The organism is Rhodococcus cercidiphylli (genome assembly GCF_033042225.1).
Classification (GTDB): Bacteria; Actinomycetota; Actinomycetes; order Mycobacteriales; family Mycobacteriaceae; genus Rhodococcoides.
Genome location: NZ_JAWLKE010000003.1, coordinates 250,907 through 366,249 on the forward strand (window position 1 = coordinate 250,907; position 115,343 = coordinate 366,249).

Here is a 115,343-nt window from a genome sequence, read left to right on the forward strand (position 1 = left end):
GCCCCCGTGGCAAGCGTCTCCGTTACCGCAGCCAATGCCTCGCTGCGGCTGGCGGAACTGCGGAGAACATTACGTGGTGAGACAAAGGACTTGGGCGAAGACCCAACTCCGATGACCGACGGCTCTTCGTCTCCGAACGTTTCTATCAGGATCCAGCTACTCGACATAAATGACCGACCCCCGCAGGTCTGGTGAGTGGATTGGCTATTGCTGACGGTTGATCAGAGCCGCCGTAGTGCTTGGAGTGCAGGCAGCAGCTGTTGGTAATGAGGGCCGAGCACGCGCGCGGCCACGTCGATGAGACGGGCGTCATTGCCCACTTTCACCTGCGATTTTCCCTTCCATGCACCCGCGATAATCGCTTGGGCGGCCTCTGCAGGGGTGGTTCGGGCTATGCGGCTATCGAATAGTTCGGCAGTTCGTTCCTGGTCAACACCGGGTGCCGCCCGTGCTGTTCGAGCGATCGACGTTTTGATTCCACCAGCAATCACGCATGTCGCACGTGCGGTTCGGGACGCCAGCCGAAGTTCTTGGTTGAGGGCTTCAGTGAAGCCGCGCACTGCGAATTTGGACGAGTTATACGCGGAGTAGCCGGGTGCGGACATGACCCCAAATGCAGAAGACACGTTGACGATCCGACCGCGACGTGACTTCAAGATGTCCGGCAAAAAGGCGCGAGAGCTGTTCACGACGCTCTCGAAGTTGGTTGCCATCACGAGATCGAAGTCAGCCGGGGGAGTGTCGATTACGTCGCCGCTGTACAGGATACCTGCGACGTTGAAGACAGCGTCGACACCGCCCAGAGCAGACCGAGAAGACGCGGCCCACGACTCGATTTGGGTTCGGTCGGCGACGTCCAAATGCGTGGCGTGTGCAGCGTTGGTGCTGACGGCACATTGCGACTGTGTGTCGAGGAGCCTGTCGTAGTTATTGTCCGCAAGTGAGAGTATCCAGTTCTGACGAGCTAGCTGTAACGCGACTTCGCGACCGACGCCCGAGCCTGCCCCGGTGACCGCGGCTCTCCATTCCCCCGGCATTTGCTTTGCGCCTCCCACGTATCGGTACCATCGGTAACTAGGCACCGTAACGATTTCTTGTTCGTTGCGCTAGCAACCAGCTGGTCTGTATTGAAGTCTGTGTAGAGGGCTCGATTGGAGTGGCAAGTTTGCTTGTGAGTCTGTCGGACGCAGCGAGTTGTTGTCGTCGGCTTGGTGGGCGACAGCCCAGGCAGATCGGGTGCGCTTTCAGTTGACCGCGCAGACTTGGGTCTGACCCAACCCGCGTGCGCGTAGAGATGTTGCTGGGAGCTCAGTTAGCTGATCGCATCCACCGTGGTGTCATTGAGTCCGTCCCTCGACACGAGGGTCAGCGCGGCTTTCTCGGGGCGTGCACGCGCCCCTGTACGCTTACGGTCTCGCCGCCTAGCTTTCGGTAGTGGGCGCTTATCTGCAGTACTGCAAGCATGCAGAACCGCAACTTCGATTCCTGCCGTTGATGCTCGGGCACCGTTCATCTGTACGACCATCTGAGGCGCGTGCGCTCGCTCGGCGATAGTCCGCCCCAAACTCCATGTGGTTCGCGGGTGCGCACAGCATGTTCTCGACAGGCGGAGATCACCGGGCACGACGAGCAAATCTTCTTCGCTGCAACCTCATGCTCACCCGTAGGTGATTCATCCTCGCCGAAGAACGTGTCGCTCGGCCGTCCGCGACATGAGGCGCGGAGTTGCCATTCCCAGAATTCGCTGCGCGGTCGTGGTAGTGCGGTGGCCACAGTTGTGGCAATGCCGAGGTTTCGGGGCATGGTAGGAGCCTGTTCGTTCTGAACGATTGATAGTGCGGCAATTGTCCGGATGTGGCCCTGATTCGGCCGAATTTTACGTCTTCTCAGGGCTGCTCACGCAATTGGATCGCGCAAATCCGGCTCCAACAGTAAACCTTACCGAATGCTTAGGTATGCTTGCCGAACTGACTGTGGGAGATATCGAAGGGGAGGACACGTAATGCCGAAGCAGGCAACATCGGAGAAGGTTGGTCGACAACGTCGCGAGCGTGGGTCGATCAGCGCCGAGGAGATCATCAACGGTGCGTTCGAGGTGGCTCGTCGTGACACGTTGGACAAGCTGTCCATGCCAGAGCTGGCCAAGCATCTCGACGTGGGTGTCACCAGCATCTACTGGTACTTCCGCAAGAAGGACGACCTCCTCAACGCGATGACGGACGAGGCTATCCGCATCGTGTTCGAGCAGTTGCTCCCCGTCGAGAAATCTGACTGGAAGTCCTATCTGCGTGAGCATTTCGCGCTGACCCGCACGATCTACAGTGCAGATCACACGCTGTGCGATCTGGCCCTGGTCCGGTTCGGCACGTACAGCAAAGAAGCTGTGCATCAGGTCTTCGTGGTCATGGAAGAGATTCTGGAAATGTTGATCGAGGCGGGTTTCGAGCCGCAGTCCGCTCTCGAGGTCTACGAGTCGATGTCCGTGTATACCCGCGGGTCCATACTGCTCGAACGCATTCAACTCTCCGCCAAGTCGCCGACCATCGACGATCGGCGTCAGGCCCGGTTGATCGATCCCGTGGACATGCCGAGGTTGGCCGAACTGATCAAGACGCGCTCGCTCAGCATGGTGGCTGATGACGACTACGACGCCGGAATCGGACATCTGATGACTGGATTCGAGGCAGTACTTCGAGCCGACAAGCGAGCTCGCAAAGCTGCCGACGCCTGATCCGATCACGCCGACAACGCGGTTGGTCGAGACTCGGCGCGCCCGCTGAGTGCATCGAACGCCAACAGTACGACCAATCCCAACAGGGCTGCCCCGGCACATGCCCCGAAGGCGACTCGATATCCGGCGGCGGTGGCCACGACGCCGATCAGTACCGCGCCCAGCCCCGACGCCACGTCGAAGAACATCGTGAACGTCGATATCGCGGTCGAGCGGCACTCCGCGGGCGCGCGGGCGATGACGAGTGCGAGCAGGCCCGGGTATTGCAGCGCGATGCCGATTCCGAACGGGACGAGCGCGAGGTAAACGATCGACACACTGGGTGCGAGCGCGATCGCTGCGAGGCCGGCGCTGATCAGTAGCGTCGATACTGCGCCGGTCGTCATGGGTCCTAGTCGATCCGGAATTCGACCGCCCAGGATTCGCGCTGCCAGGATCACTGCGGAGTAGCCGAGAAATATCCACTGGGGACTGTTGGAACCGAGTTCGCCGATGTAGAGCGGCATGAAGGTGCTCAGTGCCACCGGTCCGAGGATGCCGAGCATCAGGACCAGACCGGGCACGACGGCGGGCAGATAGATCTCCGGCTTGCTGCGTGGCGCGCCGAGGTCTCGTTCGTGACGACGGGCGGCGCTGGGCGCGATTGCCGCGGCGGCGATCAGCGAGACGACACCTGCGGCAGCGAATGCCCATGCGGCACCGTAGTTCTGCAGTATCGGTTGACTGACGACCGGGCCGAGTCCGATCCCGGTGTACGGGGCGACCGAGAGATAGCTGATGACCTGGCCCTGCTGGGCGTCGGACACCGACGAGCTGACGATGATCAGTGCCGCGACCATGATCACTGCCTGCGCGACGCCGGCGAGCAGGCGCAGGCCGGACAGCCCGGCCGTGGTGCCGATCAGTCCCGAGAAGACGAACGAGATGCCGCCGAGTATGCCGCACCCGGCGATCAATCGTGCTGCACCCCAACGCTGTACGCCCGCCGGGATCCAGGGGCGGATCGCGATGGCGGAGACGGCCGTGATCCCGACGACGGTTCCCACGGCGAGATCGGATCCCCCGAGGGTGTCGGTGATGTAGATCGGCAGTACGGGCAGGACCATCCCGAACGCGAAGAAGAAGAAGAACACGGCCGTCGCCGGTGCCAGAAAGGCGCCGTCGACGATGCGTGTCGCGGAAGTGCGAGGCATCGAATCGGTCACATCCCCCGAAAATTCGGTGCGCGCTTGCCCGCGTAGGCGGAGAAGGCCTCTGCGCTCTCGCCACCGCTGCCGAGACCGAGCAACGTGACCTCCATCTTCCAGGCCTGCTCGAAGGTGGCCTCGTAGGCATCGTTGATCTGGCCCTTGATGTGTCCGATGCCGATGCTGGGGCCGTCGGCGAAGCGGGCAGCCACGTCGCCTGCCACGGACAGTAGATCGGCGGCGGGCACGCATCGGTTCGCCAGCCCCCATCGTTCGGCTTCGGCACCGCTGACGGCCTCGCCGAGCAGTCCCATGGCCTTGGCCCTGGCGGGTGGCAGGGCGCGGGTGAGGAGGTAGGCCCCGAGTGCCTCGAGCGGGAGTCCTCGCGTGACGAAGACCTCGCAGAACCGCGCATCCTCGGCGGCGACGATGTAGTCGCAGGCCAGTGCGAAGTTGCAGCCGAAACCGTATGCGGGCCCGTTGACCGCTGCCACGAACGGCTTCTCGTTCTCCCAGACGGCCTTGATGACGCGCCACCAGCCGAACTTCCTGCCGTCCTCGCGCGCCATGGTGGAACCGTCACCGCGGCGAGACTCGGGGGCCACCTGGAAATGGTCGTCCTGACTCAGGTCCGCCCCCGAGCAGAATGCCCGACCGGCTCCGGTGACGACGGCGACGCGGATGGCGGGATCGGTGCGGATCTCCTCGATGGCGGCGAGCAGGTCGTCGCGCATGTCGTGGTCGATGGCGTTGAGGCGTTCGGGTCGGTTCATGGTCAACCAGGCGATTCCCTGGTCGACGCGGAGCTCGATCGCGGAACCGGTCTGCACTGCGGACATCGACGTCACCATTCTCGTATTTTGCATCGTAACCTTTCTAGTGTTGTATACCGTAAGCCTAACTAGGCGCGCAGCGATACGGACTGTGCCCATCGCACTTCTCGAGAAATGAGTGGCCCATGACTACGGACGCACCGGCAGTGAACGATCAGGCGGGCATCGACGACGCAGAGGTGTTGGTCAGTCGCCGAGGAAACGTGATGCTGATCGTGATGAACAGGCCGAAGGCTCGCAACGCCGTCAACGAGGCGCTGTGCCTGGCGGTCGGCGATGCGCTGGAGGAGGCGGACAACGATCCGAATGTGCGTGTGGTCGTTCTGACCGGTGCTGGTGACAAGGCCTTCTGTGCCGGTGCCGATCTCAAGGCCATCGCCCGCGGCGAGGGAATCATCCCGCCCGGACGCGAGGCCTGGGGTCTGGCGGGATGGGTGGGCCATGCCATCAGCAAGCCGACGATCGCCGCGGTGAACGGGCCTGCCCTCGGCGGCGGTACCGAGATCGTGCTGGCTGCAGATCTGGTCGTGGCGGCGGATACGGCCACCTTTGGCCTGCCCGAGGCCAAGCGTGGTCTGGTGGCCGGAGCGGGTGGCGCATTTCGACTGGCCGCGAAGATTCCGCCCGTCGTCGCGATGGAGATGTTGTTGACCGGTGAGCCGATCGACGCACGGCGCGCCTTGGAACTCAACCTGGTGAACAGGGTCGTTCCGTACGATCGACTTCTCGACACCGCACTGGAACTGGCCGAGCAGATTGCGGCCAATGCGCCGCTGTCGGTGCAGGCGCACAAGCGGATTGCGCTCGGTCAGCATCCCGACGGTAGCCGTCCGAGTGAAGAAGCAGGCTGGGCGATCACCTCGACGGAATCGCAGGCCACCTCCGCATCGGCCGACGCCAAAGAGGGTCCGGCAGCGTTCGCCGAGAAGCGCGCACCGGTCTGGACCGGCCGCTGATTCTGCGCACACCACAGCACCACAGCACCAGGGCACTGGCGCACCCCGGGCCGCACAGGCGTCGGCGGTCGGTAGGCTCCCTGCGAGTCCGGTGACGTTCCGGCATGACGCTGGGAGTTTCGAGGATATGGCTACGGACACTGACATCGCGTACGAGACCAAGACGGTCCGTGCGGTCCGCGGCATGGTGTCGCGGACCATCGAGAAGTGGGAGGGCGAAGGCTGGGAGGTCGTTTCCCAGTCACCCGGGAAGATCAAGACGGAGATCGCGTTCCGACGGCCCGCGCCCAGGTCTCATCGGCTCCTCTGGATCGTCGGTGGCGGCGCGTTGACGCTTGTCCTCGCGACCGTCATCGCCATCGGCGCGATCGGTGAAAACAGCACTGCGCCAGTAGAGTCCGCGAGTCCTGCGTCGAGTAAGGCAGCCGCACCGAGCGAGCAACCGTCCCCTGACGCGGTAGGCACGGGACCGGCATCATCGCCGGAGCCCGAGGGCGCCGTCCTCACATCCGAGAACAGTGCGGAGCTCGCGGCCGTGCTCGCACTGATCGACACCTGCTCACCTGATATCGCAGCGTTCGCGTCGGCTCATCGAGGTCGGACGGTGTCGTTCCCGGGCAGCATCGGTGCGATGGCACCCTACGAGGACGCAAGCACCAGATACCTCATCCTCATCGGCGCGGGCGACTTCAGCGAAACGTCCGCTCCCGGGCCGGCTTTCCAGTTACGCGATGTCAATCTCACCGCCGATCTTCACTGGTCCGGCTCGGTACCGGAGACGATCGGCGTGGGGACGAACCTGAGTGTGACGGCGAAGATCGACCGCTACGAAGACACGACGTGCCTGTTCCTGCTCGATCCGGTGGCCACTGCCGTCCGCTAGCTCCGGCGATCGATTGTGAAAACGCCCCTGATCGGCCAATAGTGTTGCCAATTGGCGGAATCCCGCCGATCGAGTCGAATGTCGGCCACGCAGGTGCGCCGGAGCCTACCGCCGACCAGTGACACCGATGCTGGTCACCGCACTGCGCGGTGACCAGCATCGGTGGTCAGGTGAAGGCCGGGTCGATCAGATGTTGAATCGTTGTGCTCCGTCGATTCGGATGACCTCACCGTTGAGGTAGTCGTTCTCGGCAATGTGCAGTGCCAATCGGGCGTATTCGTCGGCGTGTCCCATACGCTTGGGGTTCGGCACTCCCGGGCCCCATTTAGCCTGTGCCTCGGCTTCTTCCATTCCGTAGGCGGGGGTGAAGAAGGTGCCGGGGGCGATGCACATGGTGCGCACGCCGATGGGGGCGAGGTCGCGGGCGGCGACGAGGTTGAGGCCGATGACTCCGCCCTTGGCTGCGGAGTAGTCGGACTGGCCGACCTGGCCCTCGTAGCCGGCGATGGAGGCCGTGGTGATGATGACGCCGCGCTGGCCCGAGTCGAGTGGCTCGTTGGACGACATCGCGGCGGCGGCCTGGCTCAGCACGTTGAACGTACCGGTGAGAAAGATGTCGACGGTGCGCTTGAAGGTGGCCAGGGGGTAGGCCTTGCCCTCCCTGTTCACGATGCGCTTTCCTGCGGCCGGGCCGCCATGCACGATCACCGCGGTGCGCAGCGGACCCAACTCGACTGCGGCGGCGATGGCGGCGGCAACGGAATCCTCGTCGGTGACATCGGTCTTGACGTAGCGGACGCTATCGCCCAGGGCCTCGGCGAGAGCGTTGCCCTTCTCGTCGGACAGTTCGGCGATGACGACCTTGGCTCCGGCGTCGACCAGACGTCGGACCGTGGCTTCACCGAATCCGCCTGCGCCACCTGTGACGAGTGCTGAGCTTCCTGCCAGTTCCATGGATTCTCCTGATGTCGTGCCGCTCGGCGAGCGGTGTGGTGTGAAAGGCGTCGGGCAGTGTTTTCGAGAGCGTGGATCTGCTGGTCGAAATCGGTTCCCCGACCCTGTTGATTACTATACTGTTGGCATTACGGTAGCTAGTACCGAATTACAAAATCAGGGCGTTTTCCGTCTTCTGTTCCGGATGTGGACACGCCCCCTGCAGATAGTGAGGAACTCTCATGTCGGACGCCGTCATAGTCAGCGCCGCGCGCACCGCGATCGGAACTGCGTACAAGGGATCTCTGAGGAATACGTCGGCAGAGGACCTGGCCACTACCGTGCTCGAGGAGACGGTACGCCGGTCCGGTCTCGAACCTGCACGATTCGATGACGTCATCTTCGCCGAATCGGGTTACGGCGGCGGCGATCTCGCCCGCTATGCGGCGGTCAAGGCCGGCCTCACCACCGTGTCCGGTCAGGCCGTCAACAGGCACTGCGCCGGAAGCCTGACGGCAGTGGGCAACGCGGCCGCGAACATCATGTCCGGCATGGAACGGGCGATCGTGGCCGGCGGCGTCATGTCCGCGTCCACCGGACCGAAGTTGTCCCAGCGTGTCCTCGGAACCGTCGACGAGTACAACGACGGGTGGATGCCACCGACCCACCCCGATCGCGACGATGCGCCCAACCGGGACATGTCCATCACCGTCGGCTGGAACACCGCGCAGTCCCTCGGGCTGACCCGAGAAGAGCTCGACGCGTGGGCTTTCCGGTCGCATCAGCGCGCCATCGCGGCCATCGATGCGGGCAAGTTCGTCGACGAGATCGTGCCGATCAAGGTGGAGGGTCCGGACGGGGCCATCGTCGAATTCGCCGTCGACGAGCATCCCCGACGTGGATCGACGCTCGAGAAGCTGGCGTCGTTGCGCGTGCTGCATCCCGAGATCGAGGGCTTCAACATCACCGCGGGTAACTCGAGCGGCATCAACGACGCTGCGGCCGCACTCGCGTTGACCAGCGCAGACCTCGCCGCATCCGAGGGTTTGACCACCATGGCCACCGTGCGGGCGTGGGCGGCGCTCGGAATCGACCCCAAGGACACCGGCCTCGGCGCAATCCGAGTGATTCCGAAGGTGCTCTCACGCGCAGGGATCGACGTCGCCGACGTCGCACTGTGGGAGATCAACGAGGCGTTCGCCTCGGTACCGGTCGGTGCGTGCAAGGAACTCGGAATCGACGAGGAGCTGGTGAACTTCAGCGGCAGCGGTTGTTCTCTGGGGCACCCCGTTGCTGCCTCGGGCGCTCGCATGCTCACCACGCTGATCTACGAACTGCAGCGTCGCGGCGGCGGAATCGGTGTTGCGGCGATGTGCGCCGGTGGTGGCCAGGCAGGCGCGGCGATCATCGAAGTTCGCTGATGACGATCGAATCCGGTCCGCGACCGGCGGTACATCCACGGGGTGTCGACGTCCTGACGGGCCCGGCGGCTTCTCGTTTCGCCGAACACACCCCCCAGACCCTCTTCGCCATCGACCGGCGTGAGGACTGGGGGGTGACGGGCCTGGGCATGCACACGGGTCCGTGGATGACCGACGCCGAGGGCGTGCACTATCCGAGTTCGGTGGCGATCATGATGGACAGTGTCCTGTGTGGGCCACTGTTCGTGCGGCGTCCCGGCCCGACGATGGGCATGGCCACCTCGGAACTGTCCCTCGATTTCGTTCCCGCTGCCACCTGGCAGGGACCCGAACTCAGTGCGGCGAGCGAACTGATGCAGATCGATGCCTCGGGCGGTCTGACCCGGGGAGACGTACGGGATTCGTCCGGAAACATCTGCGCCACCGGAACACTGTGGGGCCGGTTCTTCCCCATCGCCAGCGGAGACAGTCCCTCCGAGCCGATGGACATCCCCGGTCCTGATCCGACCGCGACGTTGACGGACATGTTCTGCGGAGTGCCGCAGCGTACCCATTCCGGTAGCGAACTCCAGATCGCCGCCGCACCGTGGCTCAACAATCCACGCCAGGTCATGCACGGCGGTGTGCTGGCGACGCTCTCGGATTACGTCGCGGTGGCAGCACTCGATGGTGGCGCTGCGCGGTGGTCCCCACTGTCGTTGCGTACGAATTACTTTCGGCCTGCGGTGGAGGGTGACAAGGTCACCGTCGTCGCCGAGGCGGTGCAACGTGGTCGATCGCTTGCGGTCATGCGCGTGCGGACGATGGGCGCATCGGGTAAGCCGTTCACGCACTCGATGGTCTCGTACGCAGTCAAACCGTAGGACCTTGGAACTGATGGGCGAGCCGGCCGCGGGACACCTCACCGCGGCCGGCTCGAGTTCTTCGGTGCGGCTGCGCTCAGCCGACGCCGGGGAGCGGGATCTGGGCTCCGGAGATGGCCTCGGAGTCCGGCCCGACCAGAAAAGCGATGACCTGTGCAATGCGCTCGGGTGCAACCCAATTGCTGCGATCGGCGTCGGGTTGCCCGGCCCGGTTACCCGGGGTGTCGATCACCGTCGGCATCAGGACGTTCGCGCGGATGCGGTCCTTCTTGTACTCCACCGCCAGCGCCGCGACGAGCGAGAGCACGCCGGCCTTGGCGGTGACGTAACCCGAGGCCCCGGCGAACGGTGCCGATGCGGCCTTGGTGGACATCGCGACGATGGAACCTCCACCGGAGGTGATGAGGTGGGGGATCGCCGCGGCGGACATCGCGTAGGTGGGTCGAAGATTGAGATTCAACTGGTGCTCGAAGTCACCGATCGGACTCTCGTGCACGCGCGGTCCCATCGCGAACCCGCCGACGAGGTTGACCAGTGCGGTCAACGGTGCGGTGGGGTCGGCAGCTCCGAGGGCCGCGACGGCCTCGGTGCTCTCGGTGTCGAACAGATCTGCCTGGGTGAGCACAAGATTCGGGTTCGAGGAGTGCTCGGCCAGGCGTTCGACCTCGGCTTCGGCGATCCAGGGGACGACGACGCGCCAGCCCTTGTCGAGCAGCAGTGCCGTCACCGCGGTACCGAGACCGCCGGTGCCGCCGGTCACGATCACCGATTGTTGTTGCGTCATCTTGTGTTCCTCGCCTTCGTGTGCAGTGCTCACAGGCTCATGCCCACGAGCTTGACGTCGAGATATTCGTCGAGCGCCTGGGCGCCGCCTTCGCGTCCGAGTCCACTGTCCTTGACTCCGCCGAACGGTGCAGCGGCCGCGGTGGGGTTGATGTCGTTGACGCCGACGATTCCGAAGCGGAGTTTCTCGGTGACGCGGACGGCCCGACGCAGATCGTCGGTGTAGACGTAGGAGGCGAGTCCGTAGTCGGTGTCGTTGGCCCGGCGCACGGCCTCGGCCTCGTCGTCGAAACGGATGATCGCCGCGATGGGGCCGAACGTCTCCTCACGATAGATGTCCATGTCCTCGGTGACGTCGACGAGGACCGTCGGTGCGTAGAAGTTCTTTCCCGGGGAGCCGTCGACGTCCACTCGGTGTCCGCCGGCGAGAACACTGGCACCCTTGGCCACCGCGTCGTCGACCTGACGCGCCATCTTCTCCATGGCGTCGGTGTCGATCAGCGGGCCGATCGCGACTCCGGCACCGGCACCGCTGCCGACCTTCATTGCGTTCACCCGGGAGGTGAAGACCTCGACGAAACGGTCGTAGGCACCGGATTGAACGAAGATGCGGTTGGGGCAGATGCAGGCCTGTCCGGTGTTGAGGAACTTCACCAGTGCCGCACCCTTGGCGGCGTGCTCGATATCGGCGTCGTCGAACACGAGAAACGGTGCGTGCCCGCCGAGTTCCATCGACACCCGCTTCATCGTCGCCGCCGCGCGTGCGCCGAGTGCTCGCCCGACGGACGTCGATCCGGTGAAAGTGAGTTTGCGGACGTCCCGGGAATCGAGCAACACGTCACCGACTTCCTCGGGACGATTCGACGTCACGAGATTGACCACCCCGGCCGGTATTCCGGCCTCCTCGAAGATCTCGAACATCGCCACCGCACACAGTGGCGTCTGCTCGGCCGGTTTGAGTACGACGGTACAGCCGGCTGCGACGGCGGGAGCGACCTTTCGGGTGATCATCGAGATGGGGTAGTTCCACGGCGTGATCGCGGCGACGACTCCGACGGGTTGCCGGAGCACCGAGAGGCGGTGGTCGGCGCGCGGGGACGGAATGCTGCTGCCGTACACCCGCTTTGCCTCCTCGGCGAACCAGATCAGGAAGTCGCTGCCGTAGTTCACCTCGTTGCGGGCGGCCCGCAACGGCTTGCCCTGCTCGCGCGTCATCAGGGCCGCCAACTCGTCGGCTCGCTCGGTCATCAACCGGTGGGCACGCAGCAGCGCTGCCGAACGGACGTACGCGGTCTCGCCGGCCCACGTGTCGAATGCCTGTGTGGCAGCGGTGACCGCAGCACTCGCGTCGGCGCGACCACCGTCGGCGGCGACGGCGAATGCGGCGTCGGTGGCCGGATCGAGAACGTCGAATGTTCGGCCGTCTGCAGCGTGTTGCCAGTGGCCGTCGACGAAGAGTGTGGCGGCGGGATCGCGAGTCATCGGGCGTGCCTTCCGTAGCTGTCGAGCGTGTGTGTCGAGAGGGGGACGCCGGATCGAATCAATTCTTCGGTTCGAGGTCAGGTCCCGCGAAGCTCTGTTATCGTCCTGGTTACCGTAACACTTACCGGTAGGTCCTAAGGAGTGCTTTCGTGAGGAGAGTGTCAGTGGAAATCACACGGGTTGCAGTGGTCGGCTGCGGAACCATGGGGGGCGGAATCGTGCAGACCGCTGCGCGATTCGGCTTCGCCACCGTCGGGATCGAGACCTCGACGGCCGCGGCGACGGCCGCCCAGGAGCGAATCGAGGCAGGTCTGCGCGCAACCGCCGATCGCGGGAAGATCACGCAGGACGAATTGGCGCAGGCATTGGCGCGCATCACCATCACCACGGACTTCGCCGCGGTAGCGGATGCGGACCTGGTGATCGAGGCGGTCTTCGAGGATGTCGACCTCAAGAAGAAGGTGCTCGCCGACATCGATGCGCTCGTGGCGCCCGGTGCGTACATCGCATCGAACACCTCCACCATCCCCCTGGTGATCCTGGCTGCGGCCACCAAGCGTCCCGAATCGGTCGTCGGGTTCCACTTCTTCAACCCGGTGCCGTCGATGAAACTTGTCGAGGTCATCAAGACACCGGTCACCGAAGCGGCCAACGTGGACGTGCTCGTCGAGTTCGCGAAGGCGCTGGGTAAGAGCCCCGTCGTGGTCAACGACGTGCCGGGGTTCATCGGAAACCTGCTCATCGTGCCGTACCTGGTGGACGCGATCCGAGCCTTCGAGCGCGGTGTTGCGGACATGGAGTCCATCGACGATGTCATCAAGCTCGGGTTCAACCACCCGATGGGACCGTTCGCGCTGAGCGACCTGATCGGACTCGACATCGTCCACGACATGGCCGCATCGATGTACGAGGAATACAAGGATCCTCGCTACCAACCGCCGACTCTGCTCAAGCAGTACGTACGACTCGGCTGGCTCGGTCGCAAGACCGGCCGCGGCTTCTACACGTACTCGAGCTGAATCCGCTGTGACAGCCTCGGTGATCGGCACCCCGGACGGAGTGGACGAGACGGCGACGCACTTCGCGGACGAGTGGGATCTGGACCTGGTCTCCACCGACCCGCTCGGCTTCGCCGGGTACACCCCGCCTGCGATCGAGTCGGTGCGCAGCGGAACGGTGCGCGCACCCGACGGCACCGGAGAGCACGTCTTCATCGACTGCGACTTCGCTCGACACGGCGGCACGATGGGTGCCGTTGCGGGCGAGCGCATCGTCCGTGCCGTCCGCCGCGCCACCGATCGCGCTCTACCGGTGGCGTTCCGAGTCAGCAGCGGCGGTGCTCGACTGCAGGAGGGGATGTTCGCTCTCGTTCAGATGGCGAGGGTCACCAGCGCGCTCGTCGAACACCGTCGTGCCGGTCTGATGACGGCGGCGGCCCTGCGTCACCCGACCACCGGTGGGGTGTACGCCTCGTGGGCGTCCGGTGCCGACGTACGCATCGCCGCTCCTGGGGCCGTCATCGGTTTCGGCGGCCCGCGAGTGGTCGAGCAGGTGACCGGGGTGCGTCCACCGGCGAGCTCGCACACGGCCGAATCCGCATACGCGAACGGTCTTCTCGACGCGCTGGTCCCCGAGCCGGAGCAACCCGCCCGCCTTCGCGCGGTGCTCGGTCTGGCGGCCGCAGACCCACTGACTCTCCCTGCAGGGCGAGGTGGACCTCGAACCGCCGCGGCGTCGCCGGTCTCGTCGGACGCCTGGGACGTGGCAGGGTTCGCGCGATCTCCCCGGCGCGCCTCGGGGCTGGAATGGGCTGCCTGGCTTACTGATTCGTGGATCGAGCTGCACGGTACCGATCCCGCGATACGGGCGGGTATCGCCACCGTCGACGGAGTTCGTGTGGTGCTGATCGCGATGGATCGGGTGCCGGGCGCCGGGCTGGGTCTGCCGGGCCCGGCCGCGTTCCGGCTTGCGCAGCGGGCCATTTCCCTGGCCGACCGCTTACATCTGCCGGTGGTCACCTTGGTCGACACCCCCGGTGCCGACCCCTCGCCCGACGCGGAGGCCGACGGTATCGCGCACGAGATCTCGGCCACCATGGCCGCGATGGCTGCGCTGTCCAGCGTCAGTGTCTCGATCGTGGTCGGCGAAGGTGGCAGCGGCGGCGCGATGGCCCTCGCGCACGCCGATCACGTTGCAATGCTCCGGCATTCGGTTTTCTGGGTGATCGGACCGGAGGCGGGGTCGGCCGTACTCTATCGCGATCCGAGCCGGGCAGCCGGCCTCGCCCGCGCATTCGCACCCACCGCCGCCGAACTCGTGGGTTCGGGATTCGCCGAACGCGCCCTGCCGGAGTCGATCACGGGCGTCCGCCGGTACATCCTCGACAGCATCGCCCGCAACGACGCGGGTCATCGCACCAGCCGCTGGAATGCGATGACCGAACGTGCCTACCGCGGAGCCGGACCGAACAGCTAATTCCAACGAAGAGAACAGGACTCACCATGGCGAAATCGATACTGCTGGCCTCCAGCAGTCCGGTGACCGCGGCCGACGACGAGGAATTCGGCCGATGGTACGACGGGGTGCACATCCCCGATGTTCGGGCGGCGATACCGGCCATCACCACCGTCGGCCGCTACAAGGTACTCACCGCTGACGCCGACGCGCTGCCCCGCTACGTCGCGATCTACGAGATCGACGACGCCGACGCGGCCGGAGCTGCTGCTGCGCTGCAGGGCGCCGTGGGAGAAGGACGGGTGACGATGACCGAGACGATGAACGTCACCGACCATCCGCCGGTGGTCGAATTCCTCACCAGCATCTGATTTTTCATCCAGAAGACACGATCACAGGAGAAGTGACATGGAGAAGACAGTTCAGAAGACAGGCGATCACGGAATCGGCCTGATGATCCACATGGTGCACATGACCGACGACGTTCCGTCGCTCAACAAGTTCTACGAGGACGTGTTCGGTGGGTTGATGTTCATGGGCGTCGACGAGCCGCAGTGGCTCGAGGTCGAGGACCGCTGGGCCGGCCTGATCCAGGTCTCGGACTTCTGTGTCGAGACCATGGCTCCCAATCTGCCTGCGGATCCGACCAAGCCGGTGGGAAAGTTCTTCACCAAGTACGGAAAGCATCTGCATTCGGTCGGATACAAGGTCGACGATCTCGAGGCCATCGGTAACCGATTGATCGAACGCGGCGTCTACATCGGCAAGCCCGGTGGCGGCAAGATCGAGGAGATGGACCCGGAGACGGTCTACTTCTACCCGAGCCCGCGTGACACGGCAGGGCTGATGGTGGAACTGTGCCGCACCGATATGCCCGACGACCCGCGCCAGCTCGGCACCTGGTCCTCACAGGTCAAGATCTGGCGTAGCCATCCGCTGACGATCGAGCGGGCCAACTACGTGACGCTGGGCGTCAAGGACCTCGATGCGGCAGTGCACACGTATGTCGATGTGATCCAGGCTGTTCCGGTGCATTCCGGGATCGACGACGAGCTGCAGACCAAGTTCCAGATCGTCCAGCTCGGCGACTGCCTGCTGCAGCTCGCACAGCCGCTCAGTGCAGAATCCGAACTGGGCCGCCACGTGGCGCAGTGGGGAAACATGATCTACGGTGTGACGTTCCGCGTCTCCGATATCGATTCGGCCGAGAGGTGGCTCAACCTCAAGGGCGTCCGGACCACCCGGATCCGGCCGACGTTGCTCGCCGCCAATCCCGACGACACCCACAATGCGCCGTACTTCTTCAGCACCGAGACGATCCCGAACGATCCCTTCGAGGTCTGACCCTCTCACCACGTGATTCGGGGTGTGTCGCGATTGTGCGACACACCCCGAACTACGTTCGAAGTCGCTCTAGCGCAGAAGAACTCGCGCGGCACCCGGTGCCATCTTGTCGCCGACGGCATCCTCGGTCCACAGTTCGAGGCCCACTTCGGTTCCCTCCTCGGTCGAGTCGACCGAGGTGACGCGTCCGTGCGCGGTGACCGTGCCCTTGGTGTTGGGCTTGCGGAACTGGCAGCTCATCGACAGGATCACCGCGTTGTCCCCGGCCCACTGCCGCACCAGATTGTGCAGGTAGGACCACTGCAGGTTGCCCATGCCGAATGCACCACTCTGACCGGCGATTCGGCCCGCCTCGTCGTCCATGTGGATAGGTACGAATTCGTCGTTGACCGCGGCGTATCGGTTCCAGTTGGCGAAACCGGTGTCGCGAGTGAACGGAGTGAGTTCCTCGCCCACCGTGGGTACGGCGACGGTCTGTGTGTTCGTCATGAAGTGTGTCGCTTTCGTGTCAGTGAATGGATCAGTGCCGGATCAGGGTCATCAGGGTGCGCTTGACCACCGCGCCGTTCTGGTTGGTCCACAGATCCTCGATGGTGGTGAACAGCATCGAGCCGAGTTTGCCGTCGCGCTCGCGGTACTCGTGCAGGCTCTCGGTTCCGGTGATGACGTCCCCCGGCCGCATCCGTTCGCCGTATTCGGCGACGAGTCCGCCGTTGAGCTGGAACTTCAGACCGGGACCGGCGATGCCGAGCGCCTTCTCCAACCGGTCCGGATCGTTCGCATCGATGTCGGCTGCCTCGTCGGCCTGTGGGGTCGAACCGGCTACGGACCACGCGAAGGGATTGAACTCCTCCGGTGCGACGATCGAGGACCACACCGTGCCCGCCGCGTAGTCACTGTCGAGATACAGACGCGGCGGCTCGGCCGGCCAGTACACCGCGAGAGCCCATTTGCGAATATCGGACTCGGAGATGGGGTGGGACGAACGTTGCGTCACGGTGCGTCCGACCGCGCCGCGCATGGCCTCGGAAACGAGTGTCATGGATATACCTCTCTGTAAAGTAAGTCAGCCCAGTGATTCGGGCGAAGTCAGCCAGTGATTCGGGCGAACTCAGGCCAGTGATTCGACGAAGTCGACGAGTTGTCGGATGTTTCGGCACTCGTGAACCCCGTCGCAGTGCTTGGAGTACTCCGCGATCACGGAGTCCCCGCTGTTCCACAGCACCTGCTTCTCCGGGTTCAGCCAGTACAGGTGCGCGGCCCGCGACCGCACTGCATCGAGCAGATCGGCGCGGGGGTTGTGGTAGTTGTTGCGCGCATCGCCGAGCACCAGGACGGTGCTGCGGCTGTCCAGATCGCGCAGGCATTCCGCGGCGAACGATTCGAGAGCATGACCGTAATCGGATCGCCCGTCGAGCCAGACGCCGAGCTTCTCGTCGTTGATTCTCTTCGAGGCGTCGACGATGGTGTCCGCCTCGGCGAAGATGTGCGTCACCTCGTCGACTCCGTCGATGAACACGAACGATCGCAGTGACGCGAACTCCATCCGCAGTGCCGACATCAGGCGCAGCGTGAACTCTGCGAAGGTGGCGACCGATCCCGAGATATCGGCGAGGACAACCAGTTTAGGCTTGCTCGGACGTGGATCGGCCATTGCCAGGTGCAGTGGTATTCCACCGGTCGACATCGATCCGCGAATGGTCCTTCGCAGGTCGACGACCTGTCGGCCGGAGCGTTTTCGCTTACCGGTCAGCGCGGCAGCGAGTTTGCGGCCCAGGGGATCCATGGCGGTCCGCATGGCCGCGATCTGCTCCGAGGACGCGGTGAGGAAATCGGCATCCTCCGGCAGTGGCGCACGGAGGGTGGCTGCCACCGCGTCGGCTCCGCGGTCCGCGACGAGGGCCAGCCGAATCCGGCCCTCGACGAGTTGGCGGAACCGCTCCACGCGGCGTTCGGCGTGTTCACGCGCCATACGTTGGCGCAGTCCCGGCATCGGACCATCCGATGTGGAACGTGAAACGATGTCTGCCACCAGGGAATCCGAGCCCATTGCGCGCATGGCGCGGTAGATGTAGAACGTGCCCGCCACCGCTCGGCCCGGTTGAATGCCTGCATGCCGATCGACGACCACGTTCGCGATCTCGCGCAGCAGGGTGTCGCCGTCGGTTGCGGCAGCGTCGAGAAGGATGTCGCGCAACGCGGCGTCGCTCAACGATGCGAGAGGTTCGGCTCCAGCGTCGGTCGACGGCTGTGCTGCTTCGGTCGAATCGGGCACCGGGGCAGCGAAGTACAGATCGAACACGGTGTCGTAGGCATGTCGGTGATCGTTCGATTTGACCAGACACGCGCCGATCGCCGACTTCAGATCTGCGCGGTCGGAGATGTCGGTGACGGTGACGGCGCGCAGGGCGTCGAGCACCTCGCTCGTGGAAATCGGTACCTGCATGCGGCGCAGTTCGCTGACGACACCCTCGATCGCGGTCAGCACCGTAATTCCCCGGACGATCGAATCGTGCTGTAGCCCAACGGAAGAACGGCTACAGTGCGAGCATGACATCTTCCAAAATTCTGTTCGTGCACGGACTCGCGTCCAGTTACGCCAACAACTGGGAACGTAACGGGTGGCCGGACGTCATCGGTGAGCTCGGCTACGAGGCAGTGGGGTTCTCGCTGCCCGGACACATCGGGGCGATCGTGGACGCCGGCGACGACGATGCCGCCCTCGACGCGCTCCTCGAGGTGGCGGCGGACAACGACATCGATACCGCGGTGGGATTCTCGGCGGGCTCGCTGATGTTGTTGCGCAGTGCAGCTCGTAATCCCACCCGATTCGCGCGGCTCGCGCTGCTCGGCGTCGGCGACGGAATGTGGAACGACGGTGCAGGTCTTCGGGCCATCGCCGACGCGTTCGAGCAACCCGGCACCATCGCCGATCCCGGTCTGGCCTTCATGGCCAAGACCGCCGTAGCGGCGGGTAACGACCCGGGTTCGATCGCCCGCTTCGTGCGAGCGGTGCCCCGCCAACCCGATGCGCAGGCGCTGGCGTCCATCGCCGCGCAGGTACTGGTGATTCTCGGTGACAGGGACGATGTCGGGCCCGCGGACACCCTCGTGAGCTCGTTGCGCCGTGCCGAATTGGTGACGCTCGCCGGTACCGATCACTTTGCGACGAGCGCGGACTATCGGGCGCTCGCTGCCGTCGCGGACTTCCTGCGGGCACCGGTGTCGGTGTGAGCCGAGCACCGGATCACGCATGAGTCGATTGGAGTTCCGCGGTGGCGGACTCGATGTCGGACTGGTACTTGAGCAGGACGTGCAGATGCGAAACGACGGTCTGCACGTCCACGTCGTCGGTGCCCAGTAGTACGAGTGTGCGCGCCCAGTCCAGGGTTTCGGAGATCGACGGCTTCTTCTTGAGGTTCATCGAACGCAACGATTCGACGACCGCGGTGACCTGTCCCGCGAGCTGTTCGGTGATGCCGGGCACCTTGCTCAACACGATGTCGCGCTCACGCGCCGCGTCGGGGTATCCCACGTGTAGGTAGAGGCATCGCCGTTTGAGTGCCTCGGACAGGTCGCGAGTGTTGTTCGAGGTCAGAAAGACCAGTGGCCGCTGGGTGGCGACGACGGTTCCCAGTTCCGGGATCGAGACCTGGAAGTCCGAGAGGATTTCCAGCAGCAGTGCTTCGGTCTCGATGTCGAGGCGATCCACCTCGTCGACCAGCAGCACCACGCGATCCTCGGCTCGAATGGCCTCGAGCAGCGGCCGGGTGAGCAGGAACTTCTCGTCGAACACGCCGGCGTCGGTGCCGCTGCCCTTGTTGTCGCTGCCCTCGTCGCCGCGGGCGGCCTGGATGGCCAGCAATTGCTTGCGGTAGTCCCACTCGTACAGCGCCCGTGACTCGTCCAGACCCTCGTAGCACTGGAGCCGGATGAGCCGGGCATCGGTGATGGCCGCAACGGATTTGGCGAGTTCGGTCTTGCCGGTTCCGGCGGGGCCCTCCACCAGAATCGGTTTGCCGAGTGCGGCGGCGAGGTGCACGGTGCCCGCGATGTGATCGTCGGGGAGGTAGCCGTGTGCGGACAACCGTTTGCGAACGTCGCCTGCCGAGCCAAGATCGACTGTGTCCATGATGCCTTCTCTCTGCTGAACGTCGCTACAGAATACTATTCCGTTGGTCTTACCGTAAGGCATTTGACAACTCGCATTTCGCGGCGCATTCTGCTGGTGGCGACAACTATCGGTCGTTGCCACCGGTCGAGCAGACCGATTCGATGCCGTCGAAACGCGGTTCCTCCCCTCAGTTACGAGCCGTACGTCGGCGACACGACTGGGCGGCGACGGAACAGAAGGGTCAACCAAGATGACAGTGGACACATCGTCGGAACAGAAGCTGTTCCGAGCAACGACCAAGTCTTTCCTCGCCAAGGAGGCACCGATCAGTCGTGTGCGTGTCCTGGCCGAGCAGGACACCTCGTTCGAGCGCTCGTGGTGGCGCAGGGGAGCCGAACTGGGCTGGACCGCGCTGCAGGTTCCGGAGGAACTCGGCGGCGGCAGCGTCACCGGCAAAGGCATCCTCGATCTGGTGGCGGTGGCCGAGGAACTGGGCCGCGGCGTCGCACCCGGTCCGCTGCACCCGGTGAACGTGGTCCTGGCCGCACTGGTGGATGCCAGGACCGGACCGGATCACGGTAAGGCCATCGAGGAACTGGTCTCGGGCGAGAAGGTGGCTACCTGGGCGGTGTACGAGCCCGGAAATGCCTGGGCCCCACATACTCCGGCAGTGACTGCCACGCAGACGGCGCAGGGCTACACCCTGTCCGGAACGAAGGACCGTATCGAGGCCGGCCCACAGGCGGACGCCTTTCTGGTGACCGCGCTGACCGAGAACGGACCACTGCAGTTCCTGGTCGACTCGGATGCTCCCGGTGTCACCGTGGTGCGCTCGCGCTCCATCGACATGGTCAAGCAGTACGCGTCCGTCGAGTTCGACGGCGTCGAGGTCGGCAGCGAGACCGTCGTCGGCGATATCGACACGACGGCGGCGCTGATCGACCGGCAGATCCAGGTGGCCAACCTGCTCCAGGTCGCCGAGACTGTCGGGCTACTCGACACCGTCTTCGACTTCACCGTGCAGTGGGCATTCGATCGCTACTCCTTCGGTCGCCCGTTGGCCTCGTACCAGGCACTCAAGCACCGGTTCGCCGACATGAAGATGTGGCTCGAGGCCTGCCATGCGACCGTCGACGGTGCCGCAGAGGCAGTGCAGGACCGAGCCGAGAACTCGGCGTATCTCGTCAGCGTCGCCAAGTCGTACGTCGGGTGGCGGTCGGCACAGATCATTCAGGACTGCGTGCAGATGCACGGCGGAATCGGCATCACCTGGGAACACGATCTGCACCTGTTCCTGCGCCGCGCACTGCTCAATCGTGAACTGCTGGGCACGCCGGAGGATCACCGGCGCTCCATCGCCGACCACCTCGAACTCTAGAAGGGACAACACACGATCATGACTGTGACGACAGAGAGCGTCGAGGACTTCCGGCTGCGCGCACGGGGTTGGCTCGCCGACAACATGCCCCGCTTCGATCCGGATGCCCCCGCCGCGCCCGAGGGTGACGACGACGCGATGTGGGCCCGCACCCGCGAGCTCCAGAAGATGCTCTACGCAGGTGGATTCGCCGGAATCTGCTACCCCGTCGAGTACGGCGGTCTCGGCCTGACCTCGGCTCACCAGGATGCCTTCACCGAAGAGGCGATGGGCTACGAGTTACCGCTGCTGCTCAACGTCCCCACGTTCACCATCTGCGCGCCCACCATCCTCGACATGGGCAACGAACAGCAGAAGCGGGACCGGATCAGTGCCGCCATCCGCGGCGACGAGATCCTCGTCCAGTTCCTGTCCGAGCCCAGTGGCGGATCGGATCTGGCAGGGCTGATCACCAGGGCCGAGCGGGACGGTGACGAGTGGATCCTCAACGGTGCCAAGACGTGGAGCACCAGCGCCTACGCGGCGGACTGGGCACTGTGCCTGGCCCGCACCGATTGGGATGCGCCCAAGCACCGCGGCCTGACAATGTTCCTGCTCAAGGTGGACTCACCCGGCGTCACCATCCGCCGAATCAAGCAGGTCAACGGCTCCACCGAATTCTGCGAGGAATTCTTCGACAACGTCGTCATTCCGGCGGATTGTGTTGTGGGAGAGGTCAACGACGGGTGGTCGGTCGCCTCTCGTCAGCTCTTCCACGAGCGCACGGCCGTGGGCGGTGGATCGCAGTACTCGAGCGGAGTCGGCGTGCTCGACACCCGCAACGCGTCGCTGGACTTCGTCGAGCTGGCACAGAAGACCGGGCAGAATCACGACGTCCGGGTGCGCGAGCGCGTCGGCGAGGCCTATGCCCACCGCACCGTGCAGGACCAGTTGATCAAGCGCATCGCCGGTGCCGTCGAATCCGGTGAGCTACCGGGGCCGGCCATGTCGCTCATCCGGCTCTTCCATGCCGAAACCGACTGGCTCAACAGCGATATCGCTCTCGAGCTGGCCGGTAGCGAATCGGTCGTCGGCCCGCTCGGTGAGCGCGGTGCTGCGGACATGGGTCAGCACTACCTGTCCCGCCAGGGCGCGAGCCTCGGCGGCGGCAGCAGTGAGATGTCGCGCAACATCATCAGCGAAAGACTGTTGCAGATGCCCCGTGAATACGCGGCCGACCGCGACGTTCCGTTCAAGGAAGTCAAGCGCGGACGCTGATCCCGCAGGAACAAAGAACCGGTATCGCCGCAGTTCATCGCGGCGGTGCCGGTTTTTTTCATGTCCCTGGCTCGCCGAACCGCTGACACACCGATGCCCCGTCCGAATCGGACGGGGCACCGGTGTCTGATGGGTGTACGGAGACTAGGCAGGTACATCCGAACGTACCGAGGCAACGAGGTTGCGTCGCAGAATCTTTCCCGTCGGAGTGGTCGGTAGTTCGTCCAGGAAGATCACGTCGTCGGGAGTCTTGGAGCTGCGCAGCTGCGCACGTACCCAGGCGCGCAGAGCGTCGGCGTCGGCGGTGTGGCCGTCGGCTGTGACGACGAATGCCGCGATGCGATGACCCCACTCCGCGTCGGGGATTCCGGCGACGGCGCAGTCGGCCACCGATTCGTGTTCGGAGAGTACGGCTTCGATCTCCGCGGGCGCGATGTTCTCGCCGCCGCGGATGATGGTGTCGTCTGCTCGGCCCTGCACGAACAGGAAGCCGTCGGCGTCGAGGTAGCCGAGGTCGCGGGTGGGGAACCAACCGTCGGCGTCGACGAGTGAGCCCGCTTCGAGGTACTCGCCGGCAACTTGCGGACCGCGGACGACGATGTCGCCGACAACGCCGGGCGCACAGGGGGAGCCGTCGAAGTCGTGCACCTCGATCTCCACGCTGGGCAGTGCTCGACCGACCGATGCCAGGTGGGCGCGGACACCGGGGTCGTCGCTGGCCAATGCGTCGCGGTGGTCGTCGGGGCCGAGGACGGCGATGGACGACGCCGTTTCGGTCAGACCGTACGCGTTGACGAATCCGGTGTGCGGGAACAGCTCCAGTGCGTGTGCCAGTGCGGGCGCAGAGATCTTGGCTCCGCCGTAGGACAGCCCCTTCAGGGTCGGCGGACCCGTCTCGCCCGCGGCGACGAGTTCGCGGACGATGCGCACGAGCATCGTCGGCACCACCATCGCGTTGGTGATCTTCTCCCCACGCACGGTGTCGAGCCACTGCCGGGGAGTGAACTGATCGAGATACACGATGCGGCGGCCGGCGAACAGATTCGAGAGCAGATTGGCCACTGCGGCAATGTGATACGGCGGAACGCTGACGATGGTGGCGTCGGTTGCCTCGGCGGATGCGAACTCCACCGAACCGAGTACGTACGACGTCAGGTGCCGGTGCCGCAGTACCGCACTCTTGGGTGCGGCGGTGGTTCCACTGGTCATCAGCAGGACGGCGATGTCCTCGACGTCGGGATCGGCCGGATCCGCCAATGGCGGTGCGGCGCTTGTGCGCGCCAGGAAATCCGCGGTGGTGATCGCGTTGGGGGCACCGGCGCGCTCGGGGTCGTCGGTGACGATCAGCGGGTGCGCGGACCGCGAGATGATCTCGTCGATCTGATCACCACTGAGGCGAAAGTTGATGGGCAGGAACGGTACACCGGCGTAGGCCGATGCGAACAGTGCCACCGGGAAGGCCGGTCCGTTGCCGCCGAGGAAGATGACGGTGTCTGCGCCGGACTCACGAACGATGCCCCCACCGGCCAGCGAGCGCTGTTGGAGCTGCGCGCCGGTCAGGCCGTCGTCGAGGGTGCCGAGCAAGGTGATGTCGCCATTGCCGCCCGCGACCATGTCGAGCAATGTCAGGAGGTTCATGATCTGTTCTCGACCCTTCTCAGTCGGACGCCGGCAGAGCTTTTGCCGACTTCAAGCTCAGTTCGCGATCCGCGAAGGTCAGCGATCCGGTGCCGGGCTTGACGATGAGAAGCTCGATCCCGGAATCGGCGTCGGTGTACCGCTTGCCCACGGCGAGCGCGGGACCCTCGGGACCGGACTGACCGGCTACCGCGTCGACGCTCATGGGAGCGCCGGCCAGGAGCACCGTGCCCTGTGCCTCGGTGCCGCGCACGACCACGACCTCGCAGCTCGACGATGGTGCGCGAAGGTGACTTCCAACTTTGAGTGCCACGAGAGATCTCTCCTCATATAGATGACTGCATATAGATGACTGCGTTGTAGACGGCCGGACCTCGAAAATGCCTTGCCACGGTGCTCGCACATTTTGTTCGCCAGAGTGATCCGGACTGACGGACTACGGTGGTAAGTTCCATACCGTAAGGCATATGGTACACACCTTGCCGCTGGCCAAGGCACTTTTTTGAAACCTTTCGATGTGACCCGTTCATCGGGGCCGCTCGAGACTCCAATGAACACCAAGCAAGTCAAACACCGAGAAGGAGTACGCACATGAGTTTGGCGATCACCGAGGAACACCAACAGCTCACGGACATAGCCAAGGACTTCCTGGCCGGTGTGAAGGCGACCGCCAGTTCGAGAGAGCTGACCAACGGTGTATCCGCCGATACCTCGACCCTCTGGTCCGGCATGACCACGCAGGGATGGCAGGGGTTGCATCTGCCCGAGTCGGTCGGTGGACAGGGTTACACACTGGCCGAGACCGCTCTGGTGGTCGAACAACTCGGCTACGCACTGGCGCCGGGCGCGTTCACCGCATCATCGGTCGTGTCCGTTGCCCTCGACGAACTGGGGACGCAGGAGCAGCGATCGGCCCTGCTCCCCACGCTCGCCGACGGTAGCGCGATCGGATCGCTCGCCCTCGCCGCCGACATCACCGTCGGTGACGCGGTGTCGGGCACCAGCGGACCCATCATCGGCGGCGCATTCGCCACGCTGGTGCTCCTGGTCAGTGGCGACGACGCCGTCGTGGTCCCACTCGATGCCGCGGGCGTCACCACTGCGACGGTGGACGCACTCGATCCGACCCTGGGAATTCGGTCCGCCACTCTCGACGGTGTCGCCGTCGCCGACTGCACCGTCGTCGCAGGCGCAGCAGCAGCGGTCCGACGCATCGCGCGGGTGCTGTTCTCGGCCGAGGCGTCGGGTTCGGCGCGGGCCACCCTGGACATGGCGGTCGAGTACGCCAAGGTACGCAGTCAGTTCGGTCGAACGATCGGGTCGTTCCAGGCGGTCAAGCACCACTGCGCCAACATGCTCGTGCAGTCGGAGCTGGCGACGGCAGCGGTGTGGGACGCCGCGCGAACACCGGTATCCGATGCGCAGGCCGCGATCGTCTCCGACGTTGCCGCTGCCACGGCGTTCTCCGCAGCAATCCACAACGCGCAGCTCAACATTCAGTTGCACGGCGGCATCGGCTTCACGTGGGAACACGACGCGCACCTCTACCTTCGTCGCAGCCGCGCACTCGCGGCACTGATCGCGCCGGCCGATGTGGTGCTCGACGACCTGATCGAGCGCTCGTACGCGGGTGAGCGCCGGAGCTACTCCCTCGACCTGCCGGCCGAGGCCGAGCAGTACCGCTCCGCGGTGCGCGAGTTCGTCGCGAGTTACCAGGGCACCCCCGAGGCGGATCGTCGTCGCGTGCTGGCCGAGTCGGGTTACCTGGTTCCGCACTGGCGGACTCCGTTCGGACGGGCCGCAGGTGCCATCGAACAGCTCGTCATCGAAGACGAGATGGCAGAGGTGGACCAGCCCAATCTCGGTATCGGCGGGTGGGTCCTGCTGACCCTGACGCAGCAGGCGGACGAGGATCAGATCGCCCGGTGGGTGATGCCGAGCCTGCTCGGTGAATTCCAGTGGTGCCAGCTCTTCAGCGAGCCGGGTGCCGGATCCGATGCGGCGGCGGTGTCCACCAGGGGCGTCAAGGTCGACGGAGGATGGCGGGTGACCGGCCAGAAAGTGTGGACCTCGGGCGCACAGGACTGCAACCGTGGTCTGGCGACCATCCGCACCAATCGTGACGCCCCCAAACACAAGGGCATCACCGCCATGGTCATGGACATGCACGCGCCGGGTGTGACGGTGCGGCCGCTGCGCGAGATCACCGGAGAGTCTCTCTTCAACGAGGTCTTCTTCGACGACGTCTTCGTGCCGGACTCCGACGTGGTCGGCGCGGTGGACAACGGGTGGAAGGTAGCGCGGGCAACGCTCGGCAACGAGCGCGTGACGATCGGAGCGGGCAGCCGTGAAGGACTGTCCGCGTTCGATCTTCTCGACGTCGCGGCCGCGGAGAAGCCCGGCGACGTCGAGGTGAGCCGCGCGATCGCACGGTTGGTCGTGGAGGAGCAGAACATGCGACTGCTCGATCTGCGCCGAGTGGTGCGGGCCGTCGTCGATGCGGGCCCGGGCCCGGAGGGCAACGTCACCAAACTGCTCTCCGCCGAGCACGCCCAGCGGGTGACCGAACTGGGGATGCAGATCGCGGGCGCATCGGCCGTCACCGGTGCCTACGGCGAGATCTCGTTCGAATATCTCTTCGACCGCTGCCTGTCCATCGCAGGCGGCACCTCCGAGATCACTCGCAACGTCATCGCGGAACGGTTGCTGGGGCTTCCGCGCGATCCGCTCAACGTATAGATCGGTACGCGCCCAGGGCAGGGCAGGGCAGGGCAGGGCAGGGCAGGTACGGACGAGAACATCGTCGGTACCTGCCCTGGTTCGTATCCCTGTCCGGTGCGAGAGAAGACGAATGTGGCCGGCACCTTTCGGTGCCGGCCACATTCGTCTGCGTGTGAGTGTGTCGCGAGTAGCTACAGAACCGAGCCGCTGTCCTTCGCCTCGGCGATGTCGCCCCAGCTCAGGCCTAGTTCGAGCAGGATCTCCTCGGTGTGCTGGCCGTGTTCGGGAGCGCGTGAGGGTTCGGGCGTGACGTTGCCGTACTGCACCGGCGGAGCGACGACGCGGTAGTCGACGCCGTTGTCGTCCTTGTTCTCGATGAGGTAGCCGTTCGAGGAGGCCTGCGGATCGACGAGGACCTCCTGGGGAGAGGCCAGCGCGGACCAGACCCCGGGTTCGTCGGCGAGCACCTTGGTCCAGTGTTCGAGGTCCCGCGTCAGGAAGTGATCGCGCAGGAGCGCGGCCGCCTCGTTCGTGTTGGCGATCAGGTTGGCCGAGGGCACGAACCGGGGGTCCTCGGCGAGCTCGGAGAGGCCGACGCGGTGGCAGAAGTTGGCCCAGAACTTGTCGGGCTGCAAGAAGACCAGCTGGATCCAGCGGTCGTCGAGCGTGCGGTACTTGTGGGTCACCGGGTTGACGGAGCTACCGACCGGCGGAACCGGAATGCGATCGACTCCGAAGAAGTCCGACGCCAGGATGTCCGGGGCCATGGTCCACATGGCCTGGGCCAGCAATGAGACGTCGACTGTTGTTGCCTCGCCGGTCTTTTCGCGGTGGTACAGGGCGCCGATGACGCCTCCGGCCAGTGTCATCCCGCTCGGCAGGTCGCCGAACGCGGGGCCCTGGCCCAGTGGGTATTCGGCATCGTCGGGCGAGAGTGCGTAGGCGACGCCGCCGCGGGCCATGAAGCTGGCCGAGTCGAATCCGCCGCGGTTGCGGTCGGGGCCGCGTGAGCCCTGGCCCGATCCGCGAGCGACGATGATGTTCGGGTTGATGGCCTTGACCTGCTCGAACGTCAGGTTCGCGCGTTCGAGGGGGGCGGGCAGCCAGTTGGTCAGGAACACGTCGGCGTCGGCGAGGAGCTTGGCCAGGTACTCGTGACCCTTCTCGGATTTGAGGTCGAGGCCGATGCTGCGCTTGCCGCGGTTACCGATCTCGAGCATGAAGTCTGCGTCCGCGCGGGCCTTGTCGCGTCGAAGCCCGCCGACGACGAGTGCTCGGCCGGGATCGCCCGCCTTGGTGTCCTCGACCTTGATCACGTCGGCACCCCAGTCCGCCAATACCGCACCGGCCGCTGGGACGAATGTCCACGAAGCCAGTTCGACGACCTTGATGCCATCCAGAATGCCCGTCATCAGTGACCTCTCATCTCGACTGTGCCCGGTCGTTCGGGGCTCGCGGACTCTCGGCGCGAGCGGTGATTGCCTTTACCGTAAACCTATCTATTGCAAATGTGACGGGTTTGCCGGAACTGATCGGAAATGGTTCCGATGCGCGTGGAGTCCTGCGTTTTCCGAACTTCCAGAAAGGCTTACCGTATGGTAAGCCAGTGGTGAGGGTCGGGCGGACATCGATGCCGCGCGACCACCGGTCACAGAGAGGTGCCGATGGACAAGCCAGAACCTGTACCCGACGCGGTCAGCGCGTTCTACTGGGAGCATGCAGCCCGGGGAGAACTCGCGATCCAGGGTTTCGAGGACAGCGATTTCGTACAGTTCCCACCGAACTCGGTCGCCGAACGCATCGACGTGTCGGGATCGGCTCGCGCGGTGGTGGTCAGTGGCCGAGGAACGTTGTACGCCTACACGATTCTGCATCAGGCGTTCCATCCCGCCTTCGGCGATTCCGTTCCGCTCGCGATCGGTCTCACCGAGCTCGACGACCATCCGGGCATCCGGATTCTGAGCAACATCGTCGATGCGGAGCCCGGTGAACTTCGGTCCGGACTGCCGGTAGAGGTGACCTTCGAGAAACGGGGCTCGCAGTCCCTTCCCCAGTTCCGGCCAGTGCGATCAGGAGACTCGGCATGACATTCGGACGCAAGACAGCCATCGTCGGAGTCGGCTATTCCGCCATCCATCGCGATCGCGGCGTCGACAGCCGTCCGCTCGCGACGACGGCAGCGAAGAATGCCATCGCCGACGCCGGCCTCGAATTCTCCGATATCGACGGCATCTTCGAGTACCCGGCCTCGGACGAGATCGCGATCGACATGCAGCGCATGTTGGGAATCAAGAATCTGCGGTGCTTCGGCGACCATGCCGGTTCCGGACCCTCGGGAATGGCGGCGGCGATCGCTGCGGAGGCGGCGGTGGCCAGCGGGCAGTGCGACGTCGCGCTCGTCTTCCGCTCGATCACCCGCGAATGGGGTCAGCAGAGCGGGCAGGTGGTGTTTCCGCCCGCGAGTGGACCTCTGCAGTTCCAGATGCCCTACGGCGTCGCAGGCGCGATCATTCCGGTGATGGGCATGAAGAAGCAGCGCAGGTTCGCCGAGTTCGGCGGGCGCGAGGAGGATTACGGGTCCATCGCGGTCAATGCCCGCAAGTGGTCCGCCCTCAACGAGCGTGCGGTACTGCGGGATCCGGTCACCATGGACGATTACCTGGCCTCCCGGTTCGTCTCCGAACCGCTCCGTCTCCTCGACTGCGACTACCCGATCACCGGTGCGTGTGCCGTCATCATCACCACCGCCGAGCGAGCTGCCGACCTGGCGCAGAAGCCGGTGCTGATCGATGCGAGCGCGCTGGGCACCGGTGGGCGGCCGGATTGGACATTCACCGACGACTTCGTCTTCGGCGGCACCAGGCCGTGCTCGGACACTCTGTGGGAACGCTCGTCGGTCACGGCCGCCGATGTCGACGTCGCGGAGCTCTACGACGGTTTCACCCACATCACGATCTCGTGGGTGGAAGCACTGGGGCTCTGCGGAATCGGAGAGTTCGGTGACTGGGTCGACGGCGGTGCGACGATCGGGCCCGGTGGCTCGCTGCCGATGAACACCAACGGTGGCCAGCTCGCCGAGGGTCGTATGCACGGGCTGAGCTTCCTCGCCGAAGCGACGCTGCAGCTGCGCGGTCAGTGCGATGTCCGTCAGGTCGACGGGGCCAGGGTTGCCGTGGTTGCCAACGCCGCCGGTCCACAATGTGGAGCTATGGTTCTCACGTCCTGACCGGGGGCGATGTCGACTTTTCGTCGATAGTGCATCGGTGACTCCCGGGAGTAGGTACGGTACGGCTTGCGGTATCAACTACTGCTCGTCTCCGGCCGAGAGAATCGGCCTCCTCTCTCCAGGGAGTCATCGATGACCACTATCGAACAATCCACCTCGGCAGGTCGCACAAGCGCCGACGTCAACAGCGAAGCGGGCCGTAATGCGGAGCAGCGCTTGATGATCGACGGAGTACTGCGTGCGTCGCGCTCCGGCGACACCTTCGACAACATCAGTCCGGCGACCGGTGCGGTGATCGGCGTTGCTGCCGCCGCGGGGCGAGAGGACATGGACGAGGCGATCGGTGCCGCGCGTCGGGCATTCGACGAAACCGAATGGTCCACCGATAGGGCCCTGCGGCGTCGGGTGCTGCTGCAGCTGCACGAGGCACTGGTCTCGGAGCAGGAGCAACTGCGGACCGAGATCATCGCCGAAGCCGGATCGCCTTTGTCGGCAACCTATCTGGCGCAACTGGACTGGCCGCTGGCCGACGGCCTCACCTACCCGGCAGAATTGATCGACACGTACGAGTGGGAACGCGATCTGGGACCTCTGTCCTTCGGCCCGGCCGACAACAAGAGGCGCGTCTACAAGGAACCGATCGGTGTGGTCGGTGCCATCGCGCCGTGGAATTTTCCGTTCGAGATCATCGTCAACAAGATCGGGCAGGCACTGGCCACCGGGAACACGATGATCCTCAAGCCGGACCCCAACACCCCGTGGACCTCGACCCGGATCGGCCGCTTGATGGCCGAGCACACCGACATACCGGCGGGCGTCTTCAACGTCGTGCCGACGCCGAACAACAGCATCGCCGAGATGCTCGTGTCCGATCCGCGGGTGGACATGATCTCGTTCACCGGATCCACCGGAGTCGGCAAGATGTTGCAGCAGAAAGCATCTGCGTCGCTCAAGAGAGTATTTCTCGAACTTGGCGGTAAGTCCGCGATGATCGCACTCGAGGATGCCGACCTGGCCCAGGTGATTCCGTCGGCCGCGCAGGCCTGCCTGCACGCCGGGCAGGGATGTGCACTCACGACGCGGTTGCTGGTCCCGAACTCGCGGTACGACGAGGTCGTGGAGATGGTCACCGACATGTACGGGCAGCTTCCGGTGGGCGACCCGGCCGATCTCCAGACGTTCGTCGGACCGGTCATCAACGTCAAGCAGAAGGCGCGCATTCTCGGGATGCTGCAGGGTGCCGCGGCCGAGGGTGGCCGAATCACCGTCGGCGGCGGTGCGGCGAAGAACCTACCCGAGCATCTCGCAGGCGGCTTCTACATCGAGCCAACCGTGATCGCCGGAACCACCAACGACGCGACCATCGCCCAGCAGGAAGTGTTCGGACCGGTACTGACGGTACTGGGATACGACACCGAGGACCAGGCGGTCCGCATCGCAAACGACAGCATGTATGGACTCTCCGGTGCGATCTTCTCGGCATCCACCGAGCACGGACTCGCCGTCGCCAAGCGCATCAGGACCGGTTCGATGTCGGTCAACGGCGGCGTCTTCTACGGTGCCGACTCGCCGTACGGCGGATACAAGGTCAGCGGCCAGGGACGACAGAACGGGCTGGAGGGTTTCGAGCAGCACCTCGAGACCAAGGCCATCGGTTTCATCTGATCCGCGCGCGAAATCTCTCGATACGAGAACACCGACTACACGAGCTAGGACGAAACAATGGGAAAACTGGACGGCAAGGTAGCGTTCGTGACCGGCGCTGCCCGTGGTCAGGGGCGTAGTCACGCGCTCGAGTTGGCCAGGGAGGGTGCCGACATCATCGCTGTCGACATCTGCGAGGACATCGCCACCAACGGATATCCACTGGCGAGTTCGGCCGACCTGGCCGAGACCGCGCGCCTGATCGAGGAGCTGGACCGACGGGTGGTGGCGTCGAAGGCAGACGTGCGCGAGCCGAGCGAACTACGTCGCGCCGTGGACGAGGGCGTGGCTGCGCTGGGTCGTCTCGACATCGTCGTCGCGAACGCCGGAATCTGCCCACTGGGCGGGGAGGTGCCGCCGCAGGCGTTCATCGATGCCGTCGACGTCGATCTCGTCGGTGTCATCAACACGGTCTCGGCCACATACCGACACCTGAGCGCAGGCGCATCGATCGTGGCGACGGGTTCGGTGGCCGGCCTGATCTCCGGTGGCACCGACAATCCCGCGAACGGCCCGGGTGGCTCGGGGTACTCGCACGCCAAGCGCGGGGTCTCGCGGTACGTGCACGATCTCGCGCTCGCGCTCGCACCGTCGTCGATCCGTGTCAATGCCGTGCACCCCACCAACGTGAACACCGACATGTTGCAGAGCGATCCGATGTACCGGGTGTTCCGACCCGACCTCGAATCACCGACGCGTGAGGATGCCGAAATCGCTTTTCCAGCAATGCAGCCGATGCCGATCGGATACGTCGAACCGATCGACATCAGCAAGGCGGTGTTGTTCCTCGCCTCGGACGACGCGCGCTACGTCACCGGCCTGCAGTTGAAGGTGGATGCCGGGGCGACGCTGGCAGTGACGTCCTCGGGAGCTCCGGGCTGAATCCCGCCACCAGAATTTTGTGACGGCACTCACAAGAATGATGTATCGTAAGTCTTACTGGAGCGGGGTCCGTAGCACCGCCGACTCGGGTATTCCCCCACGCTCGATTCCCTGAGGAGGGACTATGCTTGCCGACGATGTACAGATCATTTCGGTCGACGACCACGTCATCGAACACCCACGGGTGTGGACCGACCGTGTGGCCGCGAAGTTCAAAGATGACGCCCCGCGCATCGAACGCGCCGAGGACGGAAACGACTGGTGGATCTACGAGGGCCAGAAGGCAGGCAACTTCGCCCTCAACGCCGTAGCCGGAAAGCCCCCGGAGGATTTCGGGATGGATCCGCGATCCTACGACGACATGCTGCCCGGATGCTACGACATCTCGGACCGCATCAAGGACATGAACACCGAGGGTGTGCACGCGCAGCTGTGCTTCCCCAACTTCGGCGGATTCGCCGGCTCCACGTTCCAGAAGTCGAAGGACTTCGCATTGGCGAACGAATGCACAAGGGCCTACAACGATTTCATCCTCGACGAGTGGTGCGCCTACGACCCCGGCCGGCAGATTCCGCTCGCCGGTCTGCCGTACTGGGACGTCGACGAGACCGTCAAGGAGATGAAGCGGACCGCGGACAAGGGCGTCAAGTCCTGGACGTTCCCCGAACTCCCGGACCGCATCGGCTTGCCGTCCTGGCATACCGATCATTGGAACCCGGTGTTCGAGTTCGCCCAGGAAGCCAACATCCCGCTCTCGCTGCACTTCGGCTCCGGCGGTGCTCCCCAGGTCTCGCCCGAGGGTGCCAGCACCAACTTCACCGTTGCCATCACCCTGTTCGCTCTGAACTCGGCTAGTGCGATGACCGAGCTGCTGCTCTCACCGGTGTTCCACAACTACCCCACACTGCGAATGGCACTGTCGGAGGGTGGAATCGGCTGGATGCCGTACGTGCTCGAGCGCTCGGACTACGTGTGGGAACGTCACCGCTTCTACAACGACGTGCACCAGAGCGTTCGCCCCTCGGAGCTCTTCGCCCGCGGCCACATCGGCGGGTGCTTCATCTCCGACGAGGCCGGCCTCGAGATGCGCCACCGCATCGGCGTCGACCACATCATGTTCGAGTCGGATTACCCGCACTCGGATTCGCAGTGGCCGCACACCCGCAAGGTGCTCACCGAGTCGATGGTGAACATCCCCGACGCCGAGGCTCGCAAGATGTGCGAGGACAACGCACGGATCTTCTACGACTTCCCGCGTAACTGATCTTCTCGCACCCCAGCTCGACGAAAGAGCACCGCTACCGGATCTCGACCGGAGCGGTGCTCTTCTCGTTGTCCCCTTCGTCTGCCACCGGGGCGGATTCGTGGGAGGTCTTCGATGTCGTGGGAATGAAGAATGCGACGACCACGGCTGCCACGGCGGCGAGGCCGGCGATGGCGAAGGCGAGGCGGAACCCGGATGCAGTGGTCAACGGCACCGATCCCACCTCGATCACGTTCTGCGCGAGCACCATTGCAGTGATGGCGCTGGCGGTGGAGGTGCCGATCGAGCGCATCAGGGTGTTGAGTCCGTTGGCCGCTGCTGTTTCGCTGTCGGGGACGGCCCGCATGATGAGGGTCGGTAGAGCGGCGTAGGCGAAGCCGATGCCGACTCCGATGAAGCAGCCGACGAGCACCGTGTGCCACACCTGCGTCATCAGTGCCATCGCGAGGCCGTAGCCAAGGGCGATCGTGACGCCGCCGATGATCAAACTGGTTCTCGGACCGTGGCGTTCGGAGATGCGCGCAGCGATCGGCGAGGTCGCCATCATGATCAGGCCGGTGGGCACCATGCACAGACTCGCCACCATGATGGACTGGCCGAGACCGACTCCGGACGTGGACGGCATCTCGATCAGCTTCGGCAGCACCACGGTCGAGGCGAAGAGCCCGAATCCGACTGCGATCGAGGCGATGTTGGTCAGCAGCACCGGCCGTCGGGCACTGACCCGAAGGTCCACCAGCGGACTGCGCGCGTTCCACTGATAGACGCCCCAGGCCAGCAGTACCGCAACGCCGACGCCCGCGCTGGTGAGGGTGGCCGGGCGGAGCCAACCCCAGTCCGCTCCCTTGCTCACTGCCAGCAGTACTCCACTGAGTCCGACCGCGAGACCGATGGCACCGATGTAGTCGAAGGATGCGTGGCGATGAGCCGGGCCGCCGGGCACACACACGGCGATGAGAACGACGCCGACGGTACTGAGCACGGCGGCGAGCCAGAACAGGACGTGCCAGTCGGCGCGTTGGGATACGAATGCCGACAACGGCATTCCGATGGCGCCGCCCACTCCGAGGGTGGAGCTCATCAGCGCGACGGACCGGCCGAGTCGATCGGTCGGGATGGTGTCGCGAAGCATGCTGATCCCGAGGGGAATGATGCCGAGTCCGGCTCCCTGCAATGCACGCCCTGCCACGAGTGGCCACAGTCCGGTGGATGCGGCCGCGAGTATCGAGCCTCCCGTGAGGACGGTGAGCAGAATCAGGGCAATTTTCTTCTTACCGAACATATCTCCGAGTCGCCCGGCTATGGGCGTGCAGATGGCGCCGGCCAGCAGGGTGACGGTGATGACCCACGAGGCGTTGGCGGGGCTCGTGTCCAGAAGGCGCGGGAGATCCGGCACGAGTGGGGTGAGCAGGGTCTGCATGAACGAGACGATCAAGCCGGTAGATGCCAGTACGGCAGTGATGACCGTGGGGTTCGTGCTTCCGGCACCGGTGAAGGGTTTCTTCATTTTTGTATCTTCAACTGGGTCAATTCGGATGCCCTCATCGTGTAAGTTCCTTACCGTAAGTCTTGCGGTTAATCGAACTATAGGTTCTGGCGTAGGCATTTTCGGCACAATCGCTTCCGTCTCTCCTGCGAGGTTCGAAGTCCCAATTCTCGAAGTCCGGCTGTCGAAGTCTCATTCGCGCGTACGTCGGTACGCGTTTTACGAAAATCAGGAGAACAAAGTATGTCGATTCTCGAGTCGATTCGAGCCGCCAGGCGGTCCACGATCCGAGTCGGTGCCCTCGCTGCCGTGACCGTGACAGCGGTGTCCGGCCTCGTCGGTTGCGCCGGCAGCGCGTCGCAGGACGGAGCGGCCGGGGGGTGCAACTCACCTGGGGTGACCGCGGATTCGATCACGGTCGCGTCGGTCTCCCCGCTGTCGGGTCCCTCGGCCTCGACGTTCGCCGGTTTCGTCGAGGGCGCGCGGGCTCGGTTCGAGGTGGAGAACGCCGCAGGTGGGGTCAACGGCCGCAAGATCGAACTGACAACCAACGACGACCTCGGCGACGGAGCCGCTCAGGTCACGGCTGCGCGTAACGCGGTGCAGTCGCAGAAGGCGTTCGGAATCCTGCACGCCTCTCGTGTCGACACCATGTTCGATTACCTTGCCTCACAGAATGTCCCGGTCACCGGTTTCCCCGGTCAGATCGCCTACCAGACGATGGACAACGCGTTCGGTTTCGCCGGTACCGCGAGCATCGGTTATCCGTCTACTGCTCAGTCGCAGTTCTTCGTCGACCGGGGTGTTCAACGTCTGGGTGTGCTCGCCAACAACTCCACCGGCTCGAAGGGTGCAGCCGAGGGATTGATCTCGGTAGCCCCGACTGTCGGCCTCAACGTCGAGGAGTCCTCATTGGACATCCCCGTCGGTGCCTTCGACGCGACTTCGATTGCGCTGCAAATGAAGAACGCCGGTGTAGACGGTCTGTTCATGCCCCTGGTCACCGACTCGTCGGTGTCGATCCTCAAGGCGATCAAAGCGCAGGGCGTCGAACTGAAAGCGGCGTACATGCAGGGTCTCTACGATCCGAAGATCACCGATCAGGTGGGCGATCTGCTCGACGGCGTGTCGTCACCGCCCGTCGGAACCGTCCCGGTCGAGGTCGACGACGAGGCGACGAAGCGCTTGGTTTCCGCGATGACCGAGTACGGCGACGGTGTGGATCCGCGCACCGGCTTCACCACTCCCGGGTACGTCTCGGCCGACCTGTTCATCGAGGGTCTGAAGAAGGCCGGTGAGTGCCCCACCCGTGAGGGATTCGTGACTGCGTTGCGTGCGGTGACCGACTACGCCGGCGACGGTCTGCTGGTCGAGCCGGCGAACTTCGCTGAAGGTCCTGTCAAGGGTGGATTCCCGTACGGCCGGTGTGCCTGGTTCGTGACCTACGCCGGTGGTGCCTTCGTGCCCGATCCGGCAGCGACATGCGGTGAGATCCAGGGTCTCTGAGTGCCGTATCAGGTTTGCAGCACGTTGTAAAAGTTTTGTTGACATGATCTGTGTCATAGGAATAGTGTTACTTACCGCAAGGCTTTCGGTTACTCGTTCACGCCACCTTCAGGGATCGGCACAGTTCTTTCTCTCACTTCTTCTTCCCCTGTACAGCAACATAATTCGAGGAGTTGTTCTGATGTCGATATCCGAGACGGTGTGGTCCGGTTCGTCTGGTATCCGCCGCGCGCTGACACTGGGTGCCGTCGGCCTTACTGCCCTGGCGAGTGTGACCGCATGTGCCGGGAGCGCCGCTAATTCAGCGGATGGTGCAGGCGGCGCATGCAACTCGCCCGGCGTGACCGCCGATTCGATCACCGTCGCATCGGTATCCCCGCTGTCGGGGCCGTCGGCATCCACCTTTGCGGGCTTCGTCGAAGGTGCCAAGGCGCGGTTCGCCCTGGAGAACGCCAACGGCGGAGTGAACGGACGCACCATCGATCTCGTCACCAACGACGACCTCGGCGACGGAGCCGCACAGGTAACCGCAGCGCGCAACGCCGTGCAGTCGCAGCAGGCGTTCGGCATCGTGCACGCCTCGCGCGTGGACACGATGTTCGATTACCTCTCCGCTCAGAACATTCCGGTCACCGGCTACCCGGGACAGCCGGCCTACCAGCAGAAGCTCAACGCGTTCGGCTACGCCGGTGCCGCGTTGATCGGCTTCTACTCGACGTCGATGGCACAGTTCATGCAGGACAAGGGCGTCACCAAGCTCGGAGTCCTCGCCAACAACTCCACCGGTTCCAAGGGCGGAGCCGACGGGCTGGTCAAAACCGCGGGAGAGATCGGTCTCGATGTCGCGGCCACCTCGTTCGACATCCCGCTGGGCGCATTCGATGCCACATCGGTTGCCATTCAGATGAAGAACGCCGGAGTTGACGGCCTGTACATGCCGCTCGTCACCGACTCCTCCATCTCGGTCCTCAAGGCGATGGCGGCACAGGGCGTCGAGCTCAAGGCCACCGAGATGCAGGGACTGTACGACCCCAAGATCACGGCACAGGTCGGGGACCTGCTGCAGGGAGTGTCCGGCGCAGGCGTCGGCATCGTCCCCATCGAACTCGAGACCGACGGCACCAAGGCCTTCGTCGATGCGATGTCCGAGTACGGCGACGGCGTGGATCCGCGTACCGGTTTCACCGGACCGGGATACGTCTCGGCCGACCTCTTCATCGAAGGGTTGAAGAAGGCGGGAGACTGCCCCACCCGTGAAGCCTTCATCTCCGAACTGCGCAAGGTATCGGACTACGAGGGGGGCGGCCTGCTGATCGAGCCGGCCAACTTCGCCTCAGGGCCGGTCCCCGCCGGTACCCCCTACGGCCGATGCAACTGGTTGGTGACGTACGAGGGCAACGCCTTCGTGCCCGAGCCGGAAGCCACCTGCGGCGAGGTCGTCAACTGACGTCGGTCGCTCCCTTCACTTCGAGGAGAAGAGAAACATGCTCAGCTATCTCGTCGCGGGACTCGTCACCGGGTCGTTGTACGCGATCTTCGCCCTGGTACTGGTCACCACGTACAACGCGTCTCACGTGTTCAACTTCGCACAGGGAGGCATGGCGTTCTTCCTGGCGTACTGCTTCTACTGGCTCAACACCGATATCGGACTGCCGACCATCGTTGCGCTGGTCCTGTCGGTACTCGTCATCGCTCCCATCGTCGGATGGGTGCTGTGGCGGGTGCTGCTCGGAAGGCTCTCCACCGCAACGCCGTTGATCCGCCTCGCGGCCACGATCGGTCTGTCGGTCGCCTTGTCCGCCGGCACGACTCTGCTGTTCGGGCACGATCAGGTTCTGCAGCCTGCCGGATTGATCGGCAACGTCCGAAGCCTCGTCACCGTCGCAGGCGTCAACATCAGCAACGAGCAGTTGCTGGTCATCGGAGTCGCGCTCGTCGTGGCCATCGGCAGCTTCCTGCTGCTCAATCGCACAGCGGTCGGTCTCGTCACCCGCGGTGCCGTCGACTCCGAGATGATGACGGTGCTCACCGGAACCAACCCCAAGGTCGTCGTCGCAGGCACCTGGATGGCGGGCATGTCGGTCATCGGCCTGGCAGGCATTCTCGTCATGCCGCAGGTGGGGCTCAACGCAGCGGGATTCAGCAGCGTCGTGGCAGCGTCGTTCGCCGGTGTGGTCATCGGCCGATTGACCAACGTCTGGTGGGCCTTCGGCGGCGCGTTGCTCGTCGGGGTACTGCAGTCGGTCATCATCCCGTTCCTGCCCGATTCCGGAATCCTCACCACCGCACTGCGGCCCAGTATTCCGTTCCTGCTCATGGTCATCGCCATCGTCGCTCGCAGTCGCGGCGCGAGTGTGCGCGACGACGTCGCCTCGCGGGAGGTGGCCAAGCTGGCCACCGCCGCCGAACGCAGCGTCACGCACATCCAGTCGGTCATGCGGGGCACTCGCGGTACCTGGGATCGCTACGTCGGTTGGGCAGTGCTGGGAGTCGTACTCGTCGCGGTGCCGTACGTCTTCAGCGGATTCTGGGTGGGAGTGTTCGCGGTGGGAATGGCGTATGCCATTGCGCTGCTGTGCTTCCGGCCGGTCACCGGTGAGGCCGCCGTCGTCGGTCTGTGCCAGATCTCCTTCGTGGGCATCGGAGCCGTTGCGACAGCCCAGTTCTCGACCACCTACGGCCTCGGCATCATCACCTCGATGATCCTGGCGGCATTGGTCTCGGCACTGTGCGGCCTCGTCGTCGGACTGGTGTGCCTGCCGCTCGGGCAGTTGTACGCCGCCATCGCGACGTACGCCTTCGCACTGCTCGCAGATCAGGTCATCTTCACCAGGCCCACGTTCTCCAACAACGATGCCGGCGTGTTCGTCGATCGCCCGACCTTCGGCGGGGTGTACCTGGCCAACGATCAGGACTACCTCTACTTCACGGTGGCGGTCTTCCTCATCGTCGCCCTGGTGCTGTTCCTGATCCGACGCTCCACACTCGGGCTTCGATTCGCGACCATCCGGGCGAGCCGGGTACGAGCGTCGTCGCTGGGAATCCCGATCTTCCGTTCCAGACTCGCGTTGTTCACGCTCGGTGCGGGAATCGCCGGACTGGGCGGCGGTGTCATCGCCAGCAACCAGTACGTCGCCTTCACCGGTGCGTACAGCGCACTGCTGGGGTTGACCTGGTTCGCCGTGGTCATCGCGCAGGGCTCGTCGAGTATGGGCGGTGCCGCGATCGCGGGTCTGTCCCTCGCAGTGGGCCCGGCACTGGTGGCGAACTATCTACCGTCGCGGCTCGCCGAACTGCCCGCCGTACTGTTCGGACTGCTGGCCATCATGATCGTCAGCAACCCGTCCGGCATCAACACCATGATGCGAGCTCAGATTCGCTCTCTGGCAGCTCGATTGACCCCCGACCGGAGTCCCAAGGACATCCCGCCGCCGGCCGACGAGAACCTGACCGCAGCATCCGCATCACCGGTAGGGAGTGCACGATGACCGCCGTAGCAGAATCGACCGTGGGTCAGGTCCGACTGGAACTGTCCGACATCAGTGTCAACTTCGGTGGCGTCAAAGCGCTGCAGAACGTCTCGTTGTCCGCTCGCAGCGGTGAAGTCACCGGCTTGATCGGACCCAACGGTGCGGGCAAGAGCACGCTGCTCGCCGTGGCGTCGGGAATCCAACGACCGAACTCGGGCACGGTGCTCCTCGAAGATCAGGACGTCACCGGTGCGCGGCCGCAGGTGTACGCACACGCTCGGATGGCCCGTACCTTCCAGGCACCGCAGTTGGTGCCGGATCTGGACGTGCGGCAGCATCTGGTCCTCGCGCTCCGTTCCAACGACCACCGGCCGGGGAGCGCTCTGAAGTCGGCCTTCGGAAAGCGCACCACCGCAGGGGAACTGGACAAGACGGACCGGTTGCTCACCGATCTGGGGCTGGCCGACGTGGCAGGCAAGGGCGTCGCCGAATTGCCTCTCGGTACGCGTCGCCTCGTCGAGGTCGCTCAGTGCCTGGCATGCGATTCTCGTACCCTGCTGCTCGACGAGCCGACGGCCGGGCTCAGTCGAGCCGAGACCGCGGTCTTCTCGGAACTGGTGGTGCGGGTGTGTCGGGCCCGCGATATCGCAGTGGTGATCGTCGAGCACGACATCGACCTGGTCCTCGACATCAGCTCACGGGTGTTCGTACTGGACTTCGGCCGCCTGATCGACGAGGGCGACCCGAGCCACATTCGCAACAGCAAGAAGGTACAGGCTGCGTACCTGGGAACCATGGAGGCTGATCTCGATGTCTGACCTGATGCTCGAAGTAGACGACCTGCGCATCTGTTACGGCGATGCCATTGCGGTGGACGGCGTGTCGTTCTCGGTCGAGACGGGTCGGTGCCTCGCGGTCCTCGGCGCGAACGGCGCGGGCAAGAGCAGTATCGCGCAGGCCCTCGCCGGCCTCATCCCGGCCGATCGCGGCACCATCTCGGTCGGCGGGGAGAACATCACCGGCACCGATGCTTTCGCATTGGCCCGCAAAGGGATTGCGTATCTCCCGGAGGGGCGAGGCATCTTCCCCGGTCTCAGTACCGCGGACAACGTCGCGCTCGGTACCCGGATTCTGCCCAAGGAAGCACGGGCGGCTGCGGTCGATCGGCTCTACACACTGTTTCCGGTGCTGGGGGACCGACGCAAGCAGCAGGCGTCGACACTCTCGGGCGGCGAGCAGCAGATGCTGGCCGTCGGCCGGGCCCTGGTCACCGATCCGACGCTGTTCGTCGTCGACGAGCTGTCGTTGGGTCTGGCACCGCTGGTGATCGACAAGATCTACGAGGCACTGCAGACCGCGAAGGCGGCCGGAACCACGATGATCCTGATCGAGCAGTACGTCGAGCGCGCACTGGAATTCGCCGACGACGCAGTAGTGATGCGTCGGGGTGAGATCGTCTGGTCGGGTGCCGCGAACGGCGCGGTGGACGAGGTGGTGCAGAACTACATGGGCGGCACTGCGGTGGAGCCGACAGCGGCAGCAGTGCAGTGAAGTTCGCGCTCCTCTTCCCGATGCGCGCAGTCAAGCGCTATCACCTGTGGATGGGCGACGGTGACCTCGGCGATGCTGCGCGCATCGCCGAGGATGCCGGGTTCGATGCCATCGGGATGAGCGAGCATCCGTATCCGGACGACGCCTGGCTGGGCAACGGCGGCCACCATGCCCTCGATCCCTTCGTCTCACTGGCCTACATGGCGGCGCAGACGTCCAGGATTCGGATGCTCACCTATGTGATGGTGTCGAGCTATCGACACCCCTACATGGCGGCGAAAGCGGCTGCGAGCCTCGATGTCCTGAGTAAGGGGCGGTTGACGCTGGGCATCGCTGCAGGTTATCTCGAGGACGAGTTCGCGGTCCTCGGTGCGGATTATGCCGCGCGTGGCCGCCTGCTCGATGCCGCCCTTCCCGCCATGCGCAGCGCGTGGGCCGGAACCGATCACGACAGCGAGCAGTTTCCCGCGCACGGCAACACGATGCTGCCCGCGCCCGTGCAGCCCGACGGTCCGCCGATCTGGATCGGCGGCAACTCCGGTCCCGCCAGGCGGCGTGCGGTGGAGCACGGCCAGGGTTGGATCCCGATGGGTCAGTCGGCCGCGACGGCGAAGATCACGAAATCGCCTCCGCTGGAGACGATCGAGGAGTTGGCGGATCTGATCAGCGGGGTGCAGAAGCGGCGCGCAGAGCTCGGCAAGCCCCCGCTCGACGTCGCCTTCACTCCGTTCGAGGCGGAGATGCTGCGGACACACGATGTCGAAACGTGTGCGGACGCAGTGGTCGAGGCCATGCCCGCATACATCGAGGCAGGCGTCACCTGGATCGGATTCGAGCCGAGCAGTAGGACATTGGAGTCCTACCGACACGATGTCGGTGTGCTCGGCGAACGGGTGGTCTCGCGCTTTCGCTGACCGCGCAGGGGTTGTCGCACGGAGAAGGGCCGGACCAGGATGGTCCGGCCCTTCTCGTATCGGCTAACGGCTAACGGCTGTCAGCTACGCGGGAAGTCGTAGAAGATACGTGCGTTGTCCTCGCACATCTTGCGAGCCTCGCCGTCGGGGATGTTCACCATCGACTCGGTGAGCACCTTACGGGTGTGCGGCCACTGCGAATCCGAGTGCGGGTAATCCGACTCGAACATGATGTGGTCGACGCCGATGCGGTGGCGCATCTCGAGACCGGCCTCGTCGGAGATGAAGCACCCGCCGATGTGGCCGCGGGCGAAGAGCTCCGAGGGGCGCACGCTCTGGTGCACGTCGTTGTAGAAGCGGTGACGTTCCCACACGTAGTCCGAGCGCTCGAGCACGTACGGCATCCAGCCGATTCCACCCTCCGACAGTGCCATTCGCAGTGTGGGGTAGTTGTGGAACACCGGTGAGAGCAGCAGCTCGGTCATCGCGCTCGCAGAGTTCAACGCGAACAACGTGATTCCCACCGTCATGTTCGTGCTCATGCCCTCGGGGGACACCTGAGGGGAGCCGCCGGAGCCGAAGTGCAGCGAGAGCGGGATGTTGGCTTCCTGGGCGAACTCGAACACCGGGTTCCAGTGGTCCGTGTGGAACGACGGCAGACCGATGCGGTCCGGGAGTTCGGGGAACGTCCAGGACTTGACGCCCTTGTCCGCGGTCCGCTTCATCTCCTTGACGGTCTCGTCGACGTCCCAGTACGGCAGCGCTGCGAGCGGAATCTGCCGGCCGGGATCAAAGGCGCACCACTCGTCGAGGATGAAATCGTTGTAGGCTCTTGTGCATTCGTTCGCCAATGCGAAGTCCTTCGACTTCTGGAACGTGGAGCCGGCGAATCCGCCGAAGTTGGGGAAGCACAGCTGCGCGTGCACACCCTCGGTGTTCATGTCCTTGATGCGGTCCGAGATGTCGTAGCATCCGGGCAGCATGTCGTCGTAGGATCGCGGATCCATCCCGAAATCCTCCGGGGGCTTTCCGGCTACGGCGTTGAGGGCGAAGTTGCCTGCCTTCTGGCCCTCGTAGATCCACCAATCGTTTCCGTCCTCGGCGCGTTCGATGCGCGGGGCGTCATCTTTGAACTTCGCGGCCACACGGTCGGTCCACACCCGTGGGTGTTCGATGACGTGGTCGTCGACCGAAATGATCTGTACATCGTCGCCTAGCATGCGCCTTACTCCTCTGGTCCGTTATCTTGGTCACCTATCCGGTAAGCCTTACTGTACGCACAACTAATGGCCTGTGTCACTGGGGTGCGGCTGCGTCTTCGGTCCTGGAGGTGGCGGAGCTGGACAGGGCAGGGAGATCGGAGAGGAATTCACCGACCTTGTCCACGAACACCGAATTGTCATCGCCTGCAACCATGTGCCCGGCTCCTTCGACGAGAGTCGATCGGGATCCCGGTATCACCGCGAGCAGTTCCTCGACGCCCTCCTGACTCACGATGTCCGACTGCGCGCCGTGCACCAGCAGCGTCGGGCAGGCCACAGCGGAGGCGGCCCGGATCAACCGATCGTGGTTGTCCTGCGGCTTGTTCAGGTTGGGCCCGAGGCGGTGGAACGCCGGGTCCCAGTGCCAGTACAACCGGCCGTCCTCACCCACACGCGTGTTCTTGCGGAGACCCTCGATGTTCTTCGGCCGTACCCGGTGCGGCTGATAGGCGGCCACGGCGTCGGCGACCTCCTCGAGGTTGGCGAACCCGTTCGGCGCACCGGTCATGAAATCGGTGATGCGCTTGATGCCGGACGGCTCGATGCGGGGAGTGATGTCCACCAGCACCAGGGCGCGCGCAAAGCCCGGATTCTCACCCTCGGTGATGAGGCTGGTGATTCCGCCCATCGACGCTCCGAACACCACCGGGGAGACCGGGTGGCCTGCATCCGCGCCGAGTTGATCGACGATACCGCGGACGTCGTCGGCCAGGTCGTCCATGCCGTACCGCGCCGCGGTGTCCCAGGCGCTCTCGCCGTGACCACGGGAATCGATGGTGAAGACCGTCCAGTCCTCGTCGGCGAAGCGGGTGGCCGCGCGGTCCCACGAGTGCCGAGTCTGGCCGCCGCCGTGCAACATGAGAATGGTGCCGCGTGACGTCTCGGCCGCGGGGCCCCATCGATCGGCGGCGATCCGGCCTGCGCCGCCCTGGAAGTCGTGGGTCACTGGAGAGCTCGGAGTCATGGTGTTCTGCTTCCTCGTCTGGTGTGGTGTTCCAGTCCTTACTATCATCTAATCGAAAGCCATACCGTTGCTATATCCACATTGGCGGAGGTAACGTTCGTCCGATGTACAGGTGCGTTCGAGAGTTGACCCACCGTCCGATGCGGGACGGGTCCGCGGTATCCAACGCGCACGTACCGGCCTTTCTGGCGCTCGAAGTGGCCGGATACGCCTGGAACGACGCGCTGGCCGAGGTCAGCGGGGGTGAACTGACCGCAGCGGATGTGGTGATCGTCAACATCGACGCGAACTTCTCCCGTGAGCTGCTCGTCGGCGAGGCCGACTTCTACGTGTCGCTGCGCAGAATCGGTCGCACCTCCTTCACGCTCGAGACGTCCATCGGTCAGGGTGGCACCATCGCGTCGGTCGCCACCTTCACAGTGGCGTACATCCGCGACGGTGCCCCCGCCCCGCTCTCGGACCGGTTCATCGAATTCCTGCGGGTCCTGGAGGTCTAGATGTCTCCGACCCTCGAGCTGAACACGGTGGACGAGCTGTCCACCGGCTCCCTCGAACCGGTCTCCGCCGCGGACGTCGTCAGCTGGATCGACCTGTCCACCACAGCGTCCACTACAGTGTCCACCACCACGGCGTTAGCCGATGTCGTGGTTGCCGCTACCGCTGCAGCGCGTGCATCGCATCGGATACTGATCGGCGTGGGTTGGCCGGGCGCAGGTGTCGCCGACGAGTTGCTCGATGCGCTCACCGTCACGGTGCACGACGATCCCGCCGGTGCCCACGACCGCAGGACCGTCCTGGCCGCACATCTGTACACCGATCTCGACACCGATCTCGATACCGCGCTGGCACGTATGGCCGCGTCGATCGCGGCCACGCCGATGGCCGCGGCGGTGACGTCGCAACTGCTGCGAGCCACTCGATCTCTTCCCGTGCACGAGGCCCTGATCGCCGAATCGTTCGCGTACTCCACCCTGCAGGCCGGGCCGGAATACGCGCGGTGGTTGGCAGCGGCGAACTACCGGCCCACCGCCGAGCACGGCGAGCCGGTGCAGCTCCGCCGCGATGGAGATCGACTGGTGATCACGCTGAACCGTCCGCATCGACACAATGCCCTCGACGCAGCGATGCGTGACGGCTTGGTCGACGCTCTGACGGTGGCGACGATGGATGCGACGATCACCGACGTCCTGCTGTGCGGCAATGGTGCTTCGTTCAGCAGTGGCGGCGATCTGGCCGAGTTCGGTACCGCATCGGACCCCGCCACCGCCCACCTGATCCGTACCCAGCACCGGCCGGGCGAGCAGATACATGCGCTGGCAACACGACTCGGCGACCGGTGCACCGCCTCGGTGCACGGTGCGGTGATGGGCGGAGGCCTGGAACTCGCCGCCTTCGCCGCACGCGTCGTCGCCGCACCGGACTCGAAATTTCTGCTCCCCGAGCTCTCCATGGGACTCCTCCCGGGCGCGGGCGGGACAGTGAGCGTTCCACGCCGAATCGGCCGCTGGCGAGCGGCCTCGATGATCCTCGGCGGCAACATCATCGACGCAACCACAGCGCTCGACTGGGGTCTGGTGGACTCCGTCGAGCCGAACAACAGGAGAATCTGATGGGCGCAGTCATCGTCGAAGCAGTGCGAACACCGGTCGGACGCAAGAAGGGCGGGCTGTCCGGGGTGCACCCGGCCGATCTGTCGGCACTGGTACTGAGCGAACTCGTCAACCGAGCCGGGCTCGACCCGGTGCGCGTGGACGACGTCATCTGGGGTTGTGTGGGGCAGGTCGGTGAGCAGGCGAACGACATCGCCCGCACTGCGGTCCTGTCTGCCGGTTGGCCGGAATCGGTCCCCGGAGTCACCATCGATCGGCAGTGCGGATCATCCCAGCAGGCGCTGAACTTCGCCGTGGCGGGCGTGATCGCCGGACACTACGACGTGGTGGTGGCGGGCGGGGTGGAATCGATGTCCCGCATTACCATCGGGCTAGGCTCCTCCATCGGCGGAAACCCGAGCGGTCCGAAGTTCATGGAGCGGTACGGGGTGACGCCCAACCAGGGAATCGGAGCGGAGATGATCGCCGAGAAGTGGGCGCTCACCCGCGCCGACGTCGACGCGTTCGCCGTGCGCTCGCACGAACTGGCGGCAGCAGCGCAGGACGCCGGTCGCTTCGATGCGCAGATCGTCCCGGTGACCGCCGCGGACGGCAGCGTCGTCTCGCGGGACGAGGGCATCCGGCGCGGCACCACGGTAGAGACCCTCGCCAAGCTGAAGACGGTCTTCAAGGAAGACGGGGTGATCCACGCGGGCAACGCATCTCAGATCTCCGATGGTGCGGCGGCGCTACTGATCATGAGCGACGAGGCCGCCGCCGAGCACGGTCTGACCCCGATCGCCCGGATCCACACCGCCGTCGTCACCGGCGCCGACCCGGTGATGATGCTCAGCGCACCGATCCCGGCGACCGAGAAGGTGCTGGCGAAATCCGGATTGAATGTGGGCGACATCGGAGTATTCGAGGTCAACGAGGCATTCGCACCGGTGCCGCTGGCGTGGTGGAAAGAAATCGGTGCAGACTTCGATCTGCTCAATCCCAACGGCGGTGCCATCGCGCTCGGTCATCCCCTCGGCGGATCGGGTGCCCGGATCCTGACCGACATGATCAACCACATGCGCAGCAACGACATTCACTACGGGCTGCAGACGATGTGCGAGGGCGGCGGACAGGCCAACGCCACGATCCTGGAACTGCTCTAGTCCCCGGCGACGATCATCTCCTGAGCGAAGCTGGCGGTGATGGTGCCGGACCGGTCGGCCACCGTGCCCGTGTACCACCCCCGCCGGCCGTGCACCGGACCCGAATTCATGGTGACCCGGACCGGGCCGACCCACCGAGGAACGCGGTGGAACCACACGGCGTGGTCCAGGCTCGGTCCCACCGGCCGGTCCGATCCACGCGGTGGTGTCAGCGGAGTCGAGAAATCGGACATGTACGTCAGTGCCGCGGCGTGGATCAACGAATTCTCCGAGGGCAGAGCGGCGTGCGGAACGGCCCAGAAGTCGGTCGGTAGCGCTCCGGGCTGCAACGATTGCGGCAGGTGTACATCGAACCCTGGCGGCGGAGTCTCGAACCGATCGTACTGTGACACATCGGTATCGGGGACGGAGCGCTCGGCTGTGGGATCGTCTTCACCGTGTGCTGCGAACAACGCCGACATCGTGAACAGGGCCCTACCGTCCTGCGAGGCGACGACGCGTCGGGCGGAGAACGTTCTCCCGTCTCGATCGATTTCGACGGCGAAGTCGATGGGCATGTCGGTCCGGCCGCCTCGGATGAAATAGCAGTGCAGCGAGTCCGCGTGCCGGTCCGTCTCGACGGTCGATCCGCACGCGATCAGTGCCTGGCCTGCGACCTGGCCGCCGAACAGGGAGTAACCGGTGTCCTCGACGAAGGTAGATCGAAAGGTGGTGCCGTGCATTCGATCGACGTGCAAGATCTGGGCCAGGGACACGGGCGATGTCGTGCCGGCCTCGTTCGGGGTGCGCGAGCCGTTCGGGTTGTCGATCTGCGTCACGGCGGTCTCGTTTCGGCTGGTCATCGGGCAGGGACGCTGCAGCGCCACTTACCGTAACTATTACCATAGTGCTGCGCTGGGCTACGGGTTCGCGTCCGATGCGTGCGGAAGAGTCATGCGAACGTGCTCGGCCGAGGGTTCTTCGAGCGCGGCACCGAGGGGTAGACGCAGTAGCACCAGATCGGCCGGAGCGCCGACGTGCACGGTGCGCGGGGCTCCTCCAGGATCGTCCGCGGGTGCCAGATATGCGGCGAGAGCTGCTGTTGCGCTCAGAGTTTCGTGCGGCCCGACAACCGCGTCGGTGGCGGTACGCCGCCTCACTGCGGACGCGATGTTCGCCCACGGATCCGACGGCCCGTACGGCGCATCGGAGGACAGTGCGAGGGGCACAGCGGCGTCGACGAGCGAGCGGCACCGGTACAGATCGCCGACGTCCCGTGGATCGACATCGCGAAGGTAGTCGTCACCCCGATCGGCGAGGAAACCGGGCTGCGTGACGACCGTGAGGCCGTGGCGTCGAATCTCGGGTATCGACTCCTCTGGAGTCAGTGCGCCGTGCTCGATGCGGTCCCCGGGGACCGCCCCCACCTGATCGAGCGCCAGCAGCAGAATCAGCAGGTTCTCCCGTGAGACGCAGTGCGCTGCAACGGCTCTCCCACTCCGATGAATGTGTTCGATCAGCGCCGCCAGCTCGGTGAGGTCCGGTGGATCGGAGTCCGCGAGCACGATCTTGTACGGACCCACCGTCACGTTCGGGGGCCTGGGGCCCTCGATGGGACTGCCCAGCAGGTGCACTCGCTGGCGAAGCGCACCGGATCCGGCGGCGTCCGCGATTGCCTGTTGCGAGGTGGGCGTCAGGTCTGGAGTCGCGTCGGTGACCGCGGTGATTCCGAATGCGTCGAGTGTGCGGCTCACCTCCGTCAGGTCCGGTGGCCCGGTGCTCGGCAAGCGGGTGCGGAGCCAGTCGTCGGCCCGCCACAATCGACCCGTCGGCTCGCCGGAGGCGGTTCGTTCGATTCCCGGATGATCCGCCGATGCAAGTCCGACCTGCTGCACGGCAACGGAATTGAGCATCCACATCGCCCCGCTACGATGCTGGATGCGCACCGGCGACGCGCTGTACAGGGCGTCGAGACTCGCGCAGTCCAGCTCGCCTGCCACGGTCTCGATGTACCCGACGCCCCGAATCCATCCGCCGCGTGCACTCGCCCGTCCCAGTGACGTGGCAAGTTCGGTTCGATTGCGGACCGCAGGCGGACCGCATCGAACCGAGTCCGCGTCGGCGGCCATCGCATGCAGGTGCAGATGATGGTCGGTGAGACCGGGAATGAGCGCGCCACCGCGAGCGTCGATGGAGTGGGCTGTGCTGCGGCGTAGATCCGGGCCGATCGCCACGATCGTTCCGTTCACCACCAGCACATCGGTGCCCGATCGCCCGTCGACCTCAGCATTGCGAAACAGTATGTCGCTCATGCGATACCGAGTTCCCGCAGTACCTCGGCGGTATCGGCTCCGGGTGCAGGGGCAGAGCCCGTCGGCGCGCGGTACTGCGGTGGTGTTGCGAGACCCGGTGCCGGTCGTGAGGGTGCAACAGTCGGACCCGCCAGGGTCGCGCTCACCACCGCTGACATCGAGATATCCCACATGCGGCCGCCCGCACCGGACATCGCGCAGGCAGCGGCCGTCAGTCCGGCCAGGGGATCCGCGATCGCGTCGCCGACGAACAAAGGTGCTCCGTCGTCATCCAGGGCCACCAGTCCGCTCGAGGCGGCGACGTCGTCACCGAATCCGACTCGATTTCGTAGTCGGCCGTGCGAGGTTATTGAGATCCAGGTCGTACCGCGTCGTACGTGCTCCTTCGCGTCCAGCCCGAATGCGGCAAGTGCGCGAGGGCGGGACGCCTCTATGACTATATCGGCTGCAGCGACCAGAGATTGGAGCCTGCGGCGCTCCCGAGGTGCGGTTGGGTCAAGGATGACGGATCTATGCCCACCGTGTAACAGGCGGTAAAACTCGGCGTTGCCACGACGGGCGCCGTCGGGCCGCGTCGGAGTTTCTACCTTCACGACACGTGCGCCAGCCAGACCGAGCAGATGTGCGCACAGCGGCCCAGCCCACAGCGCGCTGAAGTCGACCACCAGCATTCCGTCGACGTCTCGGGGAGGTCCCGGTTGCGGCGGAGCGGACGGAGGGCTCCAGCCCACCGAGCCGCCCGCGATCCCCAGCAACTCGGCGCGGTCGTCGAAATCGGCATTCGAGTGCCGGGCGATCCATTTCGCCACCGGGGGCCACGGGTCTTCGCCAATCTCGGCCGAGATCAGTGCGGCTAGCAGCGCAACGTCGTCGGGTCGGGCACAGGACACAGCCGCCCATCCGTCGGCGGATTCGAGCAACCTGCTCCGGCCTCCCAGCGACATGGCACCCGCACGCGTCCAACCCGTGAACGCCGCTCGTTCGGCGAGCAGGCGCGCCCCATCCAGGCAAACCCGTCCACCCGTCGCGGTGTCTATATGTCGGGTCAGCGCCCGGGCAGCCGACGCAGCATCACCCGGCGGCAACAGGGCCGGACCGTCGACCCGGCCGGTGAGTTCGACAATGCCACTCTCGGACCAGTCGCACTGGGATTGAAAAGCGGACATGACCGTCAGCTTAGGCTGCGAGGACACGGCTTTCACAGAATGCAGACTCGTACGCTGCCAGAGTCCATGTGTGCACCCAGTCAGGGCTTAGGCGGAGGTTGCACCGCATCTTTTCACTGCTAACGAGGTGGACAGAGTGTGCTTTCTTCAGTGATCGCGGTGCAGGTAGGAAGACCGAAGAATCGGCGCTCGTACTCAACGGTGCAGTCGACGACCACCGAAGCCGGTGTGGGCACCCCCGCGGACGACATCCACGCTGCGAAACGCTGACGAAATTTGTTGCTAGTGGCTGGATATGCGCTGCCCAGCCTGCCTGTTGATCGAATGACTACGACCGGCGTCGTGCCCATCGTTCGAATGACTGGACGCCTATCCGAAAGATGTTGCGCCGACGAAGGAACGCTTCCGTGAAGCCCTCCTCCCACTGGTTTGGAGGCGGAGAGGTGCCTGTGAGTTTCAGGTCCGGACTGTCTGTCGATCTCCGTTGCCTCACGCGCTCGCGGCCAGAGCCGTGCTGACCTACATCGGCGCGTTGGTAGCTACCACTGAAGAACGGTTCGTCGGCCAACGCAGGACCGCGATGCAAGCCCGGCAGGGCCGCACAACCACCCACCGCACGCTCACGTCGCTCGATGAAATCACCATCAGCGTCCAGCAGGGGCACCAGAACAGCCCCCCGCTGACGGTTGCGACGCGATAGGGCTGTATGTGTGCCGACGACCTCCTCCTGGCCTCCGGCAAAGTGATCACCGGGCAACTCTCGACCCGGCAATCAGCTCGCAGGTCACGTCTGCGCCGGACATTGGCAGCGACGGCACACTTGCCTTGTACGCCGCGGTTCGGCACAGCACCGTTACTACAGTCCAGGCACTCGTCGCCCGTTCCGCGACGAGATTGGGTGCGTTCCGGGCGACTCGGTCATGTGCGCGGTTCTGCACCGGCGGTGTCGACGCGAACAGTGTCACCGCCGGCGCGTTTCGCGGTTGCATTGCCGAGTCGGCCCGGCTGCACGTCTGCTCGAAATCAGTGAGGAGGGTGGCAGCGTCGGTGTGTGCGATACCGATACTCACTGTTGCTCCAGCGTCGGCGTGCGAGACGAAGTGCTCTCGCAGCGCTTCGGCGCTTTCGACCGCGACTGCGGGATCGACGTGGGTGAGTACCACGAATTCTTCACCGCCCGAGCGGGCGGTGATCGCCGGATGCACGAACACGGTGTGGATAGCATTGGCGGCCGCGCGCAGGACGACATCGCCGTGGGTGTGGCCGAATCGGTCGTTGATCCGTTTGAAGTCGTCGAGGTCGATCACCATGACCGTCGCCGTTCCCGCCTGATTGCCGTACTCGGCGATTGCCGCGTCGAGTCCGCGTCTGTTGCGCAGTCCGGTGAGCGGATCGTAGAAGGCCGTGGCGGCATCGCGGCGCAGAAACAACAGGAGCGTCTGAGTGAGAACCGGTGCGGAGAACAACACGAGTATCAGCAGAAGCAGGTGGGCGTAGGCGAGGACAATATCGGAATCCGGCGCGGTGATCGCGCGGGCGAACAGGATTGCGACGACAGCGACGGCCCACACCTGATGAGCAAGAAACATTTTCGGGCTGTGATAAGTCGCGACGTAGCTACCGATGACTCCCAATGCTGCTGCGAACCCCAACGCGACCTCTGGGTGCGACCACATCAGCAGCGATGTGGTCGCGCTGATCTCGAGGTAGAGCACGTACACCCGTGAGAGGGTCTTGGTGGGCCAGGGACCGCGGATCCACATCACCCCGAGGACGGCATTGGTCGCCGCGGCGACGAGCGCGAACACCCGCCCGACGCCGTCAGGGATCCCGTCAGGTGTGTATGCCACGAGAATGCACAACACCGCGTACAGCCAGCACCAAGTACCCACAGCGATGTGGGCGCGGCGGAGAAGGGGATTGCTGCGGTGATAAGCAGTGGTCCAGGCGTAGTCGGCGGGATGGTCCCACCATCGTCGAAGTTCACGCATGCTCGCGTTCGGCCTGTCATTCGAAGTAGACGCCACCGCGGCCCGGTAGGCTACCGGGCCGACCCCTCGTCCCTGGGTGACCGCATTCATTGAAGCAGACACAGACCGCGCAGGCTCCACCTCGGCGGCAATCCGCTTTCCTCACTCCGGATCACGTCGCCAAAGCCGATGCGGGTGCCGTTCGGGCCGGGTGCGCTGGCGGCGATGATCACCTCGTCGCCGTCTACGAGAAAGGTTCGGGTTTGACTGCCGATGGTGACGGGTTCCTTTCCGCCCTATGTTAGTTCGATGAAGGCTCCGCGCTGGTTCTTGTCGTGTCCGGAGCTCGTGCCGAGAGGGCATCGCGTTGATGAGCACTCTCGAGGACCTCGGCACCTGCTTACTGGACTGGTTGCTGAGGTTGCGTGGGTCTCGATCTTGAGGCTGCAAGGAGCGGTGGTCGCGCGTCGATGACGCGGCCTATGCCGTCTTGCAATTGTCCTCGAAGGTAAAGGCTGGTTTCCACGCCTTTGCGTTCTCAGCCGGCCCGCATGGGGCAGCGCGGTCAGCAGCATGTCGCTCGAAGGCGAGGGCGTCACTGCGACTGAGAGCTTTCGAACTCAACTCACAGTGTTGAGCACGTAGCCGTGCTTAGGAGATGATTACGTCCTACAAAAATTCGGCCTGGGTGACCCGTACGGGGTTTGCGGCAATCTTCTGCATGCGCCTTAGCAGCTCGAGAATACCGGCGAGATGATCGGCGTAAAGAGCGCAACTCTTGGAACTTGAGTTTAAACCATCGCGTTGTGGTCGTCGAGCATACCGCTCCAGGTCAGGAGCTTTGTCAATATTTCTTGACGGTGCGGTAATTGCATTTTCCGCACTGTCAGTAACAAAACGCCAGTTCAGCACAGTTTTGCTTCGCAGGTATGTCAGTGACCTGCGCTAGGCTGCTGTTATGGACTTCCGACCAGGCCATGCACCTGCAGTGAGCACAGTCGCGGACAGCCCCGAGGGCGGCAGATCGTTGGCGGTCGAGCCAGAGATCCCGCCCGCCGTAGCGAAGCGGATCGCGGCCGCCGTGCAATCCTCGCGCTCCGAAGGGACGCGTAAGACATACGCGGCCGCGTGGAGACGCTTCACCAACTGGTGCGAGTCGAATGGTCACGTGACGTTGCCGGCGCACCCGGTCACTGTCGCCGCTTACCTCGTCGACGCCGCCGACACACGCACCGAAACAGGGGAGCGGGCCTACGCCGTCCCAACCTTCGGCACATGGATCGCCGCGATCAACCACCATCACCGAACTACCGGCTACCTTTCGCCGTCAGCGCATGAACTCGTCACTGCCACCCTGTCAGGCATCCGGCGCGAGTACGCAACTGCGGGGGACCGGCCCCGTACTCCACGCGATCCCCTCCTCGTCGAGGACATCAAGCTGCTTGTAAAAACCGCCCGAGACCGGTGCAGAGGCTGGGCCGACGACGTCTTGGAACGCCGCGACTCGGCCATCCTTCTGCTTGGGTTCGCTGGTGCCTACCGACGAAGTGAGTTGTCAGAGATGGTGTGCGGAGACGTCACCGTGCATCGTCACGACGGACTCCATGTCCGGCTGCGGAAGTCGAAGACCGACCAAGAGGGCAGGGGAGCGGTGAAGGCGCTGCCCTACACCGACTCCCATCAGACCTGCCCGCCCTGCGCATACGTCCGATGGATTCAGGTCGTGGCCGCGTTCGACACCGGCGGGCGCCCGTCGGTGATCCGCCTGTTGCGCAAGCGAGAATTGTTCGAGACGCATGTGTGTCGTGGGGGAGTACCCCGTACCGCAGCCCGGGCACCGCTGTTCCGAGCGATTGCAAAGAACGGCAATCTTGGTTTAGCAGCGCTGTCCGGCGCCGCGATTCACCAGACCATTCGCCGCCGTGCCGACCACGCGGGCTTCGACCCCGCCGCGCTAGCCAAGCTAGGTGGGCACTCCCTCCGTGCAGGCTTCGTCACCCAAGGAACCCGCAACGGCGCTAACGGATCTGCTATCGCCCGCCAAACCGGCCACGCCAGCCTCGACTCTGTCGAGATCTACCGCCGCGAGCACGCCCCGCTCGTCGGCAACGCTGTGACCGATATCGGGCTGTGACGGGTCGATGCCGCGGGCTTGAAAGCGGGACCGTTTGAACGCCGTCAGCGAAAAGACTTCTACTTTACCGAGAAACTTCCGCTCGTATCTGAGACCGAAAGTACGCCTGTTTCGGTAGTGACTGGCACCCAGCGCGGGGATGGTGCACCGCGATCTGTCGGTGGCCTCGTGCATGCTGTGTTAGCAGTAGGCATCCGCTCGTCACAGGTTTCGGATTACCTGTATGCGATCCGAGATGGCCTGTCGGCTGACCTGTGCCGCCGGTGCCAGCCATTCGAAAGCATGCGGAGCTCCCGCGCGGACGTGCAGTTCACAAGACACGCCGGCGCGCAGGAGGTTGTGCGCGTAGGTGATGGACTCGTCGCGGAAAATGTCGAGGTCGCCGACGTCGATAAATGCAGGCGCAAGGCCGGCGTAATCGACAAGTCTTGCCGGCGAGGCAATCTCGCTCACCGCCTCCGTCGTGTTCGCCGGCAACAAGGCATTCCATCCGGTGAAGTTGTTGTCGTACGTCCATGTTGCGGTTGCGGCGAGTTCTTGGTCTGGCTCCACGTTGCGATCGTCGAGCATAGGGTAAATCAGAATTTGTCGCGCAAGGGGAGTTCCGTCGTTACGGGCGAGGATGGCAGCTCCAGCGGCGACTGCGCCGCCGCCGCTGTCGCCCATAATCGCGATTCGTTCGGGGTCGACGCCGAACTCCAAGGCGTGCTCATGTAGCCAGGCGAGCGCCGAGTAGGCGTCGCGCGCGAGTCGCTCACCTGTGTGCTCCGGAGCCAGTCGGTATTCCACGGATAGGAACGGAACTCCCGTCGTCTCCGAGTAGTAGCGCACGACCTGGTCGTACAGTTCGACAGATCCGCAAATCAAGCCGCCACCGTGTACGTACACCACGGCGCTTCCGCTGGTGGTCCCTTCCGGGACGTACCAACGAGCCGTCACAATGGTGCCGTCGTCGGCCTCGACGTCGACGTCTCGAGTCGACACGGTGGCACTGCCGGGTGCTTGGCCGTACACGAGTCGTAGTGTCTCGTTTGTGATGGCTCGCAGGGCAAGGGCGTCACCGCGCTCGGCGACTGGAATGTCGTCGCCTGCCGCGGCGGCGGCCGCGGCGAGCACTGCACCGATTTCGGGATCGAACGGGATGGGCACTGGGCCTCCTGTAGAACGGCTGACCGGCACCATTCTGGTGAGGACCGGCTCCGGCTTCGACGACTTTGCGTCAGATCACGTCTTACGCTAGCTCATCTAATGGACACGTGTCCATCAAATGAGAAGCTAGACTCCTCACGGTGGCGCTGACCGGAATCCCCCCTGCAGTCTTTCGCAGAGACGGCAATCCCGATGACCCCCGCTCACAGCGCACCCGCCGACAGGTGCTCGATACATTCGAGCAAGAGATCCGCGCGGGTCGACCTCCGACGAATGTCACTGCCCTGACTCGGATCGCCGCAATCAGCCGAAGCTCTTTCTATCTGCATTTCACAGGCATCGAGGAAGTCGGCATTGCAGCGATGCGCGAAGTTCTCGAAGGTTTCGACGGCTCGAGGAGCGAGGCGGACAGACGCGCAGAACCGAGAGCAACGATGGTGGAACTCTTCGGCCATCTCGCCGAACATCGAGAGCTGTCGGTCCACCTTCTCGATGTGTCGGACGGGCGGTTGCATCCCGCGAACAGTGAATTGCGGGGGGTCATCGAGGCGCACTTCACCCATTCGATGGAAGCACTCGGTGCCGATCAACCCGTCGATACCGACACCACCGCTACCTTTCTCGTCGGCGGACTGATGGCGATGTTGGTGGCGTGGCTGGCAGAACCGCAGTGCACCTCGGAGCAGCTGGCCTCTGCATTTTCTCGCCTGGTGCCATCGTGGTTGGCAGCGAACCCCGAATTCGACAGGCCCTTACGGATTACGTCTCGCACTAGCGCACCGGGGTAGCGAGGCACAGCGAATGGGCACGGCACGCTACGGCTTGGACACCGAACTGTCAGTGTAACTTTGCTTCACGGACTCAGATCCGGCGCACGCACGTGCTTGCTCATGAGGCGATGAGCGAGCGATGAATCGCGACCTCGAATAGCATCGGTGACGAGTCGGTGCTCGGCTACGGACCGTTTCATCGCGTCGCCGTCACCCGTGAGGTAGTCGGGTTCGCTCTGGTGAGCAATCGACTGGGACAACGCGTCTACGAAGGTCGACAAAACGTCATTGTGGGCTGCTGCGACGAGGGCGCTGTGCCAACGCAGCTTGCAAGCCAGGAAGTCGCCGCCTCCCGACATGGCGAACTCCGATTCATCGTCGATCTTCGATAGGGTCTTCACGTCTTCGTCGGTGCGTCGCTGGGCCGCGAGGTACGCGCACCACGGCTCGATCACGGTGCGCGACTCCTGCAGCATGTCCAGGCGGGGAGCCCATCCCTTCAGGTGCAGGTCAACAGAGTTCCTGAATGTGTCGGCATTCAGCTGCGACACCACGGATCCGCCGTTTCGGCCGATCTTGGTGACTATCAAGCCCTGACTCTGTAGTTGTGCGAGGGCATCGCGAACCGCCGCCCGAGTCAGCCCCGTCGATTCACAGATGACGCGCTCGGGCGGTAGGGCAGACCCCGCAGGTAAATCACCGGCAAAAATCTGTTCGCGGATGCGCTCGGCGTACAGGTCGGCCGGACGTGGTGCGGATAATGGTCCGATACCACGTCCGAACGCACCGGTACCGTCGGCGGCTGCCGCGGGCGAGCGATTGGTCATTCGCTGAGAGTAGTACTCAGCATCCCTCGCCCGCGGCTGCGCCTTAACTGCGGCAGTTCATTGCGGTGTCGTTTCCTGCTCCACAAGCGAGGAGCGCAGCGCGTCGAGTTCGTGGTCCGCCAGGCCCCCTTCGGTGAGCAGGTAGTTCGCGGAGCCGCCGTACTCGGCATCGAGCCCATCCAGTGTCTTTTCCATCGTGAGAGCGGGTGCGTCCCACAAGGTGCGCACGTCGTCGAGCTTGAGGCCCAGTCCCTCAACGAAGAGTCGTCCGTCCTCGGCGCGCCCCACACGATGCACGGCAGTCTGGGCGTAGTCGGCCACGATATCGGCTCGCGCAACTCCCAGTGTCCCAAGGATCAGTGCAACGAGAAGGCCTGTGCGATCTTTACCGGCATGGCAATGGACGAGCGCCGGCATGCTGTCGGGTTCACTCAGACCTCGGACGGCACGGCCGAAGGTGGGTCCACGTCGCCGTAACACTGCGAGGTACCACTCGGCCAAGTCGGACGGGGTGAAGGACGTGATGCTGCCGCCTCGAAGTAGGCGCATGAAATCGGTGTCCGACCCTTCGACGCCTTCCTGGATTGGTGCGTGCACGAGGCGTGCGGCGGTCATTGCTGCCCAGGCGGACGGGACTGTCTCGGCCTCCTTCTCCGACCGGAGATCGACGACCGTGCGTAAACCCAGCCCGATGAAGTCCGCCGAATGCTTTTCGGACCACACACATTCCGCGGTAGAGCCGGCTGGTCCCACCACGTCACCGCGGTACAGCAGTTCCCCACGGATCGTGCCCCCTCTCGACGTGTGGAATCGGGGAATGGCCCGTGTGTTGGTCGTACCGGGGACGAGCTCCGCCGGATCGGCGCTCGTCCCCGATACCGAGCGAGCCGATTTATTACTCGTCATCGTTGGTGCGTTCGCGGCCGAGGGTCACGAGCATGTCTTCGTGGAGTTCCATCCATACATCGTGGTAGGACTCACTGAGCGGTTTGGCCAGAGCGTCGGTATCGCCGTTGCGGAAGCGGTCGAATGCCGATGTGAGGCGAGGTTCGTACCGACCGAAACGGGCGTCTACTCTACTGGCATCGGCCAATACGGATGTCGCTGTCGCGTGGATGGTCGTCAGCTCCGTGGTGGTCGCGTCCAATTGCTTCTCAGTCTGCCATCGGGTGGTCAGCGTTTTGAAGGCACGGTTGGGGACGAGGAACGCGTCGTACGAACTCGTGAGAGCTTGCCTCTGATCATCGGATACCTGGGTCCGGCCGATCAGAAGGTGGCGAGCTCGTCCGGTTGGAGTCAGTCGCGCACCGACGATTCGCCCGGTTCGCTGTTTGACGTGGCCTGCGGCGTCTGCGGCGTCGAGAACAGGCGTGATGTCCTCGGGTCGCAACCCCGTTGTCGACGCGATCTGGTCGGCGGACGCGAATCCGCGTACGCGAATCGCGTGCAGAATCTCGAACTCGTTGTCTGCGGTGACGACGGTGTCACCGCTGTGAGGGGGAACCTCGTTCGCCCATGATCCTGTGAGAAACAGTCGCGGAATAAGTTCTGTCGCAACGCCGCTGATGATCGTGTCGTAACATTCCCGTGTCACTGGGTCGAGCGACATCATGCCGTGGTCGGCCACCAGCTCGTCGAACATGCCCGCAGCACGAGCGAACGGCATGAGGAAGCCTGACGCGTACACCACGGCGCCTGCGAGGATCTTCTCCTCCTGCGTCATGGATGCGATGTATTTGTACAGTGCCTCGGATGCGCTCTCAGCCTGATCGCGCAAGGACGTCATGTCGCTCAGCGAGAGGGTGCGGAGCTCCTCCATCGGGGTGTCGAACTTCTCGCGGGCGTACACCGCGACACCGGTGACGAAAGGAAGATAGTTCGCGGGTTCAGTGAACAGGGTCGACAGATCCACCACCTTGGTCTCCAGGCCACCCTCGGGAGCGAAGAACATGGCGATCGTCACCGCGTACGGCAATCCTGCTGTGGTCGCGGACCATTCGTAAGCGGGCTCGTTGACGAACAGGTCGCGCACGATCACGAACCCGCCGTCCGCGGTGGGATAGGGCCCACTGTCACCGAGCCCGAGTCGATTGTCGAAGTGCACCAGGAAACCCAGTAGCTCGAGCGCCCCATTGAACCGCTGGAAAGTGCTGCGAGCGGACGCGTCGTCGAGCGGCATCCGGTCGGTCTCGAAACGTTCGACCCAGGACGGGTCGAGAACCGGCGCTCGATAGTTTCGCATCGACGAGAACATCGGCCCCGAACCCCACAGGCCCTTGTACAGACGCCGGGCCGAGGACATCGCATCGGTGACCAGACCGGCTTTGTAATCGTAATCGTGCAGCCCGACTTCGAGCGCGATGCCGCGACCGAAGCTGGCGGCGGCCGCGCAAGCCCAGTTGTGGAGGAGATTGATCTTGGTGCCCACCTCGGTTCTCGCACGGGCACCGATCTGCTCGACCCCGTCGCGTCCAACACGTTGCTCGATGAGTTCGAGCCACCTGGGATGCTGGAACCAGCTGTCCAGGATCCCCATGGCTTCGTATTCCTGCCGCGGAATAAGACCGGACTCGCCTTCGGTTGCTCTGGCGGCCAACGCGTCCCACTCGTTCCATGCCAGATACCGGAGAATGTCGTTAACCTCTTCGGTGGAGAGATCGTGATCGTGTGCGGGATCGTCGAGATCGAGAACATTCGTCGTCAGGCGGGTTTGCATGATCGCATCACCCTCACTGCCGTGAGGCACCTCAGCCTGAAAGTTGGCGAGGAGCGCCTGGATCTGAGCCATCTGCTCAGCCGACATCGCGGGGCCGCCGGTGTCCTCGACCGGGCTGTCGTCGACCGGTGCGCCGTGTTCGACACTGACGACGCCTTCCGGCCGGGAGGAGACGTTCATGCTGAGCAGAACACCGTCGGCGGGTACCGTTTCCGCTCGCGCGGTGCGAACTCCGCGGTCGAACGCGACCGACATGATGCAGGGGATACCGTACTCACGGCTCAGGATGCCCAGGTGACTCTCGGGCGCGCCCTGAAGCGTCAGCACACCTCGCACGCCGGCGTTCAATGCCATTGCGAGGAAGGTGGTCGTGCCGCCGCGAGCAATGACAATGACGTCACTGACGTCTTCGCCTGATTCGACGAAGGAAATCACGTCGTCGGGGGAGTCGAGCCATTTGGCGCGCCCGACAATCGGCTCTGTGGACTCGTACACGGTAAGTCCGCGTCCGACGACCTCGAACCGGGCACTGTCATCGTCGACGAGTGAATCCTGTGTTGTCATGGTCTCTCCTGATTGCGTGTTCGGACGGGCATGGTTGTCGGACGAGGTCGTCATCGGCGGACGATCAAGGCGTCGAGCGCTTCGATCCTGTCGCCATCGACCAGCAGTGGATTGATCTCGATGGAGTCGATACTGCCATCGAGATCGGTTGCGAGACTTGCGAATCGAAGAATTATGTCGGTGAGAAGTTCGATGTTCGCTGGCTTGCTGCCGCGAAAGCCGGTCAACACCCGCGAGGCGCGGAGCTCACCGAGCATGGTGATGACGTCGTGGCGCTCGATCGGTAGGACACGCAGGGCCGAGTCGTCGAGCAATTCCACGAATGCACCGCCGAGTGCCACTGCCAGCACCTGACCCCAGTCGTCATCACGTGTAACTCCGACGAGAAGTTCGGTGCCCTCGGTCCGCATCGGGCTGACCAAGATCCCGTCCAGCACGACATCGGCAGCCTCGGCCCGGGCAACGATGCGGTCGAACGCAGCACCGACTTCGTCCGGGCCGGTGAGATTGAGCTCGACCCCACCCAGTTCGGTTTTGTGGGCGACTGCGGAGGCGCACATCTTCAACACGACAGGTCCGTCGATTCCGGCGGCGGTGTCGATGGCAGTCGATCGCTCGGAGGTGAGGGTCGCCGGTACCACCGCGATCCCCGCCTCGACGAGGGTGGCGCGCGCCGTGTCCTCGCTGATGTTGCCGGTGCCCTCGATGGTGCGCGTCCGAAGTGAAGTGTCCGGTACTGCAGCGCTGTTCCGACTCGACAGCCACTTCGACCATCGTCCGAGTCCGGCTGCTGCAGTGACGAAACGATCGACACCGGGTAGTACTGCAGTTACGCCCGAGCTCGCCTTGATCTGCCTCACCTGCTCGGATTGCGGCTGGTCGATCTGGGGAAAGATGACGCCGGGAACACCGGTCGCGGCGATGGCCGCGCCGACTGCGGCGAACGTCTCAGCGCGCTGGGGTTCACCGTCGGTCGGGAGCGAGGTCACCGCTCCGATGAGTCCGATCGTCGGTTCCGAGGCGAGGGCGGCGAAAGCGGCGGTCCACATGTCGGGACGCGTCGCTGCTGTGCCGGTGATGTCCAACGGGTTCTGTGGATGGGCGTACGGAGGGAGGACCGCCGCGATGCGGGCGGCGGCGGCGTTCGAGAGCGCGGGCAGCTCGAGTCCGGCGTCGTCGCCTTGGTCTGCGATGAGGTCGCAGGCACCGCCCGACACCGACATGATTCCGATGCCCGGGTGTTCGAGGGGACCTGTTGCAGCGCAAAGCATTCCCGTGCAGATCAAATCTTCGACCGATTTCACTCTGATGACGCCGTCCTGTCGGAGTACCGCGTCGATCACGCGATCGTCGCCGACCAGCGCCCCGGTGTGGGCTTGTGCCGTGGCAGCTGCCAATTCGGACGATCCGGCTTTGAGGATCACAATGGCTTTGCCCAGTTCGGCGGCCCGGCGGGCCGCACGCCGGAACACTTCGGGTTTGCGGATCGTCTCGGCGAATACTCCGATGGCTCGGGTGTTCTCGTCCTCGACGAGATGATGGATGACATCCGAGACAGTCACCATTGCCTCGTTGCCTGTGGTCACCACGAAACTGAAGCGGGCGTCGTTCCGCGCCGCGTATCCCACCAGAGAAGAACCGACCGCACCGCTCTGTGACACCAGGGCGAAAGAGCCGGGCTCGACGGGCATGTCCAGACCCAGCGCGCACAATGCCATTCCATCCCACAGGTTGGCGAAACCGAGGTGATTGGGGCCGAGGAGGACTATGCCGAGTTCATCCGCCGTTCGCACCAACTCCTCTTGATGCTGTCGCCCGGTCGGCCCCTCCTCTGCCCACCCTTGACTGAGAATGGCCGCAGCTTTGGCGCCTCCTGCTGCCGCGTCTCTCAAGGCGTCGTTCGTGATGCGTTGAGGGGTCATGAGGAAGGCGCAGTCGATGCCGCCGTCTATGTCCGCGCACGACGGCACGGTGGCGACGCCGTGGACGACGGGCGTCTTGGGATTGACGAGCGTGATCTTCTTGGCACCGGCGACTCGTGCGTGTTGGGCAAATGCCCTGCGAGAGAACAGGTTTTTGTCGCTCGCGCCTACGATTGCGATGCGTTGTGGACGGAGCAGGTGATCGAGTGCGGCACCTGGAATGGGGTCGTCGGTGGTGAATTGGCGACTCATGTCGATGGTCCTCTGTGCAGTAGGGAGTTCACAATGTCAGCATCGTTCGAAGCGAGGTACCGGATCGTTGGGCGGCGACTGCGTCGTTGATATCGTCGAGATCGACCCGGCCGTCGACCATCCGATCGAGGTCGAGACGTCCCGCTCTCCACAGGGAGATCAGTCGGGGGAGTTCTCGGCGCATGTCCGATGACCCGTAGAAGGAACCCACTAGTTGCTTCTCGTCATGGAAGAGTTCGAGGGCGCTGAATTCGACGAAGTCGGTAGGTTTGCCCGCTCCGACCACGACGACGCGTCCACCGCGACGGGCAGCGCGCCAAGCCGAGGCAATGGTCGACGATCTGGCGACCGCATCGATCACGACATCGAAGCCGGGCGAATCCATCAGTGCTGCAACGGGATTTTCGTCCGGGGAGTATGCGTGGGTTGCGCCCAGGTCGAGGGCCGCTGCGCGACGTGACTCCATGGGGTCCACGGCGACGAGGTCCGCAGCTCCGGCGATGCGGGCACCTTGAACAGCACTCAGACCTACGGCACCACAACCGATCACCAGTACGGCGTCCCCGGGCCGAACCTCTCCGGAGTTGACTGCTGCGCCGAATCCGGTGGGCACTGCGCATCCCAGGAGTGCAGCGAGCTCGAACGGGATGTCGGCGGGAAGGGGGAGAACAGCAGTTTCCGGCACGATGGTCTCTTCGGAGAACGTCCCGGTGCCCATTCCTGCCTGCACGGCGGTGCCGCCGATCTCGAATCCGGAAGCGGTGGTCTGCTCACTCGAACGTTTGCGGTTCGAGCAGATGTAGCTCTCGTGCCTGACGCAATGGAAGCATCTGCCGCAGGCAGGGACCCAGGTGATCAGTACTCGATCTCCGCGCGCAATCCCGCTGACTTCCGAACCGAGTTCGACGATCTCACCGGCACCTTCGTGGCCCAGCACCACGGGCATCGTTTGGCCGAAAGCACCGTCGGCCAGGGAGAGATCGGTCTGGCATACCCCCGCCGCGCGTACCCGTACCACCACTTCGCGCGGTCCGGGTGTTCGGCGGACGACGTCCGCGCGGACATCGAAGGCAGAACCGCTTTCCCAGACGACTGCAGCACGCATCGACATTCCTCAGTTCTGTGTTCGGTGGGCGAGGACGGCTTTGGTCTCGAGAAATTCCTCGACTCCGTATTGGCCCAACTCTCGACCCAATCCGGAGGCTTTGTAACCGCCGAACGGCGCTACAGGCGGGTGAGGGGACCGCACACCGTTGATGCGAACTTGTCCCGCTCGTATCCGACGGGCCAAGGCGGCGGCTCTGTCGGGATCGTTCGACCAGACTTCCGCGGACAATCCGTACGGTGTGTCGTTCGCAATGCGAATAGCGTCGTCGTCGCCGTGGTGCCCGAGGATGACCAGTACCGGGCCGAAGATTTCGTCGGTCACCACAGGATCGTCCTCGGCGACGGCACTGACAATCGCGGGCCGGACGTAGTACCCGGAGTCGTATCCGTCCGGCCGACCTCCACCGTGCACCGTCGCGCCTCGGTTTCTGGCACCGTCCAAGTAATCGAGGACTTTTTCGCGTTGCACGTCCGACGCGAGCGGACCCATCGTGGTGGTCCCATCGAGCGGGTCGCCGAGCACGTAGGCGTCGGCAGCAAGTGACGCGATGCCCACGGCTCGGTCCAAGGATTCCGCGGGGACGATGAGTCTGGTCGGCGCGTTGCACTTCTGACCAGAGTTGGTGAAACAATTCGCAACAGTGGTGCGGACCGAGGCTTCCAAGTCGGCGTCGTCGAGAACCACCGCCGGCGATTTACCGCCCAGTTCCAGGGTGGCTCGGGTGATCTGTTCACCTGCAACGCTTCCGATGTGTCGGCCGACGGCGAGCGATCCGGTGAATGACACCAGGTCGTACGCTTTCGACTGCACCATCAGCTCGCCGGTCGATGCACCACGGCCGGTGACAATATTGACCACTCCGGCGGGGATGCCCACGCCGTCACACAAACCGGCGAGAAAGAGGGCATTCAGCGGCGTGATTTCGGCAGGCTTGAGGACAATGGTACATCCGGTGACCAGCGCCGGAGCCAGCTTTGCGACCAGTTGATGCACCGGGAAATTCCACGGCGTTATGCCGAGGACGACGCCGACTGGTTCGCGCACGATGGTGCTGCCCGAGGCGTCGGTGTACTCCCAGCGTAGTTCCCTCCCGATCTGCGCCGTGCTTCGCAATACTTCGACAGGAAGTGAGACGAGCACACCGCGGGACTGACTCAGCGGCATCCCGATCTCGGTGGATGCCAGGACAGCCAGCTCGTCGCCGCGTTGCTCGATTGCGTCGGCGAGTCGGTCGAGTAGGTCGGCGCGTTCGGTCACAGGCGTAGCGCTCCACGTCGGCAAAGCTGCGCGGGCCGCGGCGAAAGCATCGTCGATGTCGCTCTGCTCAGCTTCCAGCACGTGAGCGATGACGACCTCGGTGGCGGGATTGATCACCGCGAGGGCCGTACGGTTCCCGGGCGTGGACCAGGCTCCATTTATGTAGAAACCGCTGGTAGCGATGGGCGCGGCGTCCTGTGTCGTTGTCACGTTGTCACACCCGGCCGAGCTCGACCGAGAGATCGGTCCAACCCCGGAAGATGTTGTGCTGCACCCGTCGTGGTGTACCAACGACATCGAACCGCAGGCGCCGCCGGGCGGCTTCGGCGAAGAACGACCGCACCTCTGCTCGGGCGAGGTGAGCACCGAGGCAGAAGTGGATTCCCCAGCCGAAGGTGAGGTGCTCGTTCGGCGATCGGTCGATGCGGAAGCTGTGCGGATCCTGGAATACCGCGGGGTCGCGATTGGCGGCGGAGAACCACAGAACGACCTTGTCGCCGGTGTCGATCTGCTTGTTGCCGTAGGTCACCGGTTCCAGTGCCGTGCGGCGCATCGCGGCGACTGGAGTGACCCAACGCAAGATTTCCTCGACCGTCGAGTTGAGAAGGGACGGGTCGGCGTAGAGCCGTTCGCGGGCGTCGGGGTTGCGGTCGAGCAGGATCGTGCCACCGGTGATTGCGTGACGCGCCGTTTCGTTTCCGGCTGCGACGAGCACGATGTAGTACGCGGCGAGTTCCTCCCACGTGAGTGGGCGACCGTCGATAGTTCCGTTGGCAAGCACACTAATGAGATCGGTCGTGGGTTCGCGTCGACGCAGCTCGGTCATCTTCTCGAAGTAGGACATGACCTCGTCCCGGGCCTCGGCAAGTGCAGCTTCGTCGACCCGGTCTTCCGGATCCGAGCTGGTCAAGCGGTTCGTCCAGTCCACCATCTTCGGCGCGTCTTCGGCCGGCACCCCGAGGACGCGGGAGAGCACCAACATGGGCAGACGCGCCGAGACCGTATGGACCATGTCGAACGTCCCCGTCGCCTGCTCAGCTTCGTCCAACAAGTAGGTGACGGCCTCGTCGATCACGGTCTGCCACTGCTTGATCTTGATCGCGCGCAAGTGAGGCACTGCGATCTTCCGCAATGCGGCGTGCTCGGGGTCGTCCATGTTGTGCAGACTGGCAAGCTTCCCCTCCACCTTCCGGTCGACGATCTGAGTTCCGTCCGCTGAAGACAGGCGTTCGTGGTCGTACGCCGCCGCCTTCACGTCGGCGTAGCCGGTCAATGCCCAGAACCCCGGTCCGCGTTCGGACGGCGGGTTCCAGTGCACTGGATCATGTGCGCGGAGCTCGTCCAGTAGTGGCATCTCGCGGTCTTCGCCGAAGATGGAGATGTCCATGAGGTCGAACGAAGGGTGTGCCTCTTGTGTGGTCACGTTGATCGCTTTCCGGCTGGTTTGTGGGGCTAGTCACACGCTACGAGTTCTGTTACGTTTCTGTCAACCAATTAAACGGTATGACCAAGGAGAGCTGTGAACGTCATTTCGCCGCCAGCCGATATCGCGACTTCCGTGCCCCCGGAGGCGATCTATGCCTTCGACCATGCCCACGGACTCGCGCACTCGGAGCTCGTCCAGCTTCTCGGGGGTAAAGGTGCCGGCCTGGCCGAGATGAGCACGACACTGGGAATGGACGTGCCGCCCGGGTTCACTATCTCGGTCCCGGTATGTCGGTCCTTTCTCGATGCCGGGTGGCCGAACTGGCTCGATGGAGCGCTCGAACAGTTCGTGCTCGACCTGAGTGAACGCATGGGCCGATCCCTGGGTGATCCGTTCGACCCGCTCCTCGTTGCCGTTCGTAGTGGCGCTCCCGTATCCATGCCGGGAATGCTCGACACCGTCCTCAACCTGGGACTCAACGATTCCACCGTCGATGGCCTGGCGACGATGTCAGGGAGCGCGGACTTCGCATGGGATAGCTATCGGCGATTCCTGACGATGTACGCGGTGACGGTCATGGGAGTCGACAACTCGGCTCTGACTACGAAGACGGCGTCGACGGCGGACGGCGACCTACGCGGGCACGTCGAAGCGATCAAGAGCGCCATTTCGGACCTTGCGGGGCGTTCGGTCCCGACCGATCCGATCGTGCAGTTGAAGGAGGCCATCGCAGCGGTCTTCGACTCGTGGAACAGTCCTCGCGCGCAGACGTACCGGGCCAAAGAGGGGATCGACGCAGATCTTGGGACCGCGGTCACGGTCCAGGCGATGGTATTCGGTAACCGCGGATCACGATCGGGCACGGGAGTGGTCTTCACCCGTGATCCGTCGACCGGGGCACCAGGATTGTACGGCGACTACCTTCCGAGGGCGCAGGGAGAGGACGTCGTCTCCGGGACCGCCCGGACACTTCCCGTCGCAGACCTCGAGTCTCTCGACCCCCAGGTCTACGAACAGCTGACCACAGCCTTGCGGGACCTCGAGATTCACTACCGCGATATGTGCGACGTCGAATTCACCGTCGAAGAAGGCAAGCTGTGGCTGTTGCAGACACGTCCGGGCAAACGAGGTGCAAGCGCTGCCGTTCGTATCGCCGCTGCCCTTGCGCAGGACACCGACATTCGTCTCACGCCCTCCGAGGTGCTCGAACGCGTCACCGTCGACATCCGAGAGCGTGCTCGTAAAGAAGCTCTCGCGCATGTGGCAGACGCGGCATCGGAACATACCGTGGTGACCCGCGGGCTCGGGGCATCCCCGGGCCGCGCCACCGGCCGCGTCGTCCTCACGAGCGAGGATGCGGCCGACGCAGAGGACGACGTCATTCTGGTGAGGCCCGAAACGAGTCCCGAGGACGTGGCAGGCATGGCAGCGTCTGTCGGGCTCCTCACCACGAAGGGTGGTCTCGTCAGCCACGCCGCGGTGGTGGCACGAGGGTGGGGTATACCGGCCGTCGTCGGAGCACACGACTTACGTTGCCAAGGAGAAGCTTTCGTTACACCAGGCGGCCAGATGATCCGGGCCGGAGACGTATTGACAATCGATGGCACAACAGGATGTGTGTGGCTCGGCACCCCCGAATCCCAGCCGGACGACACGAACACCGGCCTGATAGAGCGAGTCCTACCCGAATTGCTCGTGATCGACGAGTGGGCAACAAACTCCGAGAAGACAAGGAAGAATTCGATGAAAGTAGTCGTGGACCGTACCAAGTGCACTGCATTGGGCAACTGTGAAGCCATCGCGCCGGACTTCTTCGAAGTCGACGATGACGGCGATCTGACACTTCTGCGTGAGGACGTGACCGAGGCGGAGCGAACGGACGTCGAGGCAGCGATTGCTGCATGCCCCACAGCCGCGTTGCATCTGGCGCACGGATAGTGGACGCACCACGGCGTATCGTCATCGTCGGAGCATCACTTGCGGGCCTGCGCGCCGCCGAGACGGCGCGGGCAGCCGGGTACGACGGCACCCTCGTCCTGGTCGGAGCCGAGACGCATCTGCCCTACGACAGACCGCCTCTCTCCAAGGCATTCTTGGCGGGAGAAGGGCCGAGCGACGAACCGTTCTTCGACGGTGTCGACGCACTTGCGGATGGGCTCGACATCGAACTCGTTCTCGGACAACCGGCGTCGTACCTCGACACTCAATCCAGACAAGTCGGAGTAGGTGACACGGCGATTTCGTACGACGCGGTTCTTCTTGCCACGGGATCTACCGCTCGAAGGTTGAAGGGCACCGATCACCTCGCGGGCGTCGTGACATTGCGGACGCTCGACGATGCCCGCGCCATCGCCGCTGGTTTACGCGCGGGGAGCCGGACTGTGGTCATAGGAGGTGGTTTCATCGGTTCGGAGGTCGCGTCCGCCGCTCGCGACCACGGCTCTGCTGCGGTCATCGTCGAGGCGGCACCCGTCCCGCTCGTTCGGGCCGTAGGACAGATGGCGGGAGCATGGCTGAGCAGCCTGCACGGTCGGAACGGAACGCAGTTGATCTGCGGGACGGCGGTGGAATCGGTCATCGGCTCGGACCGTGTCGAGGGTGTGCGGCTCGCCGATGGTCGCGTCCTCGAGGCCGACATGGTCGTTGCGGGAATCGGTGCAGATCCCACAACAGGATGGTTGAAGGGGTCAGGTCTGACCCTCGACAACGGCGTTCGTTGCGATTCGACTCTTCGCGCTGGGGAGCACGAATGGGCAGCCGGTGACGTATCGCAGTGGTGGAGCGAGGATTTCGACAGGCATTTGCGCATCGAGCACTGGACGAATGCCGCAGAACAGGGCGCCAGAGCGATGCGCAACTTGCTCGACCCAGACAAGGCCGAGCCGTACCGCCACATCCCGTACTTCTGGTCGGACTGGTACGGACACCGGATTCAGCTCGTGGGCTTGCCCGTCGGAGATCCCACTGTCGTGACCGGCAGCGCAGACTCGGACAAGCTCGTGGCCCTTTACCGCGAGGGGAATCGTCTCGCGGGTGCCCTCGCGTTGAACAAGCGGTCCGACATCATGAAGTATCGCGCGTTGATCGCGCGTCGCGCCGACTACTCCGACGGACTCTCGCTCGCCGAGCAGAGGAACGCGAAGGCCTCTGGCACCTGACGGAACGCCCATCAGCTGATCGTGCCGTCCTTGCGCATCGATGCAATCTCTTCGGCCGTGAAACCCGCCTCGGAGAGCACACTCTCGGTGTGCTCCCCGAGGGTGGGGACAGCACCGTATCGGTACTTCTTACCGCGCTCTGTGATGACGTTCGCGAGCGTCTCGACCGGGCCTGCTGGCGAGTCGATGGTGACCCAGCGATCACGCTCGACGAACTGCGGGTGAGCAGCAACGGTCAGCGAGTCGTGCACGTTCGACCAGGCTATGTGTGCGCGATCCAACGCTGCGCCGACTTCCGCTGACGAAAGTGCTTCGAACGTCTTGCTCACGAGAGTCTCGACGGCGACTCTGTTCGTGGTGCGAGCGATGTTGGTAGCGAACGCCGGATCGTCGACCAGCTCGGGTCGACCGAGCACCGATGATGCGAAGCGAGACCATTCTCTGTCGTTCTGAATTCCCAGCATGATCGGGCCGTCCGTCGTCTGGAAAGCTCCATACGGAACTGCGAATGGATGCCCCATGCCGTGGCGGTCGGTCGGGTGCCCGGTGTATTGGGACTTGTAGACGTGGTTGGAAAAGGCATCCACCATCGAGTCGAGCATTGATATGTCGAAAATTGAACCTTCGCCGGTTCTTTCACGTTGGTAGAGCCCCGCGAGTGCAGCCGAGAACATGAACATTCCGGCAGCGACATCTGCAGCTGAGAATCCAGGTTTGGACATGGCGTCGGGCGTGCCGGTTGCCGCGGTGATTCCGGACTCCGCCTGAATGAGTGCGTCGTAGGCGCGTTTGTTCGAGAACGGCCCCGCGGTGCCATAGCCACTGTTCGAGACGACGATCAGTCGTGGGAATCGTTCGCCGAGCCCGTCGATAGGGAAGCCGAGTCGATCGAGAGCGCCCGGCGCGAGGTTCTGTAGCAGCACGTCCGCCGTCGTCAAAAGTGTGTCGAGCAAGCGCGAACCGTGTTCGGATCCCAGGTCGACGGCTACGGACTCCTTCCCGCGACTGGTCCACAGGAAGACACTCGACAGCGTCCCGTTGATGGCTTTGTCGTAGTTGCGTCCGAAGTCGCCGCCCTCGACGCGTTCGATTTTGATGACGCGCGCACCCAGGTCGGCGAGCTGTCGAGAAGCGTGGGGAGCAGCCACGGCGTGCTCGAGTGAGACCACCGTGACACCGTGGAGAGGCGGACGATCACCGTTCGCCATGCGCGCTCTATCGAACTTCTCGTGCACGAAAGGCGGCGGCGTAGTCGACGTACCATTGCAGGACGTCGAGATCGGCCACAGTTCCTCGGTTTACGGCACTTGCTTCGGCGACGCCCTGAATAAGCTTCTTGATGGGCACCTCCAGTCGCTTACCCGTGCGTGTCATCGGAACGGCGGGGGCCGAGAGGATGACATCGGGTACGTGGCGTGGCGATACCTCGGTGCGAATGGCTCTGTTGATCTTGTCGATCAGTTCCTCGTCGAGTACGAAGCCGGGGTTGGTGACCACGAACAGAGGCATGTGATAGCCGCCGCCGGCCAATTCAGCCCCGATGACGAGGCTCGCTGCCACCTCGGGCATCGCTTCGACAGCGTCGTAGATGTCGGCCGATCCCATCCGCACCCCGCCGCGGTTGATCGTGGAGTCGGAGCGGCCGTGTATCTGGCAACTTCCGTTGTCGGAGATGGTGATCCAGTCGCCGTGACGCCACACACCGGGGAAGGTGTCGAAATACGAATCACGGTAGCGGTGGCCGTCTGCGTCGTTCCAGAACCGAATGGGCATGGACGGCATCGGCGCGGTGATAACCATCTCGCCGACCTCGCCGACCACGGAAGTTCCGTCTTCGGACCAGGCCTCGACCCTGCACCCCAAGCAGGCACCCATGAGTTCGCCCGTTCGGACTTCTTGCAGCGGGTTGGCGCCGACGAAGGCGGTTGCGACATCCGTTCCGCCGCTGTCGGATCCGAGGAGGACGTCGCTGCTGACCGCGTCGTACACCCAGCGCCATGTGGAATCGGGCAGAGGCGATCCGGTGGTCATGATCGATCGAAGCCTCGACAGGTCGGAAGTTCTGCCCGGTTCGACGCCGGCCTTTTCGCAAAGAGTCAGATACGCGGCGCCGGTTCCGAAGCGGGTCACACCATGATCACCACACAGTCGCAGAACGTGGTCGGGTCCGCCGGCGGTCGGGCTGCCGTCGTAAACGACTATTGAGCATCCGGTGAACATACTGTCCACCAACATGTTCCACACGACCCACGCAGTGCTGGCGGCAATGAGGACTCGGTCCTCGGGTCCGAGGTCGTAAGCGAGCGCGTTGGCTTTCAGACTTTCCAGAACAATGCCGCCGTGAGAGTGAACGATGCCCTTGGGGAGCCCTGTGGTCCCGGAGCTGTACAGGACCCAGAGCGGATGCTCGAAGGGCAGCTGTTCGTACCGCGGTGCGGCGCTGCCTCGAGTCAGTGCATCGAAGTCCAGAACATCCTTGCCCAGTGAGGATTCGGGGTGGAGATGACGCACGGTGATCATGTGCTCGACAGTGGGCAGAGCTGCGCGGACGTCGGCGACGACATCGCTACGGTCAACCGATTTGCCGCCCCACACGTATCCGTCGACTCCGATCAGCACTTTCGGTTCGACCTGCGCAAACCGATCCACAAGTCCCTTCACTCCGAAATCGGGAGAACAGCACGACCAGATCGCCCCCAGGCTCGCAGTGGCGAGAAGCGCCACGACGCTCTCGGCGATGTTGGGGAGAATTGCCGCGACTCGGTCCCCGGGTCCGACACCCAAGTCGCGTAATCGTGACGCCAGGTTCGCCGACTTCTGTTCCAGCTCGGACCAGGTGGTGATGGTAGGGAACCCGGTCTCGGTCACGGCGATCACCGCCGCCGCAGTGGGAGCGGTCGATGCATGACGCAAAAGGTTCTCGGCCCAGTTCAGCCTCGCTCCGGGAAACCATTTCGCTCCGGGCATCCGCGCCTCGGCCAGAGCACACGTAGGTGCACTGGAATGCACCACGTCGAAGTACTGCCATATGGACATCCAGAACGAGTCGAGATCGGTCACGGACCAACTCCACAATTCGTCGTACGTGGTCGTGTCCACTTGTCGGTTCCTGCGGATCCATTGTTGGAAGTCCGCCATCCGAGATGCCTTCCTGCGTTCCGCGGACGGTGCCCACAAGGTCTCGGGTTCTTCGATCACGCGAACATCTCCTCTGTTCAGAACCAAACTCAATTGTCCTAGGATACATTTGGTCAGGCCAAAAAGGTAGATCGCAGGCCGTGACCGGTGCGCCGGTCGGACATTTACATCGACTCCTACGGAAGGTGACCTATGGCAGGCCTATGGTTCGACGAGTTGACTGTCGGGCAGACGTTCGAGCACGCGATTCGTCGAACGGTGACCGAGACGGACAACGTGCTGTTCACGGCCATGACACACAACCCCGCACAGTTGCACCTCGACGAGGAGTACATGAAGGGGACCGATTACGGACAGCGCATCGTCAACAGCGCCTTCACTTTGGGTCTCATGGTCGGAATCTCCGTCGGTGACACCACTTTGGGCACGGCGGTCGCGAATTTGGGTTGGGACGAAGTTCGGTTCCCAGCACCGTTGTTCCACGGTGACACCGTGCACGTCACCACCGAGGTGCTCGAACTGCGAGAGTCCAAGTCGCGCCCCGATCAGGGCATCGTCGTGTTCCTGCATCGTGCGTTCAACCAAGACGACGAACTGGTCGCGTCGTGCAAGCGCGCGGGTTTGCAGAAGAAAAAGCCACAGTGACCGTGCCGGCATCGGGGGTGGCCGCACCTCTTCGATCATTTCTGTTCGTACCGGGCGACAGCGACAAGAAGCTGGCCAAGGTCGTACACACGCCGGCCGATGCGCTGATTCTCGATCTCGAGGACGCAGTCAGCGACGGGCGTAAGCCTCTGGCCCGAGAGCTGGTGTCCCAGTTCCTGAGCGACATCGATACGGCGGGTGCCGGACCTCGATTGTGGGTTCGGATGAATCCCGTCGAGAGCGATCACGCGCTGCGCGATCTGGCTGCAGTGGTGGCAGGTAAGCCCGCTGGCATCATGGTGCCCAAGATCAACGGTCCCGATGATGTCGTCCGGGTGCACCACTATTTGGAGGCGCTCGAGGTCGAGAACGGGATCGAGTCGGGCACCATCGGGTTACTGCCCGTCGCGACCGAAACAGCGATTGCCCCGTTTCGTCTCGGCGAGTTCGCCGCTGCACGTGTGCCGCGACTGTATGGGCTGACCTGGGGTGCCGAGGACCTCAGCGCAGCGCTCGGTGCGTCGACGAATGTAGGTCCGACAGGGGAGTGGGCGCAGACGTATCAGCTTGTCAGGTCGATGACGTTGATGGGAGCACGCGCTGCGGGGGTGGAGGCGGTGGAGACCCTGTACGTGGACGTCCAGGACGACGAGGGCCTGGCGGTCACGTCCAGGCGCGCGCGAGGCGAGGGCTTCAGTGGCCGTATTGCTATTCATCCAGGTCAGGTCGACACGATCAATGCGGCATTCACTCCGTCGTCGGAGGAGGTGGACTTCGCGTCCCGTGTGGTCGACGCATTCTCGGGTGACGTCGGAACAGTCGCATTGGACGGCAAGATGCTCGACGCTCCCCACCTCGCTGCGGCGCATCGCGTTCTGGCTCTGGCCGAGGTGGTCCGTTCGACACGGTGATGCGCACCGTGTAGAGCACAGAGGTTGTGCTTTTTGGTCCAACCATTCTAATCTCAGACATCCGGGCAGCCAATGAAGGGTAGGCAACATGACAAGCGAGCGAACACTCGGTCACTACACCAGCGAGCAGATCGAGGATTTCTACTCCCGCGGTCTGTGGACCGACGAGAATTTCACCGAACTCGTTGCATCGCGTGCCGCCCGGCACTCAGCCAAGACCTTCGCCACCGACGGAACGAAGAGCGTGACGTTCTCGGAGCTGCACGACACCTCGCAACGTGTCGCATTGGGGTTGCACCGCAGGGGTTTACGAGCGGGTGACCGGGTCGCGGTGCAGTTGCCGAACTGGGTCGAGTTCGCTGTCGTAGCGGCCGCGATCGCTCGGATCGGTGCAGTGATGGTTCCCATTATGCCGATCTATCGCCTGGACGAGGTCTCACACGTCGTCGCCGACGCGGCCGTCAAGGCAGCTGTCGTCCCGGTCGAATTCAAGGGGTTCGAGTACGCGGCCATGTACGAGGAGATCCGGCGGACGTCCTCTACCTTGACGACCATCATCGCCGCGCGGCCAGTGGAAGGCGCGGCGCGGAGCCTCCAAGAGAGGGAGATCGACACGCTCGACGCAGTGGCCGTCACGGGCGTCGAGGATGCCGAAGTGTCCGCTGAGATCGGCCTCCGAGTGCACCCGGACGATCCCTTCGTCGTCGTGTACACCTCCGGTACTACGTCGCGCCCCAAGGGCTGTGTGCACACCTTCAACACCTACGCATCGGGGGCTCGCTCCCTGACCGAGGCTTTCGGGCATACCGAGAACGATGTTCAATTCGGTCCGTCCCCCGTCACCCACACCACGGGGCTGGTCACCAGCGTCCTCATCCCGCTGATGGCAGGTGCCTCGACGCACCTCATGGCCGAGTGGAGTCCCGAGCGTGGGTTGGCCGAAATCGAGAAGTTCAAGTGCACCTCGGCAGTGACGGCTACGACGTTCCTCCAGACCTTGTTGGCTGCCATGGCCCGGCATCCGGAAATTGATGTGTCGTCGATGAGAGTCTGGACGTGCGCGGGATCCCCCATCCCGGCGTCCGTGATCGAGAACGCCACGATGAAACTGCCTTCGGCATCGATCCTCTCGCTCTACGGGCGAAGCGAGAATCTGACCACCACGACATGCGGTGTGGACGACGATCCGTCCCGTGCGGTGACGTCCGACGGTGCCGCGCTTCCCGGGGCGGAGATCAAGATAGTGGACCTGGACGGACACGCGGTCGCCCGCGGTACCGAGGGCGATATCGCTTATCGCGGTCCGTCTCACATGCTGCAGTACCTCAACCGTCCCGCCGACACTGCGGAACTGTTCACCCATGAGGGGTTCTCGCGGTCGGGGGACCTCGGAATCATGGACCAGGACGGATTCGTGCGCGTGACCGGCCGCACCAAAGACATCGTGATTCGTGGCGGCATGAACATCAGCGTGCGCGAGATCGAGGACAAACTCGCTGCTCACCCTGGCATCGACGCTCTTGCCGTCGTTGGGATGCCGGACCAGGTCCTCGGTGAAAAGGTCTGCTGCTACGTCGTCCCGAAGGATGGCATGGCCGCACCGACCATCGAGGAATTACGGGGCTACCTCACCGACCGCGGTGTGGCGGTGCAAAAGACACCAGAGCGCGTCGAAACCGTGGAGGCCCTCCCGATGACTGCAACGGGCAAAATTCAAAAGCACCTCCTGCGTAAACGAATTGCCGATCAGATCGCGGACTCGCCAGCAGGTCGTGGCTGAGTCCGGGGACCCGAGCGCCCTTCGGGTGAAACTACTGTGTCGACACGCGCACAGCTGCCCTCCCGTGCACGACGACCCGATCGCCCGCGCAGGCTTGCACGCTCAGAACGGCGATCCCGCGTGAGCCGTCCACCTCGTCGACCGACCCGGTCAAGTCCAATACTTCACCGATGGCCAGGGGTGACGCAAAGCGAACCGAGAACGACAAGAGGTGCTCGACGTGCACCGTGTCGGCGACCCACGCAGCCAGCACCCCCGCCTGCATCTGGCCCATCGAGATAACGCCGGACAGACCGGCCGATCGCGCGTAGTCCATATCATGGTGGAGGGGATTGAAATCGCCTCCTGCACCGGCGAATCGGACTATGTCCGTCTGTGTCACCGGTCCGACGGATTTCGCTTCGAGGTCAACGCCTACGGTCAGCACAACGGGGGAGCGACTCATTTCTTGCCCTTCTCGATCAGAACTTCGCGTTGCGTTACCACGACATTCCCGCCGACATCCACCCATGATGTTTCGAGCGTCACCAGACGCATCGACCCTCCGCGCCGGCTTTCCTTCGTGACGTCGTCCACTACCCGTCTGATACCTGTGATGCGGTCGCCGGCGATCAAGGGCCGTTGGTACTCCCAGTCGACACTGCCGACGACAACACGGTCGATGGCCAGTCCGAGCGCGGCAACGAAGCCTTTCTGATCACGGTGGTGCCCGGCGACGACGACATGGGTGGGAGTTGCCAGCACCTGTTCGAACCCGGCGTCGGCTGCCGCCGCGCAATCTGTGTAGACGTAGTCGGACGACATTGTTGCGCGGGCGAATTCGCGAATCTTGCCGGCTTCGACCTCGATGGTGACCGAATCCAGGATGCGATCTGGGTCGTGGGCGTGGGCGGGAGAAATCACGTCGATCTAACTCCTTTATTTTTTGGTCAGACCTATTGTACCGTTAGACCCATACGCACTGGAGGTGTTATGGATCTCAAAGACTCGGCCGCGGAGGCGGAGTTTCGGACACGAGTTCGGAATTGGCTGTCGGAAGCATTGCCGAAGCTCCCAGCGGCACGGGAACTCGCGCGGTTGGAAGACAAGCGCCAGGTGTGGTCGGTATGGCAGCGGATGCTGTTCGACGCCGGTTTCGCGGGTCTGTCCTGGCCCGCCGAGTTCGGCGGAGCGGGGGCCGACGCCAAGACGAAGGCAGCATTCAACGAAGAGCTGGACCGTGCCGGTGCACCCGAGCGATTGAACATCATCGGCGAAGACTTCGCGGGTCCGACGATCGTGACGTTCGGAGACGACGCGCAGAAGCAGAGGTACCTCGAGCCCATTCTGAAAGGCGACGAAGTATGGTGCCAGTTGTTCTCGGAACCGGAATCAGGGTCGGATCTTGCCTCGCTTCGTACGAAGGCGACCAAGGTCGATGGCGGTTGGACGATTCAAGGCCAGAAGATATGGACTTCCAGGGCGCAAATTGCGGACAACGCGATTCTGCTGGCGCGTACCGGCGGTGGTGACAGGCACCGAGGGATCACCTATTTCCTCCTCCCGATGACTTCTGCGGGAATAACGGTGCGGCCACTCGCTCACATGCTCGGCGAGGCGGAATTCAACGAGGTGTTTCTCGACGACGTCTTTCTCCCTGATTCCGCAGTGCTCGGCGATGTCGACGGCGGATGGACGGTCGCCATGGCTACCCTGGCCTTCGAGCGAGTGGGAATTGCGACCGGCCGCGTCAATACCACCCGCGCAGTCAGTGATCTCATCGAACAGGCCTCGCTCACCCGGGGAGAAGACGACTTGCCCGTGACCGACAAGCCGGAGATAAGACAAAAGATCGCAGACCTGTACGGGCGTGCGCTGATTCACTATCTCATCGGCCAGCGCGTCATCACGAGCGCTGCTGCGGGCCAACCTCCCGGGCCGGTCGCCTCGATCGGGAAGCTGTTCTTCTGCCCTCTGGTCGAGGACATCGCAGACTTCGGCCTGGAGTTGTGCGACTTCGGCGGCCAGTTCGGCCTCGAAACCGGAGAAGACGAGCGCAATCCTGTGCAACAACGGTGGCTCCGGCTCGCGTATCAGGCTCGTGGTACCGCCATTGCCGGTGGTTCGACCTTCATTCAACGAAATATCGCCGCTGAGCGTGTGCTCGGTATGCCCCGAAGCTGATCCGAGGAGACGTCATGCACTGGGAATTGTCCGACGAGCAGGAACTTTTTTCCACATCGCTGCGCGAGTGGACGGCCGCGAAGTTCGCTACCGACGCGGTCCGCAGACTATGTGAGGGCGACACCGCGAACGTGTTCACAGCGAAGCTCGTCGAGGAAGGCTGGTGGGGCATCGGGTACCCCGAGGCGAATGGTGGTCAAGGCGGGGGCGTTCTGGAAATGGCCCTGGCTGCAAGGGAATACGGACGCGCCGCCGTCCCGTCCTCCTTGTGGTTCGCTGCGGCACTGGCGGCTCCCCTACTCGACGAGGCGGAACTCGGGGCGCAGTCGATTGGTGAGTCAGTAACAGTGCTCGCGCTGCGCGCCGACAAGGTGCCGACCGTCGATTGCCTCGTTCCGGTCGACGGTAAGATCACCGGAACTGTTGGGCACGTGCTGGGTGCGACCGAAGCCGCAACTTTTCTGGTGCTGGTCGAGGGTCCCGACTCGCCGAGAGTGGCCCGAGTTCACGCACGCGACGCAGAGCTCACCCCCGACGATCTTCTGGACCTCTCCCGGTCCACCTCGACCGTTCGGTTCGACAACGCGCCGATAGTCGACGCACTCGAGCTGGACCTGTCTGCGTTCGACAGGGTGCGAGATATCGCGGCTGTGCTCACTGCGGCCGACGCACTGGGCAGCGCCGAGAAGATGCTCGAGCTGGCGGTGGAGTACAGCAAGCAGCGCAAGCAGTTCGGCCAGTTCATCGGCGCGTTTCAAGCGGTCAAACATGCCGCTGCGCAGATGCTTGTCACCGTCGAGTCCTCCTTCTCGATCGCGTTGTATGCCGCGGCAGCGATCGAGGACGGCCTCGCCGACGCGTCGACGACGGCAGCGGTGGCGAAGGCTCAGGTCACGTCCTCCGTCGCCGGGCTCGCGGACTCGGCGCTGACGGTCCACGGCGCAATCGGATACACATGGGAACACGATCTGCAGTTGTTCTACAAGCGCGCGAAGCTCGATCGCATGTTGTTCGGATCGCCGTCGGTCTGGAACGAGCGCGTCGCGACCGCCCTGTTGGACTCGCGGCCCGTATGACGTTCACAAACATTGGTATTTGGTCAGTCCATTGATATGGTTGTAAGAACGACGATAGGAGAACCGACGTGGATTTCGATCTGAACGACGATCAAATCACCATTCGCGATGCGGTCACCGAGCTGGCAGGCAAGTTCGACGATCAATACTGGTCCGACAAGGACCTCAACCACGAGTTCCCCACCGAGTTCTACGACGCCTTCGCACAAGGCGGCTGGCTGGGCATTACGACACCGGAGGAGTACGGCGGCCACGGCTTCGGCATCACCGAAGCCTCTATCCTTCTCGAACAGGTGGCAGCGTCAGGAGCCGGCATGAACGGTGCCAGCTCGATGCACCTGTCGATCTTCGGAATGCATCCGGTCATCGTTCACGGTAGCGAGGAACTCAAGCAGCGCACATTGCCGCGGATCGTCAACGGAGACTTGCACGTGTGTTTCGGGGTCACCGAGCCCGGTGCGGGTCTCGACACGACGAAGATCACCACGTTCGCCAAGCGTGTCGGTGACAAGTATGTCGTCAACGGCCGCAAGGTGTGGATCTCCAAAGCCATGGAATCCGAGAAGATTCTCCTTCTGACCCGTACCTCGAAGTTCGACGACTCGCCACGCAAGACCGACGGCATGACGCTGTTCCTCACCGATTTGGACCGAAGCAAAGTCGACATCCGGCCCATCAAGAAGATGGGTCGGAACGCGATTACGTCCAACGAGCTGTTCATCGACGGTCTCGAGATCCCTGTGGAGGATCGTGTGGGGGAGGAGGGCCAGGGCTTCAAATACATCATCGACGGGCTCAACCCCGAGCGGATGCTCGTCGCAGCCGAGGCCTTGGGTATCGGCCGCGCAGCTTTGCGAGCGGCAGTGAAGTATGGCAAGGAACGAGAGGTGTTCGGCCGTCCGATCGGGATGAACCAGGGCATCCAGTTCCCGCTCGCCGATTCGCTGGCTCGCTTGGACGCTGCGGAGTTGATTCTCCGCAAGGCAACCTGGCTGTACGACAACGGCAAGCCGTGCGCCAAGGAAGCCAACATGGCCAAATATCTTTGCGCCGAAGCAGGTTTCGAAGCTGCTGATCGTGCGGTGCAGACACACGGCGGCATGGGGTACTCGGAGGAGTACCACGTCTCACGGTACTTCCGGGAAGCGCGTCTGACGCGCATCGCGCCCATCAGTCAGGAGATGGTGTTGAACTACCTCGGTTCTCACGTGCTCGGGATGCCGAGGAGCTACTGATGACCGCCGAAGCGACCGAAGCTCCAGTACCCCAGTCCCTCGGAGTCTTCGGCTTGGTCGGCCGCTCGGCGCTGGTGACCGGCGCGGGCGGCGGTGTGGGAGCTGCCGTCGCCAGCGCATTCGCCGCCGCTGGTGCGGCAGTGTTGGTGACCGATATCGATCTCGCCGCCGCCACAGCGGTGGCCACACGAATCCAAGAAGCAGGCGGAACAGCCGAACCGTTCGCGCTCGACGTGTGCGACGGTGACCGCGCCCGTGAAGCCGCTTCCGCTGCAGCACAACTGGCCGGCGGCGCGCTGCACATCCTCGTCAACAACGCGGGCGTCATCGCCCCGGCGATGTTCCCTAACATGGACGAAGCCAAGTTCCGGAGAGTCATCGACACCCACCTAATGGGGTCGTATCACTGCAGCCAGGCCGCCCTGGGTTATATCCCGGACGACGGCACCGGCCGCATCATCAACGTCACGTCGGCGGCCGGACTCACCGGAACGATCGGCCAGGCGAATTATGGAGCCGCAAAGGCCGCAATCGTTGGCCTCACCATGTCTCTCGCCCGTGAGCTGGCTCGGCAATCCATCACCGTCAACGCGGTGGCACCACTGGCCGCGACCGCAATGACCGAAAACATCCGCACCAACGAGAAGCTGGCGGCGAAGACTCTCGCGCGGATTCCCCTGGGACGCTGGGCCTATGCAGACGAGATCGCACCCACCTTCGTTTTCCTCGCGTCGGACGCAGCGGCATACATCACCGGTCAGGTCCTGCCGGTCGACGGTGGGACGGTGATCTGATATGGCTCCTCGTATCTCCGGTCCGTTCGTCAGATCCGGCCGTGAAGTGGTCATCGCCGAAGCGGTCCGGACGCCCATCGGTAGGTCGCACCCCGAGAAGGGTTGGTTCCGCAACATTCATCCGAACGCGATGCTTGCCGCCACGTATCAGGATCTGGTGGCACGAACCGGAATCGACCCTGCCGTAATCGACGATCTGGTGATCGGATGTACCGCTCCCTTCGGCGAGCAATCCCGCAATATAGGCAGGAACGCGTGGCTGCAGGCCGGTTACCCGCCCGAGGTGCCAGCGACCACGTTGGACCGGCGATGCGGCTCAGCCCAGACTGCAGTCAATTTCGCAGCGGCCCTCATCGCGTCGGGTGTACACGAGATGATCATCGCCGGCGGTGTCGAGCACATGGGCCACGTTCCGATGAATTCGCCCACCGCGATCAGCGAACTCTACGGCGACCCTTGGACGCCGGAGATGCGTGCACAGTACGACTTCGTGACGCAGGGCGAGAGCGCAGAATTGATCGCGGATCAATGGGACATCTCGCGAGAGGAGATGGACGAGTTCGCGGTTCGGTCGCACGCGCGTGCGACGGCGGCGATCGAGGACGGCCGTTTCGCCGACGAGATGGTGCGCATGGAGTTGGACGGTGAGGTTCGCCTCGGTGATCAGGCAGTGCGGCCCACCACGACGACGGAGACGCTCGCCGGACTGAAGACGGTGTTCCGCAGGGAGAACGGGAGGGTGACGGCCGGTACCTCCAGCCCCATCTGCGACAGCGCCGCAGCGGTGTTGCTGTGCTCCCGGGACGCCGCGGAACGGTACGGTCTTCGCATTCGCGCTCGCATCGTCGATCAGACAACGGTGGGAGTCGATCCGATCATCATGCTCACCGGTCCCATCCCGGCAACACGGAAACTGCTGCAGCGCAACGATATTTCGGTTGACGACATCGACCTGTTCGAGGTCAACGAGGCGTTCTCCTCTGTCGTCCTCGCGTGGCAACGTGAACTGCAGCCCGATATGGATCGAGTCAATGTCAACGGGGGTGCCATCGCACTCGGTCACGCGGTCGGAGCAACCGGGGCGAGACTCGTCGCCACGATCTTGTCCGAGATGGAACGACGCGAGAGCCGACTGGGGCTCGTCACCATGTGTTGCGGCGGCGGGTTGGGTACAGGAACGTTGATCGAACGGACCGACTGATGGTCGACTTCACCCGGACCCTCGCCTCCGGAATGGGCGTGTGGTGGGGTCAGGCGTCCGCCGAGCCTCGCCCACTCGTCGATCGACTCCTCGAGCAGGCACCCGAGATAGGGCCACTGCGTCTTTTCACCGGGCTGAGCTGGAACGACCAACTGGCGCAGTCCATGGCACCCACGGACACCATGGTGTCGTATGGCGGTCTCGGCGCGCTACGGGCGCTCGGCGACAGCGACCGACTCGACGTGGTGCCCTGTCATTACTCGGCACTCCCGCGCATGTTCGCCGAACGGAGGCTCCCGAGCGACGTCGGTTTGCTTCAAGTAGCACCGCCGGACCGCGAGGGAATGTGTTCGCTGGGGATCGGCGTCGACTACATGGCGGATGCCGCGAACCACACGCAGATCCTGTACGCGGAAATCAATCATCGGATGCCGGTCGTACCGGGTTCACCAGCTTTGTCGATCGATCGTTTCACCGACACTCTGGAAACCGATCGACCACTGGTGGAGGAGGACCGCCGTCCCGCCGGGGCCGAAGATCGCGCGATTGCAGGCCTCGTTGCAGCGCTCGTGGACGACGGAGACTGCCTGCAGGTCGGAATCGGATCGATGGGGGCTGCGATCTTCGATGCGTTGTCCGGGCACCGAGACCTCGGCGTACACACCGGGATGATCACCGACGGGGTCGTGCAGTTGATCGACAAAGGGGTGGTGACTGGCAGTCGCAAGCAGATCGACACGGGATTCGCCACTGCCGGAACGGCTCTGGGTTCGACTGATCTGTACGAACGAATCTCGTCTCTACCAGTTCTGTTCAGGCCGACCAGCTACACCCATGCTCCGCAAGTCTTGGCGCGGCTCGATTCTCTCGTCGCAGTCAACTTCGCCATCGAGGTCGACCTGACCGGTCAAGTGGGGGCGGAGATCAGCCGCGGTACCTACCTCGGTGCTGTCGGAGGCCAGGTCGATTTCGCTCGGGCGGCCGCCGTGACCGGAAAACGGTCGATCATCGCGTTGCGGTCGACTGTCCGCGGTCGATCGTCTATCAAGTTCGCGCTCGATGAGGGCGTTGTGACGACGGCGCGTGCCGACGTCGACTGCGTGGTCACCGAACACGGCGTCGCGCACCTTCGTGGCCAGCCGCTCGCGGAGCGCAGGCGGCGTCTGATTGAGATCGCCGCGCCAGAATTTCGTGACGGACTCGCCGAATTGGTGAGGACGTCCTTGTGAACGGTGTGCCACCAGGGCCACTCCGGAACCGTCCCGTACGTCGAAAGGTATGCAGAACATGAGTAATCGAGTCGCACTGGTCACCGGTGGTGCCCAGGGAATCGGTGAGGGAATTTCGAAGAAGTTGGGCAGCAACGGTTTCAGAGTAGCTGTGGCCGATCTCAATTTCGAGGTTGCCGAGCGGACGGCCAAGGAAATCGTCGCGGCAGGCGGTGAAGCGATCGCTGTGCCGATCGACGTCACGGACACTGCGTCCGTCAAGGCCGCGGTCGCGCGCATCACCGACGAGTTGGGCCCTGTCGAGATCGCGGTGAACAACGCGGGTTGGGATGACTTCATGAAGTTCGTCGACACCACTGAGGACTTCTGGGAAAAGATTCTCGACATCAACTTCAAGGGTGCGCTGCGGGTAAACCACACCGTCGTCCCCGGCATGGTCGAGCGTGGGTTCGGCCGCATCATCAATATCGGGTCCGATGCCGGACGTGTCGGCTCGTCCTTGGAAGCGGTGTATTCAGGCGCAAAGGGTGGCACCATTGCATTCACCAAGACGTTGGCGCGCGAGGTAGCTACCAAGGGCGTTACGGCCAACTCCGTGTGCCCCGGTCCCACGGACACCCCGGCTCTGCGAAAGTTCGCGGACAGTTCGGGCCAGGACGCGGACAAGGTCCTCGGCGGTATGACCCGAGCGGTGCCTATGAAGCGTCTGGCGCTCCCATCCGATATTGCGGCGGCCGTTGCGTTCTTCGCTTCCGACGAGTCGGGGTACATCACCGGGCAGACCCTGTCCGTCAGTGGTGGCCTCACGATGGCCTGAGAACTCGATGACAGAAACAGCCGTGACGTGGTCCGTGGTCGAACGGTACGAGGACGTCGACTATTCGCGCACAGACGATGGTATTGCCAAGATCACCATCTGTCGTCCAGAGGTGCACAACGCTTTCCGGCCACAGACACTGGTGGAAATATCCGACGCCCTCACTCGGGCGCGTGAGGATCCGACGATCGGTGTCATCGTTCTCACCGGTGAAGGCGATCGAGCGTTCTGCTCGGGCGGCGATCAACGCGTTCGCGGCGACACCGGGTATCTCACGGACCCTAGCCGGCCCGAACAGGTCGGCCGATTTCATGTGACCGATTTGCAGGTCCAGATCCGACGGCTCCCCAAGCCTGTAGTTGCGATGGTCGCCGGGTATGCCATCGGCGGTGGCCACGTCCTACAGATCGTCTGCGATCTGACCATCGCCGCGGACAATGTCAGGCTCGGGCAAGTCGGCCCGCAGGTAGGTTCTTTCGACGGTGGTTTCGGCGCTGGACTCCTCGCGCAGACAGTCGGCGTGCGCAAGGCCAAGGAAATCTGGTTTCTGTGCCGCCAGTACGACGCTGCCCAAAGCCTCGAGATGGGCTTGGTGAACACGGTCGTACCGCTGGCAGACTTGGAAGCTGAGACTGTTGTGTGGTGCCGGCGGATGCTGGAGCTGTCGCCGATGGCCCTCCGGCTCATGAAAGCCAGCTTTCACGCAGCCGAAGACGGTCTCGCGGGGATTCAGCAACTCGCGCACGATACGAACCTGCTGTTCTACGCGACGGATGAAGCCAAGGAGGGACGAGAAGCGTTCAAAGAGCGCCGCACGCCCGATTTCGGCCGTTTCCCTCGCAGGCCCTGACGACGGTGGGACATCGCATGACGACGTTCGGGATCAATGTTTTCGGAGTGGGCACCGGCCGTGAACGGTTTACTTCGATGGTGGCCCATGCTCGTGAGGCAGAGCGCATCGGCTGTGATGCGGTGTGGACCAGCGAGCTCTACAGCAGATCGGCGACCGTACCCATGGCGGCTCTTGCCTTGGGTACGGACACCGTTCGGATCGGGACCAATATCGCGTACGGCGTGGGACGTACCCCTCTCATCTGGGCGGCCGAGGCCCGTGATCTCGACGAGATGTCCGACGGGCGAGTCGTCCTCGGTCTCGGCAACGGCACACCCAAGATGATGGAGTCGTGGCACGGCGTCAGTGGAGACGCTCCGGCGGCGCGGATGGCCGAGCTCGTGTCGGTCCTGAAAGCACTGTGGCATCTGCACGAAGGTCCCGTGCGGCACGAGGGGCGGTTCTATCGGGTCGACGTGACACCGACGAGCGCAGTGGCCGAACCCATTCGACCGGCAATCCCGATCTGGATCGCGGGAGTGAACAAGCACATGCTTCGAACAGCCGGGCGATGCGCCGACGGGTTGATCGGGCATCCCATGTTCACGTCCGACTACGTCCGCGGGCCCGTCGCACACGACATTGCGGCAGGCGCTGACCAGGCGGGGCGAGATCCGGCCGATGTGACAATCATGGGCATCCGGATGTGCGCCATTGCCGAGGATGCCGAGGACGCGCGTCGGCAGGCTGCGTTTGCCATCGGCCAATACGCGGCGTCGCGCGTCTACGACCGCCTGTTCGATCTGCATGGGTGGAGTGCCGCTCAGCAACGCATACGTGCCGCGGCACGTGATCGAGATCGCGACGCGGTGGTGGCGTCGGTACCGGACGACATCATCGACGCGGTTGCGATCGCCTGCACGCCGGGCGAGTTCGCGGCTCGTCTGGCTGCTCTACCCGACGATGTCGAGCATCTCGACCTCATTGCGCCACCCTGGGGTCTTACGGACGCAGAGACCGCGGCGACGAACGCTGCAATTCTGACCGGGCTGCGCGACTACCTGTCACCCCAGCCGATCGAATCCGGTGCGTCTTGAGACGGATTACTTGTCTGGCAGGTCGATCTCGGTTCGCTCCTCGACCTGTACGACCGCCTCGGCATATCCGTGTACATGTTTGGTCATGCGTCGCATCGCGGCTGCCGAGTCCCCGGAACGAATTGCGTCCGTGATGGTCTTGTGGGCCCGAAGGGTTGTCTGCCGCACGGCCGTATCGACGAACGCGGTGTTTTCGGTGGAGCTGTAGATCGCGGCAGAGAGGGCGGACATGAAACCGGTGAGCAGTTCGTTGTGGCTGGCCGTCGCAACGGCGAGATGCCAGGCAATGTTGGCCCTCAGAAACGATTCGAGGGAACCGTCGAGGTCGCCGATATCTTCATTTGCGGCGTCCAGGGCCGAAAGGTCATCGTCGGTTCGGTACTTGGCGGCGAGGCTGGCGCATGCGGGTTCGATCGCTTCGCGAGTCTCGAGTAGCGCGGTGAGACGAAGTTGTTGGCCACGGATCAGCAGACTGACCGACGTTGCGACCGATTCACCACCGGGCTGCTGGACGAATGCACCGCCCGAGCGTCCGGTCTTGATCGTTACCAAGCCTTGCACCTCGAGGATGCGCAACGCTTCTCGGACGGTAGTACGGCTCATTCGTGTCTGGCTGGTCAGTTCGCGCTCGGGTGGAAGAGCGGTGCCTTCCGGATACTCGCCCCGCAGGATTCGTTCTCGCAGGTCGTTGGCCAACACGTCCGACGCCTTGGGTACCTGCATCGGTTGCAACTGAACGGGGTGCCGAGAGACACCGTTCACGGACGCCGTCTGGGCCATGACTACCTGCTTTCCTGCGATTTGGTCTTACCTAAACTAGCAGCATCGAGACAGCGATGCAGCTCTGACGCCTGACGGCCCTGCCTTTTCTTTGGCCAGACCTTTATAATGGTTGACTTGCGACTGTCTTTCCGTCAGGCTGCAGGCAAGTCGCGGTGGACATGAGCCGGTGATTACCTGAGCAGAACGAGGTGCGAGAACGAAATGGCAGAACATGTGGAACCCGCTGTCGTGTGGGAGACGGTCCGGCCAGGCATTGTCGTCGTGACCATGGAGCGCCCGCCCGCCAACGCTCTCGGTCCCACGTTGCTCGATGGAATGCACGCAGCCATGGACGCTGCCGAAAAGTCGGGCGACATCAGAGTCATGGTCGTCCGGTCGGCCCTCCCCAGGTTCTTCGCCGCAGGAGCAGACATCAAGCACTTGTCGTCCATCGACGCGGAATCGTTCACCGCATACGGAGACCGTATGCGCGATGTCAACGACCGCCTCGCGTCCGCACCGTGGATATCCATCGCGGCAGTGAACGGGCCGGCCCTGGGAGGAGGGCTCGAACTGGCCATGGCGTGCACTCTGCGTGTCTCCGGTCCGAACGGCACCTTCGGGCTCCCGGAGGTCGGTATCGGACTGATTCCCGGCGCGGGAGGGACACAACGCTTACCCCGATTGGTCGGGCGCGGGCGCGCGCTCGACATCATGCTCACCGCACGGCAAGTGTCGGCGACAGAGGCGCACGCCATCGGCCTCGTGGACAGGCTTACCGAGGGCGACGTGGTTTCGAGCGCGCTCGAGCTGGCGGACTCGCTCACCAGGGGTTCGCTGCCCGCTCAGCTGGCGGTGGTTGCCACCGTCGACGCCGCGTTCGACATGACCTTGCCGGATGGTGGCGCCTTCGAGATCGCGCGCGAGCAAGCCCTATTCGAAGACGGTGAAGCAATAGAAGGCATTACGGCCTTCGTAGAGAAGCGACGCCCCCACTTCGGCTGACAAGCCGGGATCCGATACCGCGTCTCGGCACGGAGGAGTACCAGACATGGACACGCTCGATCACACGTTCCAGACATTCGAGGTAAGGGAGCCGACACCTGGAGTCGTCGTCGTCACGTTGAACCGACCTGACCGTTACAACGCCATGACCAATACGATGTTCTTGGAGATGGAACAGCTCGCATGGGGCTTGGAGAGCGAAAAAGATTGTCGCGTCGTTATTCTCACCGGCAACGGGCGCGCGTTCTGCTCGGGTTACGACTTGGCGGACGCCGACGAGCTGCCGAACCTGGGTGCGCTCGGAATGTTGGATCAGCAGGAGCGCGCGGCTCGCGCGTTGTCTGCGGTACGCGGCATGCGCGTCCCGGTCATCGCAGCGGTGAACGGGCCCGCGGCCGGTGGCGGTCTGTCTCTGGCCTTGGCCGCCGACATCCGTCTGGCCAACGAGACCGCAACATTCAATGCCGCATTCGTGAAGATCGGTCTGTCGGCCGGTGATCTCGGCTCTTCCTGGCTCCTGACTCGGTTGATCGGGCCTGCCAGGACGAGCGAGATCTGCTTCACGGGCCGAATCGTCCACGCACGAGAAGCGGCCGACATCGGATTGGTAAATACTCTGGTCGGCAACGACACCGACGTCGTCGACGCGGCTCTCGCTCTTGCCGATCAGATTGTTGTCAATTCCCCTGGTGGGGTGGAGATTTCGAAGAGGGCATTGCAGGCAAATCTGGAGGCCGGTTCCTACGCCGCCGCGTTGGAACTCGAGAACCGGGGCCAGGCCTTGCTGACTCGGTCCAGTGATATGGGTGAAGCGCTCGCGGCATTCAAGGAGAAGCGCCCCCCGATATTCGAGGGCAAATGAACACCGACAGCTCGCGACGGTAGGGACTGAACATGCGCACCACATTTCCTGATCTGCAGACACTGACCTTCGAGGAACTCGACGGCGGAATCGGTGTCCTCCGCATCGACAGGCCCGATCGGATGAACTCGCAAACTGTCCAGATGTTCCACGATCATCTGACAGCAGGACGGGCCCTACGAGACAGTGGACTTCGTGCTCTGATACTGACGGGTGCCGGCGAACGCGCGTTCTCGGCCGGCTTCGATCTCGACGAGATCTCGGTCATCACCGGAATGGGTGTCCGCGAGTTCCTGCGATTTCAGGAGACGGCGACCGGGGGAATTCAAGCAATCCGGCACCTGCCGTTTCCTGTTATCGCGGCCATCCACGGTGCCGCCACCGGCGGCGGATTTGCACTCGCCCTGGCGGCCGACATCCGACTGGCGGCGCCGACCATGAAGATGAGCGCAGCCTTCGTCAAGGTGGGCCTGTCGGTGGGCGAGCTCGGCACGTCGTTCACCTTGCCGCGACTGGTGGGGCCTGCTCGTGCAGCCGAGATCGCATTCACCGGCCGCATTGTCGGGGCCGACGAGGCGGAACGCATCGGACTGGTGAATCGGATCGTCCCGACCCAACGCCTGTTGGACGAGGCCCTCGACATGGCTGGGGCTATCGCATCGAACTCTCCAGGCGGCGTTCGTATGTCCAAGCGTGCGATCCAGCGCAACATCGAGATCGGTTCGTACGAGGCTGCGCTCGAACTGGAGAACCGTGGGCAGGCGTTGTTGACACGTACCGAGGACATGCCGGAGGCGCTCGCAGCGTTCAAGGCAAAACGCACACCCGTCTTCGAGGGTCGGTGACCGGCGTGGCCTGGGACTGGACCTCCGACACAACCGCTGCTCTCGCAACGTATCTGGATTCTCGTGGCATTCTGGCAGGCCCCATCACCACTCGCGCGATCGGGGACGGGCATTCCAACCTCACGTTTCTCGTGAGCGGAGGCGGAACCAGCGTCGTGGTGCGTCGTCCGCCGCCACCGCCGACGCCCCCCGGAGCACACGACATGGTGCGCGAAGCGACTCTGCTCTCGGCACTGAGCACTACTGCGGTTCCGGTGCCCGACGTCCTTGCCGTTGCGCAGGCGGGAGACGTACTCGACGTACCGCTCTATGTCATGAGCTTCTCCGAGGGTCCGGTCGTCACCGACAGAACCCCCGCACCACTCGACACACCGGACCAACGACGGTCGATCGGGCATCATCTCGTCGATACGCTAGTCGACCTGCATGCTGTCGATTGGCGGGCAATCGGGCTGGAGAAATTCGGGCGTCCTGAGGGCTTCAACGTTCGCCATCTCGAACGAATCAAGCGGCTCGTTGCCGATGACGACGGTTGTGCACCTGATGGTTTCGGCGGCGTCGAGGACTGGCTGACATCGAACGTGCCCACCGAGTCTGGAGCGACCCTCGTCCATTGCGACTATCGCATAGGAAACGTGATCCTTGCCCCGAACGAACCCGGCCGTGTGGCGGCTGTCCTCGACTGGGAGCTGGCGACCCTGGGCGATCCTCTGCTCGATGTCGGATACCTGCTCGCCACCGTCCCGGAGCCGGGGTTGCCCACCAACCCGACCAGCGAGCTTGCCTTGGCGATGCTCGAGGACGGCTATCCGTCGCGGACACAGCTTGTCGAGAGATATGCGCACCGAAGCGGCCGCGATGTATCCGCTCTCTCGTGGTACACCACTTTCGCTTTGTGGAAGCTGGCAGTGCTCTACGAATACAGCCGGCGACGCGTGTTGGCCGGGGTCGGGGACCCCTATTACACCGATCCCGTTCTGGTGCAGCGATTTTTGTCCGATGCCCGCAGGTCAGCCGGACTCACCGGCACCAACGCTCAGTAGGAGGCGCACAACATGTCTACCGACACTACGCAATTCGCCGACCGATTGGTCGGCACCGATCCAACCGGGTTGCCCGACGGATTTTTCGACAGGTTCGTGTTCAACATGCACGCCGAGGACGCGCGGTCGCCGTCGATCATCGTGGGGCTCGGCCTGTACCCGCCGGCAAACAGTGTCGACGGGTTCGTGGTGATGAGCGACGGTCGGGTGCAGCGCAACCTGCGTTTCGCCTCCGTCCTTGACGGAACCGATGGACGAAGTTGCGGCCCCTTCGCCTTCGAGGTCATCGAGCCGAACGAGGTGTGGTCGCTCAGGTTGGAGGAGAACGAGATCGGTGTCGAGTTCGATCTGACGTGGCGGGCGCGCGCGAAGCCGTGGTTCGGGGAAATCGCAGTGAACAACGCATCAGGGGCCAAGACGTCGTTCGATCACCTGTTTCAGTCCGGACGCTACGAGGGGACTGTGTCCGTCGACGGTGTGACGACATCGGCCGACGGCTGGTTCGGACAACGTGACCGATCCCGCGGGGTGCGGACGATGTCCGGGGGACAGGGTCTGCATATCTGGTTGCAGGCGCAGTTCTCCCAGTACTCGGTCGGTCTTCTTCTCGTCGAGACTCGCGCGGGCGAGCGAATTCTGCTCGAGGGTGCGGTCATGCACGAGGACGGCACCGTGGACACGATCGTCGACGCGCGACACGCGTTGGTGTTCACGGAACAACGGGACCTCATAGAGGGCGATGTCCAGGTCTCCACCGCATCCGGCACCACATACAGAATCAGTGCCGACGCGCGCGTCGGAGGCGGATTCATGGCCGGTGCGGGGTACGGCGGTCACCACGGCAAGTCGCGCGACGCGAACACGGTCGTATCGGATCGATACGACCTCGATGGCTCGGTGAATCCGATGACGTTGGATTCGTCCTTGACGGATCGGTTGTGCACATTCGACCTCGACGGCCAGCCTGGTTCTGGCATCTTCGAGTTCGCTCTGAGCCGTAGCTCGTCCTTCTCTTACCGTCCGTCGCTCTGATACGAGAGTATGGAACGGGCACAGGGGCCGCACATCTGTCGATGCGCGGCCCCTGTGTCGTACTGGTTTCAGGTGGTGCGTTGAGCTTTGCTCGAAGCAGTCGCTGTCTTGCTCGACTCCCTGATCTGACTCCAGTCGTCGTCGGTCAAGCTCGTCAGTCCCGCAAATGTTCCCGGGCCGGCCAACATCTGGCCACCGTCCATAGCTATGGTCTGGCCGGTGAGATATTCGCACGCGTCGGAGATGACGAACATTGTCAGGTTGGCGAGTTCTTCGATGGTGCCGGTGCGGCCGGCCGGGATCTGATCGGCTTGGGTGGCACCCACAGCACTTTTGTCCGTCGGGTTGAGCATCTCCCATGCGTAATCGGTGGGAATGGGCCCTGGGGCCAACGCGTTCAAACGAATGCCGTACTTGGCCCACTCCACCGCCAGCGACATTGTCATCGAGTGCACGGCGGCCTTGGCCATGGCTGAGGGGACTACGTACGCAGATCCCGTCCACACCCAGGTGGTGAGTGTGGACAACACGTTGCCCGGTAGTCCCTCGGCGATCCACCGTTTTCCTGCCGCGTGTGTGGTGTGGAACGACCCGTTCATGACGGTGCTTGTCACAGCCTGGAAGGCGCGCGGGCTCAGGTCTTTGGTTTGAGCGATGAAGTTGGCGGCCGCGTTGTTCACCACAGACGTCAGTGGACCGTGGTCCTGCCAGATCCGTTCCATGGTGGAATCGACGCTCTCGTAGTCACGAACGTCGACCGAGTGGTAGAAGACCGAACCTGGACGCGACGAGGACGCCTCCTCTGCGGCCTCGGCCAGAACCGAGTCTCGACGGCCCCATAGGTGCACTTCGGCACCGTGGTTCACCAGGTGACGGGCGACGCCGCGGCCGAGACCGGTACCGCCGCCGGTGATGAGGACCCGCTTGCCATCGAGTAGATGCGGGGAGAAGGTCTTGGTGTCGGTCATGATTCGCTTCCTCGTTTCGTCGTGCGTGCCGGCGAACCGGTCACAGCCCGATGTGTCGTGCGATGATTTCGCGTTGAATCTCGTTGGTGCCACCGTAGATCGGAGGTGCCAGAGCGCGCCGCACCTGACTTTCCATCCCACCCTCACGTGCATACCCGTAGCCGCCCATCATCTGCATGGCTTCGAGCGCCGTCTGTTTCGCTACTTCCGTGCACCGCATTTTTGCCATGGCACTCTCCTTGGCGAGGTCGTCTTCGAGACCGGCGTCGATCTTCGAAGCCACGTCGTAGACGAAGACTCGGGCGATGTCGATGTTGGTCGCGAGGTCTGCCATTCGATGTCGGAGAGCCTGAAAGCTGCCGATGGCGCGCCCGAATTGTTTCCTCTCGCGGCAGTAGGCGACCACGTCGTCGAAAGCCCGTTGCGCAGCGCCGATACTCATGGCCGCGATGATCATCCGCTCGATGGCGAGCCCGCGCATGAGCTGGTTCCACGCGTCACCCGCGACCCCGACCACGGCGCTGGTGGGAACCTCGACCTCGTCGAAGAAGACGTCGTTGCAGGTGTGGGGTTCCATCGTGTCGATCGGACGGATCTCGAGGCCCGCCGAGTCGGTGGGCACCATCAGCAACGTCATGCCCTGGTGTTTGCTGCCCGTGGTGTCTTCGCGCGTGAGAACCAGGATGTGCTCGGATACATGGGCTGCCGAGATCCAGGTCTTCTGTCCGTCGACCAGGTATCGATCTCCGTCACGGCGGGCCGTCACGCGCAGCGATGCGAGGTCCGATCCAGAACCGGGCTCGCTCAGTGCGATTGCCTCAAGGCGACCGCTGACGAGATTGCTGACGACGGTCCGCCTCTGTGAATCCGTACCCCACTTCAGGTAGGTCTGGGCGGCAGTAAGTCCGGTGAAATATCCGGTGATCGGGGCCAGCCCGCGCGCGGCCGCCTCGATGAACACGCACTCGTCCACGAAACCTGCTCCGCCACCGCCGTATTCAGCGGGAAGGGACACGCCCAACCATCCCTGACGTGCCAGGTCCCGGAGGACCCCGGGACTGTTCGAAAGCGTTCCCCCGTCAGTGACGCGGTCTCGGTCGGCTACCGACGCGAGTTCGCGGCTGCAGTACTTCCGCACTGCAGCCGCGAACTCGAGTTGTTCCGTGGAGAACTGCACTACTGGCCTCGGTACGGCCGAAAGTCGGGCTTGCGCTTCTCGTTGAAGGCGGTAATACCTTCGCGGGCTTCCGGCGTCTCACCAAAAATTTCGAGAGTCGAGTACGCCATGCTCCCGATACTGATGAAGTGCTCGGTGTCGGTGTTCATCGACTGCTTGAGCACCTTGAGTGCAGTGGGGGAGAAGTCCAACATGGTGTCCGCCCACTCGCGCACTGCCGCCTTGAGTTCGGCGGCTGGCACGACCTTGTTGACCAGACCCCATTCGAGTGCTTCCTGAGCTGACAATCGCCGCAACATGAACCAGATCTCGCGCGCTCTCTTCTCGCCCACGACGCGTGCGAGATAGCCGGATCCGAGCCCCGCGTCGAACGATCCCACTCGTGGCCCGTTCTGACCGAACTGAGCGGTGTCTGCGGCAATGGTGAGGTCACACAGCACGTGGAGAACGTGGCCGCCTCCGATCGCCAGACCGTTGACGGCAGCAATTACCGGCTTGGGGGCGTCACGAAGAACTCGGTGCAGTGCCTCGACCTCGAAGAGGCCGCTGTTGGAGGGTCCGTAGTCGCCGGTCTCCATCCGCTGCTTCTGATCGCCGCCGGCGCAGAATGCCTTGTCGCCGGCACCGGTGAGTGCGATGACGCCGACCTCGCTGCTCGCCCAGGCGAGTTTGAAGGCGAGGATGAGCTCGTCGACCGTCTGTGCCCGGAATGCGTTGTAGCGCTCCGGACGATTGATCGTGATCCAAGCAAGTCCGTTATCGACCTCGTAGGTGATGTCGGTGAATTCGGCCATCGAGTTCGGTGTCCTTTCGCGTGACGGGCAAGCACCCGCTTCAGTCCTCGGTCATTGGCCTGACCATTTACGAAAGCGTAGTCCGGCGGGTTGCCGGAAGGCAAGGGCCGGACGGCCATGACTGATAAAAGGGAAACCATTTACTTTGGTCAGTCCTTATGGTGTTATGCCTTCAACCTCGATACCAAGGAGACAGGTATGACTTCCACCGTCCCGTCCGCAGCCTCGCCGCGCCAACTCAATCGGTGGTGGTATGCCGCAACAGGTTTCCTTACGCTGTTGTTCGGCACGACCACGGTGAACGTGCTGTTCAACATCGTCGGTAAGCCGATGTCGGAAGAGTTCGGTTGGGAACGCAGCGTGATCACCAACGGGCTTTCGATCGAAACCGTCTTCGTGGGTGTGAGCATCGTGCTTCTCGGCCTTCTCGTGGACAGGTACGGCCCCAAGGTCCCAACGATCCCCATGGTCATCGCATTCGGTGGCGGACTGATGGCGATGTCTGCGCTGCCGGACAACCAGACTTTGTTCTTCGCGCTGTGTGTCGTCATCGGGGCCGGGGCTGGAGCTTTGAACCCGATCGCCCATGCCACGGTCGTCAGCGCCTGGTTTCGAGACAGCCGTGGGATGGCGCTGGGGGTACTCATGGCGGGACTCGGAGCCTGTGGTGTGCTGATGCCGTATCTGGCCAACTGGCTGGTGGGCCTGAGTGGTTGGCGTGCAGCGTTTTTGGTCGTCGGCGCATTATGCACGGTCATCCCGGTCAGCGTCTATGCGTTCGTCACCCGGATGCCACCGGAACACGAAAAAGAGCGACTACATGCCCGCAACGCAGGCCGAGTAGCAGGCGAGTCCTTGATATCGATAGCTCGAAACTATCGCCAGTTCTGGTTGTTGTCGGTCGCCATCTTCCTGGTGTCGTCCGCGACGTTCGGTCTGATGTCTCAGATCGTGCCGATGACCACGGACAAAGGCATCGCGCAGGAATCGGCAGTCGTCATCCTGTCGGTGCTCAGCCTGTCCTCCGTCATCGCGCGTCTGTTCGTAGGGTTTCTGCTGGATCGCGTCTTCGCGCCCTTCATCGGTTCGGTGCTTTTCGCGCTGTGTGCAGTAGGAGTGGTTCTCTTGATGTCGTCCACAGCGACCGCGGTCTTGCTCACCGGCGCGGTGTTGATCGGCCTCGCACTCGGAGCGGAGGGCGATGTGGCTGCTTACATGACGAGCCGGTACTTCCCCAAACATTCTTACGCTCGCGTGTTGGGATTCGTGTACTTCCTCTACGCAATGGGTTCCGCATTCGGCATTTTCCTCCTCGGCCAGGTGTACGGAGCCACCGGGTCGTACGCAGCCGGAATCGCGCCGATCGTGGTGATGGTACTTGTCAGCATCGCGTGTCTTCTCGGAATGGGTCGTTACCGATTCACGCTGGACCACAACAGGATCGAGACGGGCAGCGACGTCGAGCACGCATCACGGGCGTCCTGAAAGATCATGCACGCCCCGCCGGTTTCGATTACAGGTCTTTCCGGCGGGGCGGGATGAGGCCATCCCCTCGCATCGGCACCGCTTACGACGGCGACCGCCTGCTACTGGTCATCTCCGCAGCACGACTGCATTCCCTTGCCCACCTCCACCACACAAGGCGGCCGCGCCAACCGAGTCTCCCCGACGAACCATCGACAAGGCCAGGCTCAGAACGAGTCGTGCACCTGACATTCCGACAGGGTGACCGAGAGCAATTGCCCCACCGTGCACGTTGACCCGCTCGGCTGATAGTCCAAGATCGGCCATCGACGCCAACGCTACCGCCGCGAAAGCTTCGTTAATCTCGATAACGCTCACATCGCTGACCTTCATGCCCGGCATCTTGTTCACCGCCGCAATAATCGCTCTAGACGGCTGATGCAGCAGTGAGGTGTCGGGTCCGGCCACGAATGCAGATGGACCGATTTCGGCCAGCCACTGCAGGCCGAGCTCGGTTGCTTTTGCTTCACTCATCAGCACCAGCGCTGCAGCCCCATCTGACAGCTGCGAAGACGAGCCCGCAGTGATGGTCCCGTCTTCGGCAAAAGCGGGCGGCAAAGCACTCAGTGCATCAGGCGTCGCGTTCGCACGGATGCCCTCGTCGTTCGTTATGGTGACCGGTCCTCGCCTCGTGTGCACGTCGATAGGTGCGATTTCGTCGGTGAAAGTGCCGTCGTCTGTCGCTTCGGCCGCTCGCCGGTGCGATCGCGCTGCGAAATCATCCTGGTCCGCGCGGCCGATGACCTCGGCTCGCGCGTAACGATCCGTCGATTCACCCATCGACACCTGATCGAACGCGCACCTCAAAGCGTCTGCGTCCAATGCGTCTTCGAGACGAGAGCCTCCGTAGCGCAATCCAGTTCGCGCACCGCGTACGAGATGAGGAGCATTGGTCATCGACTCCATGCCTCCCGCGACGACGATGTCCGCCTCCCCACTTTTGATGAGTCGATCACCGTCGATCACAGCCTGAAGGCCGGACAGGCAGAGATTGTTAAGAGTGACAGCCGGCGTCGTCAGAGGAATCTGCGCGCCGACCGCTGCCTGGCGTGCGGGGTTCGGGCCTACGCCTGCCTGGACGACATTGCCCATGATGACCATGTCGACTGTCGACGCAGCTACCCCCGCACGGGAGAGTGCATGCTGAATCGCGTGCGCGCCCAGCTGTTCTGCGCTGAGGGAGGCTAGTTTGCCTCCGAGTTTTCCAATGGGAGTGCGGGAACCGGCCACCAGAACTGTTCGAGTCGTCATGCCAATCCTTCCTGTTGGTGGGGAACGTGATCCGGGCCGTTGAAAGAGAGGCGACGACCCAGCGATACCAACTGCAGATAGCAATGGTTTGATCTACTATAGTAGGACGACCTACTGAATGGGTATCTCGACATTCCAGCAGCACTGCCGCTCAGGACGGGATTAGTGCCCGCCACGCTCGCGCGCAACCCTGCGACACACCGTTACCTGTGTGCGTGTTCCATCCGTTAGAGGATGCGAACACCAATTGCTTGCGGCCCTTTGACGCCTTGACCAATCTCGAATTCCACGCGCTGACCTCCATCGAGATTGCGAAAACCGTGCCCCTCTATCTCGGAGTAATGGACGCACGGATCAGCTCCGCCGCCCTCCTGCTCGATGAAGCCGAAGCCCTTCTCCCCGTTGCCGCAATCGAGATGATCGACGCCGCACCTATAGCGGGCGGCCGAATGCCGCACCCTGCCCGGATCCAATAGAATGCACGAGACGAGTCTTTGAGTGCACTCGATCCTGCCGGATGGCAAGTCGCGGGTTTCGGCCCTGAGTGCTGTCCGTAGCAAACGCTCGGTGCGTTACGCACTTTCTACTGACCTCGCCCTGCCAGCGAAGATCGCGAGGCGGTGAACTATGACCATTGCCTCTGCGCAAGAGAACCTTTTGATGGAGTCGACGGTGAAACCCGAGGCTTGGAGGCAACTTTCAAAGACGGTGAGCCACACTGCTGTGGTGCAGGTGCCCATAGTCGGCTGCCCCTCTCAGCATCCCGAGCGCAGCTACACCCTCAGCGTCGAGCACGCGAAGCTGCAGCTCCCCCGCCGGCGCGTCATCGACCAATAATTTCCGTCAAGGTTCCTTGACGGTGCGGTAACTGCCGCACGGCCCGCACGATGCAATCGTTTCGATGCTTCCCAACTGACCGGTTTTGGTGGACTGCGCCTAGCCGTCCGTCACTTTCCAGAAATAGGCCACCGCCGCCGCGATAAGGTGACCGAATGGACACCTCCAGAGTCTCGACGTGCCGCTCTTCCGAAGCTTCAGGGCAGCGAATATCGCTGTGACCGAAATCGATTCGGAGCCAGGCACGTCTGTGCCAGCATGGCCCGCTTTCGCCCGGCCGGTCCTGAGCGTGCTCAGTGACGGGTCCACCTGGAAGACATCCGCTCTCAAGCCTGCCGTCATGGACAGTGTCGGTCTCACAGCGTCGCAACGCGCGGAGACGTTGAACTCCGGGCAAGGGCGAGCGGATAACAGGATCGGTTGGGCGTTGTCGTTTCTTCGCCGAGCTGCTGCGGCCGAGAAAGTGGCAAACGGTCGATCCCGCATCACGGAGTTTGGCCAGCAGATGTTGCGCGATCACCCGGTCGAGATCACCGAGGGCGACCTGCAGGCGGTCCCCGCGTTCCAGAACTATCAACCCGCGCGTCGGACCGCGCCGGCGGCTACCGATTCAGACGATCTCGCCACCTTCTGGTTCGTCGGAGCGATGTTCGGTGTCGACGGCGGCCCGCCGATGGACCGAACACCAGAGTTCGTATCGAACGGCCTGTGGCGGGCGCAGCAACCTCACAAATACGCCACGGCGATCAGATCAATGAAACAGGGTGAGCGTATCGCCATCAAAGCAGCGTTCACGCGAAAGAACGACCTCCCCTTCGACATCGGAGCGCAGACCGCGTCGGTGATGGCAATCCGAGCCACAGGCACCATCATCGACAACCCCGGCGATGGCGACCAGGTATCCGTCGCCTGGGACGCGCCGGCGGCCGTCCCGGACGAGGACTGGTACTTCTGGACATCGCGCAATACCGTTTGGGGCATCAAGCCCGACTCCTGGCAGTCTCGCGCTCTCATCGGTTTCGCGTTCGAGGAGGAGGAGCAGGACTACGCGACGTTCCTCTCAGCCCCGTACTGGGCGAACAAGTACTTCGGTGGCCAACAGGAGCCGGCACTCGCACCGAACGACGACGGCGCTACCACCGAGGAACTGCCAGGCGAGGACGACTACTCGGTCGCCGACATCATCGCCGAAGGTTGTTTCGCCTCCCGCGATGACCTCAACAGCTATATCGAGGCGTTGCGGCGCAAGAAGAATCTCATTCTTCAAGGCCCACCGGGGACAGGCAAGACCTGGCTCGCCAAACGTCTCGGATACGCGCTGATGGGCACGAAAGACCGGTCGTTGATTCACGCCGTTCAGTTCCATCCCACCGTCTCCTACGAAGACTTCGTCCGCGGGTGGCGACCGGGCGACGACGGACGGCTGACACTCACCGACGGTTATTTCCTCGAGGTAATCGAGGCTGCCCGAAGTCAGCCCGACACCAAGCACGTCCTAGTCATCGAGGAGATCAACCGAGCCAACTTGGCGCAGGTGATGGGTGAGTTGTTGACATTGCTCGAGGCGGACAAGAGAAAAGGATCCGAAGCACTCAAGCTGGCGTACGCCAAGCCCGGAGACGACCTGGTGTACATCCGCGACAACCTGTACCTGATCGGAACAATGAATGTGGCCGACAGGTCCTTGGCATCGTGGATTTCGCGCTCCGTCGTCGGGTTCGCCTTCGCGGATCTCCAGCCGAGGTTCAACGACGCATGGCGCGACTGGGTCATCGCCCGAGGCGTCGACGCCTCGTTCGTCGATGCGTTAAGAGGTCGACTCACTGCGCTCAATCAGCGTATCGCCGACGCACCAGAACTTGGGGAGCAGTACCGCATCGGCCACAGCTTCTTCACGCCATCCCCGGACGGCCCCGTAATCGACGACCCGCATCTGTGGCTCCGCAGTATCATCGATCAAGAGATCCGGCCTCTGTTGGCGGAGTACTGGTTCGACAACTCCGCCGCGGCGGAAAGTGAAGCTGACTTGCTCGTAGAGCCGTGGTGACAGAAGTCGGCACCATCGCCAGTGGAGTGCACCGTATTCCTGTGCGCAACCTCTGGCTGCTGATGCTGTGCGCCTCGAGGCTCTATCAACAAAACAGTCCCCAGCGAATGGTCGGCGACCGCCGTCGAGCGGCGACTACTACGCCCACTTGGCCACACATACCGTGAGCGACATGCGGTGCGCACGCGTGTACGCGGTCGCATCGACGCGTTGACCACGGACTCGCGGATGCTGCTCGCGCAGGGAAAGGTGGCATGCACCTTCGATGACCTGACAGTCGACACCGCCCGCAACCGCCTTCTGTTGACCGCGCTTCACTGGACCGGCCGGGTTGTCGACGACGCGACCACTGCACAGCGAGCGCGTGTCCTCGCGCGCACTTTCGCGCAATACGGTGTGCAAGCTGACTCCGCGACCTGGCGCGCCACCGCCTCCGTACGCAACGACCGCAACGACCGCAACGACCGCAACGACGCAGAAGCTGTCGCCGCGGCGTCGTTGCTGTTGAACATGCTCATACCCACCGAAGAAGCAGGCGGACGCGCCGGCCGCGACCCCGAACGCGACGCGGCAATTGTCCGAGCACTGTTCGAACGCGCCGTCCGCGGTTTCTACCGCACGGTGCTGCCATCGACATGGCGCGTATCTCCGGGTGAGACCCATCGCAAATGGCCTGCCTCCGAACCCACACCGGGAATGCTCGCCATGCTGCCCACCATGCGCACCGACATTGAACGGGAGGGCCGGCGAATCATCGTCGAGACCAAGTTCGCCGACGCCCTTAAGCCGGGGTTTCACGGCACCCGCCGTCTCGACCGCAGCCACGTCTTTCAGCTCTACGCTTACGTCCAGTCCCAGAGCGTCCACGACGAACTGGGCAGGCCAGCGGAAGGTGTCTTGCTCTATCCGACCGTTGGTCACCACTTCGACGAATCGGCCGTCGTCCAGGGGCACCGCTTCCGTTTCGTCACCGTCGATCTGGCTGCGTCGGCGGGCAAGATTAGAGCCCGGCTCCTGAACGCTGTCGATCCCTGGGCGCCGACGGACGCGGCCTATGCAACCGAGTGACGGCGCGCCGGGGACCTATAGCGCGTCGACGATTCCCTTGACCTTCTGTCCGTCGCTCGGTGACATCCCCTCATTGATTTGAACGAAGATCAAGGCTGGCTCCGATCCGTAGCGGTGAGGGCCGGCCAGGAAAGCGGCATCCTCGTAGCTCTGCACGGTCTTTCGGTACAGGTCGACATCATCGAATGCCATGACCGCACCGCCTTCGCCGGGAACGGATGGAAGATCGAAGTCGTAGACCTCGGTCGCCGCCAGAGCCAGTCCATTTCCCTCACCGCGAACACAGTTCGCGCCGATCCCGGCGTCTTCGATCTGTGCACACACGCTTTCGGCTGTGCTGGCTGCTACTGCCGGAACCGGCTGCGCGGCCTCGGTCGAGGTAGTAGTTGCTGTCACCGTCGACGCACCGTCGTCTTCTGAGGAGTCGGATGAACAACCCGTCACGACGAGCAGTACACCGGCTGCGGCAACAGTTGCTGCGGCTTTCAGACGGTTCACATCTATCCATTCTGTTCGATCAGGCGCTATTTCGTGCAGAGGTGAATCCTGTAGCTCGGTAGGGCGAGCAAGAAGCCCGAACTATCCTCCAGCGCGTCGTACGGGGCTGCGCACCCCGAACCACCGGCAGTCGGTCAGTTGAACGGCGCTGCTGAGATCTCACGACGAAGACTGTCACATACCCGGTCCGAAGCGGTGACGTGGGGCTATTCGGCAGTGGCACAGCTGAGGCGGAGGAACTCGCGAAACTCGACGAAAAAATGCTTCTTAAGCTCAGTGAAGCAGTGGAAAACAAGGCGATATCCCGTCAAGTCTCCTTGATGGAGAACGAGGTCCTGTCAAAAATGTCCTCGAACCTATTGTCATCTCCGGATTACGTTACCGACGTGAAGATTGCTGTCGATGAGCTACTCCTACTAATGGTCCGATTCGTTGCAAGCCGCCAAAATGCCCAGGCTGACCGGAAACCATACCTCTTCAAATCAGATGCTAGCGAGAACGATCTACATGAAGATCTTTTCGACTTCCTATATTCATCCCTCGGCTCACGTGTGGAAATGGAGACCCCGAGCATAGGAGGTGGACGCGTCGATATTCGGGCAAAATACAGCACATTCAGTATATATATGGAGCTCAAACTCGACGGTACAAAAAAGGCGCTAGCGGACAAGCTCGCGTTCGTGAACCAGTCCGTCACTTATCAGGCGACCGATGCCCGGGTCGGGTTTCTAGTTGCGCTTCGCACTAACGCATCCCCATCGACCGGGGCGCACCCGCACCTTGTATCGCTGTTCGAGCACACCACTGTCACCGTTCCTGGCGACGCCTTCGCTCGGCATGTCGTGCTGATCGACGTCCCCGGCAACCGCACTTCGCCTTCCGACAAAAGATCCGTGTAGCCCAAATAGTTACGAAAGTAGGGTTACGCAGCACCTATGACAAGATTTCGTGACGGTGCGGTAACTGGCGCTTCGCGGTAAATTCGCCTCTGACACTTGGTCGACCTGGGTTTCACTGCTGGCTCCACAATGAAAAAGGCGACGACAACTTTGGTTTTAGTCGTGGCTCTGGCCTCTGTTCAGCGGGCCCTTCGGGCGAGACGTTGAGGGTCGGAGATGAGCACGCTCTTGCCTTCCACTCGCACCCACCCACGGTGGGTGAAGTCAGCGAGCGCTTTGTTCACGGTCTCGCGTGAGGCACCGACAAGTTGGGCGATCTCTCCCTGCGTCAGGTCGTGCGTGACGCGCACCGACCCGGCCTCGGGGACACCGAAGCGTTGTGCGAGCTCCAACAGCGTTTTCGCGACGCGGCCGGGGACGTCGGTGAAGATGAGGTCGGCGAGGTTGTTGTTGGTGCGGCGTAGGCGTCGAGCCAGCACTCGCAGCAGCTGGTAGGCAACGTCGGGGCGCCGATCAATCCACGCCTTGAGGTCGATGCGATCCATGCTGACAGCACGAACAGCGGTGACCGTGACGGCGGTGGAGGTACGCGGGCCCGGATCGAAGATCGTCAGCTCACCGAACATGTCCGACGGTCCCATGATCGCCAGCAGGTTCTCGCGGCCGTCCGGGGATCGGCGACCGAGCTTGATCTTGCCGGAGACGATGATGTAGAGCCGGTCGCCCGGATCGCCTTCGGTGAACACCACGTGCCCCCGGGGAAAATCGACAGGCTTGAGTTGTTCGGTCAATGCTGCAACTGCAGAGGGCTCGACCCCCTGAAAATGCCTGCCCGTAGCAGTACCTCGTCCACGTTGCCCTCCTTCGCTCTCGATGTCGGTTCGCTTACCCACGTCGATGCATGTTTCTTCATTTCACGGTGGCGACGCTGTTACGCCAGCGCCGTCTGCCGTGAAATCGGAGATTTGCTGACGGACAGTTCAATGTACGTCCGCGGCAATCGTCATGCGGCAAGTGTGGACAACGCTTCAGATGGTGAGATGGAGGCGCGCTGCTGCTTCGGGTGCCTTCATCAGCTCACGGTGTGGATGGCCCGCGGCTGTGTTCGATGATGTCGGGATCGTCGACGAAGATCAGTGTTCCCTCGTTCGTGGCGACGGCCCAGCGGTGCGGCACTGCCCATTCACGTCCCACCGCATTCCCGGTGAGTGTGTAGTCGGCGAAGTCCTCGATCACGGTGCCCGTTGCAGTGCTGCCGCCTGGGCGTCGAACCTGGACAGTGTCACCAACACGAGGTTCTGGCGTTGTGACATCTTCAGGTTCTTTCATTGCCGTATTGAAACAGAGACACCCGCCACTACAACGTGCCGACCCGCCGCAGCTGCGCACACTGAACGATGGCGATCGTCGCCGCGAACGTAAACCAGCGCGTAGCGATCTCAGTGGCGCTGTCGGTGTTGGCGAACACTGACTTCCAGCGGAACGCACCACGACGTCTGCAGGATTCGCGGCTCGACCGTTGAGCTACCGAACGCAACTCCAGATGCCTATCCCATGATGTCGACGCAGACTAGCCAGCCTCGTGCCCGAGCAGTCTCACCGCAGCGAGCGGCTACCGCTACAAGAGGCGCGCCGTTCGTCGACTGTTGCTCCACAACCGATGTGAGCCGGATCTTGCATCGCCGATTGCACTGAAGAAGTTCCTGGGCAACAGCCCCGTCAACGTGTCATGACGGTGCGGTAACTGTGGGCAATTCCTCGAGGACCGAACGCGAAGTCACCCGGCCCGGCGGCGTGGGTCGCGCCGCCGATGGTGATCTCGAACGTCCCGTCGAGAACGGTCCAGAACTCGTCCTCGTTGGTGTGGATGTGCGGGGGCGGGCCACCGCCGGGGGTGGTGATGCATTCGATGACTGCGAAGCTTCCACCCGTGTTCTCGGCGGTTGCCTTGTAGATCATGGTGTCGGCGACGAACCACACCCGCTCGCCCTCCCCGGCTGCGACGGTGAAACCTCGACGGGAGTGGTTGTCTCCCCGCCGCTTTCGGTATCACCGGTGGTACCCCGCGGATTGTGTTCACCTGGGAGTGGTTCGAACTCGCTCCTGTGCGGGGATATGCCCGCGGTCGTCCGTGCCGGTGTCGATGTCGTTCATCGACACCTTGACCGTAAACACGCACTGTTGAAATATCAACTATGGGTGTCGAGGTGTTCCGAAGGGGGAAGTCCGGACGGGACAAGGAAAGCTTTGAGTCTCGACCCTGTGGGAGGGTCTCAGGACGTGAGCTTGGCTTGGTAGCGATCGAGGAGCGACGGGACGCCGGCGGTCGGGGGTGCCCACGAGTTCGGAACCGGACAATCGACGGCGACACGGCGGGCCGCAGCCACGAAGTCGCGGGTCAGAGGCGAGTCGACGTCCGAACGCCACCCGATGGACAACGGTGTGGGGGGTATGCCAGTCACCGGAACGAATGCCAAACCTGGCCTCGCATAGAATCTTTGAGTTGACGCTTGTGAGAACGCCACGCCCTTGCTGGAGAGGATGGCTTCGAAGCACTCGTCGACAGTGGAGACTTCGGCACCGAGACGAACGGTCTCACCATCCCTCGAGCTGACGGCGAGCCAGAAGTCCCTCCATGATTCCGGGCTGCGCCTCGCGACGAACGGTTGCCCCGCCACTTCTTCGACACTGGTCGAATCTTGCTGCGCCAGAGGCGAAGTGGATGCTACGACAAGCACTCTCGGCTCCACGAACAGTGTCTCGAGCGCAAGCCAGTCCTGCACGACGACCGGCGGCCTGACGAACGCGACGTCGACCGACCCGTCGCCGAGTCCGACGTAGGGGTCGGTGAAGTCGAACGACTGCATCTCGACCGCGACGTCGGGGTGGAGAGCACGGAAAGCCGACAAGATGTCCGGCGTCAGCTCCGCGGCAGCGTTCGCCTGGAATCCGACGATCAGGTTGTTGCGCCCGCTGCGGCCCACCTGACGTGTCAACGACGCGACACGCTCGGCATCGGCGAGAAGCTGCCTGCTCCCTTCGAGGAGCTTGTCCCCGGCAGGGGTCAACGAGACATGACGGGAATCGCGGATGAACAGTGCGGTTCCCAAGGAGTGTTCGAGTTTGCGAATCTGCACGCTGAGCGAGGGCTGTGCGATATGCAGCCGCGCTGCTGCCTTGCCGAAATGAAGCTCTTCCGCGACGGCCACGAAATACGACAACGGCCTGAGCTCCAACGGAAGATTCACGTCCCCGATGCTATTCCCGCAGCTAGACCAGCACCAGTAGTTGTTTCCTATCGATCGGGCGACCGATTGGTATTGGACGAACCCGCAGGTCCAGCGTGTGATGGGTCACATGACAACAGCAACCGACACCACCACCCAGACCCCGGAACAGTGGGCCGACGCGTTCACCCAAGCATCCGACGCAGACGCCGAGATCTCCGCGCACGGCACGTACTTCACTTGCTCGTACCTGCTCGACATGGACACCCACTCCTTCGTCATCGAGATGTCGAACGGCAAAGTCCACGCAATCGCCGTCGACCCAGGCCCGCTCGACCGGCCCTATCAGTTCGCCATCCGCGCCGGCGTCGAGACGTGGCAGGGCTTTGGAGTTCCCGTTCCGGCACCGATGTTTCACGGCATCTGGGCGGCGTCGTTCCAGCGCGACATGAGGCTCGAGGGAGATGTCCTCGTCCTGATGCAGAACCTGCGCTGCGTTACCCGCCAGATCGAACTGCTGCGCGCCGTCGGCGTTCCGGTCTAGTCCCCGACTCACACACGACTCACCGAAGGAACAGAACATGAGCAAGATTTCACCTGTGACCGGCCATTACGTCGATGTCGACGTCGACGGTCTTCTGTACAAGGTCTTCTACCTAGAGAACGGCACCGGCCAACCGTTGGTATGCCAGCACACCGCCGGGTGCCACAACCACCAGTGGCGTGGACTGCTCGAAGACGAGGACATCACGCAGAATTACCGCGTGATCGCGTACGACCTGCCCCGCCACGGCAAGTCCGATCCGCCGGAGAACACAGAGTGGTGGAAAGAGGAGTACAAGCTCTCGGCCGACCATTACGCCAACTTCATCGTGGCCCTGGTCGATGCACTCGAACTGGAGAATCCGATCTTCATGGGTTCGTCGTTCGGTGGCAACATCGCCTTGCAGCTGGCGCTTCGCCATCCGGAACGCTTCGCCGGAGTCATCCCGGTCGAGGGAGCCGACTACTCACCGGGCTTCTACCTCGACTGGTGGCAGCACCCCCACGCGAACGCTGCGCAGGTGTGCGCAAGTGGCACATGGGATCTCATGGCACCACAGTCGCCCGAAGCCGACCGCTGGAAGACCTGGTTCTACTACACGCAGGGATCCGAGGCGTTCAAGGGCGACTTGCACTTCTACTCCGTGGACCACGACCTGCGCGACAAGCTCGACCAGATCGACGGCGACCGTTGCCCGGTCGTCATGCTGACCGGCGACTACGACTACCTCACCACCCCTGAGGACAGTGCCCGCACAGCTGCGCAGATCAAGAATGCGAAGTTCATCGAGATGAAGGACATCGGGCACTTCCCGATGAGCGAGAACCACCCGGTGTTCCGGACGTACCTTATCGAGGCGCTCGAGGTCTTGCAGAAATCCGCGTCCACCTCGGTCTCCGTCTGACCTGACCCTGTGCACACCCGCATGCTCGCCGGCCTCCGACACGGGGCCGGCGAGCATTCTTTTCGGCCCTCGAAAGGGAGATCCCGATGTCTGCCAAACACTTTCCGTACTGGGTTGCCGGCGAAGCGACTATCAGCGGTGTCGCTACCGAGATCCGCAATCCGTTCGACGGTCGCATCGTGGGGACGGTGTTCGAAGCGGCGTCGGAACACGTCGACGCCGCGATCGAGGCGTCCGCCGCGGTGGCGGACGAGTTCGCGGGAACGCCGGCCCACGTTCGGTCGGATGCGCTCGTACATGTCTCGACGCGTCTGCACGAGCGTCGGGAGGAAATCGCTCGGCTCATCTCTGCCGAATCCGGCAAACCGATCAAGTGGGCGCGAGTCGAAGTCGCTCGCGCGGTGTCGACATTTCGGTGGGCGGCCGAGGAAGCACGACGATGGAGCGGGCATCTTCAGCGACTCGACACCGACGCTGGATCGGACGGCCGCTTGGCGCTGATTCAGCGCGTCCCACGCGGTCCCATCCTCGGAATTGCACCGTTCAACTTTCCGCTCAATCTGGTGGCCCACAAGGTGGCACCGGCCCTGGCGGTCGGCGCGCCGATCATCGTCAAACCTGCGCCGGCCACCCCGCTGACAAGTTTGGTGCTCGGCGGAATGCTCGCCGAGACATCGCTTCCGGCGGGTGCGTGGTCAGTGCTGACCGTCTCCAACGACAAGGCATCGGACATGGTCGTGGACCCTCGGCTACCGGTTGTCTCGTTCACCGGATCGGTCCCGGTGGGTTGGTCGATCCGAGAACTCGTTCCGCGCAAGCACGTCACGCTCGAACTCGGAGGTAACGCCGCGGTGGTGGTCTGCGCAGACTGGGCCGACGAGGAAAAACAGGAGTACGCAGCCGAGAGGATCGCACGATTCTCGATGTACCAAGCGGGTCAGTCGTGCATCGCGGTGCAGCGCGTCTTCGTCCACGACAGTCTCTACGACGCCATGCGCCGCCGCATTCTGGCTCACGTCGCGTCGCTGTCGACCGGTTCACCCGACGACGACGAGACCGACGTCGGCCCCCTGATCGACGACCGCGCAGCCGTACGCGTGGAGGAGTGGATCGAGGAAGCCGTCGAGGGGGGAGCCACCGTTCTGGCCGGCGGCGGACGCACGGGCGCAGTCGTCGAACCGACGGTCATCGAGGATGCACCGCCAGGGGCCAAGGTTGTGGACCACGAGGTCTTCGGGCCCGTTGTCGTACTCTGCAAAGTCGCCTCGGATGCGGAGGCATTCGAACAGGTCAATGAATCCCGATTCGGATTGCAGGCGGGCATCTTCACGTCGAACCTGCAGACGGCGTTCACTGCGTCACGCGTCCTGGACGTCGGCGGGGTCATCATCGGTGACGTGCCGAGCTTCCGCGCCGATCAGATGCCGTACGGCGGAGTCAAAGATTCTGGGATGGGCAAAGAAGGGGTGCATTCGGCGATGGAGGACCTGACGCAGGAGAAGGTGCTCGTTCTGACCGGTATCGAGATTCCCTGAGATTCGGCACGACCCACCCAACTCCGAATGCCTGTTCCGACGGCAAATTCACAGTGCGCCGGCTTTCCCGGCTCTTCCCAGATGACGGTGTAGGTCGGCCGGGCGCGTCGGTCCGCAGATAGACGTCGAGGTCTCCCGACGATGGAGGTTCCTACGCCATCCATCCGAAAGACCTCGACGTGTCCGACGCTACCCCGCCGGCCGGCTTCGGCCGCCCTGACCTGACCGCCTTCGCGGCTCATCCCAATCGACCCTGATCGGGTCTGCTGACCCCCTCGACGAGAACGCAGCGACATCACAGCCACCCAACCCCGACCGCCCGGGAAGCCGGGGCACGTCACATGGCCTGTGCTGCGGGCGTGTCGAGTGGGTCGTCCAGGGGCGACGCAGGAGCGTCGACGCGACGTGCTGAGAGGTGGTTCCAACCGAGCGCTAGGACACCGGCTACAGGCATGGCGATAGGTCAGGAACGGCGTCGCTCCCTGCGCAGGAGGGAGCGCAGAGTCTCGGCGTTCGCGTAGCCGACCCGTAGCGCGATCTCGGCGGAGGTGAGGTCCGTGGTTGCTGAGAGGTGCCGCGCTCGTTCGATGCGAAGCCGTTGGACGAAGCCGAGCGGAGTGAGGTTGAGCGCCGCACGGACTCGTCGTTCGAGGGTGCGCCGGCTGGTGCCGAGCGACTGCGCGACGAAGGCGACGTTGAACGGTTCGTCCAGGCGGGCGCGCACGAAGCGTTCGAACTCGACGACGATCGGGTCCTCGTGCCGGAGATGTTCGTAGGCGACGAAGGCCGCCTGCGACGGACGCTCGTCGATGATGAGGAGCTTGGCGACATGTTGGGCCAGGTCGGGGCTGATCGATCGCACGAGTGAGAGCGCGAGGTCGATGTGGGCGAACGCGGCGCCGGCGGTGACGAGGTTCCCGTCGACCACGACCATGGTGTCGAGATCGAGGGCGACGGTCGGATAGCGCTTCAGGAACTCCGGCCCCAGGAACCAGCTGGTCGTCGCCCGCCGATGATGCATCCGTCCAGTCTCGGCGACGGCGAACACGCCGGTGCACGCCGCGGCGATCCGGGTGGTCGCGTCGTCGAGGCGCCCGAGTGAGGCGATGACCGAACGTGCATCTCGGCTCTGGAGGGCGTCGTGGGTCGCGGCGGCCGTGAGGGTTCCAAGCGCAGGGACGACGACCACGTCGAACTCTCCGGACTCCGACAGCGGGTGGTCTACCGACAGGGTCATCGATGCCGTCGTGGTCACTCGCCGTTTCGGTCCGAGGATGGCGAGTTCGATCGGGTCGATCCGCGGGTCGACATCGCCGCGGGCTCCGTCGGCCACCCGCACGATGTCGATGACCGACGCGACCGCCGAACCGAAGCAGCCGTCGATCGCGATCAGTCCGATACGCATGGCGCGAACAATAGCAATACTGTCGTATACGCCACTCCCCACCGGCCCTCGCTCGTCATACGCTGAACTCGCCCCACGAAGAACCCCGACTTCAAGGAGAACCCCTCATGTCCACACCCGTATCACTTCCGTATGCCTTCGTCGCCAAGATCGTCGCGGCCGATGGACAGCACGACGCGCTCGCCGATCTGCTCGCCGGCGCTGTCGCACTAGCCAACGAAGAAGTAGGAACGATTGTCTGGTTCGCGGCTAGGACCCACGCCGACACCTTCTGGATCTTCGATGCATTCCCCGACGAGGCCGCTCGCGACGCCCACGCCAACGGCGCCATCGTCGCAGCCCTGATGGCCAACCAGCACCTCCTCGGGGCAGCACCCGAGATCCTGGCGGCCGACGTCCTCGCGTCCAAGCTCCCGTAGTCCGCCAACGCACGAGACGATCGCGCCCCGCCGAGCCGTCGGACCCGACCGCCTCGACACCCGCACCACGTTGACGATCCCCGACGGGCCGATCACGAGGAGGCCAGGCAACACCAGGCGCAAGCCTGGAGCGGCACTGTTTCACCGGTGGTCATCGAGAGAGCCAGCGCGGCTCCATGGCAGCGCAACTGTGTCAACTTGCCCTCCGTCCCGCGAGGCGCCGTGGGCGGGGTCGTGGTAGCGATCCGTTGCCGTGGCGGGAGACGCGTTGCGCGTCGCAGCGATGACGGGTCGTTGGCGTTCCGGGGCGTTGCGTTCGTGCGCGCCGCGCGTGCGGCATGGAGCATCTCGCTGCGCACACAACGATCGTTGCGCCGACGCACCGTTGACACCTCGCACGTCCAGGTCGCGACACAACGCCACGCTGCGTTGCCGAGCGGAGCGAGGCCTATCGGCACACGGACAGGATGCCGGCCGCGAGCGCTCAGCCGGCGAGGGGTCCGTCGCAGAGGAGAGCGACGTCGGTGTCGGGCAGAGCCGTGAGGCCAGCGCATCGCGCGACCACCAGAACCGAACCGACGACCTAATCACGTCGGCTCTGCGTCTATCGCTTGATGCGCCCACTGGGTGAACGAGCCGCTGACCTGCACAAACGCCGAGCGTGGGGGACGCTGCCATCCGGTGGTGACCGACGACGACCGACCAGTACCGACCGTTTTACCGGAGTTTCACCGGAGCTCGCGGCGGCGTCGAAGCCGAGCAAGCTCCATTCTTTAGCTCACCGCTTTCCCGTCGGGGCCGCGAGTCAACCGTTCGCCCTCACGCCAGGCAAGACCGAAACCAACCACAACGGGACTGCGCGAACGACCGGGTGTTTGTCGGTCCAAAGAATACTGATGTTCGTTCGAGCCAGTGGGCCGAGGTGTCGGATGTGTTGTACAACGTCGGTTTACAACTACCGTATTTGGGTGGAGTTGGGTCTCGGTGTCACGAGCGTGTCACATGTTGGTACCTACGAGAGTGGATTCGGATGGTCCCGCTTGGACGGTCGATGCAGGTCAGCAGCTCCATGGTGGTTCCATGCGGACGTATCTGGTTGTCTCGCAACATACTTGTAAGCGAGCGGTCAACGGTTCAATCCCGTTAGGAGGCTCTTTCGGACGGCTCTGACCAGAGAAAATGGTTGGGGCCGTCTCTTTTTGGCCTGTTGTGGCCGCTCGTTTCTTGTGTGAGCCCGGTTCGTCCACCTGGGTTGATGGGTCGCTTGTGACCTGGGGATTTGCCGGTTCGGCGGCTCGATCCGGCGTTCGGTGTCACAGAATGTCACAACTCGTTGCTAACTCATCGGCGAGCATTCGTGTGGATGTAGGTGGATCCTTGTGTACCAGGCGAGAGTGACCAAGCCTGGTTTGCGGTGTTGCAATCAGTGTCGGTTCTGTAGGCTTGAAACCTACGGATCCGACACTTGATGGAGTTGCTGTGACGACAAGCGATGTGCGACGCCGTCAGACAGGGTTACCTCCCGAGTTCGCGCGGCTTCCGATGCGGACGGTGCGAGCCGCGACGGCGGCCGATGTCTACGCGCACCCGCGCGCCGAGCTTGCGCGGCTGACGGACTTGGGTCTGCTGCACCGGGTGGCGACAGGCTTCTACGTGGCGGTGCCGGACGATCGGGTCGGGACCGAGTGGATGCCGGGTTTGGAGGCAGCGGCGGCCGGTATCGCGGTTGCGGCGTACGGTCCCGATGACGCGGTGGTGATGGGTGTCAGCGCGGCTCGGTTGCACGGTGTGATTCCGCGGGCGTTGGCGACTGCTGTGGTGGCTGTGCCGAAGCGGCACGATCCGATTCGGTTGGCGGATCGGCGGGCGGTCGTTCGGTTCGTCGTTCGCGACACCGCACGTCTGGATGCGGAGCGGATCGATACCGAGTTGGGCCCGGTGTTGGTGACGACGCCCGAGCAAACGGTGTTGGATCTGGTGAAGCGCCCGGGTCTCGGTGACGCCGAGGGTGAGGTGTGGCCTGCAGTGCAGCAGTTGTATCGAAGGTGCGACCGAGGCGTTTTGGCGGAGATCGCTGGGGCTCAGAAGATGAGAACGACTCTGTTGCGGCTGCAGGCTCGGGTGGGGGAGAAGTAGTGAATCCCGACGAGCTGGAGACGGTGGCAACGCAATTCGGTGTCGCGCGCGCTCAGGTCGAACGGGATCACCTGATCTCGCACCTGCTCGCTTACCTGAGTACGCACTTCGCCGATCGGATTGTGTTCATCGGCGGAACAGCCTTGGCTCGAACCCATCTGGTCGACGGTCGGCTCAGCGAAGACATCGACCTGATCGCGGTCGGTTCCAGATCTGAGGTCGCTCGTGATCTCGATCGCGCACTCCCGCGCGCGGTGATGCGCAGCCACGGGCGACTGGTGTGGGACTCGGCGATCAGCGAGGTGCCCGAGCGCCTCGGTGCAGTGTTGAGGTCGCAGTCCGGAGTGGCGGTCAAGGTGCAGTTGCTGTCGGCGGAAGGTCGCCCAGCGTGGCCTCTGGAGAACCGGCAGCTCGAACAGCGGTACGAGGATGCACTCGGAGCTGCGTTGACGGTGCCCACGCGGCCCGCGTTCGTTGCGGGTAAGACGGCCACCTGGTGTGATCGGCGAGCATCGCGTGATCTGTGGGACCTGTGGGCACTCAGTCGGATTGGGGCATTCGAGCCGGAGGTGGCCGATTTGTATCGGAGGTTCGGGCCGACGAACAGGCTGCCAGGGCAGTGGCAGTTCTCGGGTGCTCCGACCGAATCCGATTGGGAGAGCCAATTGTCGGGGCAGACACGGTTGGCAGTCACAGCGCGCGAAGCGGCAAACCTTGTGGCCCGGGCGTGGCAGGCGCTGGCGACACGTTAGTCATGCAGTCGCATGAAACAGTCTTGTGGTAAATACCCGCAGCGCAGGCAGTCTGTGAGCGAATTAGGCTGTGCTGCCGAATATTCGACGGTATGAGTCCAGTTCTTCTTCGTCAACATCGATTTCGCCGAAGAGTACGTACATTGTGGTGTCCCATGGGCGAAGCCATCGTGCCGAGGAGTGAGAAGAACCGCGACCGTCCGGCAAGAATCAACTGTGTCG

Annotated in this window: 104 protein-coding genes and 3 pseudogenes (1 of these 107 cut by a window edge); 59 read left to right on the forward strand and 48 right to left on the reverse strand. The window is 63.6% G+C overall.

The features are described from left to right. The 3 genes from R3P95_RS08275 to R3P95_RS08285 form a co-directional block, all read right to left on the reverse strand. Positions 1 to 167 carry the start of a GAF domain-containing protein gene (locus tag R3P95_RS08275; RefSeq protein WP_317547979.1) on the reverse strand. 838 nt of this gene lie to the left of the window's left edge, so only the first 167 of its 1,005 coding nucleotides appear in the window; the start codon lies at positions 165 to 167; its stop codon lies off the left edge, out of view. Positions 168 to 221: 54 nt separating this feature from the next. Continuing rightward, the gene (locus R3P95_RS08280; protein ID WP_317547980.1) at positions 222 to 1,037 is read right to left on the reverse strand and encodes an SDR family NAD(P)-dependent oxidoreductase; all 816 of its coding nucleotides are present in this window, start codon (positions 1,035 to 1,037) and stop codon (positions 222 to 224) included. Between the two features lie 472 nt (positions 1,038 to 1,509). Next, entirely contained in the window at positions 1,510 to 1,803 is a 294-nt protein-coding gene (locus R3P95_RS08285; RefSeq protein ID WP_317547981.1) for a WhiB family transcriptional regulator, read from the reverse strand. 199 nt (positions 1,804 to 2,002) lie between these two features. Here R3P95_RS08285 and R3P95_RS08290 point away from each other — a divergent pair, with 199 nt between their 5' ends. Then, complete coding sequence (locus R3P95_RS08290) at positions 2,003 to 2,731, forward strand: TetR family transcriptional regulator (protein WP_317547982.1); 729 nt, start codon at positions 2,003 to 2,005, stop codon at positions 2,729 to 2,731. 5 nt (positions 2,732 to 2,736) lie between these two features. Here R3P95_RS08290 and R3P95_RS08295 read toward each other — a convergent pair whose 3' ends face one another. After that, on the reverse strand, positions 2,737 to 3,924 hold the full coding sequence (locus R3P95_RS08295; RefSeq protein ID WP_317547984.1) for an MFS transporter: 1,188 nt from the start codon (positions 3,922 to 3,924) through the stop codon (positions 2,737 to 2,739). An 8-nt stretch (positions 3,925 to 3,932) separates the two neighbouring features. Next, complete coding sequence (locus tag R3P95_RS08300; RefSeq protein WP_317547985.1) at positions 3,933 to 4,784, reverse strand: enoyl-CoA hydratase/isomerase family protein; 852 nt, start codon at positions 4,782 to 4,784, stop codon at positions 3,933 to 3,935. A 92-nt stretch (positions 4,785 to 4,876) separates the two neighbouring features. On the opposite strand from R3P95_RS08300, the gene R3P95_RS08305 reads away from it, so the two are divergent. Together R3P95_RS08305 and R3P95_RS08310 are read left to right on the forward strand one after the other, a co-directional pair. After that, positions 4,877 to 5,707, forward strand: a complete 831-nt coding sequence (locus R3P95_RS08305; RefSeq protein ID WP_032375019.1) for an enoyl-CoA hydratase-related protein — start codon at positions 4,877 to 4,879, stop codon at positions 5,705 to 5,707. A 127-nt stretch (positions 5,708 to 5,834) separates the two neighbouring features. Then, positions 5,835 to 6,590: a DUF4839 domain-containing protein gene (locus tag R3P95_RS08310; protein ID WP_317547987.1), complete on the forward strand. Its 756-nt coding sequence runs from the start codon at positions 5,835 to 5,837 to the stop codon at positions 6,588 to 6,590. A gap of 186 nt (positions 6,591 to 6,776) precedes the next feature. On the opposite strand, the gene R3P95_RS08315 is transcribed toward R3P95_RS08310, so the two are convergent. After that, entirely contained in the window at positions 6,777 to 7,544 is a 768-nt protein-coding gene (locus R3P95_RS08315; protein WP_032375022.1) for an SDR family NAD(P)-dependent oxidoreductase, read from the reverse strand. Positions 7,545 to 7,765: 221 nt separating this feature from the next. On the opposite strand from R3P95_RS08315, the gene R3P95_RS08320 reads away from it, so the two are divergent. After that, positions 7,766 to 8,944, forward strand: a complete 1,179-nt coding sequence (locus R3P95_RS08320) for a thiolase family protein (protein WP_317547989.1) — start codon at positions 7,766 to 7,768, stop codon at positions 8,942 to 8,944. Continuing rightward, positions 8,944 to 9,807, forward strand: coding sequence for a PaaI family thioesterase (locus R3P95_RS08325; RefSeq protein WP_317547990.1), 864 nt, complete (start codon positions 8,944 to 8,946; stop codon positions 9,805 to 9,807). Before R3P95_RS08320 ends, R3P95_RS08325 begins: the two co-directional genes overlap by 1 nt. Positions 9,808 to 9,883: 76 nt before the next feature. Here R3P95_RS08325 and R3P95_RS08330 read toward each other — a convergent pair whose 3' ends face one another. Both R3P95_RS08330 and R3P95_RS08335 read right to left on the reverse strand, forming a co-directional pair. After that, on the reverse strand, positions 9,884 to 10,591 hold the full coding sequence (locus tag R3P95_RS08330; protein WP_317547991.1) for an SDR family NAD(P)-dependent oxidoreductase: 708 nt from the start codon (positions 10,589 to 10,591) through the stop codon (positions 9,884 to 9,886). A 29-nt stretch (positions 10,592 to 10,620) separates the two neighbouring features. Next, positions 10,621 to 12,072: an NAD-dependent succinate-semialdehyde dehydrogenase gene (locus R3P95_RS08335; RefSeq protein ID WP_317547992.1), complete on the reverse strand. Its 1,452-nt coding sequence runs from the start codon at positions 12,070 to 12,072 to the stop codon at positions 10,621 to 10,623. Positions 12,073 to 12,236: 164 nt separating this feature from the next. On the opposite strand from R3P95_RS08335, the gene R3P95_RS08340 reads away from it, so the two are divergent. From R3P95_RS08340 to R3P95_RS08355, 4 genes are read left to right on the forward strand one after another with little or no spacing between them, the layout of a single operon-like run. After that, positions 12,237 to 13,091, forward strand: coding sequence for a 3-hydroxyacyl-CoA dehydrogenase family protein (locus R3P95_RS08340; RefSeq protein WP_032375026.1), 855 nt, complete (start codon positions 12,237 to 12,239; stop codon positions 13,089 to 13,091). A gap of 7 nt (positions 13,092 to 13,098) precedes the next feature. Beyond that, entirely contained in the window at positions 13,099 to 14,547 is a 1,449-nt protein-coding gene (locus tag R3P95_RS08345) for a carboxyl transferase domain-containing protein (protein ID WP_317547994.1), read from the forward strand. Positions 14,548 to 14,573: 26 nt separating this feature from the next. Then, positions 14,574 to 14,897, forward strand: a complete 324-nt coding sequence (locus R3P95_RS08350) for a DUF4286 family protein (RefSeq protein ID WP_317547995.1) — start codon at positions 14,574 to 14,576, stop codon at positions 14,895 to 14,897. A gap of 37 nt (positions 14,898 to 14,934) precedes the next feature. Further along, positions 14,935 to 15,870: a VOC family protein gene (locus R3P95_RS08355; protein WP_317547997.1), complete on the forward strand. Its 936-nt coding sequence runs from the start codon at positions 14,935 to 14,937 to the stop codon at positions 15,868 to 15,870. A 69-nt stretch (positions 15,871 to 15,939) separates the two neighbouring features. Here the strand turns inward: R3P95_RS08355 and R3P95_RS08360 are convergent, their stop codons facing one another. The 3 genes from R3P95_RS08360 to R3P95_RS08370 form a co-directional block, all read right to left on the reverse strand. Further along, complete coding sequence (locus R3P95_RS08360; protein WP_317547999.1) at positions 15,940 to 16,359, reverse strand: hotdog family protein; 420 nt, start codon at positions 16,357 to 16,359, stop codon at positions 15,940 to 15,942. Positions 16,360 to 16,390: 31 nt separating this feature from the next. Beyond that, positions 16,391 to 16,912 carry an FAS1-like dehydratase domain-containing protein gene (locus R3P95_RS08365; RefSeq protein ID WP_317548001.1) on the reverse strand — a complete coding sequence of 174 codons (522 nt, stop codon included), beginning with the start codon at positions 16,910 to 16,912 and terminating at the stop codon, positions 16,391 to 16,393. Between the two features lie 69 nt (positions 16,913 to 16,981). Next, positions 16,982 to 18,358, reverse strand: coding sequence for a vWA domain-containing protein (locus tag R3P95_RS08370; protein WP_317548002.1), 1,377 nt, complete (start codon positions 18,356 to 18,358; stop codon positions 16,982 to 16,984). A 62-nt stretch (positions 18,359 to 18,420) separates the two neighbouring features. Here R3P95_RS08370 and R3P95_RS08375 point away from each other — a divergent pair, with 62 nt between their 5' ends. Next, a complete protein-coding gene (locus R3P95_RS08375; RefSeq protein WP_317548003.1) occupies positions 18,421 to 19,104 on the forward strand; it encodes an alpha/beta fold hydrolase in 684 nt (227 codons plus the stop codon). A 13-nt stretch (positions 19,105 to 19,117) separates the two neighbouring features. Here the strand turns inward: R3P95_RS08375 and R3P95_RS08380 are convergent, their stop codons facing one another. Beyond that, positions 19,118 to 20,002, reverse strand: coding sequence for an AAA family ATPase (locus tag R3P95_RS08380; protein WP_317548004.1), 885 nt, complete (start codon positions 20,000 to 20,002; stop codon positions 19,118 to 19,120). A 232-nt stretch (positions 20,003 to 20,234) separates the two neighbouring features. Here R3P95_RS08380 and R3P95_RS08385 point away from each other — a divergent pair, with 232 nt between their 5' ends. Together R3P95_RS08385 and R3P95_RS08390 are read left to right on the forward strand one after the other, a co-directional pair. Further along, positions 20,235 to 21,362, forward strand: coding sequence for an acyl-CoA dehydrogenase family protein (locus R3P95_RS08385; protein ID WP_317548005.1), 1,128 nt, complete (start codon positions 20,235 to 20,237; stop codon positions 21,360 to 21,362). 18 nt (positions 21,363 to 21,380) lie between these two features. Further along, positions 21,381 to 22,619, forward strand: a complete 1,239-nt coding sequence (locus R3P95_RS08390; RefSeq protein ID WP_032375035.1) for an acyl-CoA dehydrogenase family protein — start codon at positions 21,381 to 21,383, stop codon at positions 22,617 to 22,619. Between the two features lie 144 nt (positions 22,620 to 22,763). On the opposite strand, the gene R3P95_RS08395 is transcribed toward R3P95_RS08390, so the two are convergent. Together R3P95_RS08395 and R3P95_RS08400 are read right to left on the reverse strand one after the other, a co-directional pair. Continuing rightward, positions 22,764 to 24,257, reverse strand: a complete 1,494-nt coding sequence (locus R3P95_RS08395; protein WP_317548007.1) for a class I adenylate-forming enzyme family protein — start codon at positions 24,255 to 24,257, stop codon at positions 22,764 to 22,766. A 19-nt stretch (positions 24,258 to 24,276) separates the two neighbouring features. Then, positions 24,277 to 24,570 (reverse strand): hypothetical protein, encoded by a 294-nt coding sequence (locus tag R3P95_RS08400; protein WP_032375037.1) that lies wholly within the window; start codon positions 24,568 to 24,570, stop codon positions 24,277 to 24,279. Positions 24,571 to 24,848: 278 nt separating this feature from the next. Between R3P95_RS08400 and R3P95_RS08405 the strand changes: the two genes are divergently transcribed. Continuing rightward, the gene (locus tag R3P95_RS08405) at positions 24,849 to 26,996 is read left to right on the forward strand and encodes an acyl-CoA dehydrogenase (RefSeq protein ID WP_317548008.1); all 2,148 of its coding nucleotides are present in this window, start codon (positions 24,849 to 24,851) and stop codon (positions 26,994 to 26,996) included. A gap of 173 nt (positions 26,997 to 27,169) precedes the next feature. Here the strand turns inward: R3P95_RS08405 and R3P95_RS08410 are convergent, their stop codons facing one another. Continuing rightward, a complete protein-coding gene (locus R3P95_RS08410) occupies positions 27,170 to 28,390 on the reverse strand; it encodes a CaiB/BaiF CoA transferase family protein (RefSeq protein WP_032375039.1) in 1,221 nt (406 codons plus the stop codon). Between the two features lie 252 nt (positions 28,391 to 28,642). Between R3P95_RS08410 and R3P95_RS08415 the strand changes: the two genes are divergently transcribed. The 5 genes from R3P95_RS08415 (at position 28,643) to R3P95_RS08435 (ending at position 34,054) form a co-directional block, all read left to right on the forward strand. Beyond that, positions 28,643 to 29,065: a Zn-ribbon domain-containing OB-fold protein gene (locus R3P95_RS08415; protein ID WP_032375040.1), complete on the forward strand. Its 423-nt coding sequence runs from the start codon at positions 28,643 to 28,645 to the stop codon at positions 29,063 to 29,065. After that, the gene (locus tag R3P95_RS08420) at positions 29,062 to 30,204 is read left to right on the forward strand and encodes a thiolase family protein (protein ID WP_032375041.1); all 1,143 of its coding nucleotides are present in this window, start codon (positions 29,062 to 29,064) and stop codon (positions 30,202 to 30,204) included. The genes R3P95_RS08415 and R3P95_RS08420 overlap by 4 nt, the downstream gene beginning before the upstream one ends. A 132-nt stretch (positions 30,205 to 30,336) precedes the next feature. Beyond that, positions 30,337 to 31,869 carry an aldehyde dehydrogenase family protein gene (locus R3P95_RS08425; RefSeq protein WP_317548009.1) on the forward strand — a complete coding sequence of 511 codons (1,533 nt, stop codon included), beginning with the start codon at positions 30,337 to 30,339 and terminating at the stop codon, positions 31,867 to 31,869. 57 nt (positions 31,870 to 31,926) lie between these two features. Then, positions 31,927 to 32,790, forward strand: a complete 864-nt coding sequence (locus R3P95_RS08430; RefSeq protein ID WP_317548010.1) for a mycofactocin-coupled SDR family oxidoreductase — start codon at positions 31,927 to 31,929, stop codon at positions 32,788 to 32,790. Positions 32,791 to 32,914: 124 nt separating this feature from the next. Then, positions 32,915 to 34,054, forward strand: a complete 1,140-nt coding sequence (locus R3P95_RS08435) for an amidohydrolase family protein (protein ID WP_317548011.1) — start codon at positions 32,915 to 32,917, stop codon at positions 34,052 to 34,054. Positions 34,055 to 34,088: 34 nt separating this feature from the next. Here the strand turns inward: R3P95_RS08435 and R3P95_RS08440 are convergent, their stop codons facing one another. Beyond that, a complete protein-coding gene (locus tag R3P95_RS08440) occupies positions 34,089 to 35,561 on the reverse strand; it encodes an MFS transporter (protein WP_317548012.1) in 1,473 nt (490 codons plus the stop codon). A 222-nt stretch (positions 35,562 to 35,783) separates the two neighbouring features. Here R3P95_RS08440 and R3P95_RS08445 point away from each other — a divergent pair, with 222 nt between their 5' ends. The 6 genes from R3P95_RS08445 (at position 35,784) to R3P95_RS08470 (ending at position 42,981) form a co-directional block, all read left to right on the forward strand. Further along, positions 35,784 to 37,046: an ABC transporter substrate-binding protein gene (locus R3P95_RS08445; RefSeq protein ID WP_317548014.1), complete on the forward strand. Its 1,263-nt coding sequence runs from the start codon at positions 35,784 to 35,786 to the stop codon at positions 37,044 to 37,046. A 181-nt stretch (positions 37,047 to 37,227) separates the two neighbouring features. Beyond that, the gene (locus R3P95_RS08450) at positions 37,228 to 38,493 is read left to right on the forward strand and encodes an ABC transporter substrate-binding protein (protein WP_317548015.1); all 1,266 of its coding nucleotides are present in this window, start codon (positions 37,228 to 37,230) and stop codon (positions 38,491 to 38,493) included. Positions 38,494 to 38,530: 37 nt separating this feature from the next. After that, positions 38,531 to 40,534, forward strand: coding sequence for an ABC transporter permease (locus R3P95_RS08455; protein WP_317548016.1), 2,004 nt, complete (start codon positions 38,531 to 38,533; stop codon positions 40,532 to 40,534). Beyond that, entirely contained in the window at positions 40,531 to 41,334 is an 804-nt protein-coding gene (locus R3P95_RS08460; RefSeq protein ID WP_317548017.1) for an ABC transporter ATP-binding protein, read from the forward strand. Before R3P95_RS08455 ends, R3P95_RS08460 begins: the two co-directional genes overlap by 4 nt. Next, positions 41,327 to 42,067 carry an ABC transporter ATP-binding protein gene (locus R3P95_RS08465; protein WP_317548018.1) on the forward strand — a complete coding sequence of 247 codons (741 nt, stop codon included), beginning with the start codon at positions 41,327 to 41,329 and terminating at the stop codon, positions 42,065 to 42,067. Before R3P95_RS08460 ends, R3P95_RS08465 begins: the two co-directional genes overlap by 8 nt. Continuing rightward, a complete protein-coding gene (locus R3P95_RS08470; protein WP_317548019.1) occupies positions 42,064 to 42,981 on the forward strand; it encodes an LLM class F420-dependent oxidoreductase in 918 nt (305 codons plus the stop codon). The genes R3P95_RS08465 and R3P95_RS08470 overlap by 4 nt, the downstream gene beginning before the upstream one ends. An 80-nt stretch (positions 42,982 to 43,061) precedes the next feature. Here the strand turns inward: R3P95_RS08470 and R3P95_RS08475 are convergent, their stop codons facing one another. Continuing rightward, positions 43,062 to 44,201: an amidohydrolase family protein gene (locus R3P95_RS08475; protein WP_317548020.1), complete on the reverse strand. Its 1,140-nt coding sequence runs from the start codon at positions 44,199 to 44,201 to the stop codon at positions 43,062 to 43,064. Positions 44,202 to 44,277: 76 nt separating this feature from the next. Further along, positions 44,278 to 45,207, reverse strand: coding sequence for an alpha/beta fold hydrolase (locus R3P95_RS08480; protein WP_317548021.1), 930 nt, complete (start codon positions 45,205 to 45,207; stop codon positions 44,278 to 44,280). A gap of 140 nt (positions 45,208 to 45,347) precedes the next feature. On the opposite strand from R3P95_RS08480, the gene R3P95_RS08485 reads away from it, so the two are divergent. From R3P95_RS08485 to R3P95_RS08495, 3 genes are read left to right on the forward strand one after another with little or no spacing between them, the layout of a single operon-like run. After that, on the forward strand, positions 45,348 to 45,704 hold the full coding sequence (locus R3P95_RS08485) for an acyl-CoA thioesterase family protein (protein ID WP_155289599.1): 357 nt from the start codon (positions 45,348 to 45,350) through the stop codon (positions 45,702 to 45,704). Further along, positions 45,705 to 46,817 (forward strand): enoyl-CoA hydratase/isomerase family protein, encoded by a 1,113-nt coding sequence (locus R3P95_RS08490; protein WP_052063076.1) that lies wholly within the window; start codon positions 45,705 to 45,707, stop codon positions 46,815 to 46,817. Further along, positions 46,814 to 47,959, forward strand: a complete 1,146-nt coding sequence (locus tag R3P95_RS08495; RefSeq protein ID WP_317548285.1) for a thiolase family protein — start codon at positions 46,814 to 46,816, stop codon at positions 47,957 to 47,959. The genes R3P95_RS08490 and R3P95_RS08495 overlap by 4 nt, the downstream gene beginning before the upstream one ends. On the opposite strand, the gene R3P95_RS08500 is transcribed toward R3P95_RS08495, so the two are convergent. The 5 genes and pseudogenes from R3P95_RS08500 to R3P95_RS08520 all read right to left on the reverse strand — a co-directional run. Continuing rightward, the gene (locus R3P95_RS08500) at positions 47,956 to 48,801 is read right to left on the reverse strand and encodes an acyl-CoA thioesterase (protein WP_052063075.1); all 846 of its coding nucleotides are present in this window, start codon (positions 48,799 to 48,801) and stop codon (positions 47,956 to 47,958) included. The genes R3P95_RS08495 and R3P95_RS08500 overlap by 4 nt on opposite strands. Positions 48,802 to 48,858: 57 nt before the next feature. After that, positions 48,859 to 50,250: an amidohydrolase family protein gene (locus R3P95_RS08505; RefSeq protein ID WP_317548023.1), complete on the reverse strand. Its 1,392-nt coding sequence runs from the start codon at positions 50,248 to 50,250 to the stop codon at positions 48,859 to 48,861. Continuing rightward, on the reverse strand, positions 50,247 to 51,416 hold the full coding sequence (locus tag R3P95_RS08510; RefSeq protein ID WP_032374742.1) for a CoA transferase: 1,170 nt from the start codon (positions 51,414 to 51,416) through the stop codon (positions 50,247 to 50,249). Before R3P95_RS08510 ends, R3P95_RS08505 begins: the two co-directional genes overlap by 4 nt. Positions 51,417 to 52,162: 746 nt before the next feature. Beyond that, positions 52,163 to 53,407, reverse strand: coding sequence for a GGDEF domain-containing protein (locus tag R3P95_RS08515; protein ID WP_317548024.1), 1,245 nt, complete (start codon positions 53,405 to 53,407; stop codon positions 52,163 to 52,165). Between the two features lie 86 nt (positions 53,408 to 53,493). Continuing rightward, positions 53,494 to 53,739: pseudogene (locus R3P95_RS08520) on the reverse strand (hypothetical protein); the annotation flags it as partial. Positions 53,740 to 54,344: 605 nt separating this feature from the next. Between R3P95_RS08520 and R3P95_RS08525 the strand changes: the two are divergent. Beyond that, positions 54,345 to 55,520, forward strand: a complete 1,176-nt coding sequence (locus tag R3P95_RS08525) for a site-specific integrase (RefSeq protein ID WP_317548025.1) — start codon at positions 54,345 to 54,347, stop codon at positions 55,518 to 55,520. 201 nt (positions 55,521 to 55,721) lie between these two features. Here R3P95_RS08525 and R3P95_RS08530 read toward each other — a convergent pair whose 3' ends face one another. Beyond that, a complete protein-coding gene (locus R3P95_RS08530) occupies positions 55,722 to 56,669 on the reverse strand; it encodes an alpha/beta hydrolase (RefSeq protein ID WP_317548026.1) in 948 nt (315 codons plus the stop codon). Positions 56,670 to 57,031: 362 nt separating this feature from the next. Here R3P95_RS08530 and R3P95_RS08535 point away from each other — a divergent pair, with 362 nt between their 5' ends. Next, positions 57,032 to 57,457, forward strand: coding sequence for a TetR-like C-terminal domain-containing protein (locus tag R3P95_RS08535; RefSeq protein ID WP_317548027.1), 426 nt, complete (start codon positions 57,032 to 57,034; stop codon positions 57,455 to 57,457). A 65-nt stretch (positions 57,458 to 57,522) separates the two neighbouring features. Here the strand turns inward: R3P95_RS08535 and R3P95_RS08540 are convergent, their stop codons facing one another. The 8 genes and pseudogenes from R3P95_RS08540 to R3P95_RS08575 all read right to left on the reverse strand — a co-directional run bounded on the left by R3P95_RS08540 (position 57,523) and on the right by R3P95_RS08575 (position 67,508). Then, positions 57,523 to 57,993, reverse strand: a complete 471-nt coding sequence (locus R3P95_RS08540) for a FadR/GntR family transcriptional regulator (RefSeq protein ID WP_317548286.1) — start codon at positions 57,991 to 57,993, stop codon at positions 57,523 to 57,525. Between the two features lie 27 nt (positions 57,994 to 58,020). Continuing rightward, positions 58,021 to 58,266: pseudogene (locus R3P95_RS08545) on the reverse strand (winged helix-turn-helix domain-containing protein); the annotation flags it as partial. A gap of 57 nt (positions 58,267 to 58,323) precedes the next feature. Next, positions 58,324 to 59,172 (reverse strand): tyrosine-protein phosphatase, encoded by an 849-nt coding sequence (locus R3P95_RS08550; protein ID WP_317548028.1) that lies wholly within the window; start codon positions 59,170 to 59,172, stop codon positions 58,324 to 58,326. Then, positions 59,162 to 61,546, reverse strand: coding sequence for a PEP-utilizing enzyme (locus tag R3P95_RS08555; RefSeq protein ID WP_317548029.1), 2,385 nt, complete (start codon positions 61,544 to 61,546; stop codon positions 59,162 to 59,164). The genes R3P95_RS08550 and R3P95_RS08555 overlap by 11 nt, the downstream gene beginning before the upstream one ends. A gap of 50 nt (positions 61,547 to 61,596) precedes the next feature. Next, on the reverse strand, positions 61,597 to 63,720 hold the full coding sequence (locus tag R3P95_RS08560; protein ID WP_317548030.1) for an acetate--CoA ligase family protein: 2,124 nt from the start codon (positions 63,718 to 63,720) through the stop codon (positions 61,597 to 61,599). A 28-nt stretch (positions 63,721 to 63,748) separates the two neighbouring features. Continuing rightward, positions 63,749 to 64,825, reverse strand: coding sequence for an alcohol dehydrogenase catalytic domain-containing protein (locus R3P95_RS08565; protein ID WP_317548031.1), 1,077 nt, complete (start codon positions 64,823 to 64,825; stop codon positions 63,749 to 63,751). Positions 64,826 to 64,834: 9 nt separating this feature from the next. Beyond that, a complete protein-coding gene (locus R3P95_RS08570; RefSeq protein ID WP_317548032.1) occupies positions 64,835 to 66,295 on the reverse strand; it encodes an aldehyde dehydrogenase family protein in 1,461 nt (486 codons plus the stop codon). Between the two features lie 4 nt (positions 66,296 to 66,299). Then, the gene (locus R3P95_RS08575) at positions 66,300 to 67,508 is read right to left on the reverse strand and encodes a cytochrome P450 (protein WP_317548033.1); all 1,209 of its coding nucleotides are present in this window, start codon (positions 67,506 to 67,508) and stop codon (positions 66,300 to 66,302) included. 96 nt (positions 67,509 to 67,604) lie between these two features. Between R3P95_RS08575 and R3P95_RS08580 the strand changes: the two genes are divergently transcribed. Both R3P95_RS08580 and R3P95_RS08585 read left to right on the forward strand, forming a co-directional pair. Continuing rightward, positions 67,605 to 69,449, forward strand: a complete 1,845-nt coding sequence (locus tag R3P95_RS08580; protein WP_317548034.1) for a PEP/pyruvate-binding domain-containing protein — start codon at positions 67,605 to 67,607, stop codon at positions 69,447 to 69,449. Next, a complete protein-coding gene (locus R3P95_RS08585) occupies positions 69,413 to 70,669 on the forward strand; it encodes an NAD(P)/FAD-dependent oxidoreductase (protein ID WP_394855396.1) in 1,257 nt (418 codons plus the stop codon). The genes R3P95_RS08580 and R3P95_RS08585 overlap by 37 nt, the downstream gene beginning before the upstream one ends. Before the next feature lie 11 nt (positions 70,670 to 70,680). Here R3P95_RS08585 and R3P95_RS08590 read toward each other — a convergent pair whose 3' ends face one another. Together R3P95_RS08590 and R3P95_RS08595 are read right to left on the reverse strand one after the other, a co-directional pair. After that, positions 70,681 to 71,877, reverse strand: coding sequence for a CaiB/BaiF CoA transferase family protein (locus tag R3P95_RS08590; RefSeq protein WP_317548036.1), 1,197 nt, complete (start codon positions 71,875 to 71,877; stop codon positions 70,681 to 70,683). Positions 71,878 to 71,884: 7 nt separating this feature from the next. Continuing rightward, positions 71,885 to 73,807: an acetoacetate--CoA ligase gene (locus R3P95_RS08595; protein WP_394855406.1), complete on the reverse strand. Its 1,923-nt coding sequence runs from the start codon at positions 73,805 to 73,807 to the stop codon at positions 71,885 to 71,887. Positions 73,808 to 73,999: 192 nt separating this feature from the next. On the opposite strand from R3P95_RS08595, the gene R3P95_RS08600 reads away from it, so the two are divergent. The 3 genes from R3P95_RS08600 to R3P95_RS08610 all read left to right on the forward strand — a co-directional run bounded on the left by R3P95_RS08600 (position 74,000) and on the right by R3P95_RS08610 (position 77,143). Beyond that, positions 74,000 to 74,452, forward strand: coding sequence for a MaoC family dehydratase (locus R3P95_RS08600; protein WP_317548038.1), 453 nt, complete (start codon positions 74,000 to 74,002; stop codon positions 74,450 to 74,452). A 17-nt stretch (positions 74,453 to 74,469) separates the two neighbouring features. Continuing rightward, positions 74,470 to 75,363 carry an HpcH/HpaI aldolase/citrate lyase family protein gene (locus tag R3P95_RS08605; protein WP_317548287.1) on the forward strand — a complete coding sequence of 298 codons (894 nt, stop codon included), beginning with the start codon at positions 74,470 to 74,472 and terminating at the stop codon, positions 75,361 to 75,363. A gap of 88 nt (positions 75,364 to 75,451) precedes the next feature. Beyond that, entirely contained in the window at positions 75,452 to 77,143 is a 1,692-nt protein-coding gene (locus tag R3P95_RS08610) for an AMP-binding protein (protein ID WP_317548039.1), read from the forward strand. Between the two features lie 31 nt (positions 77,144 to 77,174). Here R3P95_RS08610 and R3P95_RS08615 read toward each other — a convergent pair whose 3' ends face one another. Together R3P95_RS08615 and R3P95_RS08620 are read right to left on the reverse strand one after the other, a co-directional pair. After that, positions 77,175 to 77,654 carry a MaoC family dehydratase gene (locus R3P95_RS08615; protein WP_317548040.1) on the reverse strand — a complete coding sequence of 160 codons (480 nt, stop codon included), beginning with the start codon at positions 77,652 to 77,654 and terminating at the stop codon, positions 77,175 to 77,177. Then, complete coding sequence (locus R3P95_RS08620; RefSeq protein WP_317548041.1) at positions 77,585 to 78,046, reverse strand: FAS1-like dehydratase domain-containing protein; 462 nt, start codon at positions 78,044 to 78,046, stop codon at positions 77,585 to 77,587. The genes R3P95_RS08615 and R3P95_RS08620 overlap by 70 nt, the downstream gene beginning before the upstream one ends. Before the next feature lie 69 nt (positions 78,047 to 78,115). Between R3P95_RS08620 and R3P95_RS08625 the strand changes: the two genes are divergently transcribed. The 9 genes from R3P95_RS08625 (at position 78,116) to R3P95_RS08665 (ending at position 87,587) form a co-directional block, all read left to right on the forward strand. Further along, complete coding sequence (locus R3P95_RS08625) at positions 78,116 to 79,306, forward strand: acyl-CoA dehydrogenase family protein (protein ID WP_317548042.1); 1,191 nt, start codon at positions 78,116 to 78,118, stop codon at positions 79,304 to 79,306. A gap of 14 nt (positions 79,307 to 79,320) precedes the next feature. Next, the gene (locus tag R3P95_RS08630; protein WP_317548043.1) at positions 79,321 to 80,382 is read left to right on the forward strand and encodes an acyl-CoA dehydrogenase family protein; all 1,062 of its coding nucleotides are present in this window, start codon (positions 79,321 to 79,323) and stop codon (positions 80,380 to 80,382) included. A 68-nt stretch (positions 80,383 to 80,450) separates the two neighbouring features. After that, the gene (locus tag R3P95_RS08635; RefSeq protein WP_317548044.1) at positions 80,451 to 81,617 is read left to right on the forward strand and encodes an acyl-CoA dehydrogenase family protein; all 1,167 of its coding nucleotides are present in this window, start codon (positions 80,451 to 80,453) and stop codon (positions 81,615 to 81,617) included. After that, the gene (locus R3P95_RS08640) at positions 81,617 to 82,411 is read left to right on the forward strand and encodes an SDR family NAD(P)-dependent oxidoreductase (RefSeq protein ID WP_317548045.1); all 795 of its coding nucleotides are present in this window, start codon (positions 81,617 to 81,619) and stop codon (positions 82,409 to 82,411) included. Before R3P95_RS08635 ends, R3P95_RS08640 begins: the two co-directional genes overlap by 1 nt. A gap of 1 nt (position 82,412) precedes the next feature. Then, positions 82,413 to 83,612: a thiolase family protein gene (locus R3P95_RS08645; protein ID WP_317548046.1), complete on the forward strand. Its 1,200-nt coding sequence runs from the start codon at positions 82,413 to 82,415 to the stop codon at positions 83,610 to 83,612. After that, a complete protein-coding gene (locus tag R3P95_RS08650; protein WP_317548047.1) occupies positions 83,612 to 84,841 on the forward strand; it encodes an acetyl-CoA hydrolase/transferase family protein in 1,230 nt (409 codons plus the stop codon). The genes R3P95_RS08645 and R3P95_RS08650 overlap by 1 nt, the downstream gene beginning before the upstream one ends. 58 nt (positions 84,842 to 84,899) lie before the next feature. Then, complete coding sequence (locus tag R3P95_RS08655) at positions 84,900 to 85,658, forward strand: SDR family NAD(P)-dependent oxidoreductase (protein WP_317548048.1); 759 nt, start codon at positions 84,900 to 84,902, stop codon at positions 85,656 to 85,658. 7 nt (positions 85,659 to 85,665) lie between these two features. Then, positions 85,666 to 86,508 (forward strand): 1,4-dihydroxy-2-naphthoyl-CoA synthase, encoded by an 843-nt coding sequence (menB, locus tag R3P95_RS08660; protein WP_317548049.1) that lies wholly within the window; start codon positions 85,666 to 85,668, stop codon positions 86,506 to 86,508. A gap of 17 nt (positions 86,509 to 86,525) precedes the next feature. Next, complete coding sequence (locus R3P95_RS08665; RefSeq protein ID WP_317548050.1) at positions 86,526 to 87,587, forward strand: LLM class flavin-dependent oxidoreductase; 1,062 nt, start codon at positions 86,526 to 86,528, stop codon at positions 87,585 to 87,587. A gap of 6 nt (positions 87,588 to 87,593) precedes the next feature. Here the strand turns inward: R3P95_RS08665 and R3P95_RS08670 are convergent, their stop codons facing one another. Next, complete coding sequence (locus R3P95_RS08670) at positions 87,594 to 88,367, reverse strand: FadR/GntR family transcriptional regulator (RefSeq protein WP_317548051.1); 774 nt, start codon at positions 88,365 to 88,367, stop codon at positions 87,594 to 87,596. Positions 88,368 to 88,571: 204 nt separating this feature from the next. Here R3P95_RS08670 and R3P95_RS08675 point away from each other — a divergent pair, with 204 nt between their 5' ends. From R3P95_RS08675 to R3P95_RS08695, 5 genes are read left to right on the forward strand one after another with little or no spacing between them, the layout of a single operon-like run. Further along, positions 88,572 to 89,354, forward strand: coding sequence for an enoyl-CoA hydratase/isomerase family protein (locus tag R3P95_RS08675; protein ID WP_317548052.1), 783 nt, complete (start codon positions 88,572 to 88,574; stop codon positions 89,352 to 89,354). 46 nt (positions 89,355 to 89,400) lie between these two features. After that, positions 89,401 to 90,216 carry an enoyl-CoA hydratase/isomerase family protein gene (locus R3P95_RS08680; protein ID WP_317548053.1) on the forward strand — a complete coding sequence of 272 codons (816 nt, stop codon included), beginning with the start codon at positions 89,401 to 89,403 and terminating at the stop codon, positions 90,214 to 90,216. Positions 90,217 to 90,248: 32 nt separating this feature from the next. Continuing rightward, on the forward strand, positions 90,249 to 91,061 hold the full coding sequence (locus tag R3P95_RS08685; RefSeq protein WP_317548054.1) for an enoyl-CoA hydratase/isomerase family protein: 813 nt from the start codon (positions 90,249 to 90,251) through the stop codon (positions 91,059 to 91,061). 5 nt (positions 91,062 to 91,066) lie between these two features. After that, positions 91,067 to 92,104 carry a phosphotransferase family protein gene (locus R3P95_RS08690; protein ID WP_317548288.1) on the forward strand — a complete coding sequence of 346 codons (1,038 nt, stop codon included), beginning with the start codon at positions 91,067 to 91,069 and terminating at the stop codon, positions 92,102 to 92,104. A gap of 12 nt (positions 92,105 to 92,116) precedes the next feature. Then, a complete protein-coding gene (locus tag R3P95_RS08695) occupies positions 92,117 to 93,136 on the forward strand; it encodes a DUF7064 domain-containing protein (protein ID WP_317548055.1) in 1,020 nt (339 codons plus the stop codon). 68 nt (positions 93,137 to 93,204) lie between these two features. Here R3P95_RS08695 and R3P95_RS08700 read toward each other — a convergent pair whose 3' ends face one another. From R3P95_RS08700 to R3P95_RS08710, 3 genes are read right to left on the reverse strand one after another with little or no spacing between them, the layout of a single operon-like run. Further along, positions 93,205 to 94,104, reverse strand: coding sequence for an SDR family oxidoreductase (locus R3P95_RS08700; RefSeq protein WP_317548056.1), 900 nt, complete (start codon positions 94,102 to 94,104; stop codon positions 93,205 to 93,207). A gap of 40 nt (positions 94,105 to 94,144) precedes the next feature. After that, positions 94,145 to 95,281: an acyl-CoA dehydrogenase family protein gene (locus R3P95_RS08705; RefSeq protein ID WP_317548057.1), complete on the reverse strand. Its 1,137-nt coding sequence runs from the start codon at positions 95,279 to 95,281 to the stop codon at positions 94,145 to 94,147. Further along, the gene (locus R3P95_RS08710) at positions 95,281 to 96,075 is read right to left on the reverse strand and encodes an enoyl-CoA hydratase-related protein (RefSeq protein WP_317548059.1); all 795 of its coding nucleotides are present in this window, start codon (positions 96,073 to 96,075) and stop codon (positions 95,281 to 95,283) included. The genes R3P95_RS08705 and R3P95_RS08710 overlap by 1 nt, the downstream gene beginning before the upstream one ends. Positions 96,076 to 96,273: 198 nt before the next feature. On the opposite strand from R3P95_RS08710, the gene R3P95_RS08715 reads away from it, so the two are divergent. Further along, on the forward strand, positions 96,274 to 97,560 hold the full coding sequence (locus R3P95_RS08715; protein ID WP_317548060.1) for an MFS transporter: 1,287 nt from the start codon (positions 96,274 to 96,276) through the stop codon (positions 97,558 to 97,560). 108 nt (positions 97,561 to 97,668) lie between these two features. On the opposite strand, the gene R3P95_RS08720 is transcribed toward R3P95_RS08715, so the two are convergent. Together R3P95_RS08720 and R3P95_RS08725 are read right to left on the reverse strand one after the other, a co-directional pair. Beyond that, positions 97,669 to 98,850 (reverse strand): acetyl-CoA C-acyltransferase, encoded by a 1,182-nt coding sequence (locus R3P95_RS08720; protein ID WP_317548289.1) that lies wholly within the window; start codon positions 98,848 to 98,850, stop codon positions 97,669 to 97,671. Positions 98,851 to 99,077: 227 nt separating this feature from the next. Beyond that, the gene (locus tag R3P95_RS08725) at positions 99,078 to 99,230 is read right to left on the reverse strand and encodes a cold shock domain-containing protein (RefSeq protein ID WP_317548290.1); all 153 of its coding nucleotides are present in this window, start codon (positions 99,228 to 99,230) and stop codon (positions 99,078 to 99,080) included. A 328-nt stretch (positions 99,231 to 99,558) separates the two neighbouring features. Between R3P95_RS08725 and R3P95_RS08730 the strand changes: the two genes are divergently transcribed. From R3P95_RS08730 to R3P95_RS08740, 3 genes are all read left to right on the forward strand, one after another. After that, positions 99,559 to 99,687: a hypothetical protein gene (locus R3P95_RS08730; RefSeq protein WP_317548061.1), complete on the forward strand. Its 129-nt coding sequence runs from the start codon at positions 99,559 to 99,561 to the stop codon at positions 99,685 to 99,687. 250 nt (positions 99,688 to 99,937) lie between these two features. Further along, positions 99,938 to 101,734, forward strand: a complete 1,797-nt coding sequence (locus R3P95_RS08735) for an AAA family ATPase (protein ID WP_317548063.1) — start codon at positions 99,938 to 99,940, stop codon at positions 101,732 to 101,734. A 177-nt stretch (positions 101,735 to 101,911) separates the two neighbouring features. Next, complete coding sequence (locus R3P95_RS08740; protein ID WP_317548064.1) at positions 101,912 to 102,802, forward strand: 5-methylcytosine restriction system specificity protein McrC; 891 nt, start codon at positions 101,912 to 101,914, stop codon at positions 102,800 to 102,802. Between the two features lie 15 nt (positions 102,803 to 102,817). On the opposite strand, the gene R3P95_RS08745 is transcribed toward R3P95_RS08740, so the two are convergent. Continuing rightward, positions 102,818 to 103,300 (reverse strand): hypothetical protein, encoded by a 483-nt coding sequence (locus R3P95_RS08745; protein ID WP_317548065.1) that lies wholly within the window; start codon positions 103,298 to 103,300, stop codon positions 102,818 to 102,820. A gap of 200 nt (positions 103,301 to 103,500) precedes the next feature. Here R3P95_RS08745 and R3P95_RS08750 point away from each other — a divergent pair, with 200 nt between their 5' ends. Next, positions 103,501 to 104,199: a hypothetical protein gene (locus tag R3P95_RS08750; protein WP_317548066.1), complete on the forward strand. Its 699-nt coding sequence runs from the start codon at positions 103,501 to 103,503 to the stop codon at positions 104,197 to 104,199. A 179-nt stretch (positions 104,200 to 104,378) separates the two neighbouring features. Here R3P95_RS08750 and R3P95_RS08755 read toward each other — a convergent pair. The 4 genes and pseudogenes from R3P95_RS08755 to R3P95_RS08770 form a co-directional block, all read right to left on the reverse strand. Next, positions 104,379 to 105,052, reverse strand: a pseudogene (locus tag R3P95_RS08755) (Crp/Fnr family transcriptional regulator). A 224-nt stretch (positions 105,053 to 105,276) separates the two neighbouring features. Then, on the reverse strand, positions 105,277 to 105,528 hold the full coding sequence (locus R3P95_RS08760) for a hypothetical protein (protein ID WP_317548067.1): 252 nt from the start codon (positions 105,526 to 105,528) through the stop codon (positions 105,277 to 105,279). Positions 105,529 to 105,918: 390 nt separating this feature from the next. Further along, entirely contained in the window at positions 105,919 to 106,179 is a 261-nt protein-coding gene (locus tag R3P95_RS08765; protein ID WP_317548069.1) for a cupin domain-containing protein, read from the reverse strand. Between the two features lie 293 nt (positions 106,180 to 106,472). Next, positions 106,473 to 107,447, reverse strand: a complete 975-nt coding sequence (locus tag R3P95_RS08770; RefSeq protein WP_094630310.1) for a LysR family transcriptional regulator — start codon at positions 107,445 to 107,447, stop codon at positions 106,473 to 106,475. A gap of 109 nt (positions 107,448 to 107,556) precedes the next feature. On the opposite strand from R3P95_RS08770, the gene R3P95_RS08775 reads away from it, so the two are divergent. The 3 genes from R3P95_RS08775 (at position 107,557) to R3P95_RS08785 (ending at position 110,409) form a co-directional block, all read left to right on the forward strand. Beyond that, on the forward strand, positions 107,557 to 107,970 hold the full coding sequence (locus R3P95_RS08775; protein ID WP_042940221.1) for a hypothetical protein: 414 nt from the start codon (positions 107,557 to 107,559) through the stop codon (positions 107,968 to 107,970). 37 nt (positions 107,971 to 108,007) lie between these two features. Continuing rightward, the gene (locus R3P95_RS08780) at positions 108,008 to 108,874 is read left to right on the forward strand and encodes an alpha/beta fold hydrolase (protein ID WP_008719926.1); all 867 of its coding nucleotides are present in this window, start codon (positions 108,008 to 108,010) and stop codon (positions 108,872 to 108,874) included. 86 nt (positions 108,875 to 108,960) lie between these two features. Further along, on the forward strand, positions 108,961 to 110,409 hold the full coding sequence (locus tag R3P95_RS08785; protein ID WP_317548070.1) for an aldehyde dehydrogenase family protein: 1,449 nt from the start codon (positions 108,961 to 108,963) through the stop codon (positions 110,407 to 110,409). A 463-nt stretch (positions 110,410 to 110,872) separates the two neighbouring features. Here R3P95_RS08785 and R3P95_RS08790 read toward each other — a convergent pair whose 3' ends face one another. Next, on the reverse strand, positions 110,873 to 111,814 hold the full coding sequence (locus tag R3P95_RS08790) for a GlxA family transcriptional regulator (protein ID WP_006247388.1): 942 nt from the start codon (positions 111,812 to 111,814) through the stop codon (positions 110,873 to 110,875). 107 nt (positions 111,815 to 111,921) lie between these two features. Between R3P95_RS08790 and R3P95_RS08795 the strand changes: the two genes are divergently transcribed. The 3 genes from R3P95_RS08795 to R3P95_RS08805 all read left to right on the forward strand — a co-directional run bounded on the left by R3P95_RS08795 (position 111,922) and on the right by R3P95_RS08805 (position 115,121). Beyond that, on the forward strand, positions 111,922 to 112,233 hold the full coding sequence (locus tag R3P95_RS08795; protein ID WP_068049705.1) for a putative quinol monooxygenase: 312 nt from the start codon (positions 111,922 to 111,924) through the stop codon (positions 112,231 to 112,233). A 1,542-nt stretch (positions 112,234 to 113,775) separates the two neighbouring features. Then, positions 113,776 to 114,369, forward strand: coding sequence for a type IV toxin-antitoxin system AbiEi family antitoxin domain-containing protein (locus R3P95_RS08800; RefSeq protein ID WP_317548291.1), 594 nt, complete (start codon positions 113,776 to 113,778; stop codon positions 114,367 to 114,369). Next, on the forward strand, positions 114,369 to 115,121 hold the full coding sequence (locus R3P95_RS08805) for a nucleotidyl transferase AbiEii/AbiGii toxin family protein (RefSeq protein WP_317548071.1): 753 nt from the start codon (positions 114,369 to 114,371) through the stop codon (positions 115,119 to 115,121). Before R3P95_RS08800 ends, R3P95_RS08805 begins: the two co-directional genes overlap by 1 nt. Positions 115,122 to 115,343: the final 222 nt, after the last annotated feature.

Coding starts and splice junctions, on each gene's coding strand:
- R3P95_RS08510 (WP_032374742.1), bottom strand. CDS start 51,416: ATGTCCGCTTTTCAATCCCAGTGCGACTGGTCCGAGAGTGGCATTGTC.
- R3P95_RS08505 (WP_317548023.1), bottom strand. CDS start 50,250: ATGAGCGACATACTGTTTCGCAATGCTGAGGTCGACGGGCGATCGGGC.
- R3P95_RS08645 (WP_317548046.1), top strand. CDS start 82,413: ATGGCTCCTCGTATCTCCGGTCCGTTCGTCAGATCCGGCCGTGAAGTG.
- R3P95_RS08460 (WP_317548017.1), top strand. CDS start 40,531: ATGACCGCCGTAGCAGAATCGACCGTGGGTCAGGTCCGACTGGAACTG.
- R3P95_RS08680 (WP_317548053.1), top strand. CDS start 89,401: ATGGACACGCTCGATCACACGTTCCAGACATTCGAGGTAAGGGAGCCG.
- R3P95_RS08325 (WP_317547990.1), top strand. CDS start 8,944: ATGACGATCGAATCCGGTCCGCGACCGGCGGTACATCCACGGGGTGTC.
- R3P95_RS08535 (WP_317548027.1), top strand. CDS start 57,032: ATGCGCGAAGTTCTCGAAGGTTTCGACGGCTCGAGGAGCGAGGCGGAC.
- R3P95_RS08375 (WP_317548003.1), top strand. CDS start 18,421: ATGACATCTTCCAAAATTCTGTTCGTGCACGGACTCGCGTCCAGTTAC.
- R3P95_RS08630 (WP_317548043.1), top strand. CDS start 79,321: ATGCACTGGGAATTGTCCGACGAGCAGGAACTTTTTTCCACATCGCTG.
- R3P95_RS08515 (WP_317548024.1), bottom strand. CDS start 53,407: ATGCGTGAACTTCGACGATGGTGGGACCATCCCGCCGACTACGCCTGG.
- R3P95_RS08590 (WP_317548036.1), bottom strand. CDS start 71,877: ATGGCGAACGGTGATCGTCCGCCTCTCCACGGTGTCACGGTGGTCTCA.
- R3P95_RS08425 (WP_317548009.1), top strand. CDS start 30,337: ATGACCACTATCGAACAATCCACCTCGGCAGGTCGCACAAGCGCCGAC.
- R3P95_RS08280 (WP_317547980.1), bottom strand. CDS start 1,037: ATGCCGGGGGAATGGAGAGCCGCGGTCACCGGGGCAGGCTCGGGCGTC.
- R3P95_RS08445 (WP_317548014.1), top strand. CDS start 35,784: ATGTCGATTCTCGAGTCGATTCGAGCCGCCAGGCGGTCCACGATCCGA.
- R3P95_RS08595 (WP_394855406.1), bottom strand. CDS start 73,807: ATGGCGGACTTCCAACAATGGATCCGCAGGAACCGACAAGTGGACACG.
- R3P95_RS08360 (WP_317547999.1), bottom strand. CDS start 16,359: ATGACGAACACACAGACCGTCGCCGTACCCACGGTGGGCGAGGAACTC.
- R3P95_RS08410 (WP_032375039.1), bottom strand. CDS start 28,390: ATGACGGGCATTCTGGATGGCATCAAGGTCGTCGAACTGGCTTCGTGG.
- R3P95_RS08720 (WP_317548289.1), bottom strand. CDS start 98,850: ATGACGACTCGAACAGTTCTGGTGGCCGGTTCCCGCACTCCCATTGGA.
- R3P95_RS08420 (WP_032375041.1), top strand. CDS start 29,062: ATGACATTCGGACGCAAGACAGCCATCGTCGGAGTCGGCTATTCCGCC.
- R3P95_RS08500 (WP_052063075.1), bottom strand. CDS start 48,801: ATGACCAGCCGAAACGAGACCGCCGTGACGCAGATCGACAACCCGAAC.
- R3P95_RS08380 (WP_317548004.1), bottom strand. CDS start 20,002: ATGGACACAGTCGATCTTGGCTCGGCAGGCGACGTTCGCAAACGGTTG.
- R3P95_RS08685 (WP_317548054.1), top strand. CDS start 90,249: ATGCGCACCACATTTCCTGATCTGCAGACACTGACCTTCGAGGAACTC.
- R3P95_RS08355 (WP_317547997.1), top strand. CDS start 14,935: ATGGAGAAGACAGTTCAGAAGACAGGCGATCACGGAATCGGCCTGATG.
- R3P95_RS08485 (WP_155289599.1), top strand. CDS start 45,348: ATGCGGGACGGGTCCGCGGTATCCAACGCGCACGTACCGGCCTTTCTG.
- R3P95_RS08715 (WP_317548060.1), top strand. CDS start 96,274: ATGACTTCCACCGTCCCGTCCGCAGCCTCGCCGCGCCAACTCAATCGG.
- R3P95_RS08700 (WP_317548056.1), bottom strand. CDS start 94,104: ATGACCGACACCAAGACCTTCTCCCCGCATCTACTCGATGGCAAGCGG.
- R3P95_RS08415 (WP_032375040.1), top strand. CDS start 28,643: ATGGACAAGCCAGAACCTGTACCCGACGCGGTCAGCGCGTTCTACTGG.
- R3P95_RS08800 (WP_317548291.1), top strand. CDS start 113,776: ATGCGGACGGTGCGAGCCGCGACGGCGGCCGATGTCTACGCGCACCCG.
- R3P95_RS08695 (WP_317548055.1), top strand. CDS start 92,117: ATGTCTACCGACACTACGCAATTCGCCGACCGATTGGTCGGCACCGAT.
- R3P95_RS08350 (WP_317547995.1), top strand. CDS start 14,574: ATGGCGAAATCGATACTGCTGGCCTCCAGCAGTCCGGTGACCGCGGCC.
- R3P95_RS08560 (WP_317548030.1), bottom strand. CDS start 63,720: ATGAGTCGCCAATTCACCACCGACGACCCCATTCCAGGTGCCGCACTC.
- R3P95_RS08585 (WP_394855396.1), top strand. CDS start 69,413: ATGCCCCACAGCCGCGTTGCATCTGGCGCACGGATAGTGGACGCACCA.
- R3P95_RS08365 (WP_317548001.1), bottom strand. CDS start 16,912: ATGACACTCGTTTCCGAGGCCATGCGCGGCGCGGTCGGACGCACCGTG.
- R3P95_RS08675 (WP_317548052.1), top strand. CDS start 88,572: ATGGCAGAACATGTGGAACCCGCTGTCGTGTGGGAGACGGTCCGGCCA.
- R3P95_RS08405 (WP_317548008.1), top strand. CDS start 24,849: ATGAGTTTGGCGATCACCGAGGAACACCAACAGCTCACGGACATAGCC.
- R3P95_RS08455 (WP_317548016.1), top strand. CDS start 38,531: ATGCTCAGCTATCTCGTCGCGGGACTCGTCACCGGGTCGTTGTACGCG.
- R3P95_RS08435 (WP_317548011.1), top strand. CDS start 32,915: ATGCTTGCCGACGATGTACAGATCATTTCGGTCGACGACCACGTCATC.
- R3P95_RS08300 (WP_317547985.1), bottom strand. CDS start 4,784: ATGCAAAATACGAGAATGGTGACGTCGATGTCCGCAGTGCAGACCGGT.
- R3P95_RS08430 (WP_317548010.1), top strand. CDS start 31,927: ATGGGAAAACTGGACGGCAAGGTAGCGTTCGTGACCGGCGCTGCCCGT.
- R3P95_RS08615 (WP_317548040.1), bottom strand. CDS start 77,654: ATGGGTGGATGTCGGCGGGAATGTCGTGGTAACGCAACGCGAAGTTCT.
- R3P95_RS08625 (WP_317548042.1), top strand. CDS start 78,116: ATGGATCTCAAAGACTCGGCCGCGGAGGCGGAGTTTCGGACACGAGTT.
- menB (WP_317548049.1), top strand. CDS start 85,666: ATGACAGAAACAGCCGTGACGTGGTCCGTGGTCGAACGGTACGAGGAC.
- R3P95_RS08565 (WP_317548031.1), bottom strand. CDS start 64,825: ATGCGTGCTGCAGTCGTCTGGGAAAGCGGTTCTGCCTTCGATGTCCGC.
- R3P95_RS08295 (WP_317547984.1), bottom strand. CDS start 3,924: ATGCCTCGCACTTCCGCGACACGCATCGTCGACGGCGCCTTTCTGGCA.
- R3P95_RS08655 (WP_317548048.1), top strand. CDS start 84,900: ATGAGTAATCGAGTCGCACTGGTCACCGGTGGTGCCCAGGGAATCGGT.
- R3P95_RS08760 (WP_317548067.1), bottom strand. CDS start 105,528: ATGAAAGAACCTGAAGATGTCACAACGCCAGAACCTCGTGTTGGTGAC.
- R3P95_RS08285 (WP_317547981.1), bottom strand. CDS start 1,803: ATGCCCCGAAACCTCGGCATTGCCACAACTGTGGCCACCGCACTACCA.
- R3P95_RS08330 (WP_317547991.1), bottom strand. CDS start 10,591: ATGACGCAACAACAATCGGTGATCGTGACCGGCGGCACCGGCGGTCTC.
- R3P95_RS08395 (WP_317548007.1), bottom strand. CDS start 24,257: ATGAACCTCCTGACATTGCTCGACATGGTCGCGGGCGGCAATGGCGAC.
- R3P95_RS08710 (WP_317548059.1), bottom strand. CDS start 96,075: ATGGCCGAATTCACCGACATCACCTACGAGGTCGATAACGGACTTGCT.
- R3P95_RS08555 (WP_317548029.1), bottom strand. CDS start 61,546: ATGACAACACAGGATTCACTCGTCGACGATGACAGTGCCCGGTTCGAG.
- R3P95_RS08390 (WP_032375035.1), top strand. CDS start 21,381: ATGACTGTGACGACAGAGAGCGTCGAGGACTTCCGGCTGCGCGCACGG.
- R3P95_RS08465 (WP_317548018.1), top strand. CDS start 41,327: ATGTCTGACCTGATGCTCGAAGTAGACGACCTGCGCATCTGTTACGGC.
- R3P95_RS08780 (WP_008719926.1), top strand. CDS start 108,008: ATGAGCAAGATTTCACCTGTGACCGGCCATTACGTCGATGTCGACGTC.
- R3P95_RS08480 (WP_317548021.1), bottom strand. CDS start 45,207: ATGACTCCGAGCTCTCCAGTGACCCACGACTTCCAGGGCGGCGCAGGC.
- R3P95_RS08610 (WP_317548039.1), top strand. CDS start 75,452: ATGACAAGCGAGCGAACACTCGGTCACTACACCAGCGAGCAGATCGAG.
- R3P95_RS08600 (WP_317548038.1), top strand. CDS start 74,000: ATGGCAGGCCTATGGTTCGACGAGTTGACTGTCGGGCAGACGTTCGAG.
- R3P95_RS08335 (WP_317547992.1), bottom strand. CDS start 12,072: ATGACTCGCGATCCCGCCGCCACACTCTTCGTCGACGGCCACTGGCAA.
- R3P95_RS08320 (WP_317547989.1), top strand. CDS start 7,766: ATGTCGGACGCCGTCATAGTCAGCGCCGCGCGCACCGCGATCGGAACT.
- R3P95_RS08385 (WP_317548005.1), top strand. CDS start 20,235: ATGACAGTGGACACATCGTCGGAACAGAAGCTGTTCCGAGCAACGACC.
- R3P95_RS08525 (WP_317548025.1), top strand. CDS start 54,345: ATGGACTTCCGACCAGGCCATGCACCTGCAGTGAGCACAGTCGCGGAC.
- R3P95_RS08450 (WP_317548015.1), top strand. CDS start 37,228: ATGTCGATATCCGAGACGGTGTGGTCCGGTTCGTCTGGTATCCGCCGC.
- R3P95_RS08670 (WP_317548051.1), bottom strand. CDS start 88,367: ATGGCCCAGACGGCGTCCGTGAACGGTGTCTCTCGGCACCCCGTTCAG.
- R3P95_RS08795 (WP_068049705.1), top strand. CDS start 111,922: ATGTCCACACCCGTATCACTTCCGTATGCCTTCGTCGCCAAGATCGTC.
- R3P95_RS08665 (WP_317548050.1), top strand. CDS start 86,526: ATGACGACGTTCGGGATCAATGTTTTCGGAGTGGGCACCGGCCGTGAA.
- R3P95_RS08785 (WP_317548070.1), top strand. CDS start 108,961: ATGTCTGCCAAACACTTTCCGTACTGGGTTGCCGGCGAAGCGACTATC.
- R3P95_RS08640 (WP_317548045.1), top strand. CDS start 81,617: ATGACCGCCGAAGCGACCGAAGCTCCAGTACCCCAGTCCCTCGGAGTC.
- R3P95_RS08305 (WP_032375019.1), top strand. CDS start 4,877: ATGACTACGGACGCACCGGCAGTGAACGATCAGGCGGGCATCGACGAC.
- R3P95_RS08490 (WP_052063076.1), top strand. CDS start 45,705: ATGTCTCCGACCCTCGAGCTGAACACGGTGGACGAGCTGTCCACCGGC.
- R3P95_RS08290 (WP_317547982.1), top strand. CDS start 2,003: ATGCCGAAGCAGGCAACATCGGAGAAGGTTGGTCGACAACGTCGCGAG.
- R3P95_RS08315 (WP_032375022.1), bottom strand. CDS start 7,544: ATGGAACTGGCAGGAAGCTCAGCACTCGTCACAGGTGGCGCAGGCGGA.
- R3P95_RS08790 (WP_006247388.1), bottom strand. CDS start 111,814: ATGCGTATCGGACTGATCGCGATCGACGGCTGCTTCGGTTCGGCGGTC.
- R3P95_RS08310 (WP_317547987.1), top strand. CDS start 5,835: ATGGCTACGGACACTGACATCGCGTACGAGACCAAGACGGTCCGTGCG.
- R3P95_RS08475 (WP_317548020.1), bottom strand. CDS start 44,201: ATGCTAGGCGACGATGTACAGATCATTTCGGTCGACGACCACGTCATC.
- R3P95_RS08775 (WP_042940221.1), top strand. CDS start 107,557: ATGACAACAGCAACCGACACCACCACCCAGACCCCGGAACAGTGGGCC.
- R3P95_RS08440 (WP_317548012.1), bottom strand. CDS start 35,561: ATGAAGAAACCCTTCACCGGTGCCGGAAGCACGAACCCCACGGTCATC.
- R3P95_RS08550 (WP_317548028.1), bottom strand. CDS start 59,172: ATGACGAGTAATAAATCGGCTCGCTCGGTATCGGGGACGAGCGCCGAT.
- R3P95_RS08650 (WP_317548047.1), top strand. CDS start 83,612: ATGGTCGACTTCACCCGGACCCTCGCCTCCGGAATGGGCGTGTGGTGG.